Source organism: Arthrobacter sp. D3-16 (assembly GCF_054408515.1).
In genome coordinates this window covers 2,553,508-2,668,850 of sequence record NZ_CP096437.1, presented here as the reverse complement: position 1 = coordinate 2,668,850, position 115,343 = coordinate 2,553,508, and the positions used below count along the sequence as shown (strand labels likewise).

Here is a 115,343-nt window from a genome sequence, read left to right as displayed (position 1 = left end):
GAGCGCGCTCCTCATCTACGCAGACATTGTTAAACCGGTGAACCTCTTCGGCTGACCCGCACTCCTGCGGGAACCCGGCCTAGGTGATTCAGGGTTATCAGCCCCAAGTGGCTGATATGTAATAGTCAGCTATTTGTGATTGATTATCTCCGATCAGCTGCCTAGGGTTAGGGCATGTACGTTCTCACCATCGACCAGCGGGGCAGCTCGTCCGACGTTGACCGCGTCCCTGAGCTGATCTCCGCGTTGCGTGACCTCACCCCTGCGCCCTTTGAACGCTCTGTCGGCGACGAGCTCCAGGGCGTGGTAGGGCATGCCGCAGAGGTGGTGGATATCGCTCTGCACGCGCTTCGGAGCGGCAATTGGTACGTCGGGATCGGCATCGGTACGGTGCAGCTCGCTCCGGGGGACAGCCCCAGGGAAGGGTCCGGGAGCGGCTTTGTTGCGGCGCGCAAAGCTGTGGAACTCGCGAAGGGCGCGGCCGGCCAGGTTCCGCTGTCAGTGGTATCTGGCACTATTGGCCGTGGCAGGGACATCCCGCCCCAAGCCCGGGAAGGTGCCGTATCCAGTGCAAACGCCCAAGCGGTGCTTCGCCTCATCGGAAGGGTGGTGCAGCAACGCACCCAGGCACAGTGGCGCGTGGTGGACCGGTTGCGCGCATCCCAGGGCGGGGCCCGGCATGGCAGCCAGAAGCATGTTGCCCACGAGCTGGGAATTACGGAGCAATCGGTGAGCCGGGCCGTCCTTAGGTCCGGCTGGCAGGAAGAATGGGCAGCCAGGCCGGCAGCAGCAATGCTCCTGGACCACGCACACTCCCAGATTGTCCGTCCCCACGATGAAGGAGCCCGGTGACCGCGCTTTGGATCACTGCCGCCCTGCTCGTTGCAGGATTCGCCGGTTGGCCGGTGACCGCCCTCGTGTTCCGTCTCGCCCGGACCATCGACGAGAAAGCAGATGCTGCCAAGGCTGCGGAAGAAGCCAGGCGGGCAGCCGAGGACCCCTCAGCGGACGTCACAGTTGACGGGCCGCACGCCGAAACCCAGAACGTCGATGGCGAGCTGACGGCGGCGGCCGACGTGCCGCCGCCGGGCGCTTCCGCTTCAACCCTGCCGGCTCCCAGCCAGCGCATCCTGCGTGGCGGAGCCATCATTGGCGTCCTGGAACGGCTCGGGGTGTGCCTGGCGATCCTTACCAGCCAGCCGGTAGCCATCGCCTACATCGTTGCGATCAAGGGCCTGGGCAGGTTCGCGGAGCTGAAGGAAACGCCGGTGGCAGCTGAACGCTTCATCATCGGAACACTGACCTCCATGCTGTGGGCGGCCGGAACGGCAGCGGTGGTCAAAGTATTGTTCCTGTCCTAGGAGCAGGCGGGTGGCACGCTGTCCCCCCGGCAGGACCGCGGGCAGTGCAGCGGCGGGGCTGGCCGGATGGGTGCATGGGCAGGCAGGGCGATAGGGTAGCGGTATGACAGTTTTTGCCGTTGAGTACGTTTACGCCGCCGATTCCACCGAAGCCCGCAACGAGGCCCGGCCAGCGCACCGCGAATGGCTCGCGGGCCTTGCGCAGGACGGTGCCGTCCTTGCCAGCGGTCCGTACCGTGACGGCGCCGGAGCGCTCCTGATCTTCAAGACAGCAGACGAGGCCGCCCTCAACTCGATCCTCAAGCAGGATCCGTTCGCCGCCGCGGGCGTCATCGCCGGGACGCGGATCACGGAGTGGTCACCCATCATCGGCGTGCTCGCCGGCCTCACCGCGTAGCCTCTTTAACACCCTTTCAACTCTAGGAGTCCACGTGACCTCGGTCAGCCTGGGAATGCCGTCAGCACCGCCGCCCGTCCTCGCCCCCCGCCGCAAGACCCGCCAGATCAAGGTTGGTTCCGTGGGGGTGGGCTCAGACTTCCCCATCAGCGTGCAGTCCATGACCACCACGCCCACTACGGACATCAACGCCACCCTGCAGCAGATCGCTGAACTCACGGCGTCCGGCTGCGACATTGTCCGCGTCGCCTGCCCCTCCGCGGATGACGCCGAAGCGTTGCCGATTATCGCCAAAAAGTCCCAGATCCCGGTGATCGCGGACATCCACTTCCAGCCCAAATACGTCTTTGCGGCCATCGAAGCCGGCTGCGCCGCAGTGCGCGTGAACCCTGGCAATATCCGGAAGTTCGACGACCAGGTCAAGGAAATCGCGGCTGCCGCCCGGGACCATGGCACCTCCATCCGCATCGGCGTGAACGCAGGTTCGCTGGAGCCCGGCATCCTGAAGAAGTACGGCAAGGCAACCCCGGAGGCGCTGGTGGAGTCCGCCGTCTGGGAGGCGTCGCTGTTCGAGGAGCACGGCTTCCACGACTTCAAGATTTCCGTCAAGCACAACGACCCCGTGATCATGGTGGCGGCCTACGAGATGCTGGCGGAAAAAGGTGACTGGCCGCTGCACCTCGGCGTGACCGAGGCAGGCCCGGCCTTCCAGGGAACCATCAAGTCCGCCACCGCCTTCGGTGCCCTCCTTTCCAGGGGCATCGGCGACACCATCCGTGTTTCCCTCTCGGCCCCGCCGGTAGAGGAAATCAAGGTGGGCAACCAGATTCTCCAGTCATTGAACCTGCGCCCCCGCAAGCTGGAAATCGTCTCCTGCCCGTCCTGCGGCCGCGCCCAGGTGGACGTGTACACGCTCGCTGAACAGGTCACCGCAGGCCTGGAAGGAATGGAGATCCCCCTTCGGGTGGCGGTCATGGGGTGCGTCGTGAACGGACCGGGCGAGGCCCGCGAGGCGGATCTTGGTGTGGCTTCGGGCAACGGCAAGGGCCAGATCTTTGTGAAGGGTGAAGTCATCAAGACTGTCCCTGAGAGCCAAATTGTTGAGACACTGATCGAAGAGGCCATGCGTATCGCAGAAGAGATGGGGGAGACCGATGGCGAAGATGCTGTCAAGGGTAGCCCCGTGGTTAGCGTCTCGTAAGGACGTCCCCGACCCCCCGGGGATCTTCGTCCGCACCCTGGACGGGACGGATACCGCTGCGCTGAGGGTGCTTGCGCAGCGGGATCCGGTGACAAACGTCTTCATCCTCGCGCATCTGCGCGCTGCCGGCACCGCCGCCCCTACCAGTGGCGGGGCCGGTGTCATCGGCGTGTTCGATGACGGCATCCTGGTGGGTGCGTGTTGGGCGGGGGCCAATCTGGTTCCGGTCCAGCTGGATCCTGCTTTGGCCGGTGCGGTTGCGGAAGTGGCCAACGCCTCCGGGCGGCGTTATGCCTCGGCGTTCGGTCCGGCCCCTGCAGTGTTGGCGCTCTACGCGGAGTTGGTGGAATTGGGCCACCGGGCGCACGAAGTACGCGACGAACAGCCGCTCATGACCATCGAGGGCACGCCGCTGGTCCCATCGAATCCCGGGCTCGCACCGGGAAACCTTGCTGACTTTGACCGCATCCTTCCAGCCTGTGCCGCCATGTTTGAAGAGGAAGTGGGCTATTCCCCCTTCCTGGGTGGCCGGGAGTTCTATAGCCGGCGTGTGGAAGGACTGATCCGCCAAGGCCACTCTTTGGCACACTTGAATAACGCCGGCGACGTGGTGTTCAAGGCCGAGCTGGGCGCCGTGACATCCGAGGTCACCCAGATCCAGGGCGTCTGGATGAACCCGCTCTATCGAGGCCAGGGCCTCAGTTCCGGGTACATGGCCGCCGTCGTGGAACAGGCGAGGAAGATTGCACCCATCACCAGCCTCTACGTCAATGGCTTCAACCTGCGGGCGCGCGCAACGTACGAGCGGGTCGGCTTCCGGCAGGTGGGGACGTTCGCTACAGTGCTGTTTTAGGCGGCATATGTCGTTAAGTAAGACTTCTCTATGAATTCACTTGTCAACTGTGGCCGTCATCACTTAGGTTCGAAACTAGCTGCGCTGGAGTGGCGTGGGCGGTCTCACCAGTCCTCACCAGTACTTAGGCGATAACGGCGTTGAGCCAGGCCCGGATGCAATGACCAGCCCTTTTGGGGGGCCAGGGGCTTTGTCTTCCGGGCGTGGCTCTACTGCGCTAGCCGGTAGATTAGTACCCAGACGAAATGCCCGGCCTGCTGTTGCTCCAGCACCTCCCCAGAAACGGATACCCACCCGTGGTTACAAGACTGTCCCAGCTATTCCTGCGCACCCTGCGTGAAGATCCCGTCGACGCCGAGGTGGCCAGCCACCGCCTGCTGGTCCGCGCAGGTTACATCCGCCGCGCCGCTCCCGGTATTTACACCTGGCTGCCGCTTGGGCTCAGTGTCCTGCGCAAGGTCGAAGCCATCATCCGCGAGGAAATGGCGAACATCGGGGCGCAGGAAGTCCATTTCCCGGCCCTCCTGCCGCGCGAGCCCTACGAGGCCACCAATCGCTGGACCGAGTACGGCGAAGGCCTGTTCCGCCTCCAGGACCGCAAGGGCGCGGATTACCTGCTGGCTCCCACGCACGAGGAAATGTTCACGCTGCTGGTTAAGGACCTCTACTCCTCCTACAAGGACCTGCCGCTCAGCCTTTACCAGATCCAGAACAAGTACCGCGACGAAGCCCGCCCCCGCGCCGGCCTCCTGCGCGGACGCGAGTTCATCATGAAGGACTCATACTCGTTCGACGTTGACGACGCCGGCCTGGACGCCAGTTACGCCGCCCACCGCGGCGCCTACCTGCGCATCTTTGAGCGCCTGGGCCTTGAAGTCATTCCGGTGACCGCCACTGCCGGTGCCATGGGCGGCTCCAAGAGCGAAGAATTCCTGCACCCCACGGACATCGGGGAGGACACGTTCGTCCGTTCAGCCGGAGGTTACGCCGCCAACGTCGAGGCCGTCACGACGGTGGCGCCGGCAGAAATCGACTTCTCCGCTGCTCCCGCGGCCGAGGTCCTCGACACACCGGACACCCCCACCATCGAAACGCTGGTGGCAGCCGCCAACCAGCTCGCTCCCCGCTCTGAGGCCGACGGCGGCGACTGGACTGCCGCGGATACGCTCAAGAACGTGGTCCTCGCCGTTACCCTGCCCACCGGGGAACGCCAGCTTGTGGTCATCGGCGTTCCCGGCGACCGCGGCGTGGACCTCAAGCGCGTCGAAGCCAACATCGGATCCTTCCTGCCGATCGCAGGCGAGATCGGCCTCGAACCAGCCAACGAAGACGACCTCAAAAAGCAGCCGCTGATCGTCAAGGGGTACCTCGGACCCGGCCTGACGCTGGACGAGCCACTGCTGGGCAGCGAAAGTGCCTCGAAGCTCCTCTACCTGGTTGATCCGCGCGTTGTCAGCGGCACCACCTGGGTCACCGGCGCCAACGAAGCCGGCAAGCACGTCTTCGGGTTGGTGGCAGGCCGGGACTTCACGTGGGACGGTGTCATCGAGTGCACCGAAGTCCGCGAAGGCGATCCGGCTCCCGATGGCTCCGGCCCGCTGGAAACTGCACGCGGAATTGAGATGGGCCACATCTTCCAGCTTGGCCGGAAGTACGCCGAAGCCCTGGAGCTGAAGGTGCTGGACCAGAACGGCAAGCAGGTTACGGTGACCATGGGTTCCTACGGCGTGGGCGTCACCCGGGCCGTTGCAGCGCTGGCCGAATCCAACAATGACGCCAAGGGCCTGGTGTGGCCGCGGACGGTGGCTCCCGCGGACGTCCATGTGGTGGCCGTCGGCAAGGGTGAGGACATCTTCGCCACCGCTGAGCGGCTTGCGGCAGACCTGGAAGCAGCGGGTCTTGACGTCCTGCTCGACGACCGGCCCAAGGTCTCGCCAGGGGTCAAGTTCGGTGACGCTGAACTGCTGGGCGTACCCACCATCCTGGCCGTTGGCCGCGGCCTGGTGGACGGCGTGGTGGAGATCAAGGACCGCCGCAGCGGCGAAGCCGAGAACGTCGCGGTAGACAAGGCAGTTGACTATGTGGTCAACGCCGTCCGTGCCGGCTGACCCGCCGAGGTGCTCTTAGGCCTTGAATCCATCCAGCTGACGACGCTGGTTTTGATCGTGCTGGCTGGTTTTGCCGCGGGCTGGGTGGACGCCGTGGTGGGCGGGGGCGGGCTGATCCAGCTCCCAGCCCTGTTGCTGGTCCCGGGCATCACGCCCGTCCAGGCGCTGGCGACCAACAAGATGGGGTCCATCTTCGGAACCGCAACCAGCGCCGTCACCTACTACCGGCGGGTGGGACCGGACCTGCGGACAGCACTGCCGATGGCCGTGATCGCCCTGGCCGGCAGCTTTGGCGGCGCCGTCCTGGCCGCCACACTGCCTTCCAGCGTGTTCAAACCCATCATCGTCGCAGCGCTGGTGGCGGTAGCGCTGTTTACGGCCCTGAAACCGGGTGCAGGCCATATCACCGCCCTGCGGCACGACGGCCACAAGCATTATGTGGTGGCCTGCCTGATCGGTACCGTCATCGGCTTTTATGATGGCCTGATCGGCCCGGGGACGGGTTCCTTCCTGGTGATCGCCCTGGTGTCGGCGATGGGTTACGCGTTCCTGGAGGCCAGTGCCAAAGCGAAGATCGTGAACATGGCAACCAATGCCGGTGCCCTGATGTTTTTCCTTCCCCACGGATCCATTCTGTGGGGCCTGGGCCTGCTGCTCGGTGCGGCCAATATGGCTGGCGGCTACCTCGGGGCAAGGACAGCGGTGGCGCAGGGGAGCCGGTTTGTCCGGGTGGTCTTCCTCGTGGTGGTAGCCGCCCTGATCCTGAAGCTCGGATACGACGTCTGGCAGGAAAACTTCGCCCAGCCGGGGTAGTCCGGGCCGGGACGCGTAGCAGCGCAGGTGTGGGACTGGCGGCGGGGTGGCGTCGGAAATCACCCCTGCTGTCAGCGCGCGCGCACCGCCTCACCCGGCTCAGGCAGGCGGTGCGCCGCAGGCAGTCCGTCGAGGGTGTTGCCGGCCAGCGTGCTGGCCACCCAAAGGGACCTCGCCAGGTCGCCTCGATGGCCGGGCTTCCCCGCATATTCCAAGGCGTTTGCGACCTCCCTGGCAATGGCCCATTGCCGGGCGACATCAGGGTCCAGGCCTGCGGCGGAGCTGAAATCAAAACAGCGCCGGCGCAGTCCGGCTGCAGCCCCGCTCACGGGAAGGTCTGACATGCGGTTCCACAACAGCGGAGCCACGGCGAACTCCGGCTCGCCGATCATCGGCTGGGGGTCGATGGCGGCGTAACCGTCCGCCGTCGGAGGTCCTGCCGGGGGTGGCGGAGCCGGGCGGGCCAGGACATTGAGGAAATGCAGGTCCGTGTGAACCAGGGCGTCGCGTGCCGAACGCCGTCCCACTGCTCCGCGGGTCTGGCACACCTCAAGGGCTGCCTCCAGCAGCCAGCGGGGGAACGGGCGTCCCAGTTGTTCCCAGTCAGCCGGCAGGTCGTCACTCCACTGCTCAGCACGGGCGGCGATGTGTTCGAACTCCTGCCACTGCGGCCGGTCATCGGGCCGGAGGCTCAATTGCCGCATCAGGCCGGCCCACACCACCACGGCGTCCTCCATCGGGACAGCGGTGAGGGAGCGTTCGCCGTCGAGCCGTTCCAGGAGCATGGAGCAGGTTCCGGCGTCGGAAGCCAGCAGCGCCACGGCGCCACGTCCCTGCCAGAGGTGCAGGGCGTGCCGCTCAACCCTGGCTTCGTCGTGCGGGAAGGCGACTTTGAGGGCTGCCTGGTTGCCGTCCGGCTGCCTCACCGGTATGACCACGCCGCCGTGGCCGTTCCAGGGCAGGGTGCCGGGAAGCAGGTCCGGCGTCAGCTGCCAGTCCTCCAGGCGGCCTTGGATGAGGTCCGGCAGGGACGCGAGCCACGCCCGCCCCGCGCTGCTGCGGCCGTACCGCGCAGTGAGGTCAGGTGGGATCGGTACTGCAACTGGCTCGCTCATCAGTCCCAGCCTAGGCGCAGGGGAGCGGCCGGTGTGGCGAAAGTACCCCGTTGGGCCACTCCCGTGGCTCCGAACAGGTTGCCGACGGTCAGGTGAATTCACGCGCAGGGCTGCCCGGTGGCAACGGCGGGAACCTGTGGCTGCCTTACCCAGGCAGTTGCGGAAGCTGCGTTTCGTCCAGGACGAGGCCCGGCAGCGGGTTCGCCTCTGCGCCCCAGTGCTGGGCGCGGCGGGCTGCTCCCTGCAGTGCCGACAAGGCCCAGGCCCGCGTGGTTCCGCCGGTGATGGCCACGATGTCTCCATAGGCCGGCAAAGTGGCTGCCTCCAGGCGGGCGAGTCCGGCGGCAGGAGCGTCGAGGAACCCCTGGTCCAGGACGTACCCGGGCGGTTGCGGTGACGGTGCCCCGCAGTGCGCGACGCTGTAGGTACCGGCCTGGTCCGCGAGCTCCCGGTGCTGGGCCAGGAAGTCCGACGCCGGGCGCACCCCTTCCGGGGGAAGGCGGGTGAGGGCCGCCTGGTAGCCATACACCGTCTCCAGCTCCGCTTCGGCCGCAGCGGCCAGGGCGGCGCCCATGCTGATGCCGGCCGCCGGGGTCCCGGGGCAGGCGGGCGTTTCTGGTGGCTCAATGGAACCGGGGCTGCCTGCCGTTGCCTCGCCGATGGGGGGCAGCTTCCCATCCTTCGCCTGGTCATCCGGCGCCAGGTTTTCCGGGACCGGGCCTGCACCGGCCGGTGCGGGCGGCGCCCCAAGCTGTTCGGCTGCCAGAAGCTGCGCGGTGCCGGTGCCCGCCAGCAGGCGTGCCATGCCGCCGTCGGCCGTTTCTGCGTCCTTCAGCCGTTGCTGCCCGCTGGCGGCGAGGGCGGCCGTGAACTCAGCCACAGTCGCCCGGGCAGGAGGATTCGAGGGCGGGGGCGTAGCGGAGGGCGGGGCGCCGGCAGGAAGCGCCACCGTGGCCGTGGCCTGCGCTGTAGCCCCAGCGGAACCGGGGCCGGCAGGAAGCAACAGCGCCCGGGCTTGGATGGTCAGCAAGGTCACAACCTGATCCAGCGGGGCTGCCGGGGTTCCACCGGGGGCCGCATTCCCTCCGGGGGCGGCAAGGGCCAGCCCGGTGGAACGCAGGCTCAACGTCTGTTCCAGCGCTGCTGCGCGCGCCTGTTCGGAGAACGGTGGTTCCGCGGGTGCAGGCGGCTCAGGCGGGATCAGGGCGAATCCCAGGCTTAGGACAAGGAGGGCCGTGAGGGACAAAACGGCGTACCGGAAATAGCGCATTCGCGGCGGGTTTTCCTGGCTGTCGTCGTTCACAACAGACCATGGTGTCACGCCGCGGGGGGATCGGCGTGCACCAATGAACGCGTAAAATAGCTACGCTAGTACACACAACATCATCTATCGGGAGGCGGCCGGCATCGTGAGCAATGCAGAAGCCACGGCTTCATCAGACCATACCGGAACGGGTAAGGCTGACGCCGCACACAATCCGGAAGCTGCACGGCTCAGGGCGCTCCTTGAACCCGCGGTCCAGGCCAACCGCCTGTACCTGGAGGATGTGGTGATCGTCCCCGGTTCGCACCGGGTGGTCCACGTAGTAGTGGACCTCCCGCAGGAGGAGACGGGCGGGGTGAGCCTTGACGTCATCGCCGACATCTCCAAGGTCCTGTCCGACGTGCTGGACAATGATCCCGCCGACGACGGCCGCCCCTACGACCTCGAAGTCTCGTCACCCGGAGTAGGCCGGCCGTTGACAGAACCCCGCCACTGGCACCGGGCCAAAGGCCGGATGGTCAAGGTCAACGTCGTCCAGGGCGACAACATCATGGGCCGCATCACATCAGTGGACGGCTCCGGCGTGACGCTTGTGCCCGAGATTGCGGTCAAAAAGGGAATGAAGCCTAAGCAAGGCGATCCCGTAAAGCTTCCTTTCGACAGGATCCGCAGCGGAAAAGTCGAGATCGAATTCAGCCACCTCAACGAGGACGGTCTGGAACCTGAACACAATGGACCTTCTGAGGAGGCCTGATGGATATTGACATGAGCGCACTGAGACTTCTGGAGCGTGAGCGTGAAATCCCGCTGGACCTCCTGATCCCCACCATCGAGCAGGCGCTCCTGGTGGCCTACCACAAGTCGCCCGGCGCCTTCGAGAAGGCCCGGGCGGAACTGGACCGCAAGAGTGGACACGTGACCATCTGGGCCGTGGAAATTGACGACGACGGCGCCCCCATTGGCGAGTTCGAGCACACCCCGGAGGGGTTCGGCCGCATTGCCGCCAGCACCGCCCGCCAGATCATCCTGCAGCGGTTGCGCGACGTCGAGGACGACAACGTCCTGGGCGAATTCAAGGGCCGTGAAGGCGAACTGGTGTCCGGAACCATCCAGCAGGGCCACAACCCGCACATGGTCCAGGTCAACCTCGGCACCGTGGAAGCGCTTCTGCCCCCGCCCGAACAGGTTCCGGGGGAGAAGTACATCCACGGCAACCGCCTGCGGGCGCTGGTCATCGATGTCCACCGCGGCAACAAGGGACCGTCCGTGACGCTTTCCCGGTCCCACCCGGGACTGGTCCGGAAACTCTTCGAACTGGAAGTACCGGAAATCGCCGACCGCTCCGTGGAGATCGTGGCACTGGCCCGCGAGGCAGGCCACCGCACCAAGATTGCCGTCAAGGCCAACACCCCTGGCATCAACGCCAAGGGTGCGTGCATTGGTGAAATGGGGTCACGAGTCCGGGCAGTGATGACCGAACTCAATGACGAAAAGATCGACATCGTCGATTTCAGCGAGAATCCGGCTACCTTCATTGCCAGTGCGCTGTCCCCGTCACGGGTGAATTCGGTCACCATCACCGACGAAGCCACGCGTTCCGCCCGCGTGGTGGTTCCCGATTACCAGCTTTCACTGGCCATCGGTAAGGAGGGCCAAAACGCCCGCCTTGCGGCCAAGCTCACCGGCTGGCGCATCGACATCGTTTCCGACGCCGCTACGGCACGCTCAAACTAGCTGTCCGGACAGGGACCGATCGGCTGCCAGCCAAGGGCTGCCACGCCGGAACCGCAGCGGGGTTTCGGGCAGAACGGCCCCGAGGGGCTAGAATAGTAAAGGCCGCGCCCAACGGCCGGCAGTTGTGCGCCCTGAGTGTGCCCCCTTTCGCTGGAAAGCGGAGGCAAGGCATTCCGGGGCCGGCAGATATGAACGTCAGGAAGATGACCGTGACAGTGCTTCACAACGGGAATCAACCGGAGCGTACCTGCATCGGCTGCCGGAAAAAGGGCAAGCGGAATGAATTACTCCGGCTCGTCGCTGAAGGCAGTGGATCATCCGCTGTCCTGGTGGATGAACGACGCCGGATGGCTGGCCGGGGTGCATGGCTGCACCCCAGCGAATCGTGCCTGGCTCTGGCGATCAAACGGCGGGCTTTCGGACGTGCCCTTGCGGGCGCAACCGGAACCGCCGCCGTCGAAGACTGGATCAAGTCGGGCACGAACGTTGCAGCCACGGCAACTGCAACACCAACCGTCCAACCTGAAAGCGGGTCAGAAATCTGATGGAAACCCGATGAGTTCCCAGCGATGAGTGCGCAACGATGACAACTTTGTTGCGCTCTGCAATGGGCCCTTCTGCAGCAATCGCGGCTTGGGCCCGCAGTAAGAAGTAGACGGTTCGTGCCTGGCTCGGTGCGGACCGAGACAGGAGAAATGTGGCCAAGGTCCGCGTACACGAGCTCGCCAAAGAGCTCGGTATTACTTCCAAAGATGCAGTGACAAAACTGCAGGAACTGGGCGAATTCGTTCGCTCCGCCTCTTCCACCATTGAGGCCCCCGTTGTGCGTAAACTGCGCAACGCCTTCCCGGATGCTGCTGCCAAGGCATCAGCACCGGCCGCTGCGCCCAAAGCAACCGCTCCCGCGGCAGAGGCGCGTCCTTCAACCCCCGCGCCCGGTCCGGCAGCTCCGAAGGCTCCGGCCCCCACGGCACAGGCACCTGCCCCCGCAGCTCCGGCTGCACCGGCACCCGCCCCTGCCGCACCGGCACCCAGCGCCCCCGCGGCACCGGCAGCCAGCACGCCCGCAGCTCCGGCTGCTCCCGCTGCTCCCGCTGCTCCGTCCACCGGCGCAAAGCCCGGTGCACGCCCGGCCCCCAAGGCCGAGACTCCGGCTGCACCCACCCGCTCCGGCGGATCACAGGGTGGCTCTGCCCCCCGTCCCGGCGGTCCCCGTCCGGGCAATAACCCCTTCGCCACGTCCCAGGGCATGCCCCGCGGCCGTGGCGGCGACGGCGACCGGGCTCCCCGCCCGGGCAACAACCCGTTTGCCACCTCCCAGGGCATGCCCCGCCCGGGTGGAAGCCGTACCGACGGCGACCGTCCCGGTGGTCCCCGTCCCGCAGCAGGTGCCGGCGGCCCCCGTCCCGGTGGTCCCCGTCCCGCAGCAGGTGCCGGTGGGCCTCGCCCCGCCGCAGGTGCCGGCGGCCCCCGCCCCGGCGCACCGCGTCCCGGTGGCGCCGGTGGAAACCGTCCTACACCTGGCATGATGCCCAACCGCACTGAACGTCCGGCTCCGGCCGGTGCCGGACGTCCGGGTGCCGGCGGCCGCGGCCCGGGACGCCCGGGTGGCGCTCCCGGAACCGGTGGTCCCGGTGCCGGTGGCGGTGCTCCCGCCGGTGGTGGCTTTGGCAAGGGCGGCCGCGGACGCGGCGGCACCCAGGGTGCCTTCGGCAAGGGCGGCGCCGGACGTGGCAAGCAGCGCAAGTCGAAGCGCGCAAAGCGCCAGGAACTTGAGCAGATGAGTGCCCCGTCGCTGGGTGGCGTGAGCGTGCCCCGCGGCGACGGCAACACTGTGATCCGCCTCCGCCGCGGCTCGTCCATTACGGACTTCGCCGACAAGATCGAGGCAAACCCCGCCGCACTGGTAACCGTGCTGTTCCACCTCGGTGAAATGGCAACGGCCACGCAGTCGCTGGACGAGGAAACCTTTGCGCTGCTGGGCGAAGAGCTTGGCTACAAGCTCCAGGTTGTGTCGCCGGAGGACGAGGAGCGCGAGCTGCTCTCCACCTTCGACATCGACTTCGAAGCCGAGCTCGAGGCCGAAGGCGACGAAGACCTCGAGGCACGTCCTCCGGTTGTCACCGTTATGGGCCACGTGGACCACGGTAAGACCCGCCTGCTTGACGCCATCCGCAAGTCCGACGTTATGGCGGGCGAGCACGGCGGTATCACGCAGCACATCGGTGCCTACCAGGTCACGCACAACCACGAAGGCAACGACCGGAAGATCACCTTCATCGATACCCCGGGCCACGAGGCGTTTACCGCCATGCGTGCCCGTGGTGCGAAGGTCACCGACATCGCCATCCTGGTGGTCGCAGCGGACGACGGCGTAATGCCCCAGACCGTTGAAGCCCTCAACCACGCCCAGGCGGCCAACGTGCCGATCGTGGTGGCAGTGAACAAGATCGACAAGGAAGGCGCCAACCCGGACAAGGTCCGCGGCCAGCTGACCGAGTACGGCCTGGTTCCGGAAGAATACGGTGGCGACACCATGTTCGTGGAGGTCTCTGCACGCCAGAACCTCAACATCGACGAGCTGCTCGAGGCAGTCCTGCTCACCGCGGACGCTGCCCTGGACATGCGCGCCAACCCGAACAAGGACGCCCGCGGTATCGCCATCGAAGCCAACCTGGACAAGGGCCGCGGTTCCGTGGCCACCGTCCTGGTGCAGTCCGGCTCGCTGCGTGTCGGCGACACCATCGTTGCAGGCACCGCCCACGGACGCGTCCGTGCGATGTTCGACGACGACGGCAGCGCCCTGACCGAGGCCGGCCCGTCCCGCCCCGTCCAGGTGCTGGGTCTGTCCAACGTGCCGCGTGCAGGTGACACCTTCTTCGTGACCGCTGACGAGCGCACCGCCCGCCAGATCGCCGAGAAGCGTGAAGCAGCCGACCGCAACGCCGCCCTGGCCAAGCGCCGCAAGCGCATCAGCCTGGAAGACTTCGACCAGGCAGTGGCCGATGGCAAGATCGACACCCTCAACCTCATCCTCAAGGGTGACGTGTCCGGTGCCGTGGAAGCCCTCGAAGACGCCCTGCTCAAGATCGACGTCGGCGAAGGCGTGCAGCTGCGCGTCATCCACCGCGGTGTTGGTGCCATCACGCAGAACGACGTCAACCTGGCGACGGTGGACAGTGCCGTCATCATTGGCTTCAACGTCAAGCCGGCCGAGCGGGTTGCCGAGCTGGCCGACCGCGAAGGCGTGGACATGCGCTTCTACTCCGTCATCTACTCCGCAATTGATGACATCGAGATGGCGCTCAAGGGCATGCTCAAGCCGGAATACGAAGAATTCCAGCTGGGCACCGCCGAGGTCCGCGAAGTCTTCCGTTCCTCCAAGTTCGGAAACATCGCCGGTTCCATCGTTCGCTCGGGTGTTATCCGACGCAACACGAAGGCACGCATCAGCCGCGACGGCAAGATCATCGGTGACAACCTCACCGTTGAGACGCTCAAGCGCTTCAAGGACGACGCCACCGAGGTCCGCACGGACTTCGAGTGTGGTATCGGTCTTGGCTCGTACAACGACATCACCGAAGGCGACATCATCGAGACCTTCGAGATGCGTGAGAAGCCGCGCGTCTAGTCTGGGCTAGCGCTACAAAGGTGCGGGGCCGTTGGGTTTTTCCGGCGGCCCCGCCCAAGCACTTCGCGATTGAGGGGGCCCCGCCCCTACGACGGACGGCCAGCGATCTACGATCGTTGGCCGTCCGTCTCCGGCAGGCCCGATGCCACTCCCGGGCCCCCTCAATCGCTGCGCGCGTCAGGTGCTAACGGCACCTTTGCGCCTTCCAATTTTTCTGTCTCTATCTAGGAGTTTTCATGGCTGATCCGGCACGTGCTGCCAAGTTGGCGCAGCGGATTAAGGTTGTTGTTGCTGAGGCCCTGGGCCGGAAGGTTAAGGATCCTCGGCTGGAGGGCATTACTGTTACCGATGCCCGGGTGACGAATGATCTGCAGCATGCCACCCTTTACTACACCGTTTTTGGCGACCAGGCCGTTCAGGCTGATGCTGCCAAGGGCCTGGAGAAGGCAAAGGGTGTGCTTCGGCAGGAGGTGGGGCGCAACCTGAGCATTCGGCTGACTCCCACCCTCGAATTTGTCTCCGATGAGATTCCCGTTATCGCGTCCAACCTCGAGGAGCTGCTCCGGGAGGCCAAGAAGCGCGACGCCGAAGTGGCCGCCCTGGCTGCCCAGGCCCGGCACGCGGGGGACGCCGATCCCTACCGGAGCGATGCGTCCGACGACGTGGACATCGACGACGACGATTTTGATGAAGAGGACTTCGACGTCACTGACGACGAGGAACTCGACGAGGACGGCAACAAGCAGTAGTAAGCACAGCAAAAGCCCCGGACCGCAAATGCGGTCCGGGGCTTCTGCTACCCAGGAAAATTGGCGTGACGCTACCTGATGTCGGCCTTTATCACCCGGCCTTCCGCGGGGGGAGGCGGTGGGGCGGTCAGGTTGACGGCGTCGACCGTCGCGTACAGTGTTCGACCCTGGATTTCTACATCGGCCGGCGCGGGCACTGTAAGGAACACTGTGCGGTGGCCCTTCCAGGCGCTGAACTTCAGGATCTCGTTGCCGAACAGCGAGGCGACATAAACGTCACCCGTGTTCGCCACGGCCAAGCCCGTTGCACTGAGGATTCCATCCACCCAGAGCCTGGTGTGGCCGGTCCATGCGTTGACCTTAAAGACGGCGCCGCGTGCGCCCAAACCAGGGACTTCAGGTCCACCCGGAAGCGATGTCACGTACAGCCGGCCATCCGGGCCGATCTCCACGTCAGTCGGAACGGGTTCGAAAGCGTACGTGAAGTTTGCACAGTCTGGAGCGCCCAGAGCGGCGGCAGCTTGTACCGTGAGGACTGATGGTCGGGGAGGCAGAACCGCCAGCGTGCTGACGGCGCCGGAGTGGAGGTTGACCTTCAAGATAGCGTTTGCTCCCGCGTCGGCCACGTAAGCAGTGTTGCCTTGGACGGCAGTGGCGTAAGCGTTCGAGTCCAGGGCCCCGGTGTACCGTGCCGGCGGCGCATCTTTTATTGCTGCTGCCTGCTCCAGGCACTTACTGCTCGCATCCGGCCCGAACCCGTACCGCTGGCCCGCATCGGGGTTGTACTTCCGCTCATGCCCGGCGAGATCCGCAATCGTCCTGACATCTCCCCGCGGACTGATCGCCTTCAGAAAACCCTGGAGGGCGGCAGGGTCACTGGACCCCGCGCCGGCGGTTTCAAGGAAGAACGTCGTGGCGCCCCGGGTTTCTACGCCCGCTACGCCCCAACCAGCAGCAGCCTGGTAAATGTCAGTGACCATGCCGTCCCTGTCGACACGGCTAAGTTTGCCCGCGAAGTCCTGCGTCACGTACACGGATCTGTTTGTACCGATCGCCAGGTGCAGCGGTGAGACAAGCCCGCCTACAATTTCCTTCGCCTCGGGTTGCCGGTCGGAAGCGGTGGACGGGCTGGCCGGTGCCACAACTGCGGCCGCCGCCACGCAGGCGATGATAGTGAGTTTTTTCTTCATTAGGTACTCCGGTTTGGCGCCCTGAATGGGCCGGATAAGGAGCCTCGAGGGAGGCGAAATTTCGGAAAACCCCCGGCGCCAGATTATGCCTGCCGGCCAAGAATGTCGCCGGGATTTCCCCCTATTCCGCCCCCTATTTGGCTCCCTAACGTGAGCCCCTTGGCTAGGATCGAGCTATGACACAGGCGGACCACAACCACGACGATGCCACGCATTACCTTGAACGCGCCGTGGCCCTCGCCACCCGCAACGTCGCAGACGGGGGCGGACCGTTCGGTGCGCTGGTTGTGACGCGGGACGGGCGGGTACACGAGGGCGTCAACCGCGTCACCCGCGACAACGACCCCACAGCCCACGCCGAGGTGGTGGCAATCCGTACGGCGGCTGCCGCGATCCGGAGCTTCGACCTGCACGGCGCGGTCCTCTACACCAGCTGCGAACCCTGTCCGCTGTGCCTCGCCTCTGCCCTTTGGGCGCGGATAGACCGCGTCTATTTCGCAGCGGACCGGTACGGTGCCGCTTCTGCCGGTTTTGATGACGCCGTCTTCTACGATTACTTTTCGGGGACGCGCCCGGAACTGTTGCCGGTCAGCAGGGGTGACGTTCCGTCGCCGGACGCTCCTTTCCAGGCATGGGGCGCCCATAAGAGCAGGAAAGACTACTAGGCATGGAAGCCACCCTCGTCAAATGCCCGCACTGCGGAAAGACCAACCGCATCCCCGCCACAGCTGCCGGCAGGCCCCGCTGCGGCAGTTGCCGCAGCGGCCTGCTATGGATCGTGAACGCAGGGGACGCGGATTTTGCCGCGGTAGCCGAGCGGTCACCGGTACCTGCCCTGGTGGACTTCTGGGCCGCCTGGTGCGGGCCTTGCCGCAGGGTCAGCCCCGTCCTGGACAAGCTGGCCCATGAACGTGCGGGCGACGTCAAACTGGTGAAGGTGGACGTGGACAAGTCGCCGGGCTTGTCCCGGAGGTTTGATGTGCAGGCCATTCCCACCCTGATGGTTATCGTAGACGGCAAGGTGGCTGCACGGCAGGCAGGTGCTGCCCCGGCGGACGTTCTGCGCAGGTGGCTGGACGGGGCCCTATCCGGAACCCGCAGCTAAGGCAGCGGTCCTTCCGCAATTACCTGCCTGCAACCCGTTCCGGCAGCCTGGCCAGGCCATCCAGCAGTTCCTGCCGCTTGCCGCACAGCGCGATCCGCACCCAGCCCTCGCCGATGGAACCAAAGGCCGTCCCCGGGGCAAGCGCAACGCCCGAATCCGCAAGGAAGCGCCGCACCCACCCGCGGACGTCCCCGCCGCTGACGTGGGATAAATCGGCCCAAAGATAGAACGCGCCGTCAGCCTTCAAGTATGGAATACCTTTGGCATCGAGCACGGCGGATGCCGCGTCCCGGTTGGTCCGGTAGTGCTCGTGGGCATGCCGGACGTAATCCTGCGGGCCGGTAAGGGCAGCAAGCGCAGCGTACTGCGACGGCGACGCCACGCACGAGACGATGGACTCCATCACGTTGTTCATCTTCTGCTCCAGGCCAGGCGGGCACACCAGCGCTCCGATCCGAAGCCCCGTGAGGCCGTACGTCTTGGAGAGGGTCAGCGAGGTGAAGACGCGGGCCTCGCCCGGCAGGTCGCCGTCGAACCTTGCCGGGCTCACATGCGGAACGTCGTACGTGAACGCTTCGTAGCATTCGTCCGAGATCACCCACAGGTCGTGCCGGCGGGCCAGGGCCACGAGTTCCCTGGTCAGGTCTTCGCTGAGGACCGCGCCCAACGGGTTGGAGGGGGAGTTCAGGACCAGCACCCGGGTCCGGTCCGTGATGAGTGCCTCGATGTCCCCGGTCCTGGGCTGGAAGCCGTGGTCAGGGTAGAGCGGGTAACCCACGGGAACAGCGTTCAGGAGGCGGCTGGTCATGGCGAACGTCGGATAGCCCGGGTTGGGAATCAGGATTTCATCCCCGGGGGAGAGCAGCAGGCTCATGGCAAAATGCAGGCCCTGCTGGGCGCCGTCTACTACATACACCCTGTCGGCGCCCACATCGCAGCCCTGCTGCTCCCGGAACCTCGCGGCAAATGCCTCCCGCAAGGCCGGGATGCCGGCATTGGGGGTGTAGTTGGTTTCGTCCCGGTCCAGGCAGGCGATTCCGGCGTCGAGGACATGGCGGGGGAGCGGGAAGCCGGGTTCGCCGATGCTGAGGACCAAGGCGCCGGGGGTACGCCAGGCCGCTTCGGTGATCTCCCGGATCTGGTTGACGGGGACGTTGCGGACGTGGGCGGCAAGCTCAGGCATGCCTGCCATCCTAACCGGCGGGTCTTCAGCCGCTGATGATGCTCCCCGCGCCCCGGGAGGTGGGCGGGGTGCCACGACCAGCGCCGATATACTGGGAAGCGTGCTTTCTGGACTGGTGATAGTGGACAAGCCGCAGGGATGGACCAGCCATGATGTGGTTGGCCGGATGCGGCGCCTTGCCGGTACCCGGAAAGTGGGGCACGCCGGCACCCTCGATCCGATGGCAACCGGCGTCCTGGTCGTGGGCATCAACAAAGCCACCCGGCTGCTCACTTACATTGTGGGCACCTCCAAGACCTATACCGCCACCATCCGTCTGGGGCAGTCGACCGTCACGGATGACGCCGAAGGTGACGTCACTGCCACAGCCGGCACTTCCGCCGTGGGCGAGCAGGCAATTCACGACGCCGTTGCAGCCCTTACCGGGCAGATCCAGCAGGTTCCCAGCAGCGTCAGTGCCATCAAGGTCAACGGCGAACGAGCCTATGCCCGGGTCCGCTCCGGCGAAGAGGTCACGCTCGCTTCCCGTCCGGTGACCATCCACCGGTTTGAGGTGCACAGCATCAGCAGGGACGCCACGGCCGACGTCGTGGACCTGGACGTTACGGTGGAGTGCTCCTCCGGGACCTACATCCGCGCCCTGGCCCGGGACCTCGGCAACACCCTGGGCGTCGGCGGACACCTCACTGCCCTCCGGCGGACCCATGTAGGGCCTTACTCCCTGGAGCAGGCGCGCACGCTCGAACAGCTCGCGGAAGAGCTCAATGTCCTGGAAATGTCCGAGGCAGCCCGCGCGCTGATGCCCAACCGCGAGCTCAGCCCCGAGGAAACCACGGAAATATCCTTTGGCCGTCGCATCGCTGCCGGTGCTGCCCCCGGCAGCCCTGCCGCAGCCACCGCAGAACATCCCGCAGCAGCCTTTGCCCCGGACGGAAGCCTGGTGGCACTGCTTGCGGACTCCGGCAGCTTCGCCAAACCGGTCCTGGTCTTTGCACCGGGCAGCGGCCCCGGTGCCGGCGCCTCCGGGGTGGCCTAAGGGTGGACGCCTATTTCTACATCATCCTGGTGGTCGGGCTCCTGTCCAGTGGGATCTGCCTGCTGGCCGGGATCCTGAAGAAAGCGCCGAACGACGTCACCATCCTTTCGGTCGCCGCCGTCGAGGTGGCGCTCCTGGTGTACCTGGTGGGATCCGTCGTCCGGGTCATCGCCGGTGAGCCTATCGCCGGGGAGGCTTGGGAATTCTGGGGCTACCTGGCAACGGCCATGCTCCTGCCGCCCGCCGCCGTCTACTGGTCCATCCTGGAACGCACGCGGTGGAGCAACTTTGTCCTGGCCGCCGTAGGTGTCACCGCGCTGGTGATGGCCGCCCGAATGAACCAGATCTGGTACTGAAGTGGAAGAAGTACGCAACGTGAAAGACCAGCACTCCGCCGTCCCCCACACCACGAAGGGCTCAAGCGCGAACGGAACCGGTGGTGGCAACACCCGCAATACGGGACCCGGACGCCTGCTGATCGCCGTTTATGCGGTCTTCGCCATTTCCGCCTCCGCCCGCGCCGGCTACCAGATCCTCACCAAGTTTTCCGAGGCACCGCTGGCGTACCTGCTGTCCGCGTTCGCCGCGCTGGTCTACGTCATCGCCACGGTCTCCCTTGCCAGGGCCGGCAGCGCGTGGTTCAAGGTTTCGGTGGCAGCCGTCCTGGTGGAACTGGTCGGCGTACTCGTTGTGGGGGCACTGAGTGTCTTTGACCCGGTTGCTTTCCCGCACGAGACGGTATGGTCCCTTTTCGGCCGCGGCTATGCGTTCATTCCCTTGCTGCTGCCCATCCTGGGCCTGGTCTGGCTGTACCGGCGGCGGCCGGCACGCAACGCCTGATGTCGGCCCCGCCGGGCAGGTTCCCCCCGGACAGCCTGGCAAAGTTGCCCGGGTAAATACGGGTAATCTTTAGAGAGTTCCGCGGCCGGCAGGGTCTGGAACGTCGAAATGTGCAGGCAGTAAAAGGCGAGGGTGATGGTCTACATCTGGAACGATCCGTCCGAGGTCCCGGCGGACTTCGGCCCATCTGTTGTCACCTTTGGGAACTTCGACGGAGTTCACCGCGGCCACCAACAGGTGCTGTCCCAGCTGATCCGCACAGCCCGCCTTAACCGGTCCAGGTCGGTAGCAATCACCTTCGACCCCCACCCGGCTCTGGTCCACCGCCCGGAATCTGCGCCCGAGCTGATCATGGGGCTGCATGACAAGCTGGAAGCGCTGGGGGAGTTGGGCCTGGACGCCATCCTGGTCATGAAGTACTCCCTGGACCTCGCCAGCCTCACCGCTGAAGAATTCGTGGAGCAGTTCCTGGTCAACTGCCTTCACGCCAGCCACGTTGTGATCGGGCACGACGCCCGGTTCGGCCGCGGAAACTCCGGCGACCTGGACACCATGAAGGCGCTCGGCGGGAAGTTCGGGTTCGAGGTCCAGGTCATCAGCGAGTTCGGCTCCGAGGGCTACCCGCTCCATGACGACGACGGCACGGACCGCCGCTGCTCCTCCACCTGGGTCCGGGAGGCCCTCCAGGAAGGCGATGTCGCCACAGCGGCGGCAGTCCTGGGCCGGGCCCACCGGATGCGGGGCGAAGTTGTCCACGGTGCCGCCCGCGGCCGTGCCCTCGGATTTCCAACAGCTAACCTCGCCAGCAACGCCAGCGGACTCATCCCGGCGGACGGCATTTACGCCGGCTGGCTCGTGGACCAGGCCGGAACGCGCTGGCCTGCGGCCATTTCCGTAGGCTCGAATCCCACGTTCGACGGCGTGAGCAGGCAGGTCGAAGCCCACGTGATTGATCGGCCCCACGAAGCGGTGGAGGACTTCGATCTGTACGGCCAGACAGTAGTTGTTGAATTTGTGGCCCGGCTCAGGGGGATGGTGGCATACCGTGGGCCTGAGGCGCTGGTAGACCAGATGCGGCTCGATGTGGTCCAGGCCCACGACCTCCTGGCCAGGCGCTGAACCATCCGCAGGGAAAGGCAATACCGTGTCCGTTGAGAAGAACACCAGGAAACTGGACGAAGGTATTGTCCGTGATTTCAGCTCGCGGATGAGCTACGCCTCCTACCTCCAGCTGCCAACCCTGCTGAGCGCACAGCTGCCCGTCAGCCAACCGGAGCACCATGATGAGATGCTCTTCATCATCCAGCACCAGACCACCGAGCTGTGGCTCAAGCTGGTGCTGCATGAACTGCGGAGCACCGCCGGCTGGCTGCGTGCCGACGACCTCGGCTCCGCGCTCAAGGGCATCGCCCGCGTGAAGCACATCCAGAAAACCCTCACCGAGCAGTGGTCCGTGCTGGCCACGCTTACCCCCACAGAGTACTCGCAGTTCCGCGCCTTCCTGGGAAATTCCTCCGGCTTCCAGTCGAGCCAGTACCGGGCCGTCGAGTTCATTCTCGGGAACAAGAACCGCAAAATGCTTCCGGTGTTCGAGTCGGACCCGGAGGCCCACGCCATGCTGGAGCAGCTGCTCAACGCGCCCAGCATCTACGACGAATTCCTCGCCTACCTGGCACGGCAGGGATTCGAGGTGCCCCCGGCCGTGCTCGGACGGGACGTCACCCAGGCGCACGAATTCACTCCTGAACTGGTACCGCTCTTTAAGCACATATACGAGAATGCAGCGGACAACTGGGGCGCTTATGAGGCCTGCGAGGAACTTGTGGACCTGGAGGACAACTTCCAGCTGTGGCGCTTCCGGCATTTGCGCACCGTGCAGCGGACCATCGGCATGAAAGCCGGGACGGGCGGCTCCAGCGGAGCCGCGTTCCTGCAGAAGGCCCTCGAACTGACCTTTTTCCCGGAGCTATTCGCCGTCAGGACGGAGATCGGCCAATGAGCACGCAGCAGCATCCCATGGTGGGAAACCCAGAGGACACAGAAGCGGCACTGCAGCACCGCGCGGCAGAGCTGGACCGGCAGGATCCGCTGGCCGGTTACCGCAGCCAGTTCATCGGCACAGACACGCCGTTGTCCTACCTGGACGGCAACTCCCTGGGCCGGCCTCTCAAGCGGACGGCAGAGGACATCAGCGCTTTCATCCGGGACAGCTGGGGCGGCCGCCTGATCCGGGGCTGGGACGAGGATTGGCTTGACCTGCCCCACGACATCGGCGACCAGCTCGGCCGGGCAGTGCTTGGCGCGGCCCCCGGGCAGACGATCATCGCAGACTCCACCACCGTGGTGCTGTACAAACTGATCCGCGCCGCGTTGGCGGCCGTGACAGACCCGGACCGCAACGAACTCGTTCTGGACACCGGGAACTTCCCCACCGACCGTTACCTCGTGGAGGGCATCGCCCTCGAGGAAGGACTGACGCTCCGCTGGATCGAAACGGATCCCGCGGGCGGCGTGACCGTGGACCAGGTGAGGGAAGCGGCAGGGCCGCGCACCGCCGTCGTACTCCTTAGCCACATCGCCTACCGTTCCGGCCATCTGGCCGACCTGCCGGGGATCACCGCAGCAGTGCACGACGCCGGGGCGTTAGTGGTGTGGGACCTTTGCCATTCTGCCGGGTCGGTTGAGATCGCCCTGGACGATGCCGGCGTGGACTTCGCGGCCGGCTGCACCTACAAATACCTCAACGGCGGGCCGGGATCACCCGCTTTCGCTTACGTCAACCACCGCCACCTCGCCTCGCTCAACCAGCCGATCTGGGGGTGGATGGGCCGCAAGGATGCCTTCGAGATGGCCTCCGGCTACGAGCCGGCTGCCGGCATCCGTGGCTTCCTCAGCGGCACTCCGGCGATTTTCGGCATGCTGGCCATGCAGGGCACGCTGGACCTCATCGAGAAAGCAACGATGGCTGCCATCCGGGAGAAATCGGTGAAGCTGACAGCCTTCGCCATCGAGATTTTCGAAGCCTGGCTGGCGCCCTTGGGCGTGGAACTCGCCTCGCCGCGGGAGCCAGGGGACCGTGGCAGCCACATCACGCTGGACCACCCCGGTTTCGCCAAGGATTCCGTGGCCTCTTTGTGGGACGGGGACGTCATCCCGGACTTCCGTGCCCCGCACGGCATTCGGGTGGGACTCTCGCCGCTGAGCACCAGCTTTGCGGAGGTCCTGCACGGGATGGCGGCGATCCGCGGGCAGCTGCCACAGTAGGGGCGGGCCGCTTTGCCCAGCAGCTGTGGCAAGGCTTGCCTGTTTCGACAAGATTGGGCGGGGGCCGGTAAACTGGGGGATGGATCCGGCTGCAGTCCGTGGCGGCTGGTTCCTGTTGTCTGTGGCACTGTCCGGGTTTCCCGGACCAGCCGCGGCGGCAGACCCGGCAGTGAGTTACTGACCTGGGCCCTCACGGCACATCCCTAGGAGTTATTGTGGCACTTGAAGCCGCTGTAAAGCAGTCCATCATCAAGGAATACGCAACCACAGAAGGCGACACCGGTTCACCGGAGGTCCAGGTTGCTGTCCTGACCCAGCGGATCAAGGATCTGACTGAGCACATGAAGGAGCACAAGCACGATTACCACACCCAGCGCGGTCTGCTGGCCATGGTTGGTCGTCGTAAGCGCATGCTGAGCTACCTCAAGAAGACCGACATCGCCCGCTACCGTTCGCTCATCGAGCGCCTCGGCCTGCGCCGCTAGTCGGAATTAGGGGCGGCCCTTTCCACCACGGAACGGGCCGCCTCCTTCAAATGAAAAACTAAACAGGAGGATCAACCGCATCACGCATTCGCGGTCCTCGGTAGTGATCCCCGGGAACGGCTTCGTTGACTGAAGCCCCGGCCCGTGGGTCTCGATCGATGACCGGGTGCAGGGCCAGTAGACAGATGCTGGGCTGGGTTGATGCGGCTGGACTTCCGTAAAACAGAAACGGAGGTGACTCTCTTGGAGGGTCCCGAAATCCAGTTCTCAGAAGCAATTATTGACAATGGCCGTTTTGGCAAGCGCGTAATCCGCTTCGAAACCGGCCGCCTTGCCAAGCAGGCAGCCGGCGCAGCAATGGTGTACATCGACGATGACACCGCCCTGCTGTCCGCCACCACCGCCGGCAAGCACCCGCGTGAAGGCTTTGACTTCTTCCCGCTGACGGTCGACGTCGAAGAGCGTATGTACGCTGCCGGCCGCATCCCGGGCTCGTTCTTCCGCCGTGAGGGACGCCCGTCCACCGAAGCCATCTTGGCCTGCCGCCTGATGGACCGCCCGCTGCGCCCGGCCTTCATCAAGGGACTGCGCAACGAGGTCCAGATCGTGGTCACCGTCCTGGCGATCAACCCGGACGAGCTGTACGACGTGGTGGCCATCAACGCCTCCTCGATGTCCACCCAGCTTTCCGGCCTGCCGTTCTCCGGCCCCATCGGCGGCGTGCGCGTTGCCCTGGTTGCCGACGAAAACGGATCACAGTGGGTTGCTTTCCCCAAGCACTCCCAGCTGGAAAACTCCGTCTTCAACATGGTGGTAGCCGGCCGGATCGCCGGGGACGACGTCGCCATTATGATGGTCGAAGCCGAAGCCACCGACAACTCCTGGAACCTCATCAAGGAACAGGGCGCCACCGCCCCCACCGAAGAGGTTGTTTCCGAGGGCCTCGAGGCTGCAAAGCCGTTCATCAAGGCGCTGTGCGAGGCGCAGGCTGACCTGGCCGCCCGTGCAGCCAAGCCCACCGTTGAGTTCCCCGTCTTCCTCGACTACGAAGACGACGTCTACGCCGCTGTTGAGTCAGCTGCCGCTGAAAAGCTGGCTGCTGTCTTCCAGATTGCGGACAAGCAGGAGCGCAATGACGCTTCGGACGCCCTGAAGGACGAGGTTTCCGCCACCCTGGCCGAGCAGTTCGAAGGCCGTGACAAGGAAGTGTCCGCAGCATTCCGCTCGGTCACCAAGCACGTCGTGCGCCAGCGCATCCTCAAGGACCAGGTCCGCATCGACGGCCGCGGCCTGACGGACATCCGCCAGCTCACCGCCGAGGTAGAGGTCCTGCCCCGCGTCCACGGTTCAGCCATCTTCGAGCGCGGCGAAACCCAGATCATGGGTGTCACCACGCTGAACATGCTGAAGATGGAACAGCAGATCGACTCGCTGTCGCCGGTCAAGACCAAGCGCTACATGCACAACTACAACTTCCCGCCGTACTCAACCGGTGAGACCGGCCGCGTGGGCTCGCCCAAGCGCCGCGAAATCGGCCACGGTGCCCTGGCAGAGCGGGCCCTCGTGCCGGTCCTGCCGTCCCGCGAGGAGTTCCCGTACGCCATCCGCCAGGTATCCGAGGCGCTCAGCTCCAACGGTTCGACGTCGATGGGTTCTGTCTGCGCCTCCACCCTCTCCATGCTGAACGCCGGTGTGCCCCTGAAGGCCGCCGTCGCCGGTATTGCCATGGGCCTGGTCTCCGACCAGGTGGACGGCCAGACCCGCTACGCGGCACTGACTGACATCCTTGGCGCCGAAGACGCCTTCGGCGACATGGACTTCAAGGTTGCCGGTACCTCCGAGTTCGTCACGGCCATCCAGCTGGACACCAAGCTCGACGGCATCCCCGCTTCGGTGCTGGCAGCAGCCCTGAAGCAGGCCCGCGAAGCACGCCTGCACATCCTCGAGGTCATGGACTCGGCCATCGACACCCCGGACGAGCTCTCCGAGTTCGCACCGCGCGTCATCGCCGTGAAGATCCCCGTGGACAAGATCGGCGAGGTCATTGGCCCCAAGGGCAAGATGATCAACCAGATCCAGGAAGACACCGGCGCCGACATCTCCATTGAGGACGACGGCACGGTCTACATTGGCGCCACCGACGGCCCGTCTGCAGATGCAGCACGCTCCGCCATCAACGCCATCGCGAACCCGCAGGTCCCGGAAATCGGCGAGCGTTACCTGGGTACGGTCGTCAAGACCACCACCTTCGGTGCCTTCGTATCGCTGACCCCGGGCAAGGACGGCCTCCTGCACATCTCCGAGCTGCGGAAGCTGGCCAACGGCAAGCGCGTGGACAACGTCGACGACGTTGTCTCGGTGGGCCAGAAGGTCCAGGTGGAAATCACCAAGATCGATGACCGTGGAAAGCTCTCGCTCGCCCCGGTCGTTGCCGAGGAAGAAGGCGCCGAGGTCGAGACCGAACGCGCCCACACCACGGAACCTGCTGAAGGCGCTGACGTCTAACAGTTCCGGTTTCCGGCACACAAGCATGATCGGCGGGGCCGGTGGATGATCCACCGGCCCCGCCGCTGTTACGATGGCAGCCAGATCCCGGCTGCCCTTTTGAAAGGCCTCAATGACTGTTGTACCCCTGCCTCTAGAGCAGAACCACCGCGGCGACACCCTGGTCCACGGTTCCGACGGCGGCTCCGAAGTCCGGCGTTCGGTGCTGCCCGGGGGAGTGCGGGTGCTGACGGAGGCAATGCCCGGCCAGAGGTCGGCCACCATCGGTTTCTGGGTGGGCGTCGGGTCCCGCGACGAAGCCCCGGGCCAGCACGGTTCCACACACTTCCTGGAGCATCTTCTGTTCAAGGGAACCAGGCGCCGTACAGCCCTGGAGATCGCTTCGGCCTTTGATGAGGTGGGCGGCGAGTCAAACGCGGCCACGGCCAAGGAAAGCACGTGCTATTTCGCGCGGGTCCTGGATTCCGACCTGCCCATGGCCATCGACGTCATCGCGGACATGATCACCGGAGCCGTCCTGGACCCGGCAGAAATGGAGCAGGAACGGGACGTCATCCTCGAGGAAATCGCCATGGACAGCGATGACCCCACAGACGTAGCGCACGAACACTTTGTGTCAGCAGTCCTGGGCAACCATCCCCTGGGCCGCCCCATCGGCGGTACCCCGGACGCCATCAAGGCTGTGGCGCGGGACTCCGTATGGGAGCACTACCAGCGGTATTACCGGCCCGACGAGCTCGTGATCACTGCTGCGGGCGGCCTCGAGCACGACGTCGTCTGCAACCTCGTCGTGGACGCCCTTGAGTCTGCAGGGTGGTCGCTGAAGGCCGACGCTGCTCCTGTGGAGAGGCGTTCCACCGACCGGGCCCTGATCACGGGGACGGCAGGCCTCCACGTGGTTAAGCGCGCCGTAGAGCAGGCAAACATCATCATGGGCTGCCCCACGATCGTTGCAACGGACGAACGGCGCTACGTCATGAGTGTCCTGAACGCCGTGCTTGGCGGAGGCATGTCGTCGCGCCTGTTCCAGGAAATCCGCGAGAAGCGCGGCCTGGTGTACTCCACCTACTCTTTCGCTTCCTCCTACGCCGACGCCGGCTACTTCGGCATGTACGCGGGCTGCACGCCGTCAAAGGTGCGCCAGGTCCTGGACCTGCTCGGCGAGGAACTGGACAAGCTGGCAGAGCACGGGATTACCGAGGACGAACTTCGGAAGGCTGTTGGCCAGCTGGGCGGCGGAATCGTCCTGGCCTTGGAGGATACGGGATCGCGCATGTCGCGGCTGGGCCGGGCAGAACTCGTTTCCGGCGAATACCAGGACATTGACGAAACGCTCAGGCTGATCAAGGCCGTCACGGCAGAACAGGTCCAGGACCTTGCCGCGGAACTGGCAGCGGCACCCCGGACGGTGACCGTCGTCGGGCCCTTTGAGGAGACGGAAACGTTCGGACTCTGACCCGCCGAGGGCAGGTCTTAGCGCGGGAGGTGCGGGACTGTGGAACAAACCCCACCCGACCGCGGTCCTGGAGCCTTGGCGCGTTTCCTCGGCCACTGGCAAGGAAGTACCCGGTTCGCCGCTGGCCCATGGGGACCGGAACGCTCCGTTGACGCGGAAGTGACATACATGCCGGTCGCCGGCGGTTTCGCGGTGGTGCAGAGTTATCGGCATCTGGAACCGGACGGGACGCATTTCGAAGGCCACGGAGTTTTCACTCTGGATACGGATCACCGAAACGTTTTCTGGTACTACGTGGACAACGCGAGCCCGGTTCCGGGCGCCCCGGCGCGCTGCACCTGGCACGACGGCGCCCTCCGGGTGGAACGCCGGGGCAGCGCCGGATGGACCCGTCATACACTGAGCGTCGACGGGGGCGTGCTCACCCATGTGACAGAGCTTCGCACCCGTGGAAACACGGCCGCGGGGCAGGAATCCGGCGGTGGGGCCGACGGGAATGGCTCGGCCTATGTTCCGTTCATGACCTCAAGGTTTCAGAGAAGCTGAGGTTTGCAACGCCTGCCTCGCCCGGTCACGCCATGTCAGAAGTGCAGCAGGCCCTTGGCTGTTAAGGGGTCGGCCGGCAGCACAAGGGGCATGGCATAGAAGTCATCCCACAAACTGTCGTCAGCTGGCAGGTCGGCCGGATCCACAAGATTTTCGCTGGGTGGCTCTTCATGCGGTGGCTCTTCAGGCGGAGGTTCCGGCGGCACGAACCCGGACAGTTCCGCTGGCCGGAATCCGGGCGGCCACATTGGTGGTTCCCAGTCGGGGTGTTCGCTGTTGTAGTGCCGGCCGGTGGGTGAATTCCAGCCGGGTGGCTCGTTCTTGGTTGCCGTTGTGGGTGTCCAGGTGCCGTGGTGTTTGAGGCGGTGGTGCTCGGGGCAGAGTTGGGCCAGGTTGCTGATTCCGGTGGTTCCGCCGTGGTGCCAGGCTTGGAGGTGGTCGGTGTCGTTGTCCAGGGAGTTGTTGTTGCAGCCGGGGAAGGTGCATTTTCCGTCCCTCAGCCGCAGTGCGTGCTTCATGGCTTTGGTGAGCCGGTAGCTGGTCCGTCCGATTTCCAGTGGTGCCCCGTCCCTCGGATCCACCAGGACCCGGTGGAAGGAGTTGGCGCCGTCGGCGAGGAGTTTCCTCGCCATCGAGGCGGGGATCGGGCCGTAGCCGTCCAGTATCGCGGGTTCGTCGATGAGGCCCAGCAGTGCGAACACCGGGACGGTGACCAGGACCTGGGCGTGCGGGACCGGGACTGTGGCGATGTCCGCGAATTCCTTGTCGCCGGCAGGGCCTGCGGCGTCGTGCTGGCCGGTGCTTGTTGCTTCGGTCTCTGTTGCTTCACTGTTTGTTGCCGCCAGGGATGCCAGCCCGATCGCGTCGTCGGGACCGTCGTCAGAGGTGTTTTTGGTGGTGTGTTCGCTGGTTTCCGGGGCGGGGTTTAGGGACGGTGCTGCGCTGAGGAGCAGGTGGGCGAGGATGTCGGCCCGGAGTTGGGTGAGGGTGCGGTTTCCGTTCGGTCCCTGGGCGCCGCGGGCCAGTGCGGTGATCCTGTTCCACATGGCTAAGCCCTCGTGGGCGGGGAGGCAGGCCGAGATCCAGGCCATGCCGTCGCGGTCGGGGCTGTATTCCACCCTCCGGTCGGCGACGATGCTCCTATAGCCGTCAAATTGAGTGTGATCTAGGAGCGGATGTATGGGAAGCGTCGTAAATCGTCGGTCATTATCAGCGGCATTCCTTGGCCTAGCCAATTTGACGGATGATGCTGGCCACGCCTCCTGCAATCGCTACGATCACAAAAGTTGCCCCCATCAGCATGTAGCAGAACCCCATACCTTTAAGCGTTGGAACATCGGCCAGAGTGAACCCGTCCGGTGCAATGCCCTTGCTTTCTCTGTAAAACCTTGACCAAGCGCTTGCTGCACCGTTGGAATCCCGGAAAACGCACCAGCCGAACAGAGCAAGGAAAACCCCTGCTGCGCCCGTGCCCACGAGCATCACCCAGCCCAGACGGGTTATCGCACCGATGAGAAAAGTAGCGGCAAACAAGGAAAACCCCCACCGCTCAAAGGTCCTCGCAGGCTCAGGCATTTCTGAGAATAGACGCCTAAGGAGCCGGATAGTTCTAATGACGTCCCCCATTCAGGTCTCACCCTTGCTGTGAGAGTACAGCAACCTGGCACAGCGGACTCTTAAATCAGTTTCCAGCTAACGGGGTCCTGATCGTCCCCTCAGGCGTCCTTAATGCTGGGACCGCACGACCGCTTCCGAGCTGTTGATCCAAAGGGCCGATGAAGATTATGGGCAGGCCAGCAGCGACGTGAGTGGGCTTGAAGCAGTCAAGCTCTGGGTAATCAAATCGAGATTCTGACTGCTTGCTGGGTCAGCCATTGGCGATAGGCTGCGGCAAGAATGTCGTTGCGGAGAAGACCTCGTTCCAGACGCGAAATGATGGAAACCCATTGGCCAAGTTCGCCGGCTACGGTCGTGATGGTGAGCCCGAGTTCGGTCCGCATGCGGCGGAGGTCGGAGATGTCAGGCGCCGGCTGGGGGTTAGTGATTTGGCGGTAGATCTCCCGGGCTGCGTAGCGTTTGAGGCAGCGCATGATTTCGCGTTTGCTCTTGCCCTCGGTCGTGCGTTTGGCCACGTAATCCTTGGTCCGCTGGCACGAGCCCATGCGAACCAGGACCACCTGATGCAAGGCATTGTTGGCGCTGCGATCGCCGCCCCTGCTGAGCCGGTGGCGGGTTGTCTTGCCGGATGAGGCTGGTACCGGGGCGACGCCGACGAGTGAAGCGAACTGGGCCTCGTTCCCCAGACGGTCAGGATTGTCCCCGAAGGTGATTAAAAGCTGGCTGGCTACTTCAGTCCCGACTCCCGGGAGATCACAAAGCATCGGCGCATAGCTATCTAGGATTTCCTTCAATGCCGCATCAGCAGCCTCGATTTCTGATCCCAGCGACTGGCACCGGGCTGCCAACGCCTTGAGCGTCAGAAGAGTCACGTACTCGGGATCGGCCATATGGCCTGAAGGTCTCGTGCGCTGCAGCGCAGGAATCAGCTCGGAGGTGGCCAGCGCCCGGTATTTCGCCCGGATCTTGTCCGGGGCAGAAACAAGGAGCGCCTTGATCTGGTTTATGGCCGCAGTCCGGGCTTTGATTGCTGATGCACGCCCGGAACGTAGGATCCGCAGGCATTCAACCGGGCCGTCCTTGGCCTTTGGGATCGCCTTCGTCCGTCCCTCAAGTACCGACTTAGCAGCCTGGTATGCGTCCAGCGGGTCGGACTTCCCCTTGAGTCGGCGGGCTGCCCGGTTCGGGCGGTTTACCTCCAGCACGGTCAGTCCTTCACCCCGGAGGGTTCGGGCGAGTTCGGCGCCGTAGGAGCCGGTTCCTTCGACCCCTACGGCGGTGACTGTGCCGTAGGAGGTGATGAAGTCGACGATTTTCCGGTACCCGGATCCTACGGCCAGAAATTCCTTGTCCGCGAGGGGTTTGCCGTGTTCGTTGATGACGGCTACGTGGTGTGTGTCAGCGTGCGTGTCGATGCCCGCGATGACTTTTGTTGGTTCGCTTGCCAAGATGGATTTGCCCCTCAGTCGCGTCGAATGCTGATTGATCGGGCGCGGGCCAGGTGGGCAGACAAAACGGTAATGGGACTGGTCGTATCAGGCTCCTATGAGGTCATGTCCGCCTGGCTCGACACCCCTTTTAGCGGACCTTGAGCCGGCGGACAGATCGTCGGGAAGACAGTGCCGCCTGGTACGTCAATTTTTGGCTGGGTCACGCCGGCTCAAGGACTGTTCCAGTATTACCGTTTTTGGTATGGCGTTTTTCGAGGGATTCGGGGTGGTGGCGTTCGCGCCAGTTGCGGACTTTGGCCCGGAACCGGGTGGGGACCAGGTGACCGGCGGCGGCGCCGCGGGCGGGGTTGGGGGCGTCCGGGTCCAGAAAATGGGCGACCAGGTTGGCGGCGCCGGCGGGGTCCAGGTTGTCGGTTTCGTCGGCGATGATCTTCGCGTGCTGCCACGAGATGGTTCCCGAGGACAGGGCGTCCATGGCAAGCGGCAGGGAGCACAGTTGCCGGGACTGGGTGACGAGTGCCCCTGCTGCGGCGGAGCTTATTGTCAAGACGCCCGCGATTTCTTCAACCGCGGACATCCCGGCATAGGTCCGCTCGTGCACGGGTGCCTCTGGCGGGGTCATGGCGTGTTGCAGTTCGATGGATTCGGATGCGTCCCGGGCCTTGAGGGCAGCGAGCTTTGCTTCCAAGCGTGACACCACAGCCATCCGGTCCAAGCGGAGCTCGTACCCGCGCTGCAGGACATCAACCCCGGCAGCGGCTGCCGCTGCAGCTTCCAGAGATGCGTCCTCGAGGAACAGCGCCTGGAGGGCAACAACAGAGGCCTGAATGCCCTCCATTGCTGCTGTTCCATCCACGCCATGTCCCATATGAACATCATCTACGGAGGCACTGACATTCTGAGGGGATGCTGCCTCGTAAACGAATTGCGGGCGGGCTGCCACGCAAGAGGGAAGGCGCTCCTAGCCCCCGGCGAAGGGAGGCAACACATCCACCACGTCATTTGTGTTCAGGACAACGGAATGGTCCCGCACGGCAACTTCATTTAGCAGGAAGCTGCTTCGGGACAGGATGCGGGGCAGCGGGGGAGTGCCGGCAGGAGGCTCGGGGCGCTGCACCGCCAGAACCGTCTCCAGCAGGTGAGCAACAGTGGAGCCCGGCGCCAGGTCGAAGCGCTCTTCCTCCACCCCTGCCGCAGCGCGCGCGGCAGCGAAGTATCGTACGTTCAAGAGATTCAGCCCCCGATGGCGCTCATGCTGCGGTCCGGCTGGACGAAGTCCGGAGCATCAAGTCCCACGTGGTCCATTCCGTGAGCCTTAGGTTTGATCCACATCGCATCCTGCCACCGCTGGGCAAGGGCGTCGTCGTTTGCCCCCGAACGCAGGAGGCCCAGCAGGTCGAATTCTTCCCGGGAGAAGAGGCAGCTCATGATTTTGCCCTCTGCCGTAATCCGCGTCCTGCGGCAGTCTGAGCAGAACGGTTCGGTGACTGACGCGATAATGCCCACGGTTCCCAGCACAGGGCCGGCAGCGCCATCAGCGGACCCGGCCACCCGCCGTCGTACTTCAAAGCGCTCCGCCGGTGCCCCGTCACGCGCGCGGGGATCAGCGCTTAGGACAAAATCAGTGGAGAGTAAGTCGCGGATTTCGGCGGCCGTGATCATGTTCCGCCGCGTCCAGCCATGGTCCGCGTCCAGCGGCATCTGCTCGATGAAACGCAGTTCGTAGCCGCGTCCCAGCGCCCAGGCGAGCAGCGAGGGCGCCTCGGCGTCGTTGATCCCGCGCATCAGTACCGCGTTGAGCTTGACCGGGCCGAGTCCCGCTGCCCAGGCTGCGTCCACCCCGGCCAGCACCTGGTTCAGGAACGGCCTGCGCGTCAGTTGGGTGAAGGTTTCCTCATGCAGGGAGTCAAGTGACACGTTGATGCGGGTCAGCCCTGCCGCCTTCAGCGGCGCTGCTTTTTTGGCCAGGCCAACGGCGTTGGTGGTCATGGAGATGGGCAGGTTGGGGTGGTTGCCGCGAAGCGCTGCGATGATGTCCACCAGGTCGTGCCGCACCAGCGGTTCGCCGCCCGTAAGGCGCAGTTCCCGGACTCCCAACTGCTCCACGCCAATGCGGACAATCCGGACGATTTCCTCCGCCGACATGACAGCCTGTTTCGCCAGCCACTCCAGGCCCTCAGCGGGCATGCAGTAGGTGCAGCGCAGGTTGCATTTGTCCGTCAGCGACAGCCTCATGTCCGTGGCGCGGCGCCCATAACGGTCCGCCAGCCCCGCCGGAGCATCAGCAGGGCGGGCAGCGGGAACCGGCGGCAGGGAAGCTGCTTCTTCCTCCCGCGGCTGGGGCATGCCTAGCTGGACGCTCATGAATTCAGGCTACGCCACGTTGGGCTGTGCATCACACCCGTGACGGCGTGAAGGGCGGCAAGAAAATACCCGGGCCGAATCCATGGCACGGCCGGCGCCACGTGTACTCCGCGAACCTATGCTGGAGGTGTGGACAGCTCGCAGCCAAGGCAGGCACCGGACGACGGCGGGACCAGGCTGCGGGAGCCTGCGCAGAGTTCGCTGCCGCATCAGTCACAACCACGCCTGAACGGGCGGTGGGCGGCGGCCGCAGGGGCCGTTGCGGTGGGCAGTGCCGTGATGCTCGGGGAGCTGTTGGCGGGTTTGTTCAGTCCGTCATTGTCGCCGCTGACTGCTGTTGGCGGCGCCGTCATCGATGCCGTTCCTCCCGGCGTCAAGGACTGGGCCGTGACGGTGTTCGGTACTGCCGACAAAGCGGCTCTCCTGGCCGGGATGGCTCTGGTCATGGCGTCCCTGGCCGCGCTGGCCGGGGTGGTGGAATACCGCCGCCGTTTCATGGGCGCCGCCGTGATCGCCGTCTTTGGACTCGTTGGCCTGGTGGCCGTCCTGACCCGCGCCCAGGCCACCCTTAACGCGACCATGCTGCCAGTACTCACCGCAGCCGCTGCCGGAGTGCTGCTCAGGTTCCTGATTCGCCGGCTGCAGACATGGGGAAAGACGGGAGCGGAGTCCGCGGCCCCGGAAGCGCCGGCCCGCCGTCGCTTCCTGCAGGTCCTGGCAGGCGGGGCCGCATTCACCGTCCTCGGCGGTGCGCTGGCGGCGGCATGGCGCCGTGCCACCGCTGTCGCGAGCGAAGCCCGCAGCCTCGTGACGCTGCCTGTCCCTGCATCGCCGGCGCCGGCCATTCCGCCGACGGCGGAGGCGGAGGTGGACGGCATGCAACCGCTCGTCACCCCCAACGCCGACTTCTACCGCATCGACACAGCGCTGACAGTTCCCGCCGTCGACCCGGACACGTGGGTCCTGAAAGTCACCGGCATGGTGGAAAGGGAGGTGGAGTTGACCTTCGCCGAACTCCTGGCCAAGCCCCTGGTTGAGCGCCACGTGACCATCGCCTGCGTGTCCAACAATGTGGGGGGAGACCTTATTGGCAATGCCCGCTGGCTGGGCTGGCCGGTTCGCGAACTGCTCAGCCTCGCCGGGCCACGGCCAGGCGCGGACATGGTGCTTTCACGAAGTGTGGACGGCTGGACCGCAGGCACGCCCCTTGAGGTGCTCAGGGACGGCCGGGATGCGCTGCTCGCCGTCGGAATGAATGGCGAGCCGCTACCCCTTGAGCACGGATTCCCCGTGCGGCTGGTAGTGCCCGGACTGTACGGCTATGTGTCGGCGACCAAATGGGTCACCGGGCTCAAGGTCACCAGGTTCGTCGACGACGTCGCCTACTGGACTCCCAGGGGCTGGTCGGAGCGGGGCCCGATCAAAACGTCCTCCCGGATCGATGTGCCACGAAATGGCCGGCCGGTGAACGCGGGAACGGTGATGGTCGGCGGCATCGCGTGGGCACAGCACACTGGCGTCGACAAGGTGGAGCTCCGGGTGAACCGTGGCCCGTGGCAACGTGCGGAGCTGGCCGAAGGCATCTCGCTGGACACCTGGTACCAATGGAAACTGGGCTTGGAACTTGCGGAAGGCCAGTACGAACTCCAGGTGCGCGCCACGGACCTGGCTGGCAACACCCAGGTTGAGGAGAGCCGGCCTGTCGCCCCGGACGGAGCCACCGGGTTCCACACGATTAGAGTGGATGTGAAACCCTGACGGCTACCGAAGGCGGAACCATGACCAGCCCGCATCACCATGGAACGCCTGTAGAGCAAGTGCTGCCCCAGCCGGAACACCAGCATGGCGTACTGGGGCTGCACCGGTCGCATCAGGGCGGGCACCAGGCACGGTCCGTGGCCGACCATGCCGCCGCTGTCGCGAAACTGTTGCAGCATCTGCGTGCGCCGGAACGGGCGGAACTGCTGCCCCTGCACCAGGCGCTGGGCCGCGGCCTGGTGAGCGCGGTCCCCGCTCCCATCAGCCTGCCGCCCTTCGCCAACTCCCAGATGGACGGCTACGCCATCCGTTCTTTCGACGTGCCCGACGGCGGAGCGGAGTTGCGCCTTATGCCTCCCGTTCCAGCCGGAGCAAGCCCTGCACCCCTCCACCCGGGGATGGCCGTGGCGGTTATGACCGGCGCGATGCTCCCGCAGGGGGCTGACGCCGTCGTCCCCATTGAACGGGCCATTCCGGACCGTTTCCTGCCGCACACTGAGCAGGCCACGGTGCGGTTGCCTCCGGCTGCACCCGGCACCTATGTGCGGGCAGCAGGCAGCGACGTGGAGGCGGGTAGGACGGCCTTGGCCGCCGGAACCTTCCTGGGCCCCGCCCAGTTGGGACTGCTCGCCGCGCTGGGGATTCCGGAGGTTACGGTCTTCAAAGCAGTGACTGTCCTGCTGGTCACCACCGGGGACGAAGTGGTGGAACCCGGCCAGGAGCTGCCCGCCGGCAAGATCTACGACTCCAATGCCACCCTCCTGGAAGCAGCCATGAAGCAGGCGGGACTGAACGTCCGCCGCACGGGCATCGTCACCGACAACCCGGACCGGCTCCGCACTCTGCTGCGGGCCGAGCGCGACGCGGTGGACCTGATCGTCACCACCGGGGGAGTCAGCAAGGGCGCGTACGAGGTGGTCCGGCAGGCGATGCAGGACCAGCCTGTGGACTTCCTGCATGTGGCAATGCAGCCGGGTGGACCGCAGGGCATCGGCACCTTCGAGGGACGCCCATTCCTGGGTTTTCCAGGAAACCCGGTCAGCTGCCTGGTGTCCTTTGAGATGTTCCTCCGCCCCGCTCTGGCCGGTCTGCTCGGCGCGCCTGCGCCGCGCCTGCCCATCCCTGCCCGCCTCAGCCAGTCCCTCACGTCTCCTGAACACAAGCACCAGGTCCGCCGCGGCACGCTGCAGCCCGATGGCACCGTGGAGCTGCAGGGTGGGGAAAGCTCGCACCTGATGCACGCGCTCGCCGGTTCGAACGTGCTGGTTCATGTCCCGGTTGGGGTGAACGCGCTCGCGGCAGGTGCAGAGGTGGAAGTATGGATGCTGTGAATGCAGAACAATCCCCGGCCGCGCTTACGCACCTGCGCCAGGACGGCAGCGCCCAGATGGTGGACGTCTCCGCCAAAGCCGAAACAACCCGCGAGGCCACCGCCACCGCAACGGTCCACACCACGGCAGAGGTCATGGCCCTGCTCGGCTCGGGCGGCCTGCCCAAGGGAGACGCCCTGGCCGTGGCACGCGTTGCCGGAATCATGGCCGCGAAGAAGACCCCGGAACTGATTCCGCTGTGCCATCCGCTTCCGCTGTCCAAGGTCACCGTGGACTTTGAGCTTGGAGCAGAGTCCGTCACCATCCTCGCAACGGTCAAAACCCGCGGCGTCACCGGTGTGGAAATGGAAGCCCTCACGGCAGCCTCCGTCGCGGCCCTGAGCGTTTACGACATGATCAAGGCCGTGGACAAACACGCCGTCCTGAATGACATCAAAGTGCTTGCCAAGAGCGGCGGCAAGAGCGGGGACTGGACACTGTGAGCAGCCCCGGCACCCTGAATGCCCCGGAACCCCACCGCCACGGCGACGTCCAAGGCCGGAAGGCCGGCGTCGTCATTGCCTCTACCCGGGCCGCCGCCGGAATTTACGACGACGAAACCGGCCCCGTGATCACCGACTGGCTGACAGAACACGGCTTTGACGTCTTCCCCGCCATGGTGGTTCCCGACGGCGAGCCCGTGGGCGCAGCCATCCGCGCCCTGCTGACCCAGCGCCCCGCCGTCGTCATTACCAGCGGAGGCACGGGCCTCAGCCCGGACGACCGGACACCGGACGTCACGCTGCCGCTGCTGGACCGCGAGATCCCCGGCATCATGGAGGCCATCCGGCTCGCCGGCGCCGCGAAAACGCCGCTTGCGGCACTCAGCCGCGGTTACGCAGGTGCCGCCGGAAACACCTTCATCATCAACCTGCCCGGGTCACCCAAAGGGGTGATGGACGGACTCACCGTCCTGGACCCGGTGATTGGGCACCTTTGCGACCAGCTGGAAGGCGGACATGGGCACTGAAACAGCATTCGAGGTGGTCAGCGCGGTCCTGAGCGCTGAACCCATCTCCGTTGACCAGGCCATTGCGGCCGTGGAAAGTGACACCGCCGGGGCGGTGGTCAGCTTCAGCGGCGTGGTGCGCAACCACGACGGCGGCAAGGCGGTCAACCGCCTCAGCTACAGTGCGCATCCCACCGCCCACAAAGTGATGGCCGACGTCGTTGCCCGCCTGGCAGCGGAACAAACGGCAGCGGAACAAACGGCAGGGGCGCAAGGGGCGGACGGCTCTGCCTCCCAGCCCGTGCGCATTTGGGCAGCCCACCGGATCGGCATGCTCGACATCGGCGATCCTGCGCTCGTCTGTGCCGTCTCCGCAGCCCACCGGGGCCAGGCCTTTGCCGTGTGCTCCGAGCTGGTGGACAGGATCAAGGATCAGGTGCCCATCTGGAAGGAACAGTTCTTCGCCGACGGCACCGTGGAGTGGGTAGGCGCGGGCAGCTGATCCTGCTGTTGTGCCTGCCTGCCCCACCATTCTTCATGCCGGCTCCCGCGAGGTAACGCACACTCCCAGTTCCCGTGGGCCGCAGGCCCACCGGTAGGGTTAACGCCATGACCGAACAACACTCCGCTCCCATGCCCGTTGCCGTGCTGGGCGCGAATGGGCGCATGGGCGCCGAAGCCGTAAAAGCCATTGAAGCCGCCCCTGACATGAAGCTTGTCGCCGCACTGGGCCGGAGAGATTCGTTGGATCAGCTCACCGCTGCAGGGGCACGCTTCGTGGTGGACCTGACCGTTCCCGAAAGCACTGAAGCGAACGTGCGCTTCGCCGTCGAACATGGCATCCACGCTGTTGTCGGCACCACCGGGTGGGACGCCGGCAAGCTGTCCGGGTTGGCGGACCTGTTGGCAAGCCGGCCTGAGACGGGGGTGCTGATTGCACCCAACTTCGCCCTTGGCTCGGTGCTGGCCTCTGCCTTCGCCGCGAAGGCATCCAAATACTTCGAGTCGGTCGAAATCATTGAACTGCACCACCCGGACAAGGTGGACGCGCCGTCGGGCACGGCAGTCCGGACCGCCGAGCTCATCGCCGCCGAACGCAGCGCTGCGCAGGTGCCGCCCAGCCCCGATGCCACCACCAGCGAACTTTCCGGCGCGCGCGGCTGCGAGGTGGACGGCGTTCGCGTCCACAGCGTACGGCTCCGCGGCCTCGTCGCCCACCAGGAAGTCCTGCTCGGCAGCGCCGGTGAGCAGCTGACCCTGCGCCATGATTCCTTCGACCGCGCCTCGTTTATGCCCGGCGTACTGCTTGGCCTGCGCGGCGTCGCCGCACATCCCGGGCTCACGGTGGGCCTCGACGGCTACCTGGACCTGGGGCTGTAGCCGTGGGCGGGCTGGTTGCCGGCTTCCGGAAGAACCGCACCAAAATCTGGGTGGGCGCGGTCACACTCCTCCTGGTCTTCTACCTGGTGGTGTCCTTCCAGCGCTCGGTCCTGCTGCTGACGGACAGCAACCCTGCCGCCGTCGCCATCGGAGCGGCCTACCTCGTGCTGCCGGTGATTGGTGCCTGGGCGCTGGTCCGGGAACTCATGTTCGGGGCCCGCACCGAGCAGATGGCGAAGGTCCTCGAGGCCGAGGGCGGCCTTCCCGTGGACGAACTTCCCAGGACCCCGGCGGGGCGGATTGTCCGTTCCGCAGCGGATGCCGAGTTCGAGAAGTACCGGGCGGAGGCTGAAGCAGCCCCGGAGGACTGGCGTTCCTGGTTCCGGCTGAGCTGTGCCTACGACGCCGCCGGCGACCGCAAGCGCGCCCGCGCCTCCATGCGTGACGCCGTCAAGCTCTTCCGCGGCCAGGTCCCGGCCTAGCGCTTCGGCGACCGGTCCTGCCCTCCCGCTCACTGAACCGGTGCATCTATCGGCGGTGCATCTAACGGAGGGCCTTGGCGTTGCCGCGGCCCACCTGGTTAGCCGCGTGCCCGAGCCATTCCAAGGGGCCGCGCCACTTCAGGAGCACGAACACCATGCCGACAATCACCGCCGCGGCGGCCTGGGCGAAGTACATCGCGTCCTCAGTCCAGCCGGCCGGGAGGGGCTTGAGGTAGAAGCCCGAAACTACCCACACGTGGATGGAGTAGAGGGTCAGGGTCATGCCGCCCGCACCGCGAAGCGGCAGCAGCAGGTCAAGGGCCACCCACTCGGCCAGCCGGCCCAGGAGGAGGAAAGCCCCAATCACCGCCGCCGCCACGGCGGACGTGTGCAGCAGGTCAAGCGGGGTGGCGGAATGGGGCGCTGCCGAGGCCAGCCACCACCACGACCCCTCCTGCGGGATGCCTGTCAGGTTGACCTGCAGGACGCTGTGTAACGGATAGCCGGGGGAATCGAGCAATTTTTCCAAGGCGGCCCGGCCGCCCCAGCTTTCCATCGCCGCCGTTCCCAGGGCTTTGGCCAGGACAGCAACGATGGTGCCGCCGATGAGCAGCACCCACGGGACGAGCGCCTTGTTAAGCATCAGGCGGCCGATGACCAGGCCCACCAGCAGGTAGGACATCCACTGGAAAACGGGGTAGTAGCCGGTGAAAAAGAGGTCAGCCAGGAGCCGGGTGGGTGTGGACAGATCTTCCCAGGAGGGGTTGTGGCCCAGCCTCAACGGCGGGTTCGCCGCCAGCAGCCAGGGGCGCAGCAGGTACGCCAGAACCGGCGAGGCCAGGATCCAACCGGCTGCCCATCCAACAAGCGGCTTCAGCTTCATGCCCAGGAACGGCAGGACGCACAGGAACAGCACTGCGTAGTGGACCAGGATGATGGCCAGGTTCACTTCGAGGCCGCCCAAACTGAGTCCGACGGCGGCAATCACCAGGGCGCGCAAGGCAACCCCACGCCGGGCTGCTGACAGGTCCGGGCCGTCCAGCGGCCTGTGCTTCCCTGTGGACAAGGCCAGGCCAACGCCTGCCAGCACTGCGAACAGTGCGGCGGCCCGGCCCGAAAAGGTCAGGCCGATCCAGGTGGGGGTCAGGTCGGTGTTCGACTCGAACGTGGGAAGCAGGTGGGTGGCCATCATCCCCAGCAGGGCCAGCCCGCGCGCCGCGTCCATTCCATGCAGCCGGCCCGGCACCGACCGGCCGGCAGCCGTCCTGGGAGAGGTGGCGGCGTTACGGGAGGTCATGACCAGATCGTCTCACACCTGCCTGTATTGGAGCTGTCAACACCCCCCCTTGTCTTCGAATATGTGTTCGAATAACATGGAGCGCATGCAAACCCCATCACCCGAAATCCCCGCTTCGGAGTCACAAGATGCCGGGCCACTGAAGGCCATGAGCCCGGGTGTTGTTGACTACCTCTTCCGCCAGCTGGTGACAGGAAAATCCTCTGAGGACGTCCAGTGGGAGCAGGAGGGCATCAGCCTGTCCGCGCAGCCCGAGGGAGCAGAGCTCGCGCGCCGCCTCGGCGAGACGGACATCGACGCCCTGACTCCGGTCGAACTGTTCCACTACGTCCGGGCGGCCCAGCGGCTGGCAACCTGGGCTGAAGGACTGAGGCAAGCGGCAGTCGGCAGGTACTGCCGGCCGGGACCTGGCCAACCGCCGCACGCTTAAGTGACCGCTGCTGAGGCGGGCGTCGGCGCAGTTGCCTAGGATGGAGGAGTGACAGACACCCTCCCCGTCGCCGCCATCCAGTACCAGCCACTGGACGGAGGAATCACCGCAAACGCTGCCGAGCACGTGCGCCTCATCGAGGATGCCGATGATCACGGCGCCCGCCTGGTGGTCTTCCCGGAACTGTCCCTCACTGGCTACCGGCTGGATCTCCTCAAGGACTCCGACTCCTGGCTGATGCCGGAGGACGAACGCCTCGGCGACGTCCTGGAGATCTGCCGCAGGACAGGGATTACAGCAGTTGTCGGCGCTGCCCTTCGGGAAAGCGATGGCTCAGCACGGTTGGCATCACTGGCCATTCATCCGGACGGCAGCACCGAAACGGCGTTCAAGACGCACCTCCACGGCCAGGAGCTGGAACTGTTCACGCCGGGGGAGGGCGCCACCCTGATCGAGGTGGATGGATGGAGCATCGCACTGGCGCTGTGCTTCGATACCTCCGTTCCCGCCCACGCAACTGATGCCGCTGCAGCTGGAGCCGACGTGTATTGCGTGTCCGCCCTCTACACCAGGGACGAGGAACACCGGCTGGCGCTCCACCTCGGCGCCCGGGCCATGGATAACAGGATGTTCACGCTGCTGGCCAACCTGGGCGGCAGGAGCGCGCTGGGTGAGTCCTGCGGCTTAAGCGGTTTTTGGGGCCCTGACGGCTTTCCGCTGACGCAGGCAGCAGGAACCGGCACCGAAGTTGTTCCCTGCATCCTGCAGCGAAGCCGCCTCAAAAAGTACCGAAAGCCAACCGCTGGGGCCGACGGCGCAACGGCTGTTTGACGTTCATCACGCCGCCCCTATTGTCCTAACCAGCCGGGGACAGGGTAACGTTTTTTCCATGGCTGACACTTCCGCGCGCATCCCTGCCCTTGGCACCCTCCTGACCGCCATGGTCACGCCGTTCACGAAGGACGGCACAGTGGATTACCAGCAGGCCGCGGAACTGGCCACCAAGCTTGTGGACGACGGCTGCGACGGCCTGGTGGTTACCGGAACCACAGGTGAAACGTCCACCCTCACTGACGACGAAAACCTGGGCATGTTCCGTGCTGTCAAGGAAGCGGTCGGAGGCCGGGCGGCCATCATTGCCGGCACAGGCACCAACGACACCGCGCACTCAGTGCACCTCTCCCAGCAGGCTGCGGCCCTGGGCGTGGACGGCATCCTGCTGGTGACCCCGTATTACAACAAGCCCAGCCAGCCCGGCCTGCGCGCGCACTTCGAAACCATCGCTTCCGCCGCGGATGTGCCCGTCATGCTGTACGACATCCCGGGCCGGTCCTCGATCGCCATCGAACCCGAAACCATGATCCGCCTGGCGCAGCACCCGAACATCGTGGCCGTCAAGGATGCCAAGGCCGATTTTATTGCTGCCACCCGCGTTATGGCAGAAACGGACCTGTTTTTCTACTCCGGTGATGACGGACTGACCCTGCCGTGGATGGCGCTCGGTGCCGTAGGCCTTGTCGGCGTCACCACGCATGTGGCCACCCGCCAGTTCCGTGACCTCATCGATGCGGTCAACGCCAACGATCTCGAAACTGCGCGGAAGATCAACTTTGAGCTTCAGCCCGTGGTCCGCGCCACTATGACCCGGGTCCAGGGGGCCGTTGCGGCCAAACAGATTCTTAAATGGCAGGGAGTCCTGCCCAACTCGATTGTCCGTTTGCCCCTCGTGGAGCCGGACGAAGCCGAGATCGAAACCATCCGCGGGGATTTGGCGGAAGCGGGGCTGGTCTTTTCCTGAGGAGTAAGACCAGCACCCTTCCGCCTGGAAAGTAGTGCAATATGACCCAAACTGCCCTCACCGGCCTTGTCACCCCTCCCCGCCTGCCGCAGGGAACGCTCCGGATTGTCCCGCTTGGCGGACTGGGGGAGATCGGCCGGAACATGGCCGTGTTCGAGATCGACGGCAAGCTGCTGATCGTGGACTGTGGCGTCCTCTTCCCGGAGGAAACCCAGCCCGGCGTTGACCTGATCCTGCCCGATTTCTCCTACATTGAGGACCGGCTTGACGATGTCGTGGCCGTAATCCTTACCCACGGCCACGAAGACCACATCGGAGCTGTCCCGTACCTGCTGCGGCGCCGCAGCGACATTCCGCTGGTGGGCTCCCAGCTCACCCTCGCCTTGATCGAGGCGAAGCTGCAGGAGCACCGCATCCGGCCCTACACCCTCACGGTGGAGGAAGGCCAAGTGGAGAAGTTCGGCCCGTTCGAATGCGAGTTCGTGGCCGTCAACCACTCCATACCCGACGCCCTCGCAGTGTTCATCCGCACCGCAGGCGGCACCGTCCTGCATACCGGCGACTTCAAGATGGACCAGCTTCCCCTTGATGGCCGCATCACCGACCTCCGGCACTTCGCGAAGCTCGGCGAAGAGGGCGTTGACCTCTTTATGTCGGATTCGACCAATGCTGACATCCCCGGTTTTACAACCGCGGAAAAGGAAATCGGCCCCACGCTGGAGCGCCTCTTCGGCCAGGCCACGAAGCGGATCATCGTTGCATCGTTCTCTTCCCACGTACACCGGGTGCAGCAGGTCCTGGACGCGGCCGCCAAGCACAACCGCAAGGTGGCTTTCGTGGGCCGTTCCATGGTCCGCAACATGGCCATCGCCGAAAAGCTCGGCTACCTTGATGTTCCGCCCGGGCTGATCGTGGACATCAAGAACATCGACAACCTGCCGGACAACCGCGTGGTGCTGATGTCCACCGGCTCGCAGGGTGAACCGATGGCCGCGCTGTCCCGGATGGCAAACGGGGATCACCGCGTGGTGGTGGGTGACGGCGACACCGTCATCCTCGCGTCAAGCCTCATCCCCGGAAATGAAAACGCCGTCTTCCGGATCATCAACGGACTGCTCAAGCTCGGCGCCGACGTCATCCACAAGGGCAACGCCAAGGTCCATGTCTCCGGGCACGCCGCCGCCGGCGAACTCCTGTACTGCTACAACATCCTTGAACCACTCAATGCGATGCCGGTTCACGGTGAAACCCGCCACCTGATCGCCAACGGCAAAATCGCCATCGAGTCAGGCGTGCCCGAAGCCAGCGTGATCCTCGCGGACAACGGCACCGTGATCGACCTCAAGGACCACCGCGCGGACGTGGTCGGCCAGGTTGAAGTGGGCTTCGTCTACGTGGACGGCTCCAGCGTCGGTGAAATCACCGACGCCGACCTCAAGGACCGCCGGATCCTGGGGGATGAGGGCTTCATCTCCATCATTACCGTCATCAACCGCACCACCGGCAAGGTGGTGTCCGGGCCCGAGATCCACGCCCGGGGTGTGGCAGAAGACGATTCCGTCTTCGACGACATCATCCCCAAGATCAACGCCGCACTGGAGGAAGCCGTCCTGAACCACGCGGACCACACCAGCCACCAGCTCCAGCAGGTGGTCCGCCGCGTGGTGGGCACCTGGGTCAACCGCAAGCTTCGCCGCAAGCCCATGATCATCCCCGTGGTGCTCGAGGCATAGCCTTCCTTGCCGACGGCTCCGGCCCGTGTTCCTGGTCCCGCCAGGAACACGGGCCGGATGCGTTTAAGCGGTCCGAACCGGGATCCGCCCGCCCCCAAATCCGCAGAATACCGCCGCAGTTCCGGTACCGTGGCTGGTATGGCCACTCGTACTACCTCCGCGCCCAATGGTTCAAGCAGGGCCAGCTCCGGCAGCAAATCCGGCGGCCGCGGTTCCGGCTCCACGGCAGCAAAATCTCCAGCAGCCAAATCAGGGCGGTCCGGGAGCTCGGGCACGGCGCGGACCCGCCAGCTTCCCGCCGTCGAACAGCACCAGCCGTGGCTGCTGCGGGTGGTGGGCGGGGCGTGGCTGGGACTTGCCCACCTCGTGGGCGGGGGAGTGCGGCGCATTGGCCATGACGTCAGCGACCTTCCGGCTGACGAACGCCGCGACGGGGCTGCCCTCTTCAACCTGGCGCTGGGGATCTTCATTGCCACGTTCGCGTGGTGGGGCCTGACCGGCTGGTTCCCGGACGCCGTCTACAGCGTGGTGAACGGTACGTTCGGTTGGATGTCGCTGTTGCTCCCGCTGATGCTATTTGTCTGCGCCTTCCGGCTTTTCCGGCAGCCTTCTGACGGCCGCGGCAACAACAGGGTTGGCATCGGTTTCCTGATCATGACCTTCGCAGGGTGCGGCCTTGCGCACGTCCTGGGTGGCCAGCCCACTGTCGCCCAGGGTTTCGACGGGCTGCGCCAGGCAGGCGGCATGCTGGGCTTCCTGGGCGCCTCGCCACTGGCGGCCATCCATCCGGCCGTACCGCTGGTGCTCTACGGGCTGCTCGCCTTCGTGTCCCTGCTCATCATCACTGCTACGCCGTTCGGTGCCATTCCCCGGCGGCTGCGCGGCGCCTATGAACACCTCATGGGCATTGACCTGCTGGACCAAGAGGACAGCGACCGCCACGACCGAAGCTACCTTGAGCGGACCCCGCCCGCCGCACCGAAAAAGAAGAAGCGCCGCCTGTTCGGCAAGGACGAGGACGCCGACGCCGGCCTGGAAGGCTATGTGGGCGACGAAGCGTTCGAGCACGCCGTGATCGACGACGACGAACCCCAGCCGCCCCGCCCCGCCCCGGGGGTGCGGCGCCCCACCCAGGCCGAGATCGCCGTCGAAAAGATCAAGGCAGCGCAGGGACTTGGCGCCGCTGCTTCCGCTGCGCCGGAGGAGAACGCCACCGAAGCCATCCCAATGATCACCCCCGGCATGTCCGCCTCCGGCGGCCAGCCGGCGCCCGCGGCGCCCACCGTGCCGTCTAATCCTGTGGCTCCCGCACCGCCGCCGGTTCCCATCCCGCAGCGGACGGAGCAGTTGTCGCTCGCCGGCGACGTGACCTACACGCTCCCTGCCTCGGACTACCTGACCCCGGGCTCAATCCCCAAGGAGCGCACGGAGGCCAATGACGCCGTCGTCGCTGCCCTCACCGACACCCTCCAGCAGTTCAATGTGGACGCCACCGTGACAGGCTTCAGCCGTGGTCCCACCGTCACCCGGTATGAGATCGAACTGGCCCCGGGAACCAAGGTGGAACGGGTCACCGCCCTGTCCAAGAACATCTCGTACGCGGTTGCCTCCAGCGACGTGCGGATCCTCAGCCCCATCCCGGGCAAGTCCGCCATCGGCATCGAGATCCCCAACACCGACCGCGAGACCGTCTCGCTGGGCGACGTGCTGCGCAGCCAGAACGCCCGCCGCACCGACCACCCCATGGTCATGGGCGTGGGCAAGGATGTTGAGGGCGGCTACGTGGTGGCCAACCTCGCCAAGATGCCCCACCTGCTGGTGGCCGGCGCCACCGGTGCCGGTAAGTCGTCCTTCGTGAACTCCATGATCACGTCCATCCTGATGCGCGCCACCCCGGACGAAGTCAGGATGGTCATGGTGGACCCCAAACGGGTGGAACTCACGGCCTACGAGGGCGTCCCGCACCTCATCACGCCCATCATCACCAACCCCAAGAAGGCGGCGGAGGCCCTCCAGTGGGTGGTCCGCGAGATGGACGCCAGGTACGACGACCTGGCGAATTACGGCTTCAAGCACATTGACGACTTCAACAAGGCAGTCCGCGCCGGAAAGGTCCAGCCCCCGGTTGACTCCAAGCGCGTGATCCGCCCGTACCCCTACCTCCTGGTGATCGTGGACGAGCTCGCCGACCTGATGATGGTGGCGCCGCGCGACGTGGAAGACTCCATCGTCCGCATCACCCAGCTGGCCCGAGCCGCCGGCATCCACCTCGTCCTGGCGACGCAGCGGCCGTCCGTCGACGTGGTCACCGGCCTCATCAAGGCCAATGTTCCTTCCAGGATGGCTTTTGCCACCTCGTCCGTCACCGATTCCCGCGTGGTCCTTGACCAGCCGGGCGCGGAGAAGCTCATTGGCCAGGGCGACGCCCTCTTCCTGCCCATGGGCGCGTCAAAGGCCATGCGTGTGCAGGGCGCCTGGGTCACGGAGTCCGAAATCCACAAGGTGGTTGAGCACGTCAAGGGACAGCTGCAGGCGGCTTACCGCGACGACGTGGCCGTGGACGCGCCAAAGAAACAGATCGACGATGACATCGGGGACGACCTCGAGGTTCTGCTGCAGGCCACCGAACTGGTGGTCACCACGCAGTTCGGCTCCACGTCCATGCTCCAGCGCAAGCTGCGGGTCGGCTTCGCCAAGGCCGGCCGCCTGATGGACCTGCTCGAATCGCGGGGAGTGGTGGGCCCCTCTGAGGGTTCCAAGGCCCGCGACGTCCTGGTGAAGCCGGACGACCTGGCGCCGGTCCTTGCGGCCATGAAGGGCCAGGAGGCGCCGAAGGCACCGGATGCGCAGACCGCAGCCCTCAGCGACAACGCCAACGCCAACATCGCCCAGGGTGGCTACGCCGAGGACCTGGTGGCGGCGGACCTGGACCAGCGGAAGCAGAACGTCGAATATTACGACGGGTCTGATTCCGCTCCCGGCGGGTATGACGACGAAGACGGCTCGGAAGACGCCTGGTCCCTGACGGGGCGCTAGCCCAAAGAATGTAGCCTAGAAAGGTGACTAGCACCGATGCAACCGCCGCCGGCCCAGGCCGTGCCGGGGTCTGGAACCTTCCCAATGTCCTGACCATGCTCCGCATCGCGCTGGTGCCGTTCTTCGTGTGGTTCCTGATCGCGGACGCGCCGGGCCTGCAGAGCGAGGCCGGGCCTTGGCGCTGGGCAGCGGCGGCGGCGTTCGCCGTCGCAATCTATACGGACAAGCTCGACGGCGACATCGCCAGGAGCCGGAACCTCGTGACCGACTTCGGCAAGATCGCCGATCCGATTGCGGACAAGCTGCTGATCGGGTCCGCACTGGTCATGCTGTCCGTGCTCGGCGAACTGCCCTGGTGGGTCACAGTGGTGATCCTGGTCCGCGAATGGGGCATCACCGCCCTGCGCTTCTTTGTGATCCGCTATGGTGTCATCCCTGCCTCGCGCGGTGGCAAGCTGAAAACAGTCGTCCAGACGGCGGCCATCTTCCTGTACCTCCTGCCGCTGGCAGCCATCATGCCGTGGCTGTCGTGGGCAGCCTTCGCGGTGATGATGGTGGCCGTGCTGATCACGGTCTGGACCGGCGTTGAGTACGTTGTCGAGGCGCTGCGCCTGCGGTCCAAGGGAAAGCTGCAGGGAACGGCCAATGAGCAGGAGCCGGCATGACAAACCTTCATTATCTGTCAGAACAGGCCGTCAGGAAGGCGCTGGAGCTGAGCCGCACGGTGGCCACGGCCGAATCGCTGACGGCCGGTATGGTCTCAGCTGTCCTGGCTGACACCGCGGGTGCCTCCGGGATGCTGCAGGGCGGCGTGGTGGCGTACCAGAATTCGGTGAAGGAGAACGTGCTGAGGGTTTCCCCGGAGTTGCTCGCCGACGTCGGATCCGTTGACAGCGGTGTTGCCGCCGCCATGGCTGCCGGTGCCCGGACCGCCCTTGGTGCCGATATCGGAATCTCAACCACCGGAGTAGCCGGACCCGAACCACACGATGGAAAGCCCGTGGGGACGGTGTACATCGGCATAGCTACGGCTGCGGGAACAACCGGGTTTGAGTATTTGTTTACCGGAAACCGGGCCGAAATCCGGGGGCAGGCATGCGGTGCTGCCTTGGAAAGGCTCCTGGAAGCACTGGCTTCCTGAAGTTACCCGCCTGTAAAGTTGGTGGGAACAAAAGCCGGTACCGATTAGTTATTACATTGTGTCGCTTCCGCAGAGCGGGGGCGCCTAGGATAAAACCACCACTATGGTTCGCCCCGGCGGACCGACTATGAGGAGCAAGGCGATACAGATGGTAAAGCAGCCCGTATCCGTAAACGGCGTTGTCCGCTGGAAGGATGTGGGCCTCGCCGATCAGGCTAAGAGCGAACAGAAGGAGCGCAAGATGGTTGTACTTCGTCACGAAATCGGTGATGTCCTGCGCGATGTTCGCCAGCGTCAGGGGCGCACGCTCCGTGAAGTTTCGCACAGCGCCCGTGTCTCCCTGGGCTACCTGAGTGAAGTGGAGCGCGGCCAGAAGGAAGCATCCTCCGAGTTGCTTTCCTCGATCTGCTCGGCCCTGGACGTCCCGTTGTCCAGCATGCTTCGTGAGGTCAGTGACCGTGTGGCAGTTGCCGAAGGCGTTGCCGTTCCGGACACCGTACCCCAGGAATTCTCCCAGCGTTACGGACGTGATATCGATCGCGACCTTAACAATGAACTCAACGACGAACTTTCAACAGGCCTGTTCTCCGGCGCCCGGTAAGGGCTGATCCACCACCCGGTGGCCCTGCAATACATGAAGCCCTCGGCGGTAAGCCGGGGGCTTCAGTTGTGTCCGGGCGCTTTCGTGCTTGCCGGTCATGCCGGCATGCCCTGCCTGTTTGGTCTGCCTGCTTGGTCTGCCCTGCGGGTAGCCCCGGTTAGCGCGCCTTACTTCTCCCCGGCCGCCGGGGGACCGTCGTGCGGGAAGCCGTCGCGCTCATAGGTGGAGTTCAGCTTGGCCATAAAACGGGCCAGCTCCTGCAGGTCCTCCACCGGCCACTCGCCCAGGCGTTCCCGGAAGACCTGCCGCCGCGCATCCTGGACCTGGTGCATCTTCTCCTCCCCCCTGGGGGTCAGCCGGATAGCCTGCGCCCGTCCGTCCAGCGGGTCAGCCTCCTTGGATACCAGCCCAATGCTTTCCAGGAAGGCGATCTGCCGGCTCACGGAAGGTTTGCCGACGCCGATGTTCATGGCCAGGTCAGTGAGCCGGATGGGGCCCTCGCGCCGGATGACCGTCAGCAGTCCATAGGCCGCAGGTTCCATGTCCGGGTGGACCTGGCGGGAGAGCTGGTTGGAGACGGCCCGTGCACGCCGCCAAAAGAGGCTGATCTGGTGTTCCACGTTTTGCAAGGCGGCGTCCACGGTGGCATCGTCTTCGCGGCCGTGCGGCGGCGGAACGGCAGGGGAGTTGCTCATGGCAACAATTCTAGGGTGCGGATCGTGAGAGACTTTTCTGGTGCGAATCAGCGACTATTGGCGACTCATGGACGACGAATTTGGCGCCGGGTACTCGCGGGTCCTCAGCAGCACCCTTGTTCTTGCCGGGGTGGGCGGGCGCACTGCGGACCAGGCACTGGCCGCGGGCGTGGAGCCGCGAAAAGTGTGGCTGGCGGTCTGTGATGTCCAGGACGTTCCTCCCGAGCGACGGCTGGGCAGGGACATCAAACCCCGCATCGAATAGGCAGTTTCTCCTGACACGCCGCACCGCTGTTCGAATACCTGTTCGGGTAAAGCTATGCTTTTCCTAGCGGGTTTTCCACATAGCCGCCCTCATCCGGCCGGAATGTCAGTGGGTCCCATTAGCGTCAGAGATGACCAATAAACGGCCGCTGAGGCCACTCCAAAGCGAGAAAGCATTAGAGGTGTGAACCATGGCGGCAGCCCCGGATCGTGCAAAAGCGCTCGAAGCAGCGCTGGCCCAGATCGACAAGCAGTTCGGTAAAGGCTCAGTCATGCGGCTCGGGGACGAAGTCCGGGCCCCGATCGAAGTTATTCCTACCGGTTCCATTGCGTTGGACGTAGCCCTGGGAATTGGCGGCCTGCCCCGTGGCCGCGTGGTAGAGATCTACGGACCGGAATCTTCCGGTAAAACCACGGTGGCCCTCCATGCCGTGGCCAACGCCCAGCGCCTGGGCGGCATTGCCGCGTTCATCGACGCAGAGCACGCCCTCGATCCGGAGTACGCCGCCAAGCTCGGGGTGGACACGGATGCTCTCCTTGTCTCCCAGCCGGACACGGGCGAGCAGGCCTTGGAGATCATGGACATGCTGGTGGGGTCAGGCTCGCTGGACGTCATCGTCATCGACTCCGTTGCCGCCCTGGTGCCCCGCGCTGAAATCGAAGGCGACATGGGCGACAGCCACGTAGGCCTCCAGGCACGCCTCATGAGCCAGGCCCTGCGTAAGATCACCGGACGCCTGAGCCAGACCAAAACCACGGCGATCTTCATCAACCAGCTGCGTGAAAAGATTGGTGTCTTCTTCGGTTCCCCCGAGACCACCACCGGTGGCAAGGCGTTGAAGTTCTACGCCTCCATCCGTATCGACGTCCGCCGCATCCAGACCCTCAAGGAGGGCGCGGACTCAGTCGGCAACCGGACCAAGGCCAAGATCGTCAAGAACAAGATGGCCCCGCCCTTCAAGGTCGCCGAGTTCGACATCATCTATGGCCAGGGTATTTCCCGCGAGGGCGGCATCATTGATATGGGCGTGGAGCACGGCATCATCAAGAAGTCCGGCTCCTGGTTCACGTACGATGGTGACCAGCTGGGCCAGGGTATGGAAAACTCGCGCCGGTTCCTTCGGGACAACCCGGAACTGGCTGCCGAGCTGGAGCGCCTCATCAAGGAAAAGCTCGGCGTCGGCGTGAAGCCGGCGGAGCCTGAGTCCAAGGACTCCCCGAAGCTGAAAGCCGTTGACGGGTTCTAGCCGTTGACCAGTGCTGAAAGCGCGCGTCCCCGCCGGGCCAGAACCGGCGGGCGGCGCGCTGCTTCGTATGCTGACGATTTCCAGGACGGCCCGGATCCAGAGTCGCCGGTCGCAGGAGACGCCGAACCGGATCCCATGTCGGTCGCCCAGGCTATCGTGTACCGGCAGCTGTCGGCTTCTGCGAAAAGCCGGCTCCAGCTTGCCCGCAAGCTTGCCGAGCGGAACATACCGGAGCACGTTGCAGAGGCCGTGCTGGACAAATTCCAGGCAGCCCGGCTCATCGATGACGCCGAATTCGCGGACATGTGGGTGCGGAGCCGGTCGCAGTCCCGGAAGCTGGCCAAGGGCGCACTTCGGCGGGAACTCGCCGACAAGGGGGTTGACCAGGAAACCGCCGCCGCGGCCCTGGAGCAGCTCTCCGACGCTGACGAGGAAGCCGCCGCACGAGTCCTGGTGGAGCGGAAGCTGCGTCCCGGAACTGACCTTGGGGACAGGGCGGACCGTGACAAAGCCACGCGCCGGCTGGCGTCCATGCTGGCGCGCAAGGGCTACCAGCCGTCCCAGGCTTTCCGCATCGTCAGCGAAGTCCTTGATGCCCACGCTGCTCCCGACACTGACGAGCCACCGAACCGGTACCCTTAACAGGTGAGTTTGACCATTCCTTCCCCTCTTTCCGGCACCAACCCGTCTTCGGGGTCCAGCGCTGCTGCCTCGGCTGCCCCCGCTCCGGAACCCGGCACGGGAAAGCCCCGCACTTACGAGGTGCGCACCTTTGGCTGCCAGATGAACGTGCACGATTCAGAGCGCATGGCGGGCATGCTGGAGGACGCCGGCTACGTACCGGCTGACGGCAGCCAGGCGGACGTGGTGGTATTCAACACCTGCGCGGTTCGCGAAAACGCTGACAACAAGCTTTACGGGAACCTCGGCATCCTTGCCCCGGTGAAGGCAGCTAACCCCGGCATGCAGATCGCCGTCGGGGGCTGCCTCGCGCAGAAGGATCGGGAAACCATCCTGAAGAAGGCGCCCTGGGTGGATGCCGTGTTTGGCACCCACAATGTCGGCGCCTTGCCCGCGCTGCTGGACCGTGCCCGGCACAACGACGAGGCGCAGCTGGAAATCCTTGAGTCGCTGGACGTTTTCCCGTCCACCCTTCCCACTAAACGTGACTCGGTGTACTCGGGCTGGGTCTCCATCTCAGTCGGCTGCAACAACACCTGCACCTTCTGCATCGTTCCCGCCCTGCGAGGCAAGGAGAAGGACCGCAGGCCCGGGGACATCCTGGCGGAGATCCAGGCTCTGGTGGACGACGGTGCCATCGAAGTGACCCTCCTGGGGCAGAACGTCAATTCCTACGGCGTGGAGTTCGGCGACCGGCTGGCCTTCTCCAAGCTCCTGCGTGCGTGCGGGGAGATCGAGGGCCTCGAACGGGTCCGCTTCACCAGCCCGCACCCGGCCGCCTTCACCGACGACGTCATCGATGCCATGGCCGAGACGCCCAACGTCATGCCGCAGCTGCACATGCCGCTGCAGTCAGGGTCGGACAAGGTCCTGCGCGAGATGAGGCGGTCCTACCGTTCCACCAAGTTCCTTGGCATCCTGGATAAGGTCCGCGAGAGGATTCCCCACGCCGCCATCTCCACTGACATTATTGTGGGCTTCCCCGGCGAAACGGAAGAAGACTTCCAGGCAACCCTTGATGTGGTGGAACAGTCCCGCTTTGCCACCGCCTTCACCTTCCAGTACTCCAAGCGTCCCGGCACGCCGGCAGCCGACCTGCCGGACCAGTTGCCGAAGGCCGTAGTGCAGGAGCGCTTCGAACGGCTCACCGCGCTGCAGGACCGGATCGCCGCGGAGGAGAACCGGAAACAGCTCGGCCGCCGCGTAGAGGTCATGGTCACCGCCCAGTCAGGCCGCAAAGCCGAAGAAACCCACCGGCTGTCCGGACGTTCCCAGGACCAGCGGCTGGTGCATTTCTCCGTACCGGAAGGAGCGCCGGCGCCGCGGCCGGGTGATCTTGTGACTGTCACCATCACGGAGGCCGCATCCTTCCACCTCGTGGCGGACCCCACCCTTGAGGACTACAGCCTGCGCCGTTCCCGCGCCGGTGACGCCTGGGACAGATCGCAGGCAGATTCCTGCGGAGCACCCGCACCAGGTGCCGCGAAGGGCCGGAGCGGCGTTTCCCTCGGGATGCCTGCCCTGCCTGTCCGCAGCCGCTGACGCGTGGGCTCCCCGCCGGTTATCGCCGTCGTCGGTCCCACCGGCTCCGGCAAGTCCGATTTGGCTGTAAACCTCGCCCTTGAGCTGGACGGCGAAGTCATCAACGCCGACGCCATGCAGTTCTACCGGGGCATGGACATCGGTACCGCGAAAATCACGATGGTTGAACGCAGGGGCGTGCCACACCACCTCCTGGACATCCTGGACGTCACCGAGGAAGCCAGTGTCTCCCGGTTCCAGCAGCAGGCGCGGGCCATGATCACGGACATCCATGCACGCGGGAAGCGGGCCATCCTCGCCGGCGGCTCAGGACTGTATGTGCGGGCCGCCCTTGATGTCCTTGAATTCCCCGGGACGGACTCGGGACTGCGCCGGCAGCTTGAGGAAGAGCTGGCGGCCCGGGGCACTGGTCCACTGCTGGCCCGGCTCCAGGCCGTTGACCCGGTGTCCGCCGGCAGGCTTTCCGACGATCGGCGGATTATCCGGGCCCTGGAGGTCCATGAGCTCACCGGACGGCCGTTCAGCGCCTTTATGCCGCGGCGCGAGTACCACCAGCCCGCGGTACAGATCGGCCTCACTGTTGACCGGGACCAGCTTCGCGACCGCCTGGCCCGCAGGGTGCACCGGATGGTGGACGGCGGCCTGCTCGCCGAGGTGGAGCGGCTTGAAACGCAGGGTCTGCGGCAGGGCAAAACAGCGCCCCGGGCCCTGGGCTACTCGCAGTTCCTGCGGGTCCTTGACGGCAAATCAACAGTTCCCGAGGCTGCCGAGGAGACCATCGTGGCAACCCGGCAGTTCGCCCGGCGGCAGCTCACCTGGTTCCGTGCCGATCCCCGGATAAAGTGGCTGGACTGGCAGGATCCTCAGCTGATGGCCCATGCGGCCGCCCTCTGCAGCTGAACCGGACGCTCCTGTAGCGGACGCCAGACTTATTGGTCATACAGGAATTCCGCTAGCCAGAGGTCGGTGTATCCGGGGGGTAAGTTCCCGGTTTCAGGCCCGCTCCGCCCGACCGGTAACCTTGACACCATGAACGCAACCCTTGCCGAGACATCAGAGCACGCCTTCCGCACGTTGGGCGGGCTCCGCTTCTCCAAGGGGCACGGAACCGGCAACGACTTTGTCCTGGTTGCCGACCCGGAGGGGATACACACCATAGGGTCCGAACAGGTGGCAGCCCTGTGTGACCGCCACCGCGGAATTGGCGGAGACGGGCTCATCCGGGCCGTTCCGTCCCGACTCCTGCCCGAAGGCCGCGAACTGCTGGCCGCGGCCCCCGACGCCGAATGGTTCATGGATTACCGCAACGGCGACGGGTCACTGTCCGAGATGTGCGGCAACGGCGTCCGGGTCTTCGTCCACTTCCTCCGCACCGAGGGCCTGGTGAACCTGCCCGACGGCGGTGCGCTCACAGTCGGCACCCGCGCCGGGGCCAAGACGGTGGTGCGGACCGGTGAGGAGTACGCCGTCGACATGGGCCCCTGGGAGTTTATTTTCCCGGGTGAGGCTACCGCCAAAGCTATGGATTCCTTGGTGACAGCCGACGGACTGGAAGTTCCCCGTCCTGCGTTGTCCATCAGTATGGGCAACCCGCACACCGTGGTAGCCCTCGCCGAGCTCTCCGAACTCGCAGCGACCCGCCTCTTTACCGCACCCGTGGTGGACCCGGTACCCGCCAACGGCACCAACGTGGAGTTCGTGGTTCCGTCAGAACCGCTGGTGCAGGAAGGCGTTGGTTCGGTCACCATGCGCGTGCACGAGCGTGGGGTGGGGGAGACTCAGTCCTGCGGAACGGGAGCCTGCGCCGCGGCGGTGGCCATCAGGCACTGGGCCGGAGCGGAAGCGCCGGACACGTGGCAGGTGCATGTCCCGGGAGGCGTGGTGGGCGTGAAATTTTTCGCCGGCCCCGGCGGCCACGAACACGTGGAGCTCAGCGGTCCGGCCGTTATTGTGGCAACTGGGACGCTTTCCTGACCTTCAGGATGCGGAAGGACTTCGAGGTTGATTCCCGGCTCACGCTGAAGGACTCATCCAGTTCCGCCGACAGCCAGCGCTGAAGCGAGTCCGAACCCAGGTTCTTCTGCACCACCAGCCAGGCAGTTCCGCCCGGCGCAAGGCGCGGCAGCCACAGCCGCAGGAGCGAATGCAGTTCGTCTTTGCCGATCCGGATGGGCGGATTCGACCAGATGGTGTCGAAGCGCACCTCAGGATCCACAGCGTCAGGCGTGCTGGCCACCACATTGGACAGCCCCAGCGCAGCCGCGTTCTCGTTGGTGAGAATGATGCAGCGTTCATTAACGTCCACCGCATAGACCTGCGCGTGAGGCGCGCGCAGCGCCATGGTGAGCGCAATCGGACCCCAACCGCACCCGATGTCCAGCAGGTTGCCGGTAGGCGAGGGCGCGGGAACCTCGGCGAGGAGCACGGCGGTTCCCTTGTCGATTCCGTCCGGGCTGAAGATGCCGGTGGAGGTCTGCAGCCTGCGCGTTTCCCCTGCGAGTTCAACCGTGAGCGGCTTCCGGGTGAACGGGCCGGCGGGGGATGCGCTGAAATAGTGTGCGGACTCCATAACTCGCCAGAGTAGTTCCCCTTGCAGCGTAAAGTGAAACCCTGCCCTTTGCCCCTCTGCTAATGTTGGAGCCATGTTCCTGATCTTCGAGTAGCCGGCACGGGCCCTGCCCGTCCCGTAGCCATGTCCCACAGCGACGCAGGTATCTAAGCCTTCCGCTCAGTGCACCGGACCCGCGCAGATGCGCTTGGTTCGGACGCCGGACAATACTCGAAAGTCAGCCTCCCGCTGTCTCTTTCGCCGATTCTCCGGCTCCTTCCCCCTTCCGCCACCATCACATGATGGGGCCGCCACCGCCAGCCGCTTTCCCGGCCCGGCGAACAAAACAGGAGAACTGCATGACCGCAGGCCGTCAGCCCAGCGCGAATACTTCCCCAACCAGCAGCAATCGGCACTATTCTGGAACTGCCGAATCTTCAAAGGAGACCATGACCAGCCAGCCCAACACCGGATCCGATCCAGCCGCCCAGGACATGAGCCCTGAGGAAATCCAGGCCGTGATCGACCGGATTCTCTCCAAGGATGTACCGGCCAAGAGCGTCAGCACGGCAGGCGATGCCAGCCGCGGCGACGGGAAGGGTGTGCTGGGCACGGCCCAGGCCATATCCCGCCTGGATGAAGAACATTCCACATACGACGGCGACCAGCAGGACCTCGAGGAACGCCGCGCCCTGCGCCGCACGGCAGGGCTATCCACGGAACTGGAAGACGTCACCGAAGTCGAGTACCGCCAGCTTCGGCTGGAACGCGTGGTCCTCGCAGGCATCTGGTCGGAGGGAACCCTCGCAGACGCGGAAAACTCGCTGCGTGAACTTGCCGCCCTTGCCGAAACAGCCGGTTCGGAGGTCCTGGACGGCCTCGTGCAGCGCCGCGACAAGCCGGATCCGGGCACCTTCCTCGGGTCAGGCAAGGCGCTGGAACTGAAGGACATCGTGATGTCCACCGGTGCCGACACCGTTGTGGTCGACGCCGAGCTGGCGCCGTCCCAGCGCCGTGGCCTTGAAGACATCGTCAAGGTCAAGGTCATCGACCGGACAGGCCTGATCCTGGACATCTTCGCCCAGCATGCCAAGAGCCGGGAAGGCAAGGCGCAGGTGGAGCTCGCGCAGCTCGAGTACCTCCTGCCGCGCCTCCGCGGCTGGGGTGAATCAATGTCCCGCCAGGCCGGTGGCCAGGTGGGCAGCGCAGCGGCCGGCATGGGTTCGCGTGGTCCCGGTGAGACGAAGATCGAACTGGACCGCCGAAGGATCCGTACCCGCATGGCCAAGCTGCGGCGCGAGATCGCCGCGATGAAGCCTGCCCGGGAGACGAAACGCGCCAATCGCCGTCGTAATGAGGTGCCCTCGGTGGCAATTGCCGGGTACACCAACGCTGGTAAGTCCTCGCTGCTGAACCGCCTGACCGACGCCGGGGTGCTCGTGGAGAACGCGTTGTTCGCCACCCTGGACCCCACGGTCCGCAAGGCCGAAACCGCCGACGGACTCGGTTACACGCTGGCAGATACTGTCGGTTTTGTCCGGTCCCTCCCCACCCAGCTGGTGGAGGCCTTCCGCTCCACCCTCGAGGAGGTTGCGGACTCGGACCTGATCCTTCACGTCGTGGACGTCTCCCACCCGGACCCCGAGGGCCAGATCGCTGCAGTCCGCAAGGTTTTCAGCGAAGTGGACGCCCGCAAGGTTCCGGAAATCATTGTCCTCAACAAGGCCGACGCCGCTGACCCCTATGTGGTGGAACGGTTGAAGCAGCGCGAACCGCGCCACGTGGTGGTGTCGGCCCGCACGGGGGAAGGCATCCCCGAACTGCTGCAGGCGATCAGCGAGGCCATTCCGCGTCCGTCGGTCAAGCTCGAGCTGCTGATTCCGTATGACCGCGGGGACCTGGTCAGCAAGCTGCATGAGTCCGACGCCGAGATCATCAGCGTCGACCACGATGAAGCCGGTACCCGGGCAGTTGTCAAAGTCCGGGAAGGCCTCGCGGCTGAACTGGAATCATTTATCAGCAATGACTGACCTCGTGGCTGACGAAGCCACAGGCACGGCCGGCGAGCAGTTCGTTATCGAGCTGCTCGACCGGGCCGTTGCCGGCATGGGCGGGCAAAGCCGCAGCGGGCAACATGAAATGGCCCGGCAGGTGGCCCGGGCGATCGAAACCGGCGACCACCTGCTGGTCCAGGCCGGAACGGGTACCGGCAAGTCATTGGCGTACCTCATACCCCTGATAGCCCACGCCCTGGAGAGCGACAAGCCCGCGCTGGTGTCCACTGCAACGCTCGCCCTGCAGACACAGATTGTGGGCAGGGACATTCCGCGCCTCCTGAAGACCATCACTCCAGCCCTGGAGCGGCCGGTAAAAGTGGCCTTGGTAAAAGGACGGTCCAATTACGTCTGCCTGCACAAGCTTGAGGGTGGGTTTCCCTCCGAGGAGCCGGCGGAGGGCCAGCTGTTTTCCCTGGGGGAGGACACCAGCGTCCCGCACTTTGCTGCGGCTGTGGGGGGTCCTGCTTCCCAGCTGGGCAAGGAAGTGGTGCGCCTGCGGGAGTGGGCGGAGAAAACCACCACCGGTGACCGCGATGAGCTCCTGCCCGGCGTCACCGACCGGGCCTGGCGCCAGGTATCCGTCACGTCGATGGAATGCCTGGGCGCGCAGAAGTGCCCCATGGCCGCGGAGTGCTTTAGCGAGCTCGCACGGCAGGATGCCGCCGAAGCCGACGTTGTGGTCACCAACCATGCAATGCTTGCCGTCAGCGCTTTTGAAGGACTGGCGGTGCTGCCCGAATACGACGTCGTAGTGGTTGATGAGGCCCACGAGCTCCAGGACAGGGTCACGGGCGCCGTCTCGGGGCAGCTGTCGGTGGCCATGGTCCACGCAGCTGCCGCCGGTGCCCGCAAGCACACGGCCATCACGGTGGATGCACTCAACGCGGCCGCCGCAAATCTTGAGGTGGCCCTGGCCGGGGTTCCCAACGGGCTGCTCCCCAATGGACTGAACGATGAACAGCTGGACTGTGTGGACCAGCTGCGCGAGGCCTGCCGGGCTGCTTTGTCCGACTCCAAGGGGGACAGCAGCACAACGGCCGACGGCGGGCGGCAGCTTGCGCGCTCCCGGCTGATGCTCATCCTGGAACTGTGCGAACGGCTCCTTGCCGCCCGGGAGAACCGGGAAGTGGTGTGGTTTTCCCGCGCCAGCTCCTTTGACCCCCAGCAGGGATATTCCCAGCCGGACGAGACCGCGCCCGCGCTGATCAATATTGCCCCGCTCTCCGTCGCTGGACGACTGCGGGAGGGATTGTTCGCGGGGCACACAGTTGTCCTGACCTCCGCTACCCTGGCCATCGGATCCGCCTTCGAGCCCGCAGCGGGCGGCCTGGGGCTGGTGGGCGAGGGCGCACCGGGCTGGACCGGTATTGACGTCGGCTCGCCCTTTGACTACCCGAAGCAGGGAATCCTGTACGTGGCGGGGCACCTGCCCAAGCCCGGCCGGGGGGCGTCTCCTGAAGCACTGGCCGAGCTGGAGGCCCTGATCCGGGCTTCCAACGGTGGTGCGCTCTGCCTGTTTTCGTCCCGGCGGGCGGCAGAAGAAGCGGCCGACGCGCTGCGGCCGAAGCTGGACATGACCATCCTGTGCCAGGGCGACTCCACCATGACGGCACTGGTAAAGCAGTTTGCCGACGAACCCGATACCTGCCTGTTCGGCACCATGTCGCTGTGGCAGGGCGTGGATGTTCCCGGCGGGTCATGCCGCCTCGTGGTCATCGACCGGATTCCCTTCCCCCGGCCCGATGATCCGCTGATGACCGCGCGGTCCCGGGCGGTGGCGCAGGCCGGAGGCAACGGCTTTATGTCCGTTTCGGCCACCCACGCCGCCATCCGGCTCGCGCAGGGAGCAGGACGGCTCATCCGGTCAACGGGGGACAAAGGTGTGGTGGCAGTCCTCGACTCCAGGCTGGCCACCGAGCGGTACGCAGGATTCCTCCGGGGCGCGCTGCCGCCGTTCTGGTCCACCACGGACAGGAAGACAGCCATCGCAGCGCTGGAACGGCTGGTCAGGGAGAACGCCTGAAAAGCTAGAGCGAGCGCAGCACCGAAACGACCTTGCCCATGATGGTGGCATGGTCGCCCAGGATGGGCTCGTACTGCGTGTTCTGCGGCAGCAGCCAGGTGTGGCCATCGCGCTGGCGGAAGGTTTTCACTGTGGCTTCGTCGTCCAGCAGTGCTGCGACGATGTCTCCGTTGGCCGCGTCCGCCTGGCGCCGGACCACCACCCAGTCACCATCGCAGATGGCGGCGTCCACCATGGAATCGCCGGCAACCTTGAGCATAAAGAGTTCCCCCTGTCCCACCAGCTGGCGGGGGAGCGCGAGGACGTCCTCCACTACCTGGTCCGCCAGGATCGGTCCGCCGGCAGCGATCCGGCCCACGAGGGGAACCATGGCAGTGTCCATAGCCGTGGGAAGCGCGGTGACACTGCCGGTGCCGGCAGGCAGGAGCGCAGCAGGTTCAGCTGCCTGCTTGGACGAACCACCGTCCAGGGTCAAGGGCATCAACACCTCCATGGCGCGCGGCCGCTTCGGGTCACGCCGGAGGTAGCCCAGCTTCTCCAGCTGCGAAAGCTGGTGCGTGACGCTGGAAAGGCTCGCAAGGCCGACCGTGTCCCCGATTTCCCGCATTGACGGCGGATAACCGTTGTCATTCACCGAGCGCTGGATGGTTTCCAGAATTTTCTTCTGCCGCGGCGTCAGGCCTTTGGCGGTCTTCTTCGGTTGGGAGGTTGCCCTTCCCCCGGCGGCTGGTGCTGCCATATTCGCCAATGCCTTTCGGTTGCCCCGGACACTTTTTGGCCCGGACCTGAAGTTCACGCCGCCATTGTCAGACCCTGCTGATCAACTGTCGAGGTGGTAGTTCCTGTCTTCAAAGTTAGGCCAGCCACATTGCTTTTTCAAACATTTGTTCTAGCGAGTCTCGACATTATTCGTTAATAGGTGCTAAAACAGGAGAAGCAAAGTTCGAACATGTGTTCTATTCGGAGCGTAGCCATTCGAAGATCCGGACCAAGGGTCGAGGGTAAGGCGGGTGCCGAGCGGAACATCGGGCAGCACAGTAAAGGTCCAGGAGGGCTAATTCATGTCAGCTACATCTGCTTCGCAGGATTCAATCCCGGTGCATCACCTCATGCCGGCGCGGGACAAGCCGCACACTGTTCGTCCTGCACCGCTTCCGCCCCTGCGCCTCACACGGCGCGGAAAGATCGTCCTGATCGGAATGCCCCTGGTGCTGCTGGCCGCCCTGCTGCTCTCCCTGGCAGGCTTCTTCAACTCGCCCGCTAAGGCCTCGGACTCTGCGGCGGACCTGGCTGTGACACCGACCATCACCGTCACTGTGCAGCCGGGTGAGTCCCTCTGGGCCATTGCTGGAAGCGTTGCACCGGAGCGGGACGCGCGGGACGTAGTCGCTGACATCGTGCAGCTCAACAATCTGGCCCCCGGGGCGGTCCTCCCGGGGCAGCAGCTGTTCGTCCCCACCCGGTAGCTTGATGATGCCCGCCGGAAACGTCGCCCTGCGGCTGGAAGCGTCGCCCGGAAAGCTGGCACCAATGGCAGCGGGAGAGCCCTTGGACGGGCTTCGCTGCAGGGGCACGCTGAGCGCGAACAGGAAGCCGTCACATTTTCTGGTGCCCGGCACGGGCACTAAACTGTTCAGGTGAATGACCAGCTAGAGCGCCTGAACCGGCTACCCCTCCGCAGCAACCTCCGTGGGCTAACCCCTTACGGGGCGCCCCAGCTGGATGTTCCCATCCTCCTCAATGTCAACGAGAACACCCATGGGGTCCCGGAGGACGTGCGGGCCGCCATCAGCGCAGCAGTAACAGAGGCTGCCGCCGGACTCAACCGCTACCCGGACAGGGAGTTCAGTGAGCTGCGGAAGGCCTTGGCGGAATACCTGGGGCACGGGCTGGATGAGTCGAATGTCTGGGCGGCCAACGGCTCCAACGAAGTCCTCCAGCAGATTCTCCAGGCATTCGGCGGCCCTGGCCGTACGGCGCTCGGCTTCCCGCCCACGTACTCCATGTACCCGTTGCTGGCCAGCGGCACGGACACCGAGTACATCGTGGGCGAACGGGCCGACGGCTACGGCCTCAGTGCAGAGTCCGCGGCGCTCCAGGTGAAGGAGCTGCAGCCCAACATCGTTTTTCTCTGCTCGCCGAACAACCCCACCGGAACCGGCCTGGGGCTCGACGTGGTGGAAGCTGTGTATGAGGCCGGCGAAGCAAGCCAGACAATCGTTATCGTTGATGAGGCTTACCACGAGTTCGCACACGACGGAACGCCCAGCGCCCTGACCCTCCTGCCGGGCAGGGAGCGGCTGATCGTCTCTCGGACCATGAGCAAGGCCTTTGCGCTGGCCGGAGCGCGGCTCGGTTACATGGCGGCCGCTCCGGAGGTCACGGATGCACTGCGCCTGGTGCGCCTGCCGTACCACTTGTCGGCCATTACCCAGGCGACTGCCCTCGCAGCACTCCAGCACCGTGAGGCGCTGATGGCCGATGTTGAAGACATCAAGAAGCAGCGCGACCGCATCGTGACTGAACTGACCCGGATGGGGCTTAAACCCGCCGCCTCCGACTCCAACTATGTTTTCTTCGGCGGGTTGGAGAATCCCCACCAGGTCTGGCAGGAGCTGCTCGACGCCGGTGTCCTGATCCGCGACGTCGGTATTCCCGGCCATCTTCGGGTGACCGCAGGCACTGAGACGGAAACCACAGCGTTCCTCACCTCCCTGGAAAGCATCCTTGCCGGCCAGCGCACGCTTCCGGCCTAGACTTGAAGTACCGGCGCTGGACGCCCTGAACCACTCCTTCTTCCCAAAGGACACTTGACCATGAGTTCCACCGGATCCAATGCGGCCGTGGCCCGGACCGCGCGCATGGAGCGTGCTACGAGTGAATCCTCCGTGCTCGTCGAGATCAACCTGGACGGTACCGGCATCTCGGACATTGACACCTCGGTGCCTTTTTACGACCACATGCTGACAGCGCTCTGCAAGCACTCGCTGATCGACCTGACAGTAAAAGCCACCGGAGACATCCACATTGATGTCCACCACACCGTGGAAGACGTTGCCATTACCTTCGGTGAGGTGCTGCGCACCGCCTTGGGAAACAAGGCCGGGATCCGCCGCTTCGGCGAGGCCACCGTTCCGCTGGATGAAGCACTGGCACATGCCGTCGTTGACGTGTCCGGCCGTCCCTACCTCGTCCACGGAGGTGAGCCAGCGGGCCAGGAATACCACCTGATCGGCGGTCACTTCACCGGCTCGCTCACCCGCCACGTCTTTGAAGCCATCACCCTGCACGCAGGGATCTGCCTCCACATGAACGTCATCGCCGGACGGGACCCGCACCACATCGTTGAGGCCCAGTTCAAAGCCTTCGCCCGTGCCCTTCGTGCCGCTGTTGAATCCGATCCGCGCGTTGAGGGCATCCCCTCCACCAAGGGCGCGCTGTGAGCGGCCAGGTGCTGCGGGACGGCGCCATCATCGATCCCTCAGCTGCACAGAAGCTCCCCTCGCCCGAGGGTAAACCCACGGTAACCGTGCTGGACTACGGTTCCGGGAACGTCCGTTCAGCGGTCCGCGCCCTCGAACGCGCCGGGGCAGAGGTGATCCTCAGCTCGAAGCCCGAGGACGTCCTGAACGCCGACGGCCTGGTGGTTCCCGGCGTCGGAGCCTTTGAAACCGTTATGCGCGAGCTCAAGGCCGTGGACGGTATCCGTCTCATCGGCCGGCGCGTCGCCGGCGGCCGCCCGGTCATGGGAATTTGCGTGGGCCTTCAGGTGCTCTTCGAGGCCGGCGTGGAACACGGTACGGAAGCTGAAGGCATCGGCGAATGGCCCGGCAAGGTGGAACTCCTGCCGGCGGAAGTCGTTCCGCACATGGGCTGGAATACGGTGAAGGTGCCCGAAGGGTCAAAGCTCTTCGCCGGCGTCGAAAACGAGCGGTTCTACTTTGTGCACTCCTATGGCGTGCAGGAGTGGAACTTCGACGTCGTCCAGCCGCGGATGGCCGCACCCCTTGTCACCTGGTCCGAGCACGGTGCCCCCTTCATCGCCGCGGTCGAAAACGGCCCACTCTGCGCCACGCAGTTCCACCCGGAAAAGTCCGGCGACGCCGGCGCCCGGCTGCTGCGCAACTGGGTGGAAGCCCTCCGCAAACCTTCCGTTGCAGGTAACCCGGCTGAAACCGGCGAAACGCCAAGCGGCGACGCCTGAATGTGGTCCGTTATTCTGATGGCCCTCGCCGGCCTGCTGATTGGTGGCGCGCTGTCCTTCCGGCAGCAGCATAAGCCCCTCTGGACACAGGTCTCGTTCTGCGTTTTGGCGGGCATGGCGCTGCTCGCCGCTTACCTGCTGACGCTGCCCGCCACCTAGCTGTTGCTCAACCAACGGCCGGCCAGCTGCCCGCCGCACCTCCCTGCCCCCTAACACCGAGGATCACGATGAACTCCGCTACCGACCTGCCGGTACTTGAACTGCTTCCCGCCGTCGACGTCGTCAACGGCCAGGCCGTCCGGCTGGTCCAGGGCGAGGCAGGCAGCGAAACCAGCTACGGGACCCCGCTGGAGGCGGCCCTGAACTGGCAGCAGCAGGGTGCCGAGTGGGTTCACCTCGTGGACCTTGACGCGGCCTTCGGCCGTGGCTCCAACGCTGAGCTCCTCCAGGAAGTTGTTGGCCGGCTGGACATCAAGGTTGAGCTCTCCGGCGGCCTTCGGGACGACGCCACGCTGGAGGCGGCGCTCGGCCTGGGCGTGGCCCGCGTGAACCTTGGCACGGCAGCGCTGGAGAACCCGGAATGGACCCGCCGGGCCATCGAACGCTTCGGTGACAAGATCGCCGTCGGCCTGGACGTCCGCGGAACCACGCTGGCAGGCCGCGGCTGGACTAAGGAAGGCGGGGACCTCTGGGACGTCCTGGGCCGGCTGGAGGAAGCGGGTTGCTCGCGGTACGTGGTCACCGACGTGACCAAGGACGGTACCCTGCAGGGGCCCAACGTGGAGCTGCTCCGCCAAATGGTCGAAAAGACCGGCAAGCCGGTGGTGGCATCGGGGGGTATTTCGAGCCTGGATGACCTCAAGGTTCTGCGTTCCCTGGTACCGCTGGGTGTTGAAGGTGCCATCGTGGGCAAGGCGTTGTACGCCGGGGCCTTCACGCTGCCCGAGGCCCTGGACGTCGCCGGCCGCCGCTAGGCAGCCGGCACCAGTAGACGCCATGGCCAGCAACGAACCAGGCACGCCGCCGCAGCGCCACCTTCCCGGCCACATTGCCGCCGCCTTGGCCGGGGCAGGTGGCCCCGCCGACTCTGCCGGTCAGCCCTGGGCGGGGCGCAGCCTCGCCGGTGACCACGCCAGGATCCACAACTTCGAGGACGACGACGGAACGGCCGACGCCGGCTACCTCACCGCCGTCGCGGCCCTGCAGGCCGGGCGGGGGGACGAGGCTGCCGTGGTCGCCTCGTTGGCCACTGCCCGCGTTTTTATTCCGATCGTTGCCCAGCTCGCCGAAGAAGCCGAAGGCCAGGACGGCCTTCAGGCCGACAAGCAGGCGGACATGGCCCTGGTCACCCTCAAAGCGGCGGACGGCAGGACTGCCATGCCTGCTTTCACGTCTGCTGAAGCGTTGGCAGCCTGGCACCCCGAAGCCCGGCCCGTCGCGGTCTACGCAGCCAGGGCTGCCCTTTCCGCGGTGTCCGAGGGCGCCGAACTGCTGGTCCTGGACCCGGGGGCGGCAATAACGTTCGTGGTCCGAAGGCCGGCCATGTGGGCCCTGGCCCAGCAGCACGACTGGATCCCGTCCTACACCGATGACATCCTGGCCGGTGAGATGCGCCGGGCGGCAGCGGGCTTCCCGGCGGTGCGCGGTTTGGAACTTCTCCCGGGCAGGGGAGTGGCGGCCCGAACCGCCGACGGATCCGTCCTTGCCGGCGGCGGCGCCGGTCCCGAACTGCAGGTGGTCCTGTACCTGGCGGACGGCCTGGACGCGGCCGGGGTGCAGCAGCTGGTTGCCGGACTGCAGGCTGAGTGGTCGCGGAATGTATTGTTTGGTGAGCGGGTCGACTCCATGGAAATCAAACTCCGGCGCGCTGTCCACTAGCTGCTGCCAGGAGGGGGATCCCCGGCCGGCTGCGGCAGACCGAAGGATTCTTTCGTGAATTTCGCTCTCTACCGGGAGTTGCTGGCCGTCCAGCCCATCAGGCGGCTGCTCCTGGTCGGCATGATCGCCCGTATCCCGCACTCGGCGGCCGGTGTGCTGCTGACCCTGCATATCGTCCTCACCCTGGGCCAGGGGTATGCGGCTGCGGGTGCTGCCGCTGCCGTGATGACCATCGGTATTGCCCTTGGCGCTCCCTGGCGGGGGCGGCGGGTGGACACCGTAGGCCTGCGTAAGGCATTGATTCCCTCTGTGGTGTCCGAAACTGTCATCTGGTCGATAGTGCCGCACGTCTCCTATCAGTGGCTCCTGCCACTGGTCTTTGTGGGCGGGCTGCTCACGCTGCCCATCTTCAGCGTGGTGCGCCAGTCCCTCGGCGTCCTGGCAGACGGCGAACAGCGCCGGACCGCCTTCGCCCTGGACGCGATCACCACCGAAGTGGTCTTTATGATGGGTCCTGCCGCAGGCGCCATCGTGGCCACGAGCGGCTTCAGCGTGGCGGGCCTGACCATCGTGGGCGTCTGCACATCGTTGGCCGGCCTGTTCCTGATGTGGTTCAATCCGCCAACACGAAGTGCTGCCTCCGGTGACGACTGCGAGGCGGACCAGCAGCGGGCGGCCGAGGCCGCCGTGGTCTCCACCGCCCCGGCCCACCTGCAGGAAGCCGCCGCGGACCTGGCACCGGCTGCGGCCCACACTGCCCGCAGGGCCGGGCTGAAGGAGAAGGTTGCGGCCAGCTTTACCTGGTTCACGGCCACGGTGGCCGCACTCTTCGCCGTGGCCGCCGGTGCGGGAATGGTCCTCAGCGGCACGGATGTGGGGATTGTGGCGGCGCTGGAAACAGGCGGCCACCAGGCCGAGATCGGCATTGTTTTCCTGTTCTGGTGCGCCGCTTCCGTCGTTGGCGGGCTCATTTACGGTGCCATGCACCGGCCCGTCCCGCCCATTGTCCTGCTCCTCGGCATGGCAGCCCTGACCATCCCCATGGGATTCGCCCATGACACGTGGACCCTTGCCTTGGTTGCCATCCTTCCGGGGCTCCTGTGCGCCCCGGTACTCTCGTCAGCCTCCGAGAAGGTGGCGGACCTGGTGGATGAGGCAAGACGCGGCGAGGCGATGGGCTGGTATGGCTCCGCCCTCACCGCGGGAGTTGCGCTTGGGGCACCCCTGGCGGGCATCTTCATCGACCAGATCGGGCCGTCCGGGGGCTTTGTTTCGGTGGGACTGGCCGGCGTGGTGCTGTGCCTCATCGGACTGGTGCTCCAGCGGCGCCGCAGAAGCAGAATCACCGTCTAGGAAGACTCCCAGGTGAACGCACGACGGCGGGCCGTCCCTTGTGAGGGATGGCCCGCCGTCGTGAACTGCTCGGTAGTGCGCTACGGCGTCAGTTCACCGCGCCGGTGTACTTCTCGCCCGGGCCCTTGCCCGGAGCGTCGGGGATCAGCGACTCCTCGCGGAAGGCCAGCTGAAGTGAACGCAGGCCATCGCGCAACGGGCCTGCATGCTGGGAGCCGATCTCCGGGGCAGCCGCGGTAACCAAACCGGCCAGGGCCGTGATCAGTTTCCGGGCCTCGTCCAGGTCCTTCAGCTCCTCGGCATTGTCTTCGGCAGCAAGGCCAAGCTTGACTGCAGCGGCACTCATCAGGTGAACGGCTGCAGTGGTGATGACCTCAATGGCCGGCACTTCCGAAATGTCGCGAATCTGCTGGGAGACGTCGGAACCGGCGTCCGCAGGCTCGAAAACGTATGAATTACTGTCTGGGGTGCTCATACTGGTAAGCTTGACACAGACCGACTGGATGTCGTTATTTCAGAGATTGTTCCAAACGATCAAGGTTCCCACCGGCGCTTCACTGCGTTGACGGGAATTTTTTCTGTAAGGTGGCATGCAGTTTGCAAGCGGAGTTCTCTCCCACCCGCGTCAGCCGCTGTTCCGCAGGATCCATGGAACGCAAGGTTGCCGGGTACTGGTTGGCATTGGAACCGGCACATGCCGGAACCTCCGTGCAGTCCCTTGAGCGGGACACGCACAGCCAATCCTCGAGGCCTTCGATTGCTCCGGCAATTGGGGGCCTTCTCTATTTGCCGGGATCCCACAACAACACAGGAGCTTTAACATTAGCGAGCCAAGAATCAATGAGCGTATCCGCGTCCCCGAGGTGCGGCTGGTCGGCCCTGCAGGTGAACAGGTAGGAATCGTCCGTATTGAGGATGCCCTGCGTCTGGCCGCCGAGTCCGACCTTGATCTCGTTGAAGTTGCACCTCAGGCCAAGCCTCCGGTGTGCAAGCTGATGGACTTCGGCAAGTACAAGTACGAGGCCGCGGTCAAGGCACGTGAAGCACGGAAGAACCAGACGAACACCGTTCTGAAGGAAATCCGTTTCCGCCTGAAGATTGACACCCACGACTACGAGACCAAGCGCGGGCATGCACTGCGCTTCCTCGGCGCCGGGGACAAGGTCAAGGCCATGATCCAGTTCCGCGGCCGCGAACAGCAGCGTCCGGAAATGGGCATCCGGCTTCTGCAGCGTTTTGCCGAGGACGTCGCTGAAGTCGGCGTGGTTGAATCCAGCCCGCGCATCGACGGCCGCAACATGGTCATGGTGGTTGGCCCGCTGAAGAACAAGGCTGAGGCTAAAGCTGAAGCACGCCGCGCAACGCAGCGGGCTGAAGCCAAAGCGCAGAACGAAGCCAAGGCCTCCGGCCGTGTCGACGTTTCCGGCAGCGACCAGGCACCCTTGACGCAGTCCCTCGCGGACCTGCTTCCTGAGGGATTCACGGTCTCGACGGAACCGGAAGCAGTAGCTGAAGCTCCCGTGCAGGACGCGGCTCCCGCCGTCGAACCTGCCGCAGCTGCCGCCCCTGCGAAGGAAGCTCCCAAGCAGGAGGCTGTCAAGGAAGCTCCCAGGCAGGAGGCTCCGCGGACGGAAGCCCCCAAGGCTCCCGCACCGAAGGCCGCTGCCCCCGCGCCAAAGGCTGCTGTACCGGCCCCCAAGCCGGCTGCTGAGAAGCCCGAAGCTGCCAAGCCGGCAGCTGCGGCGCCGAAGCCCGCAGCAGTTCCTGCTCCGCCCAAGCCGGTGGCCAGGCCCGCTGCACCCAAGCCCGCCGCCCGCCCTGCCCCCAAAGCAGTGCCAAAGCCGGCTGGCAAGAAGACCACTTAGTCCACAGCTGCCGGAGGTCGCCCTCCGGCAGTCAGCAACCAGCACGCCGCCCCCAAGGGCAGCTGCGCGATAGAACTGCAGGCCCAGCCTGCGGACATGTAAGGAGATCGGTTCCCATGCCGAAGATGAAGACCCACAGTGGTGCTAAGAAGCGCTTCAAGTTGACCGGTAGCGGCAAGCTGCGCCGCCAGCAGGCCAACCGCCGCCACTACCTCGAGCACAAGTCCTCCAGGCTGACCCGCCGCCTTGCCGGCGACAAGATCGTCTTCAAGGGCGACGCCAAGGTCATCCGGAAGATGCTCGGCATCTAGTTTCCAAGTTCTTTGACTGACCACCACCTGGTGTAGGTCACCTACCAAAAAGCCTTCTCAGGCCGCCGGGAATTCCGGCAGTAGATGCTTGGGAGCAGAATTTTCGAAGGAGTACGCACGTGGCACGTGTGAAGAGGGCGGTCAACGCCCACAAGAAGCGCCGGGTTATCCTTGAACGCGCAAAGGGCTACCGTGGACAGCGCTCACGCCTGTACCGCAAGGCTAAAGAGCAGCTGCTGCACTCGTTTGTGTACAGCTACGGCGACCGCAAGAAGAAGAAGGGCGACTTCCGCCGCCTGTGGATCCAGCGCATCAACGCTGCTTCCCGCGCCAATGGCCTCACCTACAACCGTCTCATCCAGGGCCTGAAGGCCGCTGAGGTTGAGGTTGACCGCCGTATGCTGGCTGAGCTGGCCGTCTCCGACGCCAACGCTTTCGCTGCACTGGTCCAGGTTGCCAAGGACTCGCTGCCGGCCGACACCTCCGCCAAGAAGGTCGTCGCTGCACAGTAGCTCCTGCCTTCCCTCATGCGAGGGCCAGTTCAGGAACTGGTGGCCCTAGCCACTAAAGTTTCCTATATGAACGAAACCGGGCGCCCGCAGGATTTTCCACTTTCCAACCCCCGAGCAGATCGGGTCAAGGATGTGGCAAAGCTTGCCGGGCGCCCGGCGCGTTTAAAGCGCGGACAGTTCCTGGCAGAAGGGCCCCAGGCTGTCCGCGAAGCGCTGAAGCTCCACCAGCAGCGCCTGGCTTGGGGTGCCCCGGGCGTGGTCACCGAGGTGTTTGCCAGCGAAGCCTGCCTGGACCGGTTCCCCGAATTCGAGGAGCTCTCTGAGGGCACGAACGCAAGGCTGGCCACAGACGAGGTCTTGGCAGCCATGGCAGACACCGTCAACCCGCAGGGCATCATCGCCGTCTGCCGTTTCCTGGACGTGCCGCTTGATGAAGTGCTCGACGCCGGTCCGCGCCTGATTGCCGTACTGTGCCAGGTCCGCGACCCGGGTAATGCCGGAACCGTCCTGCGTGCGGCGGACTCCGCAGGAGCAGACGCGGTGATCCTCACCGGCTCCAGCGTTGATATCTACAATCCCAAGGCGGTCCGCTCCACGGCCGGATCCCTGTTCCACCTTCCGGTGGTGCTGGGGGCCGACGTCAATGAAGTGGTTGCGGCTTGCCGGGCGCGGGGGATCGGGATCCTGGCTGCTGACGGTTACGGCTCCCTCAACCTCGATGCGCTGCAGGACGAAAATGCGCGGCGCCGGCTGACCGGGGACGGAGCGCCGTCGGAGTACGACCTGGAAAATCCCACAGCCTGGCTGTTCGGAAATGAGGCCCAGGGGTTGTCCCGGGAGGAGCTCGACCTGGCTGACCACAGGGTGGCTGTGCCGGTCTACGGTGCTGCAGAAAGCCTCAACCTTGGCACTGCCGCTACTGTTTGCCTCTACGCCAGTGCCCGTTCGCAGCACCTGCCGGCCGCCCTGACGGCATAGTTTCCCGTTCGTACGCTGACACACAGCGAGGGCCCCGTTATCTCCGGAGCCCTCGCTTGCGTGAAATTTTGGTGTGTCCGGAACTTAGGGCGCGCGTGAGGCCTTGCCGCGTCCGGTGATGGCACCGTAGATACCGGCGACCACCAGGCCGCCCACGATGGCGAGAATCCACGTGCCGAGATCGAAGAAGGCGAGATCGCCCCTGTTGAAGAGCAGGCTGCCGATCCAGCCGCCCACAATGGCGCCCACCACGCCAAGAACCAGGCTGGTGACCCAACCGCCACCCACACTGCCGGGCATCACGGCTTTGACGATGGCCCCAACAATGAGGCCGAGAATGATCCAAGCAAGAAAACCCATGTCTCCTCCTTATAGTGACCGGGATTTACCCTCCCGATGAGCATCAAGCTAACATAGGGCCTGCTCAATGTCAGCAGGCTTAGGGCCTGCTGCCGGCCGCCCTGCGCTCAGGCGGCCAGCGGCCTTTTGCGTTCCAGCAGGCCGCTCACGACGGCCACGCCCAGGCCCAGGACAGCAAGGCATGCGCCCACCAGCGCGGGGGCAACATAGCCCCATCCCCAGGCGATCACCAGGCCGCCAAGGAAAGCCCCCAGGGCATTGGCAACGTTCAGGGCGGCGTGGTTCAACGACGACGCCAGCGACGGCGCGTCCGGGGACGCGTCCAGCAGGCGGGTCTGCAGCGCCGGCACCAGCATGGAGCCCGCGGCGCCCACCACGAAGACCATCACCAGGGCCGACCAGGGCCACTGGGCAGCTACCGCGTACACCAGCAAGGCCACCGCTATGGCAGGCAGCACGCTGTAGAGCGTACCCATCACGGACTTGTCGGCAATCCTGCCGCCAACGACGTTGCCGGCCACCATGCCAAGTCCGTAGAGAGCCACCACCAGCGGAATCAGCGCCGACGGGAGTCCGGCCACGTGGGTCATCGTGTGGGAGATGTACGTGTACGTGGCAAAGAAGCCGCCGAAACCTACGATGCCGATCATGATGGCGAGCCACACCTGGAGCCGTTTCAGCGCCCCCAGTTCACGGCGGATGCTGGCGTCAGGATGGGCTTCACTGAACGGAACAAAGCGCCAGATCAGCACCAGGGTCAGCACTCCGATAAGGCCAACCAGGATAAACAGCAGCCGCCAGCCGTAGGCCTGCCCCACCCAGGTTGCTGCCGGAACCCCAATGACGTTGGAGATGCTCAGGCCCGCCATCACCATGGAGATCGCCCAACCGCGGCGGGTGGGTGGCACGAGCGAGGCAGCGATGACGGCAGCAACGCCAAAGAATGCGCCATGGGGCAGCCCCGCCGCGAATCGTGAAACCAGCATGGTTCCGTAGTCCGGGGCCAGAAAAGACGTGAGGTTGGCGACGGTAAAGAACAACATGAGGCCGAGTGCCAGGTTCTTGCGCGGAAGTTTTGCACCGACTGCGGCCAGCAGCGGTGCGCCAACCACTACTCCCAGCGCGTAGGCGGAGATGAGGTGCCCCGCTTCGGGCGTGCTGATACCCAGGCCCTGTTCCACCTCCTTGAGCAGGCCCATCATGGTGAACTCGGTGACACCGATTCCCACCCCGCCCATCGCCAAGGCGAGGATCGGCATCGCGACCTTGGGGGAGGCCGTGCTTTTTGCCGTGGGTAATTGGAGGACGCTGCTCATGTGCCTGCTTTTCGAAGTGCTGCTGATACAAGGTTGGGCTGCAGCCACGGCAGTGGGGCTGGGAGGAGGAGACCTGACCCCCGGAGAAAACCTCCGGTGGCGTACCGGTATTCCCCGGACATGGAATGAGTGCCCGGGCCTTTCCATTGTCCCCCATAGAATGGGGCGGTGACTGGACTGATACAGGTGGTGGGCGGAGCCGTAGTTGACCGCCTCCAGGAACCTTCCATGCTGCTCGTGGCGCGCCGCAGTGCGCCGGAGAAGCTGGCCGGGCTCTGGGAGTTCCCGGGCGGCAAGGTGGAGCCGGGCGAAGAGCCGGAGGCAGCGCTCTGCCGCGAGCTGTCCGAGGAACTGGGCATCGGGGCGCGTCTGGGCGGGGAGCTTCGGGCCGAAGCCCGCCACGGCTGGCCCCTGAACGAACGTGCCAGTATGCGGGTCTGGTTCGCGGAAATCGTCCACGGTGAGCCGCAACCACTGGAAGACCACGATGAGCTGCGGTGGGTGTCCCTGGACAACCACAACGAGGTGCTTGGCCTGCCATGGATTCCTGCTGACTTTCCCATCGTGCGTGCCCTGCTGGCGGAGCTGGCCCTGCCGGCAGGAAAAGGACGCTCCTAGAAGAGGGTTTCCTGTCCGGCTGGACCTGGGGTCACGTGCGAGGCACCGGACGCCGCAGAACGCGATGCTGCCTTCGGTGTAGTTGGCGACGGCGAAGCGGGCTTTCCCGACGGCGTTGTTCCGGTACCCGCCCCGGATGCCATGGCCGGGATGATTCCTGCCGGGTACTCCGCTTCCTCGCCGCGCGGATCGTCCAGGTCCCGGTGGCTGAAGCCGGACGAATGGGAAAAGCCATGCCGTGCCTTGAAGTAGCGGACTTTCCCGGCGAGCCAGGTGCGGTATTCCTTTGAAGCGTAGGAACCGGTACCGTACAGGCGCCGGTAGCGGCCGGCGAGCCCGGGATGGTTCGCGGCGATCCACTTCATGAACCATTCCCTGGTGCCCGGCTTCAGATACAGTGCACCGGCCGTTACGCCGGTGGCTCCGGCGGAAGCAAGGGACGCGAAGAGCGAATCCAGGGCTTCGTCACTGTCCGAGAGCCACGGAAGGATGGGCATCGCCATCACCCCGCACGGCAGCCCGGCCTCACGAAGCCGGGACACTAGCTTTAGCCGTGCCCGTGGTCCGGGCGTGCCGGGCTCGACAGCTTCCGACAGTGCCTCGTCTGTCATGGCGAGCGAAATTCCGACGCCCACCGGTACCTGCGTGGCCGCGCTCTTCAACAGCGGAATATCCCTGGCCAGGAGTGTTCCTTTTGTGAGGATGGACAGGGGAGTGCCGGAGTCAGCCAAGGCGCTGATGATCCCGGGCATCAGCCGGTAGCGGCCCTCGGCTCGCTGGTAAGGGTCTGTATTGGTGCCCAGGGCCACCTGCTGGCGGGTCCAGGACGGTTTGGCCAGCTCTTTCCGCAGGACCTCGGCCGCATTGACTTTCACCACCACCTGGCTGTCAAAGTCCAGCCCGGCGTCGAAATCAAGGTAGGTGTGGGTCTTCCTGGCGAAGCAGTAGACACAGGCATGGCTGCAGCCGCGGTAGGGGTTGATGGTCCATTCAAAAGGCATCCGTGAACCAGCGGGGATTTTGTTGAGCACCGACTTGGCAGTGACCTCATGAAACGTGATGCCGGCGAAATCAGGTGTGGTCACAGACCTGACAAGGCCGGCGAGGGGAAGCAGCGCAGGTGGCGCGCCAGCGGCAAGAGTTTCTGCCGGCGGCGGCAGCAGTGCTTGGGCATCCCATCTCATACGAACCATTCGAATATATGTTCGAACTTAAGTCAAGCGTTGTGCGGCTCCGCCACTCCGTAAGAACCGGTTAAGGGCCGGCCTGGAGCTCCCACACCACGGTGATGGCAGCGCCCACTTGGGAGTCTCCTGCCTCGACGGTAAGGGATTCCACAGCAGCAGCCCGCTGCATCCGCGGCAGCGGCACCGGACCCTGGACCGGGGTGTTGTCCGCTACCGAAACCACCCGTCCCAGCCGGGCGGAGGCGAGCTGCGCATACTGCCGGGCGGTCCCCAACGCGTCCAACCATGCAGCCTCCCGCGCACGTGCCCGCACTGCGGCATCGTCGCTGAAGGTGAGTTCAAGGCCGTTCAGCCGAGCCTCATTGCCACCCGCCCCGACGGCGTCTGAAATTGCAGCGGAGGCGGCATCGAGGGCACGCAGCCTTACAGTCAGGGTGCTGGCTGCAATGTATCCCGTGACGCGCTGTCCTTCGCCTTCCCTCCACACGAGGTCCGCACGGACGTTCAGTCCAGTGGTGCGAATGTCGGACCCCTCAACGCCATGCCGGCGGAATGCGGAAGAGACTGCTTCGGAACTGGAGCCCGCCCGGGAGTAGGCCGCCTCCACCGAGTCGGCACGGCACTCCACGCCAATCGAAACCACCATCAGGTCAGGGGCAGCTTCCGCCGAGCCGGTCCCGGTGACGCTGACGGTACCCGCGATCTGAGCGCGCCGGGCTGGGACCCGTGGCGTCCGACGTCGTCACTTGCTGCATCGCGGCCCGGTTCCGTCTGCATGCGTCACGCCTCCAGTTCAGGTGTATGGGGGTGCCAGGGCCGGCGCCGGGTCCCGGAAACAGGGTATCCGCCTGCCTGCAGTCCAGCATGGCGTTCAAAGACGTTGCCCGTGCCCGGATTGCCGGTACGGATCAGGGACCAGGCGGCGGCGAGGAAGTACAACGGGAGGAACGGGATACCCAGGCACCACGCGTACTGGGAGCAGTGCTTTTCCTCGTGCCCCAGCAGCGCCGGCCGGGACAACAGATCAGCCGCGCTACAGCGGCACAGGACCACGTTCCCCAGGCTGAACGCGCTGGCGAACGGCACCCGCCACCGGTATCCGGCAGCTATAAGCAGGCCCCGCGGCCCATGGCTGAGGTCCGTCCCTGCAGCGGCGGCCACGGCGAGTCCGAGGACAGTGCTGCCGTTGATCACATTGGCAGCCAGCCGCAGCCGCTGCGGCACAGTCAGGGGCGGGCGAAGCCCTGCAGGCTGCCGTGGTGTCATGAGGACATGGTAGCCGGGCCGTTCAATTAGACTGGAGGGCAGTGGCCGCCGGCTTTGCCGGTATGCCCTGACCTGGTCATTGAATGAACCGAAATTTGCACGTGAATTGAGGGCATTCATCCATGACCTGCCAGTGACGGACGAGCCGCGGGAAACCGGGCAGGCTGCCCGTTCACCGGCAGCCACGACTCGTAGCTAAGAACAGTAGATGACTGAAACTTTGCCGGGCGCCGCCATCCCGAACCCCACGGATGAAGCCGCCATCACTGCCGCTGTAGACCAGGCCACCGCCGCCATCGCCGGCGCGGCCACCCTTGACGAGCTGAAGGCGGTGAGGCTCGCGCACACCGGCGAGAAGTCGCCGCTCAGCCTCGCCAACCGCGAAATCGGCAAGCTGCCCAAGGACCAGAAGGCCGTCGCCGGAAAGCTGATGGGCGCGTCCCGCGGACGGGTCAACAAGGCGCTCGCGGACCGCACGGCAGAGCTGGAAGCGGAAAACGACGCACGCATCCTCCTCGAGGAGACGGTTGACGTCACCGCCGCTCCGCGCCGTCGTCGTGCCGGTGCCCGCCACCCCCTGTCCACCCTCCAGGACCGCGTCGCGGACATCTTCGTGGGCATGGGCTGGGAAATCGCGGAGGGACCGGAAGTTGAATCGGAGTGGTTCAACTTCGATGCACTGAACTTCAAACCGGACCACCCCGCCCGCGAGATGCAGGACACCTTCTTTGTGGAGCCGCCCGAGGCCCACCTCCTGATGCGCACCCACACCTCCCCGGTGCAGGTCCGCTCCATGCTGGAACGCGAGCTGCCCATCTACGTGCTGTGCCCGGGCAAGGTGTTCCGCACCGATGAGCTTGATGCTACCCACACTCCGGTGTTCCACCAGTTTGAGGGCCTGGCCATCGACAGGAAGCTCAGCATGGCTGACTTGCGGGGCACCCTGGAGCACTTCGCCCGGCAGATGTTCGGCGACGAGGCCCAGATCCGTCTGCGCCCCAACTACTTCCCGTTCACCGAACCGTCAGCAGAGCTTGACATCTGGCATCCCGGCGCCAAAGGCGGCCCGCGCTGGATCGAATGGGGAGGCTGCGGCATGGTCAACCCCAACGTGCTCCGCGCCGCCGGCATCGACCCGGACGTCTATTCAGGTTTTGCCTTCGGCATGGGCATCGAACGCACCCTTATGTTCCGCAACGAAGTGGGGGACATGCGCGACATGATCGAAGGCGATGTACGTTTCAGCGAGCACTTCGGGATGGAGATCTAACAGTGCGTATCCCACTTTCCTGGTTGCGTGAATTCGCAGAGGTACCGGCCGGAGCCACGGCCGAAGAGGTCATGACCGAGCTGGTCAAGGTCGGTTTCGAAGAAGAGGACGTCCACCGTCCCACCGATACCCTGCAGGGTCCCATCGTGGTGGGTCAGGTCCTGAGCCTGGTCAAGGAACCGCAGACCAACGGCAAGACCATCAACTGGTGCCAGGTCCGCGTTGTCCCCGAGGGGCAGGAACAGACCCTCACCGGCAAGGGCATCGATCCCTCCGGTGTGCAGGGCATCATTTGCGGTGCCCACAACTTCGTGGAGGGCGACAAGGTAGTGGTGACGCTGCCGGGCGCGGTACTGCCGGGCAACTTCCACATCTCCGCCCGGAAGACCTACGGCCACCTTTCGGCCGGTATGATCGCCTCGGTCCGCGAACTGGGCATCGGCGAGGACCATGACGGCATCCTGGTGCTGTCCCGCATCGGGCTGGATCCGGAAATCGGCACGGATGCCATGGAACTCCTGGGCCTCTACGATGAAGCCGCGGAAATCAACGTCACCCCGGACCGCGGCTACGCCTTCTCCATCCGTGGTGTTGCGCGCGAGTACGCCCACGCCACCGGTACTTCCTTCACCGATCCCGCTTCCCGCGTCAACGCTCCGGCGGAGCTTTCGGGCGGCTACGGCGTCAAGATCAACGACGACGCCCCCATCTACGGAAAGCCGGGCTGCGACCGGTTTGTGGCCCTTACCGTCCGCGGCGTGGATGCCACCCGGCCCACGCCGCCGTGGATGAGCGCCCGGTTGCGGCTGGCCGGAATCCGTTCCATCTCCCTGCCGGTGGACATCTCCAACTATGTGATGCTGGAACTCGGCCAGCCCACGCACTGCTACGACCTCGACAAGCTGTCCGGGGACATCGTGGTGCGCCGGGCCCTGGCGGGTGAGAAACTCACCACCCTGGATGACAAGGAACGCGCGCTCGACGCCGAGGACCTCCTGATCACCGACGCTTCCGGTCCCATCGGGATCGCCGGTGTTATGGGCGGCGCGGCAACCGAGGTGGGTGATTCGACGTCGAACATCCTCGTTGAAGCAGCGCACTTCGATGAGGTTTCCATCGCCCGCTCCCGCCGCCGCCACAAGCTGCCGTCCGAGGCTTCCAAGCGTTTCGAACGCGGCGTGGACTGGCACATCGCCGGCATCGCCGCGCAGCGGGTGGTCGACCTCCTGGTGGACCTGGCCGGTGGCACGGCGGACGAGGCTGGGACCGACGTTGGGACCGCCCCTGATTCCGTCTCTATCGAGCTTCCGGCAGCCTTTGCTGCTGCCCGGATCGGCATCGATTTCACGGAAGAGCAGATCGTTACGTCCTTGGAGGACCTGGGCGCAGCCGTGGTGAAGAACGACGGCGGCTGGACCGTTACCGCCCCGAGCTGGCGGCATGACCTGGAGACCAAGGAGGACCTCTCCGAGGAGATCGCCCGCCTGGTGGGCTACGACAAGATCCCCGCCACTCTGCCGGTGGCGCCACCAGGGCGCGGCCTCACGCGCGTGCAGCAGCAGCGCCGACGCCTGATCCAGGCACTGGCCGATGCGGGACTTACGGAAGTGTTGTCCTACCCCTTCGTCTCCAAAGCGGCCAACGACACCTTCGGCGTTGCCGAACAGGGTGCCGGCCGGACTGCGGTCAAGCTGGCAAACCCCATCAGCGAGGAGCAGGGCTTCCTGCGAACCTCAATCCTGCCGGGACTCATCGAGGTGGCGAAGCGCAACCACTCGCGCGGTTTCCGCGACCTGGCACTCTTCGAGTCAGGCCTGGTGTTCCTGCCGGCCGAGGGGATGGGCACCAACTCCATCCCGCCGCTCGGGGTGAAGCCCGCCGATGAGGTACTGGACGGACTGTACGACGGCGTCCCCGCCCAGCCGTTCCACCTTGCCGTGGTCCTGACGGGACATGATTCCCCGGCGGCCGCAGCACATGCACCGCGCGTCTGGGACTGGGCAGACGCCCTGGATATCGCCCGCCTTGCCGGGGATGTCCTGGGTGTGGAGGTTGTGGTCAGCCAAGGCAGCCACCAGGCATTCCACCCGGGACGGGCGGCGCAACTGTCCCTGCGGACCGGGGAGGTGGTGGGTTATGCGGGAGAACTGCATCCCAAGCTCCTCGCCGCTTCGGACATGCCGGCCCGCTCGGTCGCCTTGGAGATCAACGCGGACGCGTTGTTTGAGGCCGCGCCGGACGTGATCGTGGCGCGCCACATCTCCACGTTCCCGGTTGCCACCCAGGATGTGGCGCTGGTGGTCCCTGCCGAGGTACCGGCTGATGACGTGCTGGCCGCACTCCGCGAAGGCGCCGGTGAACTGCTGGAGGACGTGGCGCTGTTCGATGTCTACGCCGGCAAGGGCATTGAAGAGGGCAAGAAGTCCCTGGCCTTCGGACTCCGGTTCCGTGCAGATGACCGTACCCTCACTGCGGACGAGGCATCGGCAGCGCGGGAAGGCGCCGTGGCACTGGCGGCCGAGCGCTTCGGCGCGGTCCAGCGCTAGGCCCGCAGCACCAACTCCCATGGATGCCAGGCTGGTCCTGCGGGCGGTGGATATCTCTGCGGAGATTCCCCGCCCGCAGGCGGACCAGCGGCCCGCCGGAGGGTTGGTTCCGGGGCAGGCAGAAACGCTCCGGGCAGCCGCGATGGAGCCTGGGGCAGCCGGGCGTTTCCTTGCCGGCAGGGCAGCACTGCGCCGTTTTGCCGGCGGCATCCTGGACGTTCCTGCAGGCGAGATGACAGCGGCGTACTCCTGTCCGCGCTGCGGATCCGGACCCGGCCTCTCCCACGGTCGCCCCGGCTTCACCCATCATGGCCAGCCGCTGCCCCTTCTGCTGAGCATGGCCCGGGCCGGCGAGTGGGTTCTGCTGGCCGGCCTTACGTCGCCGGCAGCGGGGGAGCGGCTGGGGATCGACGCCGAAGATCCTGCCCGGCTGGCTTTTGACGGCTTTGACGCCGTGGCCCTGGCGAACGACGAAGAGCATGCACTTGCGGGGCTTGCGGGACCCGCCCTGTTCCGCGAACGCGCGCGGCTGTGGACCCGGAAAGAGGCCTGGCTCAAGATGACCGGCGAGGGGCTCCGGACGGATCCCCGGGAGGTAGCCGTTCTGGACAGGCCGGAGCTGACGGACCTGCCGGCCGCCGCAACCGGCCTGCCGGCGTCGCTCGTTGCTGCAGTGGCACTCGGTTGACCGGCAGCGTGGGCAGTACGGCTACGCGGGCAGCGGTGGAAGGGCCAGTTCAAAGAGCCAGGGATGGAGCACGGCTTCGGCATCGATGCCCGCCACCCGGTTTGCCATCAGCACGAAGTCTGCCGTGGAGACCGATCCATGGCGGTGGGTCCTGGTCCATTCCTGAAGGAGCGTGAAGAAGGCCAGATCCCCGCAATGCCTTCGAAGTGCGTGCAGTGCCAGTGCGCCGCGCTTGTAAACGCGGTCGTCAAACATCAGGGCCGGTCCCGGATCTCCGACCAGCAGGTCCTGTTCCCCGGCGGACAACCCCCGCCAGGCTGACGCCGCCCGGCCATGGGCGTCCATAACGCCTGCCTCCTCGGACCAAATCCACTCTGCGTAGCAGGCGAAACCCTCATGCAGCCAGATGTCGTGCCACGCCGCCAGGGTCAGGGAATTTCCGAACCACTGGTGCGACAGCTCATGGGCAATAAGCCGCTGGGATTCCCACTCCGCGCTGAGGTGGTTCCGCCCCAGGATGGACAGTGACTGGGCTTCCAGCGGGATCTCCAGGACGTCATCAGCCACCACCACGGTGTATCCCGGGAAGGGGTACGGGCCGAAGCGCCGGACGAAAGCCGCCATCATGTCACGCTGCCGGCCCAGTCCGTGCGCTGCCGCGTCAGCCAGGGCCGGAGGCACGGCAACGGTTTGGCCCACGCCGCCGGCAGAACCGTCGTCAAGGACCAGGACGTCATACCTGCCGATCTGCACCGTGGCGAGGTAGGTGGCCATCGGCTCTTCCTGCTCGTAGGTCCACGTCTCCCTGCTGGACCCGCGCGTATGGCCTACCAGCACCCCATTGCAGACGGCCCGGTAGTCCGCGTCTGTGGTAACCGAGATGCGGTAGCTGGCCTTGTCCCGGGGGTGGTCATTGCAAGGGAACCAGGAAGGGGCGCCGTCGGGTTGTCCTGCCACCAGGACGCCGTCGGTCAGTTCTTCCCAACCCACCTCGCCCCACAGGCCGCGGCGGGGAGCAGGATTGCCCTCGTACCGGACTTCCACAGTGAAGCTTTCGCCGGGAACGAGGGCAGCGTCCAAATGCACCACCAGCTGTTCGGCCCGCTGCGAAAAGCGGCGCATCCTGCGGCCGTTGAACTGCACTTTGACTGCCCTCAGCCCCACCAGGTCAAGCACAACGGCGGACGCGGCCCGGTTGGCCACCGCGTGCAGCAGCGCCCTGCCGTTCAGCCGGTTGCTGGCCAGCCTGTAATCCAGCTCCAGTTCGTAGCGCGACACGCTGTAGGCGTCAGTGCCATGGTGCGCCACATAGGGGTCGGAGCGCAGGGCGGGTCCCGGCAGGGTGGAGCTTCCGCGGACTGATTCTGGCGAGCTCATGACGGGGGGCCTCAATTAAATGCTGTTGTTCGACGACGGTGGTGTTGCTGGTGTTGCCGGGCGCTTCATTTCCCCCGCGGCAGGAGCGGCCCGGCCCAGGGGCTGACGGGGTTGCCCATCCAATACGTTCCCGCCGGTACTGTTTCCCCGCGCATCACCAGCGACGCCGGGCCAACTGTTCCACCGTGGCCGATCCTTGCCTGCGGGAGGATGACACCGTGTGGTCCCATCGTTGCGCCGTCTTCGAGCGTAACAGGGCCAATGCTCATGATGCGGTCGTGGAACAGGTGCGTCTGCACCACACAGCCCCGGTTAACGGTGGAGTTCGCGCCCAGGGAGACGAGATCCGCTTCCGGCAGCCAGTAGCTCTCGCACCAGGTCCCGGAGCCGATCCTGGCACCAAGGGCACGCAACCACCAGACAAGGGCCGGAGTACCGGTGGCCGCGCGCGCGAACCAGGGCGCGCTGACCATCTCGATAAAAGTGTCCACCACTTCGTTGCGCCAAATGAAGGAACTCCACAGGGGGTGTTCGCCGGCCTTGATCCGGCCAATAAGCAGCCATTTTGCCGCCACCGCGCTGCCGGCTGCCACCGCTCCAGCCAGGAGCATCACCAAACCGCCCAGCAAGGCAGCCACGGCATAACCGTAGCCGGACGCCAGCCAATCGAAGGCCAGCAGTACACCGGCGGCCAGTCCTACTGTCAGCACCACCGGGACAAACCGGCAGGCCTCCCAGAGGGCCCGGGCAATCTTCAGCCTGCGCGGCGGCTGATAAGTAAGCGCGTTGTCTGACGCGACGGCGGTGCGGCGCAACCGGACCGGCGGACTTCCCAGCCACGACGTTCCCGACTTCGCCTTCGACGGCGTGGCCGAAAGTACGGCTACCAGGGAGTTCTTGGGAACATTGCGTCCCGCTCCGGTCATTCCCGAGTTGCCCAGGAAGGACCGCTTGCCGATCTTGGCCGGCGCAATCCGCAGCCAGCCGCCACCGAGCTCATAGGAGGCCACCATCGTGTCATCAGCCAGGAAGGCGCCCTCTCCCACTGTGGTCATTTTCGGGAGCAGCAGCACGGTGGAAGCTTCCACGTTTTTCCCGATTTTTGCTCCCAGCAGGCGAAGCCAGACAGGTGTGAAGAGGCTGGCATAGATGGGAAACAGCAGCTCCCGGGCCAGATCCAGGACGCGTTCCGTAGCCCAGACCTGCCAGCCGATCCGGCTTCGCACCCGGTAGTAGCCTTCGCGCAGGCCCAGTCCCAGCAGGCGCGTGGTCCCCAGGATCAGCAGCAGGTTCGCTGCGAACCACGCCAGGGCGGCAAGGGGCAGGGAAGCCAGTAGGGGAACCCACGCTTCCGCCAACGAACTGTTGCCCCTGATGAAAAGGAATACCACCAGGCAGGCCGCCGCTGCGGAAAGGTAGGGGATCATGGCCAGCAGGGTGCTGGCAGCGGCAAAGGCAGTAAACCAGAGCCTCGCCTGGAGCCCTCCGGTGGCGGGCTGCTCCGGCCAGTTCTGCTTTGCCTTGCCCCGGCGTTTCGCGGGGGAGCCGGCTACCAGCTGACCGGCCTTGACCTTGCCCAGGACTGCTGAACCCGGCTCCACCTGCCCGCCGGCTCCAACGCTGGCACCGGGCATCAGGGTGCTTCGGGCGCCCACCGTGGCGCCGGCGCCGATGTGGATGGCTCCGATGTGCACGCTGTCCCCGTCGATCCACCATCCCGAAAGGTCCACCTCCGGTTCCACGTTGGCTTCTGTACCCAGCGAGAGAAACCCGGTCACGGGCGGCAGCGAGTGCAGGTGCACGTTGCTGCCGATCTTCGCGCCGAGGGCGCGTGCATAGTGGGGCACCCACGCCGCGCTGGCCAGGCTTACCGCTCCCGAGAGGTCCTGGATCTGCTCAGCCAGCCACAGCCGCAGGTGGGCTTTTCCGGACCTGGGGTAGGTTCCCGGTTGAACGTTCCGCAGCAGGATCCGGGCCGCTGCCACAGACAGGCCCATGCGTCCGGCAGGGCTGACGAACACCAGCCAGGACACAGCTACCCACCACCAGGACACCGTGGCCGCGCCGGTGAAACCGGCCAGCCCGGCCAGCAGGTTATTGCCGGCCATCAGGTACGTCAGCCATCGCATGCCAACGAGAATGTGCAGCGGCACACCCATCAGCGTCTGGAAAACCTGGGACTTGCGGGCGGTGGGGCGGACCTTTCGGACCTTGGCAGGACCGGCTGGTGTTCCCTCGGGCAGCGACTGGCGTGCCACGTCGATCAGGGCACCCACGCGGGGCGTGGCATAGATGTCCGCCACCGTGATGGTTGGGTAGCGGACCCGGAGCGCAGAAACGAGTTGCGCCGCCGCAAGGGATCCGCCGCCGGCGGCGAAAAAGTCTGCATTGAGGCTGGTTGGCTTGATGCCGAGCACAGCGGCCCATTGCTCAACAATCCACCGGGCGTCATCGGGAAGGTTCAGCGGGGCATGCTCTGCGTCATCAGCGCCGGAACCGGCAAGCGGCCATGGCAGGGCGTGCCGGTCCACCTTGCCGCTGGTCTTGGTGGGCAAGGAGTCGACCACGGCCAGCAGCGGAACGAGGGCCGCGGGAAGGCTGGCGGCAAGGAGCTGGCGGGCAGCCGCCAGGTCAGGCTCCGCGGTACCGGCCGGCGCGAGGTACCCCACCAGGATCTGGTTCCCGGCCGCCGTCGTCCGGACAGCAGCGGCAGCGCCGGCGATGCCGGGCAACGCCTGGAGCGCTGCATCCACTTCGCCCAGTTCGATGCGGCGTCCGCCCAGCTTGACCTGTTCATCGGCGCGGCCCATAAAAACGAGTCCTTCGGCTTCATACCGGACAAGGTCGCCGGAACGGTAAGCGCGGTCCCAGCCAAGCGTCGGAAACGGGGCATACTTTTCGGCATCCTTGGCCGCGTCCAGGTAGCGGGCCAGGCCGACACCGCCGATGATGAGTTCGCCAACGTCTCCTTCAGCAACAGGAAATCCGTCGACGTCCACCACCGCCAGATCCCAGCCGTCCAGGGGCAGGCCGATCCGGACAGGACCCGCCCCGCCCAGGGGAGCAGCACAGGCAACCACGGTGGCCTCGGTAGGGCCGTAGGTGTTCCACACTTCCCGGCCGTCAACGGCCAGCCGCTCAGCAAGTTCCGGTGGGCAGGCTTCCCCGCCGAAAATCAGCAACCGGACGTTTTCAAGCGCTTCGGCGGGCCACAGGGCAGCCAGGGTGGGAACGGTGGACACAACGGTGATGCCGTGGCTGATGAGCCAGGGGCCCAGGTCCATGCCGGTGCGCACCAGGGCGCGCGGAGCGGGGACCAGGCAGGCCCCGTGCCGCCATGCCAGCCACATCTCTTCACAGGAGGCATCAAAGGCAACGGACAGCCCTGCCAGCACCCGGTCCGATGTTCCAATGGGATCCGCCGCCGCAAGGAAAATCCGCGCTTCGGCGTCCACGAAGGCCGCCGCAGAACGGTGCTGCACGGCAACACCCTTCGGGGTTCCCGTGGAGCCAGAGGTAAAGATCACCCAGGCGTCGTCCTCGGCGTCCGCGGTACGGGCAGCGGGAAAGGGCGAGGGCCTGCTGCCGGTGAGCGCCACCCCGCTTTCCGTGACGACGGCGCCAACCTTGGCTTCGGCGAAGACCAGCCTGGCGCGTTCGTCGGGATCGTCTGCGTCCACAGGGACATAGGCGGCGCCGATGAGCAGGATGGCAAGGATGGAGATGTACAGCCTGTTGCTGCCGGACGGGATCCGCACCCCGATCCGGTCACCTGCACCGAGCCCGGCAAGGTGCATCTCCCGGCCGGCAGCGCGGACGGCCGCCAGCAGTTGGGCATAGCTCAGCGACTCCCGGCCGTCGTCGAGGGCCGACGCGTCCGGGTGCCGGTCCGCCGTGTCCTGAATGATGTCAACGAGTGTCCTCGCCGGGGGAGTTGCTGCAGACCCAACCAGTTGCGGCTGGTAGCGGGGCGCGCGGCCGCCGACCGTTGCGAGGCTGCTGCTGGGTTGCTCGGTCACCCGTGCAGTGTGCCGGGACAAGATGAACAGAAAGTGTCTACGTTTCCCGCTGTCCACAGGTTGTTCGGAAAGTGTTCAACAGGCATTCGGTAAAAGTGCTCCGCCAGACCTGGATGACCCTATGGAATCAGCACGACCTTGCCTGTGGTGAAGCGCCCTTCGAGGTCGCGGTGCGCCTGGGCTGCGTCCGCCAACGGGTACTGGCCGCCCACCCGGACTTTGAGGCTGCCATCGGCAGCGGCAGCGAAAATTTGGTCCGAGCGCCAGCGCCGTTCCGCGGCGTCCTGCAAATAGTGCGCCATCGTGGGCCTGGTCAGGAACAGTGAACCTCCTGCGTTCAGGCGTTGCGGATCCACGGGCGGGACGGGGCCGGAGGCTGCGCCGAACAAGGCCAGCATGCCCCGTACGTGAAGGGCACGAAGCGAACCGTCAAACGTGTCCTTGCCAACGCCGTCATAAACCACGTCAACACCCTTGCCGTCAGTGAGGTCCCGCACCGCCTCGTCGAAGCCGTCGTACCGCAGAACGTGGTCCGCGCCTGCTCCCAGCGCCAGGTCTTCCTTCTCGTCCGTGGAAACAGTAGTGATGACCCGTGCGCCCTTGGCCTTGAGGAGCTGGATCAGCAGCAGGCCCACTCCGCCTGCGCCGGCGTGCAGCAGGACGTTGTGCCCGGATTCAACCTTGAACGTGGAATTGACCAGGTAATGGGCGGTCAGGCCCTGCAGCGGAAGGGCGGCTGCGGTGGCATCGTCAAGTCCCTCCGGCACGGGCAAGGCTTTATCGGCATCCACCAGGGCATAGCCCGCGTAGCAGTCGTGCCCCTCCGCGGTGGCAACGCGGTCTCCCTCGGCGAATCCCGTAACCCCTTCGCCAAGTCCCACTACCGTACCTGCAGCTTCAGAACCGGGAATGAAGGGATACTGGACCTTGTACACGCCGCTGCGCTTGTATGTATCGATGAAGTTAACCCCCGCTGCCGCTACCTGAACCAGCAGTTGGCCGGGACCGGGAACGGGGCGCTCAACCGGTACATACGAGAGGACTTCGGGACCACCGGCTTGCCCGGCGACAATGGCGTGCGTCATGGATTCCTTCCGCGGGCCGGAGTTTCCTTGCCCGGTCCACCCATCCTAGGCTTCAGGGATGGAGCGGGGGCGTCCTGCCGCAGCAGCGTGTCCGCTCCCGCTGCCGCGAACACCTATGCATAAATATCGGGCATGGTGAATAACTTTGCTGTAGGGTGGAGGCCATGACTATTTCTGTTGCAGTCTCAGGCGCCAGTGGCTACGCCGGCGGAGAGGTGCTCCGCCTGCTCGCCGGCCACCCGGACGTGACCATCGGAGCGATCACCGCGCACAGCAACGCGGGTTCGCGCCTGGGCGAGCTGCAGCCACACCTGCACGGACTTGCCAGCCGGATCCTTGAGGACACCACCGTGGAGAACCTTTCCGGCCACGACGTCGTTTTCCTCGCACTGCCCCACGGTGCCTCCGCCGACATTGCTGCCCAGCTTCCGGAAGGGACAGTGGTGATCGACGCCGGCGCTGACCACCGCCTGCAGGACCCCGCGGCATGGGAGAAATTCTACGGTTCGACGCATGCCGGCACCTGGCCCTACGGCCTGCCCGAACTGCCCGGCCAGCGGGAAGCCCTCAAGGGCGCCAACCGGATCGCCGTGCCGGGCTGCTACCCGACGTCGGCCCTGCTGGCCCTGGCGCCCGGGTTCGCCGCCAACCTCCTCCAGCCCGACGACGTCGTCATCGTTTCCGCCTCCGGCACCTCAGGCGCGGGCAAGGCAGCGAAGGTCAACCTCATCGGTGCCGAGGTGATGGGCTCCATGAGCCCCTACGGCGTAGGCGGCGGGCACCGGCATACCCCCGAGATCGAACAGGGCCTGTCCAATGCGGCAGGGGAGCAGGTGACCGTTTCCTTCACACCTACCTTGGCACCCATGAGCCGCGGGATCCTCACCACGGCAACGGCCAAGGTAAAAGCGGGCACCAGTGCCGAACAGCTGCGTCAGGCGTGGACCGATGCGTATGATGACGAGCCCTTTGTCCACGTCCTTCCGGAGGGGCAGTGGCCCGCCACCAAGTCCGTACAGGGGTCCAACCACGCCGCCATGCAGCTTGCCTTCGACCCCCACACCGGCCGGGTGATTGTCACCTGCGCCATCGACAACCTCACCAAGGGGACCGCCGGCGGCGCCGTCCAGTCCATGAACATCGCACTCGGCCTGGCTGAAACCGCCGGCCTTGACCTGCAGGGAGTAGCCCCGTGACCATTACCGCACCCCGTGGATTCCGGGCCGCCGGCGTTACCGCCGGGCTCAAGGCCTCCGGCAACCCGGACCTTGCCCTGGTGGTCAACGACGGGCCCGCCAAAACAGCCGCCGCCGTGTTCACCAGCAACCGGGTGGCTGCTGCCCCCGTCCACTGGTCCCGCCAGGTGGTTTCGGACGGCCGGGTGGATGCCGTGGTCCTCAACTCCGGCGGGGCAAACGCCTGCACCGGCCCCACCGGCTTCCAGAACACCCACAGCACGGCAGAAAAAGTAGCTGAAGTGCTCGGCATCTCGGCCACCGACGTCTTTGTCTGCTCCACCGGCCTGATCGGTGAGCAGCTGCCCATGGATAAGATCCTGCCCGGCGTAGAGGCGGCCGCCACAGCCCTCAGCACCGACGGCGGACCTGCTGCGGCCACGGCCATCATGACCACCGATTCGGTGCCCAAGGCCGCCCTGTTCATCGGCACCGACGCAGACGGTCAGGAATTCAGCATCGGCGGCATCGCGAAGGGTGCCGGCATGCTGGCACCTGGCCTTGCCACCATGCTGGTGGTCCTCACCACGGACGCCGCGGTGGAACCGGAATTGCTCGACGTCGTCCTCCGCGACTCCACCCGCGTCACCTTTGACCGGGCCGACTCCGACGGCTGCATGTCCACCAATGACACGGTGGTCCTGCTGGCGTCCGGCGCCTCCGGTGCCGTTCCGTCCGCCGAAATCTTCGGCGCCGGCCTCACCCAGGTGTGCGCCGAACTTGCCCGGAAGCTGATCGCGGACGCCGAAGGAGCCAGCCACGACATCGCCATCCGCACCTTCAACGCCGCCAGCGAAGCCGATGCCGTAACCGTCAGCCGGTCAGTAGCACGCTCCAACCTCTTCAAGGCGGCCATCTTCGGCAAGGACCCCAACTGGGGCCGTGTGCTTTCCGCCGTCGGCACCACCGACGCGGCATTCGAGCCGGACCAGTTGAACGTGGCCATCAACGGAATCCAGATTTGCCGCAACGGCAGCATCGGTGACGACCGCAGCCTGGTGGACCTGGAACCGCGCGAGGTGCTGGTGGAAATCGACCTGCAGGCCGGCGACGCCGAGGCCACCGTCTGGACGAACGACCTCACCCATGACTACGTGCACGAAAACAGCGCGTACTCCAGCTAGGAGCCCCCCGCGGCCCCGGCCAAAACCGTTGCGGAAAGTGACAGCATGAACACCAAGACGCGTGAAACCACCAGCATGTCCGACGCCCAGGACAAGGCAGCAACCCTGATTGAGGCCCTGCCCTGGATCCAGCGGTTCGCCGGCACCATCATGGTGATCAAGTACGGCGGCAACGCCATGGTCAACGACGAACTCCGCCGCGCCTTTGCGGAGGACATCGTCTTCCTCCACCACGTGGGCATCCACCCGGTGGTTGTCCACGGCGGCGGCCCCCAGATCAACTCAATGCTCGGCAGGCTCGGCATCGAGTCCGAATTCAAGGGTGGCCTGCGCGTGACCACCCCTGAAGCAATGGACGTGGTCCGGATGGTCCTCACCGGTCAGGTGGGACGCGAACTGGTGGGCCTGATCAACTCCCACGGCCCCTACGCGGTGGGCATGTCCGGCGAAGACGGCGGCCTGCTGCGAGCCGTCCGGACCGGGACCGTGGTTGACGGCGAAGAAGTGGACCTCGGGCTGGTTGGCGAAGTGGTGGGCGTCGACCCCACAGGCATCGTGGACATCCTTGAGGCCGGCCGGATCCCCGTGATCTCCACGGTTGCCCCCGAGATTGTGGACGGCGGAGACGGCGTGGCCGGCACGGCGCGATTCCAGCCCACGGGCCAGGTCCTCAACGTCAACGCAGACACCGCGGCGGCGGCCGTCGCCTCGGCACTGGGCGCCTCCAAGCTGGTGATCCTGACCGACGTCGAAGGCCTGTACGCCAACTGGCCGGACAAGTCCTCCCTGATCTCCTCCCTCACGGCCTCGGAGCTTCGGGACATGCTGCCCAGGCTCGAATCGGGGATGATCCCCAAGATGGCAGCCTGCCTCAAGGCCATTGATGAGGGAGTGGAACGCGCGCACATCGTGGACGGGCGCCTGCCCCATTCCATGCTTCTGGAAACATTCACGACGGCGGGCATTGGCACGCAGGTAGTCCCGGACGAGGAGATCAACGGATGAATACCGTGGAGAAGTCATCGGTGACGGAACTGGTGGAGACCAAGGGCCACGCAGGATCCGAGTGGCTGGCCCGCTACTCCACCTCCCTCATGGGGGTATTCGGCACGCCGCAGCGCGTCCTGGTCCGCGGTGCCGGCTGCCTGGTCTGGGACGCCGACGGCAAGGAATACCTGGACCTGCTCGGCGGTATCGCCGTCAACGCGTTGGGCCACGCCAACCCGTTCGTCACGTCAGTCATCTCCAGCCAGCTGGCCACCCTGGGCCACGTCTCCAACTTCTTCACCAGCCCCACCCAGATTGCGCTGGCCGAAAAGCTCCTTGAGCTCACCAGCGCGCCGGCCGGTTCCAAGGTGTTCTTCACCAACTCCGGGACTGAGGCCAACGAGGCTGCCTTCAAGCTGGCCCGCCGCAATTCCGGCGGCAGCGGGACGAAGCGGACCAAAATCATCGCCCTCGAAGGCGCCTTCCACGGCCGCACCATGGGCGCCCTCGCCCTGACCGCCAAGGAAGCCTACCGGGCGCCGTTCGAGCCGCTGCCCGGCGGTGTGGTGCACATTCCGTTCGGTGATGTCGAGGCGCTCAAGGACGCTGTTGACGAAACTGTGTCCGCAGTCTTCCTGGAGCCGATCCAGGGCGAAGCGGGCGTACGTCCCCTGCCGCCCGGCTATCTGCGGGCAGCGCGGGAGCTGACCGCGAGGGTGGGCGCCCTGCTGATCCTGGACGAGGTGCAGACCGGCATCGGCCGCACCGGTAAGTGGCTTGCCAGCGAGGACTCCGGAATCATGCCCGACGCGGTCACGCTCGCCAAGGGCCTGGGTGGCGGTTTCCCGATCGGAGCGCTGGTCACCTTCGGCGAGCAGACGTCGTCGTTGTTGGCTGCCGGCCAGCACGGCACCACGTTCGGGGGCAACCCGGTGGCGACGGCGGCTGCCCTGGCCACCCTGCACGCGATCGAAAGCCAGGACGTTCTGGCGAACGTGGCAAAGGTCGGGGAGCACCTGCGCTCCGCGCTGGCAGCAGTCCCCGGCGTCACCGAGGTCCGGGGCGAAGGCCTGCTGATCGGCTTCGACCTTGACGCGGAGGTTGCCCCGGCCGTGGTGCAGGCCGGCCTTGACGCCGGCTTCATCGTCAACAGCCCGGGTCCCCGCACCATCCGCCTGGCGCCGCCGCTGGTCCTCAGCATCGCCCAGGCGGACTCCTTCCTGGCCGCCTTCCCGGCCATCCTCCACACAGCTAAGGACGCCCAGTGACTTTCGTACCCAGCGCCACCCGGCATTTCCTCAAGGACACGGACCTGAGCCCTGCCGAGCAGGCCGAGGTCCTGGACCTTGCCGTCCGCATGAAAGCGGACCCGTACAGCGTCCAGCCCTTCGCTGCCGGCGGCAGCGGCCGGAAAACCGTTGCCGTGATTTTCGACAAGACCTCCACCCGGACCCGGGTCTCGTTCGCCACCGGCATCGCGGACATGGGCGGCAACGCCCTCATCATCAACCCCGGTGAGGCCCAGATCGGCCACAAGGAGTCCGTTGAGGACACCGCCAAGGTCCTGGAACGGATGGTGTCCACCATCGTCTGGCGGACCGGTCCGCACGCCGGCCTCGTGGCGATGGCCGAGAACTCCAGCGTCCCCGTGATCAATGCGCTGTGCGACGACTACCACCCGTGCCAGTTGCTCGCGGACCTGCTGGCCGTGAAGGAGCACAAGGGCGACCTCAAGGGCCTCACCATGAGCTACCTCGGCGATGCCGCCAACAACATGGCCAATTCCTATCTGCTCGCAGGCGTGACGGCCGGCATGCACGTCCGCATTGCCGGCCCCGAGGGCTACCTCCCGGCTGCAGACGTCGTGGCCGAAGCCGAAGAGCGCGCCGCGCAGACCGGCGGCTCGGTGCTGATCACCACGGACGCCGCGGCAGCCTTGAAGGGCGCCGACGTCGTCGCTACGGACACATGGGTGTCCATGGGCCAGGAAGCGGAAAAGGAAGCCCGGCTGCAGCTGTTCCGGGAGTACTCCGTGGACGAAGCGGCCATGGCACAGGCGGCGGAAGACGCCGTCGTGCTTCACTGCCTGCCCGCCTACCGCGGCTACGAGATTTCCGCAGGCGTCATCGACGGGCCGCAGTCCATCGTCTGGGACGAAGCAGAAAACCGGCTGCATGCCCAGAAGGCCCTGATGGCCTGGCTGATGCACCAGTCCGGCCTTGCCGTCGTCGACGGTCTGGCACCCGCCGGCGCGGCAGCCGGCAGCATGGCAGCTGAGGAAGACGTCCAGTAGTGTCCGCCCAACCGGCGTCGCCGGGCTCCAGCCCGGCGACCAAGACAGCCCGGCAGGCGCGGATCACCGCCATCCTGACGGGGGAGTCCGTGCGTTCCCAGGCGGAGCTGGCGGCCCTGCTGGCGGACGACGGCGTGCAGGTCACCCAGGCGACGCTGTCCCGGGACCTCGTGGAACTCGGCGCGGTCCGGGTCCGCGGCAAGGAGGGCGTGCTGGTGTACGCCGTCCCGGGCGAGGGCGGGGAGCGGGCCGCCAAGAGCGGGGTGAGCCAGGAAATCCTGGACGCCCGGCTGGCCCGGCTGTGCAGCGAGCTCCTGGTCACCGCGGAGGCTTCGGCCAACATCGCCGTGCTCCGCACCCCGCCGGGCGCCGCCAACTTCCTCGCCCTGGCGATCGACCACTCGGTGATGCCGTCCATCCTCGGGACCATCGCCGGCGACGACACGGTACTGCTCGTCTCCCGTGACCCGCAGGGCGGCCAGGACCTCGCCGCCCGGTTCCTGCAGCTGGCTGAAGAAGCCGGGCAATAAGCTTGAAGACAACATCTACAAATCCCCAATTACAAGGAGCATCTCCGTGACTGAACGCATCGTGCTGGCCTACTCCGGCGGCCTGGACACCTCAGTAGCCATCGGCTGGATCGGTGAAGCCACCGGCGCCGAGGTCATCGCCGTGGCGGTCGACGTTGGACAGGGCGGCGAGTCCCTGGAAACCATCCGCCAGCGTGCCCTGGGCTGCGGCGCCGTCGAAGCGTACGTGGCCGACGCCTCCGACGAGTTCGCCAACGAGTACTGCATGCCCACGCTGAAGGCCAACGGCCTGTACCAGGGCCACTACCCGCTGGTTTCCGCCATCTCCCGCCCCGTCATCGTCAAGCACCTCGTCAAGGCTGCCCGCGAATTCGGCGCCACCACCGTTGCACACGGCTGCACCGGCAAGGGCAACGACCAGGTCCGCTTCGAAGTGGGTATCCAGACCCTCGGGCCGGACCTGAAGTGCATCGCCCCCGTCCGCGACCTCGCCCTCACCCGCGACAAGGCCATCGCCTTCGCCGAGGAAAAGGGCCTGCCGATCGAGACCACCAAGAAGAACCCGTACTCCATCGACCAGAACGTCTGGGGCCGCGCGGTGGAAACCGGCTACCTCGAGGACATCTGGAATGCCCCCACCAAGGACATCTACGACTACACCGCCACCCCGGAGTTCCCGCCGGCACCGGATGAGGTCACCATCTCCTTCGAGGCCGGCGTGCCGGTAGCGATCGACGGCGTGAAGGTCTCCCCGCTGCAGGCCATCAAGGAACTCAACCGCCGTGCCGGCGCCCAGGGCGTTGGCCGCATCGACGTCGTCGAGGACCGCCTCGTGGGCATCAAATCCCGCGAAATCTACGAAGCCCCGGGTGCGATGGCGCTGATCACGGCCCACAAGCACCTGGAGGACATCACCGTTGAGCGCGAGCAGGCCCGCTTCAAGGCCACCGTTGGCCAGCGCTGGTCCGAACTGGTCTACGACGGCCAGTGGTTCTCTCCGCTGAAGCGCTCCCTGGACGCCTTCATCGAGGACACCCAGAAGTACGTCTCCGGCGACATCCGCATGACCCTTCACGGCGGCCAGGCCATCGTTAACGGGCGCCGCTCCGACACCTCCCTTTACGACTTCAACCTTGCCACCTACGACACGGGCGACACCTTCGACCAGTCCATGGCCAGGGGCTTCATCGAGCTGTGGGGCATGTCCGCCAAGGTTGCCTCCGGCCGCGACATCCGCGTCGCAGGAAAGTAGCCCCTGTGGCTGACCCTGTCGAAACCCAAAAAGCTGAGGCTACGAACACAGGCGCCTTGTGGGGCGGCCGGTTCGCCGGCGGCCCCGCCGATGCCCTGGCTGCGCTGAGCAAGTCCACGCACTTCGACTGGCGGCTCGCACGCTATGACATCGCCGGTTCCATGGCGCACGCGCGTGTGCTGCACAAGGCCGGCCTGCTGGACGACGCCGAGCTGGAAGGCATGCTGGCAGCCCTCACCCGGCTGGACGATGACGTTGCTTCCGGCGCCTATGTGCCGGCCGAATCCGACGAGGACGTGCACGGCTCACTCGAGCGCGGCCTGATCGAGCGTGCCGGGACACAGCTGGGCGGCAAGCTCCGCGCGGGCCGTTCCCGCAACGACCAGGTGGCTACGCTGGGGCGCATGTTCCTGCGGGACCACGCCCGGATCATCGCCCGCGGCGTCCTGGCCACCGTGGATGCGCTGGTGGACCAGGCCAAGGCACACCACGGCGTTGCCATGCCGGGACGGACGCACCTGCAGCACGCCCAGCCCGTGCTGCTGAGCCACCACCTCCTCGCCCACGCCTGGGCGCTGCTGCGCGACGTGCAGCGGCTCCAGGACTGGGACAAGCGGGCCGGTGTTTCCCCATACGGTTCCGGTGCGTTGGCAGGGTCATCGCTGGGGCTGGACCCGGAAGCAGTGGCTGCCGACCTTGGGTTCTTCTCCGCATCGCACAACTCGATCGACGGCACTGCCTCCCGCGATGTCTTCGCCGAGTTCGCCTGGGTGTGCTCCATGATCGGCGTGGACCTCTCGCGGGTGTCCGAGGAGGTCATTCTCTGGGCCACCAAGGAGTTCTCCTTCGTTACGCTGCACGATTCCTACTCCACCGGATCGTCCATCATGCCGCAGAAGAAGAACCCGGACGTGGCGGAACTGGCCCGCGGCAAGGCGGGGCGCCTGATCGGCAACCTGACCGGGCTCCTGGCGACGCTCAAGGGCCTGCCCCTGGCGTACAACCGCGACCTGCAGGAAGACAAGGAGCCGGTGTTTGATGCCGCCGACACCCTGGAACTGCTGCTCCCGGCTGTCTCCGGCATGATCGCCACCCTGAAGTTCAATACCGAACGGATGGAATCGCTGGCGCCGCAGGGCTTCGCGCTGGCCACGGACATTGCCGAGTGGCTGGTCCGGCAGGGTGTTCCGTTCCGTGAGGCACACGAACTCTCCGGCGCGGCCGTCAAGCAGGCGGAATCCCGCGGCGTAGAGCTCTGGGACCTGACGGATGATGAATACGCAGCCATCTCCGGCCACCTCACGCCGGAGGTCCGTACGGTCCTGTCCACGGAGGGGTCGCTCAACAGCCGCAACTCCCAGGGCGGTACGGCACCCGGCGCCGTCGAACGCCAGCTGGTTGCGCTGGAAGCCGAGCTTGCCGGCGTGCGGGAGTACGCCGGCTAACCCATCCTCACGCGCAGGATGGGCCCACGCCGGCAGGGTACCCTGGCCGAGCTTGCGAGGCTAGGGTGCCGGTGGGGACTTGACGGGGCTTTTTGGCCAACGCTCTCTCACCTGATGCGGCTTTTTGGCCATCGCTCTCTCACTTTCTTCAGGAAAGTGAGAGAGCGTTGCCGGTCTTTACGCATCAAGTGAGCGAGCGTCGGGCGATTACCCAAGGACTCCCCGCTACCATGGCGCCATGAGCGACTCCTTCCGCAAGCAACTCCGCGCGCTGCCCGACTTCCCGGACGTCCTGCCTGAGTTCGACCCTGGCAACGCCCCGGCAGACCCCGCGGAACTCTTCCGGCAGTGGCTGGACGAGGCCCTGGCCGCGGGAGAACGCCAGCCGCACGCCTGCAGCCTTGCCACCGCGGACGGCAGCGGCCAGCCGTCGTCGAGGATGCTGATCCTGAAGAACATCGACGACGACGGCTGGCACTTCGCCACGTCCCGCACCTCGCGCAAGGGAAGGGAGCTCAGCGCCAATCCCCATGCCGCCCTCAACTTCTATTGGCCGTCGCTGGGCCGGCAGGTCAGGGTTGCGGGATCCGTGATAGAGCTGTCCGCCGAGGCTTCGGCGCGGGATTGGGCTGAGCGTCCGCGCGCGGACGGGAGCAGCAACCCGAACTGGCAGCTCTACGCAATCCAGCCGGCTGAGTATGAATTCTGGCAGGCCAGCAACGACGGCGAGCACGTCCGGCATCGCCTCGGCGCCGACGGCCTTCCCAGCGCTAGGATGGGCGCCATGACAGCTCCCTCATCCGAAGTCCTGCTCGCCGGGCTCCACAAAGCCGCTGATGACGTTGCCTCCGATGTCGCCAAGCTCAGTGACGAGGACGTGAAGGCTCCCTCCGCCCTGCCCGGCTGGACGCGGGGCCACGTTCTGGCCCACCTCACCGGCATCTGCAACGCCATGGCCAGGCAGCTCGAGTATGCGGCGCGCGACGAAACCATCGAGCTGTACGACGGCGGCATGCACGGCCGGAACAAGGCCATCGACATGGCTGCCGGCCACGATGCCGCCACCCACCTTGCAGACCTGACCGCAGCCCTCCAACGGGCCATTACCAGGTTTGATGCGCTGCCCGGCATCAAGGATTCGTCCGCCCACCGCACGGGCTGGTACGCACCCATCAGCTACCGCGGGGGAGTTGTCCTGGACGGCGGCCTGGCGCTATGGCGGGAACTCGTCATCCACACATCCGACCTGCTGACGGGCCGGGGACCGGAAACCTGGAGCCGTCCATTCTGCGAGCACCTGTTCGACTTCCTCGCAGCCCGCGTCCAGCCCGACGACAAACTGGTGCTGCAGCCACTGGGCTTTCCGCCGTTGAGCATCGGCAGCGGCAACAGGTCCACCGTGATCAGCGGGATGATCACGGATATTGCGGCCTGGCTGGCAGGGCGCGAACCCACCCTGGGCAGCCTGCGGGCATCCGCGGCGGCCGACGGCGTTGACCTGCCGGCCCTGCTGCCGTGGCCCGCCGGAACTCCAACACCGAAGCAGGACTAGAAGCGGGACGGACGATCCCGAATCAGGATCAGGTGGCTTCGCGCGCCAGCAGGCTCTGCTTGATGACAAGCCCCCAGCGGAATCCGCCGAGGGTACCGTCGGTCCGGATGACGCGGTGGCAGGGAACAAACAGGGCCGCTGCGTTGAAGGCGCAGGCGCTGGCTGCCGCCCTGACAGCCTTGGGGTTACCGGCCAGCCCGGCATACTCGGTGTACGTCACGGGGGACCCAGGCGTGACCAGGCGCAGCACGTCCCAGGCGTGGACGCGGAACGGTCCGGACTTCTGCCGCACTGGGACATGCATTGCAGGGGCAGGATCGCCGTTGTAGAAGGCTTCGACGGCGGCCGAGATCTCCCCAAGATCGCTGACCAATTCCAGGGCGGTGGGCCGCAGGGTCGGGTGGATCTGCCCGGTCAGGTCGCCGGGCTTTTCGGTCCAGCCGCTGGAAAGGACCACCCCGTCCTGGGCGAGGACGGTAAACGGGCCGTCCGGAGTGGACATCTGAAGCAACTGGGCCTTCATCGGTTCGCTTTCTCTGGTGTTCTGCTGCCTGCTGTGGGGGTGTCCAGCCTTGTGCCTTTACGGGCGCCGGTGCCGGGGTGGGCTGCTGCGCGCCACAGGTGCATGGTGGCGTAGGAGCGCCAGGGGCTGACCTCGCGGAAGTCCGGGCTGGGAGTCACGGCCCCCCCGGCGCCACCCCCGAGGCCATCCTGAGGCGGGTCCAAGGCTTTTATCCCGTTCCGAACCGCAGCGTCACTGCCAAGGAAGACGTCCGGCGCGCCCAGGACGCGCATGGCCAGGTAGCCCACCGTCCAGGGTCCCACGCCGGCCAGGGGGAGCAGTTTCGCGCCCAAGCGTGCCACGTCGTCGCCGTAACCAAAGTCGAGGCTGCCGTCCGCCAGGGCAGAAGCTGCGGCGCGGAGGGCCTCAATGCGTTTCCGGGGGCCCCGCAGGAGTGCGCAGCCGTCGACGGCGATTTCGGCGGGGGTGGGAAACATCCGGTCCAGGCCCTCGCCCGGGCTTCGGCTTGAGCTTCCGACGGCGGCGAGCTGGGTCAGGGCGGTCCGCGCGGCAGCCACGGTGATCTGCTGGCCGATCATGGCCCTGATCAGCATTTCGGCTGGGTCCAGCGCGCCGGGCATCCTGATGCCTGGAGCGTTGGCGACTGCGGGGGCCAGTCTCGGGTCTTCGGCCAGGGCGCCGTCGATTGCCACCGGATCCGCATCCAGGTCGAACAGCCGCCGGACGCGGCTCAACAGGGCCGGAAGGTCCCGAAGGTCCACCGCGCCGATGGTGAGGGTCAGTGGGCGTCCTGGGGCGCCGGCGTCGTACTCAACCCTGAAGCGCGCGTCGCCCTGGGGGAGCCGCAGCGTGCGGGCGTACGAGGTTTGGGTTCCGTCTTCGATCCCCGGGATGGCACGGATAGCCAGGAAAGTGAAGACGCCGGGGTCGAAGGGCTCGCGGTAGGGGAGGCTGAGGGTGAGGGCGGTAGAGCCGGCGGGGGCTTTCGCATGCCTTGCGGCGCGCAACGCGGTGGGGGTCATGTCGAAGACTTCCACCATGGTCTCGTTGAACTGACGGACGCTGCTGAAGCCTGCTGCGAAGGCCACGTCGGCGAGCTTCATGGAGGTGGATACCAGCAGCGTGCGTGCCGTCTGGGCGCGGCCGGCGCGGGCGAGCGACAGGGGACCGGCGCCCAGTTCCTGGCTGAGGATCCTGTTCAGCTGGCGCGGGGAATAGCCAAGGCGGGCGGCCAGGCCGTCCACGCCGTCCCTGTTGACGACGCCGTCATTAATCAGGCGCATGGCACGCCCCGCCACGTCTTGCCGCACATTCCAGGCAGGCGTTCCCGGCACAGCCTCCGGGAGGCAGCGTTTGCAGGCCCGGTAGCCGGCGTCATGGGCCGCTGCTGAGGTCTCGTAAAAGGTGACGTTTGTAGCCTTGGGAGTCCTGGCCGGGCACGACGGGCGGCAATAGATGCCCGTGGTCCGGACGGCAGTGTAGAACTGCCCGTCGAACCTGGTGTCCCTGGCGTCTATTGCCCGGTAGCGCTGCCAGAAGTCCATTCCTCCATCCTGCCAGCAGCGGCGGAGGTGGGCTAGCGGAAATCGGACATGGCCGTGGGGTTCATTTGTGGCGTTGCGCGAGGCATTGCTGCCGGGTTTGGATAGAGTCTGGCCATGAGCAGAAGTCCCTCGCAGGCCCGGGAACCGCTGCGGGAATTCCTCTCGGGCGATGCCCGGACCCTGGCACCGATGCTGCTGGGGGCTGTCCTGACCCATGATTCGAGGGAGGGCCGGGTGTCCGTCCGGCTCACCGAAGTGGAGGCCTACCTGGGGCCCGAGGATTCCCTGCACCCCGATCCCGGCTCGCACACGTACCGTGGTCCCACTCCACGGAACGCGCCGATGTTCGGCCCCGCCGGGCACCTGTACGTTTACTTCACCTATGGGATGCACCACTGCACAAACATCGTGTGCGGCCCGGCCGGTGTGGCTTCCGCTTTACTGCTGCGTGCCGGGGAGATCGTGGATGGCCTGGAGCTCGCACAGCACCGCCGGCCCACCTCGAAAAACCCTGCCGACCTGGCAAGCGGCCCGGCCCGGCTGGCCAAAGCCCTGGGCCTGACAACCGCGTACAGCGGCCGCGACGCATTGGCGCCCCCTTTCGCGCTGTCGCTCCCCGATAAGCCGGTTGCGGAAGTCAGTTCCGGTCCGCGGGTGGGGGTTTCCGGCGTCGGGGGATCCGAGCAGTACGCCTGGCGTTTCTGGATCACGGGGGACCCTACGGTCTCGAAGTACAAGGCGGCCAAGCCGAGGCCGGCGCCGTTTCGCCAGCGTTAACGGAAATGGTTGTAGAATGGACGGTCTGTCTTTTGCGATAGGGGAACGTTAAATGCTCGACGCCGATTTGGCCCACGAACGGGACTATGTTGCCGGCCTGTATGCCCGGCTGGAGGAGCTCCGCGAGGAAAAGCGCAAGCAGCTTGCGCAGGTCCGCAGGGCAGGGGCTGTGGGCACCATGCAGAACGTTTCCGAGCGCGACGCTTTCGCGGCTCTGTACGAGGACCGCCTGGCGCAGCTGGATGCCGTGGATGACCGGCTGGTCTTCGGCCGCCTGGACCTGGACTCGGGGGAAGCGCAGTACATCGGACGCATCGGCCTCACCACTGAGGACCTGCAGCGGCTCATGGTTGACTGGCGCGCGCCCGAAGCCGGGCACTTCTACCAGGCCACAGCCTTCGACCGGCAGGGCGTCCGCCGCCGCCGCCACCTGATCCTGCAGGGCCGGGAGGTCAAGGCCATCGAGGACGATGTCCTGGATGCGGACATGCTGGCGGACAACGAATCGCTGCAGGGCGAGGGCGCCCTGCTGGCCGCCCTGAACTCCCGGCGCACGGGCCGGATGTCGGACATCGTCAGCACCATCCAATCCGAACAGGACCGCATCATCCGGTCCTCCATCTCGGGCGCCGTGGTGGTGCAGGGCGGGCCCGGCACCGGCAAGACGGCCGTGGCCCTGCACCGGGCCGCGTACCTGCTGTACACCCACCGGGACCGGCTCAAGTCCGCGGGCGTGCTGCTGGTGGGCCCGTCGTCGTCCTTTATGAAGTACATCGAACGGGTGCTGCCCTCCCTGGGCGAGACCGGCGTCGTGATGGCCAGCGTGGGCCGGCTGATGCCCGGCATCAACGCCGTGCCGGAACCCGACGCCGACGTTGCCGCCATCAAGGGCCGCCTGGACATGGCTGCCGTCGTGGCCAACGCCGTCGCCAACCGGCAACGGATTCCCGCTGAAGACCGGATCCTGGAAGTGGACGGACGCAAGCTCGTGCTGACCCCGCGCCAGGTCCGGCGTGCCCGTGAGCGTGCCCGTTCCACCGGCAAGCCGCACAACGATGCCCGGGTGACATTCGTCAAGATCCTGCTGCGCGAACTCACCGAACAGATGACCGAGCTGGTGGAAGCCGGCAACATCGGCAACAACGCAGACCGCTCCTACCTGGCCGAGGATGTCCGCACCGCCCGTGACGTGCGGATCGCCCTCAACCTCTGCTGGATGCCCATGACGCCCGAAAAGCTGATCTCGGAGCTGTTCAGCAAGCCGGCTGTGCTTGAATTCTGCACCCCCCACCTGTCTGCGGCTCAGCGGGCACTGCTGCAGCGTCCCGCCGACGCTCCCTGGACCGAGTCCGATGTGCCCCTGCTGGATGAAGCTGCCGAACTGCTCGGTGAGCTGGACCCGGCCGCCGGGCGCGGCCTCGCACAGCAGGAGCACGACAGGGCCCGCGACCTTGCCAACGCCAAGCAGACCCTGGTGAACATGCAGGCTGCCGGCGTGGATCCGCTGATGTCCGCCGAGGAGCTGGCCGAGCAGAACCAGGAACAGGAAGCGCGGCTTACCGCTGCCGAGCGTGCCACCAGCGACCGCACGTGGGCCTTTGGCCACATCGTGGTGGACGAGGCGCAGGAGCTCTCGCCCATGCAGTGGCGCCTGCTGGTCCGGCGTTGCCCCCTGAAGTCCTTCACGATTGTGGGTGACATCGCGCAGACGAGTTCGGTGGCCGGTGCCAATTCATGGCAGGGCGCGCTTGCTCCGATGTTCGGCGACCGCTGGCAGTTGGAGGAGTTGACAGTCAATTACCGCACGCCGTCACAGATCGCAGAAGCGGCTGTGCGGATGGCCAATGCGGCCGGACTCGTTGTCTCCGCACCCAAGGCCGTGCGGGAGGGGCGCTGGTCGCCCGTTATCGACGAGGTGGACCCGGGCCAGGTTGTCAGCCGCCTGGTGGAGGTTCTGCCGGAGGAGCTGGAAGCGCTCGACGGCGGCCTGCTGGCTGTTATCGCGGACGGCCACCTGTTGCCGGAGGCCGCCGCCGCCCTGCGCGCCGAGTACGGCCGGCGCATTGGCAACGGTGCCGGCAGCTACGAGCAGGACATCGTGGTCATTAGCCCGCGCGAGGCCAAGGGCCTGGAGTTCGACGGCGTGGTGGTGCTGGAGCCCGCCACCATGCTGAACCATGAGCACGGCAAAGTGGGGGATCTGTACGTTGCCATGACGCGCGCCACCCAGCGCCTGCGGCTGATCGCTTCCGATCCAGTGCCGGAGGGCATCAAGCGCTGAGCTTCTTCGGTTGGCGCCGGCCGTTCAGGGGCCGGCGCCAGTGCCGTCCACCCGGCGCCAGCGGGTGGTAATACTGCTAACTTAGAAGGCGTGTCAGAACTCAACAGCCTCGAATCACAGCAGAACGACCCCACTTTTGCCAATATCTGGCAGGAACTGAAGTGGCGTGGACTGGTCCACGTCTCCACGGACGAAGCGGAGCTGGAAAAGCTCCTCGCCGGCGGGCCGGTCACGTACTATTGCGGCTTCGATCCCACCGCGCCGAGCCTGCACCTGGGCAACCTGGTCCAGCTGCTCGTGATGCGGCGGTTGCAGTTGGCGGGCCACAAGCCGCTTGGTCTGGTGGGTGGTTCCACCGGCATGATTGGTGATCCCCGCCCCACGGCGGAGCGCACCTTGAATACCAAGGACACGGTTGCGGAGTGGGTGGGCTACCTGCAGGCCCAGGTCCGCCGGTTCCTCAGTTTTGAGGGGGACAATGCCGCGCGGATGGTTAACAACCTTGATTGGACGGCGCCGTTGAGTGCCATTGATTTCCTGCGTGAGGTGGGCAAGCACTTCCGCGTGGGCACCATGCTGCGGAAGGATGCTGTGGCTTCGCGGTTGAACTCGGATGAGGGCATCAGCTACACGGAGTTCAGCTACCAGATCCTGCAGGGCATGGATTACCTGCAGCTGTACCGTGATTACGATTGCATGCTGCAGACCGGCGGGTCGGACCAGTGGGGCAACCTTACGAGTGGAACCGAGCTGATCCGCAAGGTGGAGGGCAAGAGTGTCCACGCCCTGGGAACGCCGTTGATCACCAATTCTGACGGCACCAAGTTCGGGAAGAGCGAGGGGAACGCCATTTGGCTGGACGCCGGCATGTGCAGCCCGTATGCGTTCTACCAGTTCTGGCTCAACACAGCCGATGCTGATGTGGTGGACCGGTTGAAGGTGTTTACCTTCCTGAGCCGGGCCGAGATCGAGGAGATCGGAGCGGCTGTTGCCGAGCGTCCGTTTGCCCGGGAGGGGCAGCGGAAGCTTGCCTTCGAAGTGACGTCCCTTGTTCATGGGGTGGAGGCCACTGAGAAGGTGATCGCGGCTTCGGCGGCGCTGTTCGGCAACGGTGACCTGGCGGCGCTGGACAAGCCGACGCTGCAGGCGGCCACGTCTGAACTTCCGTCCGCCACCGTGCAGGTGGATGCCATGGGAATTGTTGACCTGCTGGTTGCCTCCGGACTTTCGGAAAGCAAGTCCGCCGCACGCCGCACGGTGGGCGAAGGCGGGGCGTACGTCAACAACGAAAAGGTATCCGATCCCGAAGCGGTGATCCCGGAATCGGAGTTGCTGCACGGGCAGTACCTGCTCCTGCGCCGGGGAAAGAAGAACCTCGCCACGGTGGAAGTACTGGTTCCCTAGCCCATAGCGAGACACTTTGCACGCTCTTCCGCAGCCGATTTGCACGGCCGCGGGGGAGCGTGTAATGTCTTCTGAGTCGCCGCCGCTGAAGCGGAAAAATAGCGACAGACCCCCACCAAAAAGTGAAGCAACTTCACCGTGTGCGAAAGCACCGGACTGAAGAATTGCTTTATTTTATGATGGGCGGATTCGTTTCACAGCGTGAATTCCGGGAAAACAACCGGATTTGCAAAGTGAAAATGAATAAAATAAGATTGAAACATCGCAGCGAAGAAATACGGAATAGAAATTCACTGAGTGGATTGTTTCGGAGATATTCGAATGCGTCTGTTGTTTGAGAACTCAATAGTGTGCCAAGTTTGTTGATACCGATTTGTTTTATGAATTGGTTGAATTTGCCGGGCTGCCCGCCCCTGTGGGTGGTCTGGTTTTTACAGCTGGTTTCAAATTTTGTGCGGCCTTTTGGTCCCGTTTTCCCGGGGCTGGGGGTTGTGTCTGTTTTTGTTTTACTTCAACGGAGAGTTTGATCCTGGCTCAGGATGAACGCTGGCGGCGTGCTTAACACATGCAAGTCGAACGATGATCCCCAGCTTGCTGGGGGGATTAGTGGCGAACGGGTGAGTAACACGTGAGTAACCTGCCCTTAACTCTGGGATAAGCCTGGGAAACTGGGTCTAATACCGGATATGACTCCTCATCGCATGGTGGGGGGTGGAAAGCTTTTTGTGGTTTTGGATGGACTCGCGGCCTATCAGCTTGTTGGTGAGGTAATGGCTTACCAAGGCGACGACGGGTAGCCGGCCTGAGAGGGTGACCGGCCACACTGGGACTGAGACACGGCCCAGACTCCTACGGGAGGCAGCAGTGGGGAATATTGCACAATGGGCGCAAGCCTGATGCAGCGACGCCGCGTGAGGGATGACGGCCTTCGGGTTGTAAACCTCTTTCAGTAGGGAAGAAGCGAAAGTGACGGTACCTGCAGAAGAAGCGCCGGCTAACTACGTGCCAGCAGCCGCGGTAATACGTAGGGCGCAAGCGTTATCCGGAATTATTGGGCGTAAAGAGCTCGTAGGCGGTTTGTCGCGTCTGCCGTGAAAGTCCGGGGCTCAACTCCGGATCTGCGGTGGGTACGGGCAGACTAGAGTGATGTAGGGGAGACTGGAATTCCTGGTGTAGCGGTGAAATGCGCAGATATCAGGAGGAACACCGATGGCGAAGGCAGGTCTCTGGGCATTAACTGACGCTGAGGAGCGAAAGCATGGGGAGCGAACAGGATTAGATACCCTGGTAGTCCATGCCGTAAACGTTGGGCACTAGGTGTGGGGGACATTCCACGTTTTCCGCGCCGTAGCTAACGCATTAAGTGCCCCGCCTGGGGAGTACGGCCGCAAGGCTAAAACTCAAAGGAATTGACGGGGGCCCGCACAAGCGGCGGAGCATGCGGATTAATTCGATGCAACGCGAAGAACCTTACCAAGGCTTGACATGAACCGGTAAGACCTGGAAACAGGTCCCCCGCTTGCGGTCGGTTTACAGGTGGTGCATGGTTGTCGTCAGCTCGTGTCGTGAGATGTTGGGTTAAGTCCCGCAACGAGCGCAACCCTCGTTCTATGTTGCCAGCACGTGATGGTGGGGACTCATAGGAGACTGCCGGGGTCAACTCGGAGGAAGGTGGGGACGACGTCAAATCATCATGCCCCTTATGTCTTGGGCTTCACGCATGCTACAATGGCCGGTACAAAGGGTTGCGATACTGTGAGGTGGAGCTAATCCCAAAAAGCCGGTCTCAGTTCGGATTGGGGTCTGCAACTCGACCCCATGAAGTCGGAGTCGCTAGTAATCGCAGATCAGCAACGCTGCGGTGAATACGTTCCCGGGCCTTGTACACACCGCCCGTCAAGTCACGAAAGTTGGTAACACCCGAAGCCGGTGGCCTAACCCCTTGTGGGAGGGAGCTGTCGAAGGTGGGACTGGCGATTGGGACTAAGTCGTAACAAGGTAGCCGTACCGGAAGGTGCGGCTGGATCACCTCCTTTCTAAGGAGCACCTACAGACCTGTTCATGCCGCGTATGTGGTGGTGGGGGTTTGTCAGGAGTATATGCCCGTTGCGCAGACGCAAGTTCTGCGGCGGGTGCTCATGGGTGGAATATCAACGAATAGGTGCCTGGTGGCATGGACCGGCTTGTTAGTACGGACGCTCGTGAGTGTCCAGGAAAGCTTGCCGGATCGTTTCTGCCGGGTAGTGTTTGGCACACTGTTGGGTCCTGAGGCAACAGGGCTGTGGACTGGTCCCCGTGTGGGGTTGGTTTGCGGGTTTGTTTGTTTCTGGTTTCCTGGCTGCACCGATTACACGGTTGTTCTTCGCTTTTGGCGGGGGTTGTGTGGGGTGTGTGGTTTGGGGTTGTTGTTTGAGAACTACATAGTGGACGCGAGCATCTTTTATAAGAAGCAATTTCCAAGAATATGAACCTGGATCTGGCTGCGCGTGATGATGGCCCTCTTTTTGGGGGTGGTTGTTGGGTGTGGTTGGTTTTCGTGGTTCTCTCGAAAATTACTGATTGATCTTTTGTGGTCAAGTTTTTAAGAGCACACGGTGGATGCCTTGGCATTAGGAGCCGACGAAGGACGTAGGAATCTGCGATAAGCCTGGGGGAGTCGATAACCGGACTGTGATCCCAGGGTGTCCGAATGGGGAAACCCCGCCAGACGCGCGAGTGATCTGGTGACCCGCATCTGAACACATAGGGTGCGTGGAGGGAACGCGGGGAAGTGAAACATCTCAGTACCCGCAGGAAGAGAAAACAATAGTGATTCCGTTAGTAGTGGCGAGCGAACGCGGATCAGGCTAAACCGTTCCATGTGTGATAGCCGGCGGGCGTTGCATGGTCGGGGTTGTGGGACTTTCCATACCAATTCTGCCGGGTTGGTGGGGTGTGATGTGCAGGCATAGGTGAACGGTCTTGAAAGGCCGGCCAGAGAGGGTGTGAGCCCCGTAACCGAAATGTTGTGTACCGCCCGGATGAGTATCCCAAGTAGCACGGGGCCCGAGAAATCCCGTGTGAATCTGTCAGGACCACCTGATAAGCCTAAATACTCCCTAATGACCGATAGCGGACCAGTACCGTGAGGGAAAGGTGAAAAGTACCCCGGGAGGGGAGTGAAACAGTACCTGAAACCGTGTGCTTACAATCCGTCGGAGCAGCCTTGTAGTTGTGACGGCGTGCCTTTTGAAGAATGAGCCTGCGAGTTAGTGTTACGTCGCGAGGTTAACCCGTGTGGGGAAGCCGTAGCGAAAGCGAGTCTGAATAGGGCGTTGCAGTGGCGTGATCTAGACCCGAAGCGAAGTGATCTACCCATGGCCAGGTTGAAGCGACGGTAAGACGTCGTGGAGGACCGAACCCACTTCAGTTGAAAATGGAGGGGATGAGCTGTGGGTAGGGGTGAAAGGCCAATCAAACTTCGTGATAGCTGGTTCTCCCCGAAATGCATTTAGGTGCAGCGTTGCGTGTTTCTTACCGGAGGTAGAGCTACTGGATGGCTAATGGGCCCTACAAGGTTACTGACGTCAGCCAAACTCCGAATGCCGGTAAGTGAGAGCGCAGCAGTGAGACTGTGGGGGATAAGCTTCATAGTCGAGAGGGAAACAGCCCAGACCACCAACTAAGGCCCCTAAGCGTGTGCTAAGTGGGAAAGGATGTGGAGTTGCGAAGACAACCAGGAGGTTGGCTTAGAAGCAGCCATCCTTAAAAGAGTGCGTAATAGCTCACTGGTCAAGTGATTCCGCGCCGACAATGTAGCGGGGCTCAAGTACACCGCCGAAGTTGTGGCATTCAGATATTAGCTAAGCCCTTGTGGTTCAGGCGTCTGGATGGGTAGGGGAGCGTCGTGTGGGCAGTGAAGTCGCGGTGTAAACCAGCGGTGGAGCCTACACGAGTGAGAATGCAGGCATGAGTAGCGAAAGACGGGTGAGAAACCCGTCCGCCGAATGATCAAGGGTTCCAGGGTCAAGCTAATCTGCCCTGGGTAAGTCGGGACCTAAGGCGAGGCCGACAGGCGTAGTCGATGGACAACGGGTTGATATTCCCGTACCGGCGAAAAACCGCCCATGCTGAACAGGGGATACTAACTGCCCGAGACCTGCCTGACACCCCTTGTGGGTGAAGGGTTTTGGTGGAGCGCAGGACCTGATCCTGGGAGGCAAGCGTATTAACAGGTGTGACGCAGGAAGGTAGCCAAGCCGGGCGATGGTTGTCCCGGTCTAAGGATGTAGGGCGAACGGTAGGCAAATCCGCTGTTCATGATGCCTGAGATCTGATGGGACCCCCGTTTGGGGGGATTTGGTGATCCTATGCTGCCGAGAAAAGCATCGACGCGAGGTTTTAGCCGCCCGTACCCCAAACCGACACAGGTGATCAGGTAGAGAATACTAAGGCGATCGAGAGAATTATGGTTAAGGAACTCGGCAAAATGCCCCCGTAACTTCGGGAGAAGGGGGGCCCCAACCTTGATGGAACCATGCGTTCCGGAGGGGATCGGGGCCGCAGAGACCAGGGGGAAGCGACTGTTTACTAAAAACACAGGTCCGTGCGAAGTCGCAAGACGATGTATACGGACTGACTCCTGCCCGGTGCTGGAAGGTTAAGAGGACCGGTTAGCCGCAAGGCGAAGCTGAGAATTTAAGCCCCAGTAAACGGCGGTGGTAACTATAACCATCCTAAGGTAGCGAAATTCCTTGTCGGGTAAGTTCCGACCTGCACGAATGGAGTAACGACTTCCCCGCTGTCTCAACCATAAACTCGGCGAAATTGCAGTACGAGTAAAGATGCTCGTTACGCGCAGCAGGACGGAAAGACCCCGAGACCTTTACTATAGTTTGGTATTGGTGTTCGGAGTGGCTTGTGTAGGATAGGTGGGAGACGTTGAAGCCCGGACGCCAGTTCGGGTGGAGTCATCGTTGAAATACCACTCTGGTCACTTTGGACATCTAACTTCGGCCCGTAATCCGGGTCAGGGACAGTGCCTGATGGGTAGTTTAACTGGGGCGGTTGCCTCCTAAAAAGTAACGGAGGCGCCCAAAGGTTCCCTCAGCCTGGTTGGCAATCAGGTGTCGAGTGTAAGTGCACAAGGGAGCTTGACTGTGAGAGAGACATCTCGAGCAGGGACGAAAGTCGGGACTAGTGATCCGGCGGTACATTGTGGAATGGCCGTCGCTCAACGGATAAAAGGTACCTCGGGGATAACAGGCTGATCTTGCCCAAGAGTCCATATCGACGGCATGGTTTGGCACCTCGATGTCGGCTCGTCGCATCCTGGGGCTGGAGTAGGTCCCAAGGGTTGGGCTGTTCGCCCATTAAAGCGGTACGCGAGCTGGGTTTAGAACGTCGTGAGACAGTTCGGTCCCTATCCGCTGCGCGCGCAGGAAATTTGAGAAGGGCTGTCCTTAGTACGAGAGGACCGGGACGGACGAACCTCTGGTGTGTCAGTTGTACTGCCAAGTGCACCGCTGATTAGCTACGTTCGGATGGGATAACCGCTGAAAGCATCTAAGCGGGAAGCTCGCTTCAAGATGAGATTTCCATACACCTTGTGTGTGAGAGGCCCCCAGCCAGACCACTGGGTTGATAGGCCGGATGTGGAAGCGAGGACTAACGACTCGTGAAGCTGACCGGTACTAATAGGCCGATAACTTACACCACACACCCTCTTCGTGAACGGATTCAAAAGACGTTCACACCATGAAGCAGGGTAAAAAGATAACAAGACTGCTTGCGTCCACTATGTGGTTCCCGAACAACAAACCAAACCGGTACGTTGTCCAGGGAACAAACCACAATTGAATAACAACACCACACTGCCCTGATACGGCAGAAGCAATGTTGTAACCACACGAGATTTCCCACACCACCCCCAAGGGGCTGGTGCCGGGTAAAAGGGTTACGGCGGTCATAGCGTGGGGGAAACGCCCGGTCCCATTCCGAACCCGGAAGCTAAGACCCACAGCGCCGATGGTACTGCACCCGGGAGGGTGTGGGAGAGTAGGTCACCGCCGGACAACCATTAGGTCGAGGCCCCAACCACCAGGTTGGGGCCTCCCACATTTAACACGCACAACGCCCTCTCTCACTTAACGCGGTTTTTTCTCGATCGCTCTTTCACTTGATGTGTTCTCAAACCCCACGTTCTCTCACCCGTCCATGAGCTAAGGCCCAGTTGGCAGCATCCCAAACCAGCCGTCGTCGTCGGCCGTCATATGGAAAAGCAACACCTGGAACACCGCGCCAGCTGAGAGAGCGTCACCCAAAAGGCCGCATCGAGTGAGAGAGCGTCCTGGGGCGTTGTGAACATTGCCACGATGCTGCTCCCTGGCCCCGCCCGGTCCTGCCATGTTGGGCAACTCCACTAGAATTGATGAAGATGTACGGACTTCGAAGCGCTTGATTTCGGGTTGCGTAGGAAAACGAAACACGGATACGAGCGGCTGCAGTTGCGCCAGTGGTCGGCTCACAACAGGAGGAATCCATATGGCTGAGCACAACGGCGGCAATCGCGGCGGAAATGACCGCGGCGGGTTCCGCGGCAATAACAATTCCGGCGGCGATCCCCGCGGATTCCGCTCCCGGACCAACCGTGACAACCCAGGTTCCGACCGGTCAGCCGGCGGGGGAGAGCGCAAGCCCTTCGGAGACCGTGACAAAAAGCCGTTTGGTGATCGCCCGCGCCGTGACGGGGAAGGTGACCGCCGCGGTTCCGGTACCGGCGAGCGTAAGCCCTTCAGCGGTGGTGAGCGTAAGCCGTTCGGTGACCGTGACCGTAAACCGTTCGGCGACCGCGACCGTAAGCCGTTTGGTGACCGTGACAAGAAGCCGTTTGATGATCGTCCGCGCCGTGATGGCGAGGCTGACCGTCGTAGCTTTGGCGGCGGTGAGCGTAAGCCGTTCGGTGACCGTGACCGATCATTTGATGATCGTCCGCGCCGTGATGGCGAGGGTGACCGTCGCGGTTCCGGTACCGGCGAGCGTAAGCCGTTCGGCGACCGTGACCGCAAGCCCTACGGCGATCGCGACAACCGTTCCTTCAGCGACCGTCCGCGCCGTGACGGCGAAGGGGACCGCCGCGGGTTTGCCGGAGGAGAGAACCGGAAGCCCTTTGGCGACCGGAGCGAGCGCCCCAGCCGTGGTGACCGCCAGGACCGGGGACCGCGCGGCTTTGACCGTGATGCCAGCCGTGACCGCCAGGACCGGGGACCGCGCGGCTTTGACCGTGATGCCAGCCGTGGTGACCGCCAGGACCGGGGACCGCGCGGCTTTGACCGCGACGCCAACCGCGACGCCGGGCCCCGCACCTTTGGCCGCGACCGCCAGGAAGAGCGTCCGGCCCGGGTCCCGAATATGCGTGACCTCCGCAGCGCCAACCGCCCGGACCGGGAACGGTCCCCTCAGATCGACGAGGATGTCACGGGCAAGGAACTGGACCGCGCTACACAGCACCAGATCAAGACGCTTGAGGCGAACAGCGCTGAGTGGGTGTCCCGACACCTGGTGATGGCCGGCCGTTTGATCGACGACGAACCGGAGCTGGCCTTCCAGCACGCCCTGGCCGCCAGCCGGCGCGGCGGCAGGCTCGCTGCTGTCCGGGAAGCGGTGGGGCTCACTGCCTATGCCGCGGGCCACTACGGCGAAGCGCTCCGGGAATTCCGGACGTACCGCCGGATCAGCGGCTCCAACGTGCACCTGCCGGTGATGGCAGACTGCGAACGCGGCCTTGGCCGTCCCGACCGCGCCCTCGATGTGGTCCGGTCCGAGGAAGCCCAGGACCTGGACGCTCCGGGCAAAGCCGAACTGGCCATCGTGGCAGCCGGTGCGCGTACTGACCTTGGCCAGCTCGATGCTGCCGTGGCAGAACTTGAGATCCCGCAGCTGGACATCAACCGCGCGTTCTCCTACAGCCCGCGCCTCTTCCGTGCCTACGCCGACGCACTCGCCGCTGTGGGCCGCACAGCTGAATCGGAAAAATGGCAAAAGCAGGCCGTTGTGGCGGAAAACGCGCTGGGCCTGGGCGTTGACGAAGAACCCGACATCATTGACTTGGGCTGGGACGAGGAAGAGGAAGCCCGGGAAGAGAAGGAACGCCGGCGCCTCCTGGAACGGGCCGCGACTGCTTCGGGTTCGGCTGCTGCCGCTGAAGGTTCTTCCGCAACAGCAACGGACGCGGCCAGCACATCCACCGCGGCCAGCACATCCACCGCGGCCAGCACCTCCATCGCTGCCAGCGAGGAGACGTCCGCTGGCTCCGGTGAAGCTGTCGAGGCCAGCATCGATGACCAGGAGCCGGATTACTTCGTATCCGACGACGCCGAGTCCGATGAGGACTCGGTGGAGGCCGACGAACTGGACCACAACGGAGAGGACCTGCCGGACAGCACAAGTCCGGTGGACCACCAGGATGGCCGGGAAGACTGGAACGGATGACTGAAGCCACCCTGATTTCCCTGTTTGACGCACTGCTCGCGGACCTGGACGGCGTGGTCTATGCCGGCCCGCACGCCATCCCCGGCGCGGTGGAGTCCCTGCAGAAGCTCGAAAGCCTCGGAGTGGGCCTGGGCTACGTGACGAACAATGCGTCGCGCACCCCGGCCGACGTCGCAGCCCACCTGCGTGAGCTCGGCGCGCCGGCGGCTGACAACCAGGTGGTCAGCTCTTCGCAGGCCGCTGCGGAGCTGCTCGCGTCAGAGCTGCCCCCGGGCTCGAAGGTGCTGATCACCGGAAGCCCGGCGCTTGCCCAGGAAATCGAACTGGTGGGCCTGGTGCCGGTGTACGGCCAGGAGGAGGAACCCGTTGCCGTGGTGCAGGGCTTCAATCCCGCCATCGGGTGGAAGGAACTCGCCGAGGCAGCCTATGTGGTGTCGGCCGGGGCCGCCTGGGTGGCAACCAACACCGACATGTCCATCCCGCAGGCCCGTGGCATCGCGCCAGGCAACGGCACCCTCGTTGCCGCGGTCACCGCAGCCACCGGCCAGACCCCCCGCGTCGCCGGAAAGCCGGAAGCGCCGCTGTTCCACTCGGCCGCCAAGCGCCTCGCCGCAGAGCGCCCCCTCGTGGTGGGTGACCGGCTGGACACGGACATCCTGGGCGGCAACAACGCAGGCTTCGCCACAGTGGCGGTACTGACCGGCGTCGACACCCGGGAATCCATCCTGGCCGCCCGGGCCGCCGAACGGCCGGACTACATCATCAGCTCCCTTCCAGACCTGTACCTCCCTTACCCGGCCGTCACGCAAGCCGACGGGACCTACACGTGTGGCGAGGCGACCGCGCGGGTTGCCAATGGGGCCGTGGGCATCATTGGCAGCCAGGACAACCTGGACTCCTGGCGGGCAGCCTGTGCCGCCTGGTGGGCAGCGAACCCTGATGCATCCACTGCCCAGGTGCCGAAGCTGGTCTGGCTGGATCACTAGACTGGTCCAATGACTGAGCTGAGCCACCCTGACGAATCCGCAGCAGCCCAGCCCTCCGCGGACTGGCCGCGGATAGGCCACGACGAGGTGTCGGATCACCTGGTCCAACAGTCCCTGGCACGTCTCGAGGCTGTGCCGGGGACGCCGGTGGCCGGGCACGAAGCAGCCTACAGTGAACTCCACGACGAACTGCGCGCAGCCCTGGACGCTGATCCGGCGGAACCAACCCGCGCCGCCGGTAACCGGCCGGAGAGTGGCGCCTGATGCCGGTGCGCCTTGACCAGGCATTGGTTGCCCGCGGTCTCGCGAGATCCCGCACCCATGCCGCCGCGCTCATAGCTGAAGGAAAAGTAAGTTCCGCCGGGCAGGTCCTCAGCAAAGCATCCGTCCAGGTCCCGGAGGACAGGGACCTGGTGGTCCAGCATGATGAACAGGACACCTACGTGAGCCGGGCGGGGCACAAACTGGCCGGCGCACTGGATGCCTTTCCCGAGGTTTTGCCGGCCGGAAAAAGGTGCCTGGACGCCGGCGCCTCCACCGGCGGCTTCACTGATGTCCTGCTCCGGCGCGGTGCCGCGTACGTGGTGGCGGTCGACGTCGGGCATGGCCAGCTGGTGCCCCAGCTGCGTGAAGATCCCCGCGTTGAAGTCCATGAGGGGCTCAACGTCCGATACATGTCGCCCGAGGACATCGGCGGCCCCGCAGCGCTCACCGTGGCCGACCTGTCCTTCATCTCCCTGACCCTGGTGGTCCAGCCGCTGGCCCTGTGCACTGAGCCGGGCGGTGACCTGGTGCTGATGGTGAAGCC

General features: G+C 65.1%; 104 protein-coding genes, 3 rRNA genes and 2 pseudogenes (2 of these 109 only partly in view). 84 read left to right on the top strand and 25 right to left on the bottom strand.

All coding sequences use genetic code 11. The features are described 5' to 3' along the window. The 8 genes from M1D32_RS12730 to M1D32_RS12695 form a co-directional block, all read left to right on the top strand. A protein-coding gene (locus M1D32_RS12730; protein ID WP_458779015.1) for a M50 family metallopeptidase crosses the window boundary here: on the top strand, window positions 1-55 show its 3' portion. It extends 1,277 nt beyond the left edge of the window; the window shows 55 of its 1,332 coding nt (coding positions 1,278-1,332); its start codon lies off the left edge, out of view; the stop codon is at window positions 53-55. Between the two features lie 119 nt (window positions 56-174). After that, entirely contained in the window at window positions 175-852 is a 678-nt protein-coding gene (locus M1D32_RS12725) for a MarR family transcriptional regulator (RefSeq protein ID WP_458779014.1), read from the top strand. Beyond that, the gene (locus M1D32_RS12720; RefSeq protein WP_458779013.1) at window positions 849-1,361 is read left to right on the top strand and encodes a hypothetical protein; all 513 of its coding nucleotides are present in this window, start codon (window positions 849-851) and stop codon (window positions 1,359-1,361) included. Before M1D32_RS12725 ends, M1D32_RS12720 begins: the two co-directional genes overlap by 4 nt. 103 nt (window positions 1,362-1,464) lie before the next feature. Then, window positions 1,465-1,758 carry a YciI family protein gene (locus M1D32_RS12715; RefSeq protein WP_458779012.1) on the top strand — a complete coding sequence of 98 codons (294 nt, stop codon included), beginning with the start codon at window positions 1,465-1,467 and terminating at the stop codon, window positions 1,756-1,758. A gap of 34 nt (window positions 1,759-1,792) precedes the next feature. Further along, entirely contained in the window at window positions 1,793-2,959 is a 1,167-nt protein-coding gene (gene ispG / locus M1D32_RS12710; RefSeq protein WP_163164462.1) for a flavodoxin-dependent (E)-4-hydroxy-3-methylbut-2-enyl-diphosphate synthase, read from the top strand. Next, window positions 2,922-3,812: a GNAT family N-acetyltransferase gene (locus tag M1D32_RS12705; RefSeq protein WP_458782186.1), complete on the top strand. Its 891-nt coding sequence runs from the start codon at window positions 2,922-2,924 to the stop codon at window positions 3,810-3,812. The genes ispG and M1D32_RS12705 overlap by 38 nt, the downstream gene beginning before the upstream one ends. 296 nt (window positions 3,813-4,108) lie before the next feature. Then, window positions 4,109-5,920, top strand: a complete 1,812-nt coding sequence (locus M1D32_RS12700) for a proline--tRNA ligase (protein WP_458779011.1) — start codon at window positions 4,109-4,111, stop codon at window positions 5,918-5,920. A 9-nt stretch (window positions 5,921-5,929) separates the two neighbouring features. Next, window positions 5,930-6,733, top strand: a complete 804-nt coding sequence (locus M1D32_RS12695) for a sulfite exporter TauE/SafE family protein (RefSeq protein ID WP_458779010.1) — start codon at window positions 5,930-5,932, stop codon at window positions 6,731-6,733. A gap of 71 nt (window positions 6,734-6,804) precedes the next feature. Here the strand turns inward: M1D32_RS12695 and M1D32_RS12690 are convergent, their stop codons facing one another. After that, a complete protein-coding gene (locus M1D32_RS12690) occupies window positions 6,805-7,848 on the bottom strand; it encodes an aminoglycoside phosphotransferase family protein (RefSeq protein WP_458779009.1) in 1,044 nt (347 codons plus the stop codon). Between the two features lie 145 nt (window positions 7,849-7,993). After that, window positions 7,994-9,151 (bottom strand): DUF4439 domain-containing protein, encoded by a 1,158-nt coding sequence (locus M1D32_RS12685; protein ID WP_458779008.1) that lies wholly within the window; start codon window positions 9,149-9,151, stop codon window positions 7,994-7,996. Window positions 9,152-9,257: 106 nt separating this feature from the next. On the opposite strand from M1D32_RS12685, the gene M1D32_RS12680 reads away from it, so the two are divergent. The 5 genes from M1D32_RS12680 (at window position 9,258) to rbfA (ending at window position 15,226) form a co-directional block, all read left to right on the top strand. After that, window positions 9,258-9,866, top strand: a complete 609-nt coding sequence (locus tag M1D32_RS12680) for a ribosome maturation factor RimP (RefSeq protein ID WP_458779007.1) — start codon at window positions 9,258-9,260, stop codon at window positions 9,864-9,866. Beyond that, window positions 9,866-10,846, top strand: coding sequence for a transcription termination factor NusA (gene nusA, locus M1D32_RS12675; protein ID WP_458779006.1), 981 nt, complete (start codon window positions 9,866-9,868; stop codon window positions 10,844-10,846). The genes M1D32_RS12680 and nusA overlap by 1 nt, the downstream gene beginning before the upstream one ends. Before the next feature lie 203 nt (window positions 10,847-11,049). After that, window positions 11,050-11,391, top strand: coding sequence for a YlxR family protein (locus M1D32_RS12670; RefSeq protein ID WP_458779005.1), 342 nt, complete (start codon window positions 11,050-11,052; stop codon window positions 11,389-11,391). Window positions 11,392-11,543: 152 nt separating this feature from the next. Then, window positions 11,544-14,477 (top strand): translation initiation factor IF-2, encoded by a 2,934-nt coding sequence (infB, locus tag M1D32_RS12665; protein ID WP_458779004.1) that lies wholly within the window; start codon window positions 11,544-11,546, stop codon window positions 14,475-14,477. Between the two features lie 236 nt (window positions 14,478-14,713). Continuing rightward, window positions 14,714-15,226, top strand: a complete 513-nt coding sequence (gene rbfA, locus M1D32_RS12660) for a 30S ribosome-binding factor RbfA (protein WP_458779003.1) — start codon at window positions 14,714-14,716, stop codon at window positions 15,224-15,226. A gap of 71 nt (window positions 15,227-15,297) precedes the next feature. Here the strand turns inward: rbfA and M1D32_RS12655 are convergent, their stop codons facing one another. Beyond that, entirely contained in the window at window positions 15,298-16,416 is a 1,119-nt protein-coding gene (locus M1D32_RS12655) for a ScyD/ScyE family protein (RefSeq protein WP_458779002.1), read from the bottom strand. Between the two features lie 176 nt (window positions 16,417-16,592). On the opposite strand from M1D32_RS12655, the gene M1D32_RS12650 reads away from it, so the two are divergent. Together M1D32_RS12650 and trxA are read left to right on the top strand one after the other, a co-directional pair. After that, window positions 16,593-17,081 (top strand): nucleoside deaminase, encoded by a 489-nt coding sequence (locus M1D32_RS12650; RefSeq protein WP_458779001.1) that lies wholly within the window; start codon window positions 16,593-16,595, stop codon window positions 17,079-17,081. A gap of 2 nt (window positions 17,082-17,083) precedes the next feature. Continuing rightward, complete coding sequence (gene trxA / locus M1D32_RS12645) at window positions 17,084-17,521, top strand: thioredoxin (RefSeq protein WP_458779000.1); 438 nt, start codon at window positions 17,084-17,086, stop codon at window positions 17,519-17,521. Window positions 17,522-17,540: 19 nt separating this feature from the next. Here trxA and M1D32_RS12640 read toward each other — a convergent pair whose 3' ends face one another. Continuing rightward, window positions 17,541-18,704: a pyridoxal phosphate-dependent aminotransferase gene (locus M1D32_RS12640; protein ID WP_458778999.1), complete on the bottom strand. Its 1,164-nt coding sequence runs from the start codon at window positions 18,702-18,704 to the stop codon at window positions 17,541-17,543. Between the two features lie 100 nt (window positions 18,705-18,804). On the opposite strand from M1D32_RS12640, the gene truB reads away from it, so the two are divergent. From truB to M1D32_RS12590, 10 genes are all read left to right on the top strand, one after another. Continuing rightward, window positions 18,805-19,740, top strand: coding sequence for a tRNA pseudouridine(55) synthase TruB (gene truB, locus M1D32_RS12635; RefSeq protein ID WP_458778998.1), 936 nt, complete (start codon window positions 18,805-18,807; stop codon window positions 19,738-19,740). A 2-nt stretch (window positions 19,741-19,742) separates the two neighbouring features. Then, window positions 19,743-20,096 (top strand): hypothetical protein, encoded by a 354-nt coding sequence (locus tag M1D32_RS12630; protein WP_458778997.1) that lies wholly within the window; start codon window positions 19,743-19,745, stop codon window positions 20,094-20,096. Window positions 20,097-20,115: 19 nt separating this feature from the next. Next, a complete protein-coding gene (locus M1D32_RS12625; RefSeq protein WP_458778996.1) occupies window positions 20,116-20,580 on the top strand; it encodes a hypothetical protein in 465 nt (154 codons plus the stop codon). 135 nt (window positions 20,581-20,715) lie between these two features. Further along, complete coding sequence (locus tag M1D32_RS12620; protein WP_458778995.1) at window positions 20,716-21,699, top strand: bifunctional riboflavin kinase/FAD synthetase; 984 nt, start codon at window positions 20,716-20,718, stop codon at window positions 21,697-21,699. Window positions 21,700-21,724: 25 nt separating this feature from the next. Further along, window positions 21,725-22,579: a tryptophan 2,3-dioxygenase gene (gene kynA / locus M1D32_RS12615; protein WP_458778994.1), complete on the top strand. Its 855-nt coding sequence runs from the start codon at window positions 21,725-21,727 to the stop codon at window positions 22,577-22,579. After that, window positions 22,576-23,844, top strand: coding sequence for a kynureninase (locus tag M1D32_RS12610; protein WP_458778993.1), 1,269 nt, complete (start codon window positions 22,576-22,578; stop codon window positions 23,842-23,844). The genes kynA and M1D32_RS12610 overlap by 4 nt, the downstream gene beginning before the upstream one ends. Before the next feature lie 215 nt (window positions 23,845-24,059). Next, the gene (rpsO, locus tag M1D32_RS12605) at window positions 24,060-24,329 is read left to right on the top strand and encodes a 30S ribosomal protein S15 (protein ID WP_458778992.1); all 270 of its coding nucleotides are present in this window, start codon (window positions 24,060-24,062) and stop codon (window positions 24,327-24,329) included. A 243-nt stretch (window positions 24,330-24,572) separates the two neighbouring features. Further along, window positions 24,573-26,834: a polyribonucleotide nucleotidyltransferase gene (locus M1D32_RS12600; protein ID WP_458782185.1), complete on the top strand. Its 2,262-nt coding sequence runs from the start codon at window positions 24,573-24,575 to the stop codon at window positions 26,832-26,834. Between the two features lie 112 nt (window positions 26,835-26,946). Next, a complete protein-coding gene (locus M1D32_RS12595) occupies window positions 26,947-28,290 on the top strand; it encodes a M16 family metallopeptidase (RefSeq protein WP_458778991.1) in 1,344 nt (447 codons plus the stop codon). 39 nt (window positions 28,291-28,329) lie between these two features. After that, a complete protein-coding gene (locus M1D32_RS12590; RefSeq protein WP_458778990.1) occupies window positions 28,330-28,836 on the top strand; it encodes a DUF1579 domain-containing protein in 507 nt (168 codons plus the stop codon). Between the two features lie 35 nt (window positions 28,837-28,871). Here the strand turns inward: M1D32_RS12590 and M1D32_RS12585 are convergent. The 6 genes and pseudogenes from M1D32_RS12585 to moaA form a co-directional block, all read right to left on the bottom strand. Beyond that, window positions 28,872-29,969: pseudogene (locus M1D32_RS12585) on the bottom strand (HNH endonuclease signature motif containing protein); the annotation flags it as partial. 94 nt (window positions 29,970-30,063) lie between these two features. Beyond that, window positions 30,064-30,369 carry a hypothetical protein gene (locus M1D32_RS12580; protein WP_458778989.1) on the bottom strand — a complete coding sequence of 102 codons (306 nt, stop codon included), beginning with the start codon at window positions 30,367-30,369 and terminating at the stop codon, window positions 30,064-30,066. A 305-nt stretch (window positions 30,370-30,674) separates the two neighbouring features. Further along, window positions 30,675-31,901, bottom strand: coding sequence for an IS110 family RNA-guided transposase (locus tag M1D32_RS12575; RefSeq protein WP_458778988.1), 1,227 nt, complete (start codon window positions 31,899-31,901; stop codon window positions 30,675-30,677). 202 nt (window positions 31,902-32,103) lie between these two features. After that, window positions 32,104-32,742, bottom strand: a complete 639-nt coding sequence (locus M1D32_RS12570) for a hypothetical protein (protein ID WP_458778987.1) — start codon at window positions 32,740-32,742, stop codon at window positions 32,104-32,106. Between the two features lie 123 nt (window positions 32,743-32,865). Further along, complete coding sequence (locus M1D32_RS12565) at window positions 32,866-33,132, bottom strand: MoaD/ThiS family protein (RefSeq protein ID WP_458778986.1); 267 nt, start codon at window positions 33,130-33,132, stop codon at window positions 32,866-32,868. A 5-nt stretch (window positions 33,133-33,137) separates the two neighbouring features. Continuing rightward, a complete protein-coding gene (gene moaA / locus M1D32_RS12560) occupies window positions 33,138-34,268 on the bottom strand; it encodes a GTP 3',8-cyclase MoaA (RefSeq protein WP_458778985.1) in 1,131 nt (376 codons plus the stop codon). Between the two features lie 279 nt (window positions 34,269-34,547). Between moaA and M1D32_RS12555 the strand changes: the two genes are divergently transcribed. The 7 genes from M1D32_RS12555 (at window position 34,548) to M1D32_RS12525 (ending at window position 40,207) form a co-directional block, all read left to right on the top strand. After that, the gene (locus M1D32_RS12555; protein ID WP_458782184.1) at window positions 34,548-36,026 is read left to right on the top strand and encodes a molybdopterin-dependent oxidoreductase; all 1,479 of its coding nucleotides are present in this window, start codon (window positions 34,548-34,550) and stop codon (window positions 36,024-36,026) included. Window positions 36,027-36,046: 20 nt separating this feature from the next. Then, window positions 36,047-37,357: a molybdopterin molybdotransferase MoeA gene (locus M1D32_RS12550; RefSeq protein ID WP_458778984.1), complete on the top strand. Its 1,311-nt coding sequence runs from the start codon at window positions 36,047-36,049 to the stop codon at window positions 37,355-37,357. Beyond that, a complete protein-coding gene (gene moaC / locus M1D32_RS12545; protein WP_458778983.1) occupies window positions 37,345-37,839 on the top strand; it encodes a cyclic pyranopterin monophosphate synthase MoaC in 495 nt (164 codons plus the stop codon). Before M1D32_RS12550 ends, moaC begins: the two co-directional genes overlap by 13 nt. Then, window positions 37,836-38,366 carry a MogA/MoaB family molybdenum cofactor biosynthesis protein gene (locus M1D32_RS12540; RefSeq protein ID WP_458778982.1) on the top strand — a complete coding sequence of 177 codons (531 nt, stop codon included), beginning with the start codon at window positions 37,836-37,838 and terminating at the stop codon, window positions 38,364-38,366. The genes moaC and M1D32_RS12540 overlap by 4 nt, the downstream gene beginning before the upstream one ends. Further along, window positions 38,356-38,847 (top strand): molybdenum cofactor biosynthesis protein MoaE, encoded by a 492-nt coding sequence (locus M1D32_RS12535; RefSeq protein ID WP_458778981.1) that lies wholly within the window; start codon window positions 38,356-38,358, stop codon window positions 38,845-38,847. The genes M1D32_RS12540 and M1D32_RS12535 overlap by 11 nt, the downstream gene beginning before the upstream one ends. Window positions 38,848-38,954: 107 nt before the next feature. Beyond that, window positions 38,955-39,725, top strand: a complete 771-nt coding sequence (dapB, locus tag M1D32_RS12530) for a 4-hydroxy-tetrahydrodipicolinate reductase (RefSeq protein WP_458778980.1) — start codon at window positions 38,955-38,957, stop codon at window positions 39,723-39,725. A 2-nt stretch (window positions 39,726-39,727) separates the two neighbouring features. Continuing rightward, window positions 39,728-40,207: a hypothetical protein gene (locus tag M1D32_RS12525; protein WP_163164520.1), complete on the top strand. Its 480-nt coding sequence runs from the start codon at window positions 39,728-39,730 to the stop codon at window positions 40,205-40,207. Window positions 40,208-40,268: 61 nt separating this feature from the next. On the opposite strand, the gene M1D32_RS12520 is transcribed toward M1D32_RS12525, so the two are convergent. After that, window positions 40,269-41,504 carry a heparan-alpha-glucosaminide N-acetyltransferase domain-containing protein gene (locus tag M1D32_RS12520; RefSeq protein WP_458778979.1) on the bottom strand — a complete coding sequence of 412 codons (1,236 nt, stop codon included), beginning with the start codon at window positions 41,502-41,504 and terminating at the stop codon, window positions 40,269-40,271. An 85-nt stretch (window positions 41,505-41,589) separates the two neighbouring features. Between M1D32_RS12520 and M1D32_RS12515 the strand changes: the two genes are divergently transcribed. The 8 genes from M1D32_RS12515 to M1D32_RS12480 all read left to right on the top strand — a co-directional run bounded on the left by M1D32_RS12515 (window position 41,590) and on the right by M1D32_RS12480 (window position 50,243). Continuing rightward, window positions 41,590-41,934, top strand: a complete 345-nt coding sequence (locus M1D32_RS12515) for a hypothetical protein (RefSeq protein WP_458778978.1) — start codon at window positions 41,590-41,592, stop codon at window positions 41,932-41,934. A 48-nt stretch (window positions 41,935-41,982) separates the two neighbouring features. Further along, a complete protein-coding gene (locus tag M1D32_RS12510; RefSeq protein WP_458778977.1) occupies window positions 41,983-42,765 on the top strand; it encodes a carbon-nitrogen hydrolase family protein in 783 nt (260 codons plus the stop codon). Between the two features lie 58 nt (window positions 42,766-42,823). Then, window positions 42,824-43,732, top strand: a complete 909-nt coding sequence (dapA, locus tag M1D32_RS12505) for a 4-hydroxy-tetrahydrodipicolinate synthase (RefSeq protein WP_458778976.1) — start codon at window positions 42,824-42,826, stop codon at window positions 43,730-43,732. 41 nt (window positions 43,733-43,773) lie between these two features. Beyond that, entirely contained in the window at window positions 43,774-45,465 is a 1,692-nt protein-coding gene (locus M1D32_RS12500) for a ribonuclease J (RefSeq protein ID WP_458778975.1), read from the top strand. Between the two features lie 138 nt (window positions 45,466-45,603). Continuing rightward, window positions 45,604-48,501, top strand: coding sequence for an FtsK/SpoIIIE family DNA translocase (locus M1D32_RS12495; RefSeq protein ID WP_458778974.1), 2,898 nt, complete (start codon window positions 45,604-45,606; stop codon window positions 48,499-48,501). Window positions 48,502-48,524: 23 nt separating this feature from the next. Beyond that, window positions 48,525-49,166, top strand: coding sequence for a CDP-diacylglycerol--glycerol-3-phosphate 3-phosphatidyltransferase (gene pgsA, locus M1D32_RS12490; RefSeq protein WP_458778973.1), 642 nt, complete (start codon window positions 48,525-48,527; stop codon window positions 49,164-49,166). Continuing rightward, window positions 49,163-49,642, top strand: a complete 480-nt coding sequence (locus M1D32_RS12485; RefSeq protein ID WP_458778972.1) for a CinA family protein — start codon at window positions 49,163-49,165, stop codon at window positions 49,640-49,642. The genes pgsA and M1D32_RS12485 overlap by 4 nt, the downstream gene beginning before the upstream one ends. Before the next feature lie 148 nt (window positions 49,643-49,790). Continuing rightward, a complete protein-coding gene (locus M1D32_RS12480; RefSeq protein WP_458778971.1) occupies window positions 49,791-50,243 on the top strand; it encodes a helix-turn-helix domain-containing protein in 453 nt (150 codons plus the stop codon). Window positions 50,244-50,410: 167 nt separating this feature from the next. Here the strand turns inward: M1D32_RS12480 and M1D32_RS12475 are convergent, their stop codons facing one another. Then, window positions 50,411-50,938 carry a MarR family winged helix-turn-helix transcriptional regulator gene (locus M1D32_RS12475; protein ID WP_458778970.1) on the bottom strand — a complete coding sequence of 176 codons (528 nt, stop codon included), beginning with the start codon at window positions 50,936-50,938 and terminating at the stop codon, window positions 50,411-50,413. Between the two features lie 40 nt (window positions 50,939-50,978). On the opposite strand from M1D32_RS12475, the gene M1D32_RS12470 reads away from it, so the two are divergent. The 6 genes from M1D32_RS12470 to dapF all read left to right on the top strand — a co-directional run bounded on the left by M1D32_RS12470 (window position 50,979) and on the right by dapF (window position 56,646). Then, entirely contained in the window at window positions 50,979-51,203 is a 225-nt protein-coding gene (locus M1D32_RS12470; RefSeq protein WP_458778969.1) for a DUF3046 domain-containing protein, read from the top strand. 190 nt (window positions 51,204-51,393) lie between these two features. After that, complete coding sequence (gene recA, locus M1D32_RS12465; RefSeq protein ID WP_066274884.1) at window positions 51,394-52,449, top strand: recombinase RecA; 1,056 nt, start codon at window positions 51,394-51,396, stop codon at window positions 52,447-52,449. Between the two features lie 135 nt (window positions 52,450-52,584). Then, complete coding sequence (locus tag M1D32_RS12460; RefSeq protein ID WP_458778968.1) at window positions 52,585-53,091, top strand: regulatory protein RecX; 507 nt, start codon at window positions 52,585-52,587, stop codon at window positions 53,089-53,091. Between the two features lie 3 nt (window positions 53,092-53,094). Beyond that, the gene (gene miaB, locus M1D32_RS12455; protein ID WP_458778967.1) at window positions 53,095-54,672 is read left to right on the top strand and encodes a tRNA (N6-isopentenyl adenosine(37)-C2)-methylthiotransferase MiaB; all 1,578 of its coding nucleotides are present in this window, start codon (window positions 53,095-53,097) and stop codon (window positions 54,670-54,672) included. A 3-nt stretch (window positions 54,673-54,675) separates the two neighbouring features. Next, the gene (gene miaA, locus M1D32_RS12450) at window positions 54,676-55,572 is read left to right on the top strand and encodes a tRNA (adenosine(37)-N6)-dimethylallyltransferase MiaA (RefSeq protein WP_458778966.1); all 897 of its coding nucleotides are present in this window, start codon (window positions 54,676-54,678) and stop codon (window positions 55,570-55,572) included. A 129-nt stretch (window positions 55,573-55,701) separates the two neighbouring features. Then, the gene (dapF, locus tag M1D32_RS12445; protein WP_458778965.1) at window positions 55,702-56,646 is read left to right on the top strand and encodes a diaminopimelate epimerase; all 945 of its coding nucleotides are present in this window, start codon (window positions 55,702-55,704) and stop codon (window positions 56,644-56,646) included. Here the strand turns inward: dapF and M1D32_RS12440 are convergent. Then, entirely contained in the window at window positions 56,618-57,241 is a 624-nt protein-coding gene (locus M1D32_RS12440; RefSeq protein WP_458778964.1) for a class I SAM-dependent methyltransferase, read from the bottom strand. The genes dapF and M1D32_RS12440 overlap by 29 nt on opposite strands. Window positions 57,242-57,669: 428 nt before the next feature. Here M1D32_RS12440 and hflX point away from each other — a divergent pair, with 428 nt between their 5' ends. Together hflX and M1D32_RS12430 are read left to right on the top strand one after the other, a co-directional pair. Continuing rightward, entirely contained in the window at window positions 57,670-59,250 is a 1,581-nt protein-coding gene (gene hflX, locus M1D32_RS12435) for a GTPase HflX (RefSeq protein WP_458778963.1), read from the top strand. After that, window positions 59,243-61,300, top strand: coding sequence for an ATP-dependent DNA helicase (locus M1D32_RS12430; protein WP_458778962.1), 2,058 nt, complete (start codon window positions 59,243-59,245; stop codon window positions 61,298-61,300). Before hflX ends, M1D32_RS12430 begins: the two co-directional genes overlap by 8 nt. A gap of 4 nt (window positions 61,301-61,304) precedes the next feature. Here M1D32_RS12430 and lexA read toward each other — a convergent pair whose 3' ends face one another. Beyond that, on the bottom strand, window positions 61,305-62,039 hold the full coding sequence (gene lexA / locus M1D32_RS12425; protein WP_458778961.1) for a transcriptional repressor LexA: 735 nt from the start codon (window positions 62,037-62,039) through the stop codon (window positions 61,305-61,307). Window positions 62,040-62,409: 370 nt separating this feature from the next. Here lexA and M1D32_RS12420 point away from each other — a divergent pair, with 370 nt between their 5' ends. From M1D32_RS12420 to M1D32_RS12385, 8 genes are all read left to right on the top strand, one after another. Further along, a complete protein-coding gene (locus tag M1D32_RS12420; protein ID WP_458782183.1) occupies window positions 62,410-62,766 on the top strand; it encodes a LysM peptidoglycan-binding domain-containing protein in 357 nt (118 codons plus the stop codon). 171 nt (window positions 62,767-62,937) lie between these two features. Beyond that, window positions 62,938-64,056: a histidinol-phosphate transaminase gene (locus M1D32_RS12415; RefSeq protein ID WP_458778960.1), complete on the top strand. Its 1,119-nt coding sequence runs from the start codon at window positions 62,938-62,940 to the stop codon at window positions 64,054-64,056. Window positions 64,057-64,116: 60 nt separating this feature from the next. Then, complete coding sequence (hisB, locus tag M1D32_RS12410; RefSeq protein WP_458778959.1) at window positions 64,117-64,743, top strand: imidazoleglycerol-phosphate dehydratase HisB; 627 nt, start codon at window positions 64,117-64,119, stop codon at window positions 64,741-64,743. Continuing rightward, window positions 64,740-65,504, top strand: coding sequence for an imidazole glycerol phosphate synthase subunit HisH (gene hisH / locus M1D32_RS12405; protein WP_458778958.1), 765 nt, complete (start codon window positions 64,740-64,742; stop codon window positions 65,502-65,504). Before hisB ends, hisH begins: the two co-directional genes overlap by 4 nt. Further along, complete coding sequence (locus M1D32_RS12400; RefSeq protein WP_458778957.1) at window positions 65,505-65,663, top strand: hypothetical protein; 159 nt, start codon at window positions 65,505-65,507, stop codon at window positions 65,661-65,663. A 68-nt stretch (window positions 65,664-65,731) separates the two neighbouring features. Continuing rightward, window positions 65,732-66,478 carry a bifunctional 1-(5-phosphoribosyl)-5-((5-phosphoribosylamino)methylideneamino)imidazole-4-carboxamide isomerase/phosphoribosylanthranilate isomerase PriA gene (priA, locus tag M1D32_RS12395; RefSeq protein WP_458778956.1) on the top strand — a complete coding sequence of 249 codons (747 nt, stop codon included), beginning with the start codon at window positions 65,732-65,734 and terminating at the stop codon, window positions 66,476-66,478. A 22-nt stretch (window positions 66,479-66,500) separates the two neighbouring features. Further along, window positions 66,501-67,382, top strand: coding sequence for an SseB family protein (locus M1D32_RS12390; protein ID WP_458778955.1), 882 nt, complete (start codon window positions 66,501-66,503; stop codon window positions 67,380-67,382). 54 nt (window positions 67,383-67,436) lie between these two features. Continuing rightward, a complete protein-coding gene (locus M1D32_RS12385) occupies window positions 67,437-68,735 on the top strand; it encodes an MFS transporter (protein WP_458778954.1) in 1,299 nt (432 codons plus the stop codon). An 88-nt stretch (window positions 68,736-68,823) separates the two neighbouring features. Here the strand turns inward: M1D32_RS12385 and M1D32_RS12380 are convergent, their stop codons facing one another. Beyond that, on the bottom strand, window positions 68,824-69,210 hold the full coding sequence (locus M1D32_RS12380) for a DUF1844 domain-containing protein (protein ID WP_104042762.1): 387 nt from the start codon (window positions 69,208-69,210) through the stop codon (window positions 68,824-68,826). Between the two features lie 388 nt (window positions 69,211-69,598). Between M1D32_RS12380 and infC the strand changes: the two genes are divergently transcribed. The 4 genes from infC to M1D32_RS12360 all read left to right on the top strand — a co-directional run bounded on the left by infC (window position 69,599) and on the right by M1D32_RS12360 (window position 72,401). Next, complete coding sequence (gene infC / locus M1D32_RS12375) at window positions 69,599-70,600, top strand: translation initiation factor IF-3 (RefSeq protein ID WP_458778953.1); 1,002 nt, start codon at window positions 69,599-69,601, stop codon at window positions 70,598-70,600. Window positions 70,601-70,716: 116 nt separating this feature from the next. Next, a complete protein-coding gene (rpmI, locus tag M1D32_RS12370) occupies window positions 70,717-70,911 on the top strand; it encodes a 50S ribosomal protein L35 (protein ID WP_009358635.1) in 195 nt (64 codons plus the stop codon). 119 nt (window positions 70,912-71,030) lie between these two features. Beyond that, the gene (gene rplT / locus M1D32_RS12365; protein ID WP_163164571.1) at window positions 71,031-71,423 is read left to right on the top strand and encodes a 50S ribosomal protein L20; all 393 of its coding nucleotides are present in this window, start codon (window positions 71,031-71,033) and stop codon (window positions 71,421-71,423) included. Window positions 71,424-71,489: 66 nt separating this feature from the next. After that, window positions 71,490-72,401: a TrmH family RNA methyltransferase gene (locus M1D32_RS12360; protein ID WP_458778952.1), complete on the top strand. Its 912-nt coding sequence runs from the start codon at window positions 71,490-71,492 to the stop codon at window positions 72,399-72,401. Window positions 72,402-72,485: 84 nt separating this feature from the next. Here M1D32_RS12360 and M1D32_RS12355 read toward each other — a convergent pair whose 3' ends face one another. Then, window positions 72,486-72,761: a GlsB/YeaQ/YmgE family stress response membrane protein gene (locus M1D32_RS12355; RefSeq protein WP_458778951.1), complete on the bottom strand. Its 276-nt coding sequence runs from the start codon at window positions 72,759-72,761 to the stop codon at window positions 72,486-72,488. Window positions 72,762-72,868: 107 nt separating this feature from the next. Continuing rightward, window positions 72,869-74,077 (bottom strand): MFS transporter, encoded by a 1,209-nt coding sequence (locus tag M1D32_RS12350; protein ID WP_458778950.1) that lies wholly within the window; start codon window positions 74,075-74,077, stop codon window positions 72,869-72,871. Window positions 74,078-74,245: 168 nt separating this feature from the next. On the opposite strand from M1D32_RS12350, the gene M1D32_RS12345 reads away from it, so the two are divergent. Beyond that, a complete protein-coding gene (locus tag M1D32_RS12345; RefSeq protein WP_458778949.1) occupies window positions 74,246-74,695 on the top strand; it encodes a (deoxy)nucleoside triphosphate pyrophosphohydrolase in 450 nt (149 codons plus the stop codon). On the opposite strand, the gene M1D32_RS12340 is transcribed toward M1D32_RS12345, so the two are convergent. The 3 genes from M1D32_RS12340 to M1D32_RS12330 all read right to left on the bottom strand — a co-directional run bounded on the left by M1D32_RS12340 (window position 74,692) and on the right by M1D32_RS12330 (window position 77,148). Further along, window positions 74,692-75,879, bottom strand: coding sequence for an Rv2578c family radical SAM protein (locus tag M1D32_RS12340; protein ID WP_458778948.1), 1,188 nt, complete (start codon window positions 75,877-75,879; stop codon window positions 74,692-74,694). The two genes, M1D32_RS12345 and M1D32_RS12340, sit on opposite strands and share 4 nt — an antisense overlap. Window positions 75,880-75,949: 70 nt before the next feature. Beyond that, entirely contained in the window at window positions 75,950-76,528 is a 579-nt protein-coding gene (locus tag M1D32_RS12335) for an SIMPL domain-containing protein (protein ID WP_458778947.1), read from the bottom strand. A gap of 134 nt (window positions 76,529-76,662) precedes the next feature. After that, the gene (locus M1D32_RS12330; RefSeq protein ID WP_458778946.1) at window positions 76,663-77,148 is read right to left on the bottom strand and encodes a hypothetical protein; all 486 of its coding nucleotides are present in this window, start codon (window positions 77,146-77,148) and stop codon (window positions 76,663-76,665) included. Window positions 77,149-77,356: 208 nt separating this feature from the next. On the opposite strand from M1D32_RS12330, the gene pheS reads away from it, so the two are divergent. Genes pheS through M1D32_RS12315 form a run of 3 tightly spaced genes read left to right on the top strand, consistent with a single transcriptional unit; the run spans window position 77,357 to window position 81,652 of the window. Beyond that, the gene (gene pheS / locus M1D32_RS12325) at window positions 77,357-78,418 is read left to right on the top strand and encodes a phenylalanine--tRNA ligase subunit alpha (protein WP_163164583.1); all 1,062 of its coding nucleotides are present in this window, start codon (window positions 77,357-77,359) and stop codon (window positions 78,416-78,418) included. A 2-nt stretch (window positions 78,419-78,420) separates the two neighbouring features. After that, on the top strand, window positions 78,421-80,964 hold the full coding sequence (gene pheT / locus M1D32_RS12320; RefSeq protein ID WP_458778945.1) for a phenylalanine--tRNA ligase subunit beta: 2,544 nt from the start codon (window positions 78,421-78,423) through the stop codon (window positions 80,962-80,964). Between the two features lie 19 nt (window positions 80,965-80,983). Next, window positions 80,984-81,652, top strand: a complete 669-nt coding sequence (locus tag M1D32_RS12315) for a 4'-phosphopantetheinyl transferase family protein (protein ID WP_458778944.1) — start codon at window positions 80,984-80,986, stop codon at window positions 81,650-81,652. A 21-nt stretch (window positions 81,653-81,673) separates the two neighbouring features. Here the strand turns inward: M1D32_RS12315 and M1D32_RS12310 are convergent, their stop codons facing one another. The 3 genes from M1D32_RS12310 to M1D32_RS12300 all read right to left on the bottom strand — a co-directional run bounded on the left by M1D32_RS12310 (window position 81,674) and on the right by M1D32_RS12300 (window position 88,133). Continuing rightward, the gene (locus M1D32_RS12310; protein WP_458778943.1) at window positions 81,674-83,029 is read right to left on the bottom strand and encodes a M1 family metallopeptidase; all 1,356 of its coding nucleotides are present in this window, start codon (window positions 83,027-83,029) and stop codon (window positions 81,674-81,676) included. 65 nt (window positions 83,030-83,094) lie between these two features. Beyond that, complete coding sequence (locus M1D32_RS12305; RefSeq protein WP_458778942.1) at window positions 83,095-87,048, bottom strand: Pls/PosA family non-ribosomal peptide synthetase; 3,954 nt, start codon at window positions 87,046-87,048, stop codon at window positions 83,095-83,097. A 119-nt stretch (window positions 87,049-87,167) separates the two neighbouring features. Next, window positions 87,168-88,133 (bottom strand): quinone oxidoreductase family protein, encoded by a 966-nt coding sequence (locus M1D32_RS12300; RefSeq protein ID WP_458778941.1) that lies wholly within the window; start codon window positions 88,131-88,133, stop codon window positions 87,168-87,170. A gap of 164 nt (window positions 88,134-88,297) precedes the next feature. Here M1D32_RS12300 and argC point away from each other — a divergent pair, with 164 nt between their 5' ends. The 10 genes and pseudogenes from argC to M1D32_RS12250 all read left to right on the top strand — a co-directional run bounded on the left by argC (window position 88,298) and on the right by M1D32_RS12250 (window position 98,551). After that, a complete protein-coding gene (gene argC / locus M1D32_RS12295) occupies window positions 88,298-89,329 on the top strand; it encodes an N-acetyl-gamma-glutamyl-phosphate reductase (RefSeq protein ID WP_458778940.1) in 1,032 nt (343 codons plus the stop codon). Then, window positions 89,326-90,492 (top strand): bifunctional glutamate N-acetyltransferase/amino-acid acetyltransferase ArgJ, encoded by a 1,167-nt coding sequence (gene argJ / locus M1D32_RS12290; protein WP_458778939.1) that lies wholly within the window; start codon window positions 89,326-89,328, stop codon window positions 90,490-90,492. Before argC ends, argJ begins: the two co-directional genes overlap by 4 nt. Before the next feature lie 45 nt (window positions 90,493-90,537). Further along, entirely contained in the window at window positions 90,538-91,497 is a 960-nt protein-coding gene (argB, locus tag M1D32_RS12285; protein WP_458778938.1) for an acetylglutamate kinase, read from the top strand. After that, on the top strand, window positions 91,494-92,747 hold the full coding sequence (locus tag M1D32_RS12280; protein ID WP_458778937.1) for an acetylornithine transaminase: 1,254 nt from the start codon (window positions 91,494-91,496) through the stop codon (window positions 92,745-92,747). The genes argB and M1D32_RS12280 overlap by 4 nt, the downstream gene beginning before the upstream one ends. Further along, window positions 92,744-93,772 carry an ornithine carbamoyltransferase gene (gene argF, locus M1D32_RS12275; RefSeq protein ID WP_458778936.1) on the top strand — a complete coding sequence of 343 codons (1,029 nt, stop codon included), beginning with the start codon at window positions 92,744-92,746 and terminating at the stop codon, window positions 93,770-93,772. Before M1D32_RS12280 ends, argF begins: the two co-directional genes overlap by 4 nt. Beyond that, the gene (locus M1D32_RS12270) at window positions 93,772-94,302 is read left to right on the top strand and encodes an arginine repressor (RefSeq protein ID WP_102976225.1); all 531 of its coding nucleotides are present in this window, start codon (window positions 93,772-93,774) and stop codon (window positions 94,300-94,302) included. Before argF ends, M1D32_RS12270 begins: the two co-directional genes overlap by 1 nt. A gap of 46 nt (window positions 94,303-94,348) precedes the next feature. Then, complete coding sequence (locus M1D32_RS12265; protein ID WP_458778935.1) at window positions 94,349-95,554, top strand: argininosuccinate synthase; 1,206 nt, start codon at window positions 94,349-94,351, stop codon at window positions 95,552-95,554. Between the two features lie 5 nt (window positions 95,555-95,559). Next, window positions 95,560-96,999, top strand: coding sequence for an argininosuccinate lyase (gene argH / locus M1D32_RS12260; RefSeq protein ID WP_458778934.1), 1,440 nt, complete (start codon window positions 95,560-95,562; stop codon window positions 96,997-96,999). 238 nt (window positions 97,000-97,237) lie between these two features. Then, window positions 97,238-97,765: pseudogene (locus tag M1D32_RS12255) on the top strand (pyridoxine/pyridoxamine 5'-phosphate oxidase); the annotation flags it as partial. A gap of 18 nt (window positions 97,766-97,783) precedes the next feature. Next, entirely contained in the window at window positions 97,784-98,551 is a 768-nt protein-coding gene (locus M1D32_RS12250) for a maleylpyruvate isomerase family mycothiol-dependent enzyme (protein WP_458782182.1), read from the top strand. 28 nt (window positions 98,552-98,579) lie between these two features. Here the strand turns inward: M1D32_RS12250 and M1D32_RS12245 are convergent, their stop codons facing one another. Both M1D32_RS12245 and M1D32_RS12240 read right to left on the bottom strand, forming a co-directional pair. Continuing rightward, window positions 98,580-99,074 carry a methylated-DNA--[protein]-cysteine S-methyltransferase gene (locus M1D32_RS12245; RefSeq protein WP_458778933.1) on the bottom strand — a complete coding sequence of 165 codons (495 nt, stop codon included), beginning with the start codon at window positions 99,072-99,074 and terminating at the stop codon, window positions 98,580-98,582. After that, window positions 99,071-100,618: a DNA-3-methyladenine glycosylase 2 family protein gene (locus M1D32_RS12240; RefSeq protein ID WP_458778932.1), complete on the bottom strand. Its 1,548-nt coding sequence runs from the start codon at window positions 100,616-100,618 to the stop codon at window positions 99,071-99,073. The genes M1D32_RS12245 and M1D32_RS12240 overlap by 4 nt, the downstream gene beginning before the upstream one ends. A 114-nt stretch (window positions 100,619-100,732) precedes the next feature. On the opposite strand from M1D32_RS12240, the gene M1D32_RS12235 reads away from it, so the two are divergent. The 10 genes from M1D32_RS12235 to M1D32_RS12190 form a co-directional block, all read left to right on the top strand. Then, window positions 100,733-101,395, top strand: a complete 663-nt coding sequence (locus tag M1D32_RS12235; protein ID WP_458778931.1) for a DNA-3-methyladenine glycosylase — start codon at window positions 100,733-100,735, stop codon at window positions 101,393-101,395. 52 nt (window positions 101,396-101,447) lie between these two features. Further along, the gene (locus M1D32_RS12230) at window positions 101,448-103,676 is read left to right on the top strand and encodes a HelD family protein (protein WP_458778930.1); all 2,229 of its coding nucleotides are present in this window, start codon (window positions 101,448-101,450) and stop codon (window positions 103,674-103,676) included. 90 nt (window positions 103,677-103,766) lie between these two features. Next, a complete protein-coding gene (tyrS, locus tag M1D32_RS12225; protein WP_458778929.1) occupies window positions 103,767-105,080 on the top strand; it encodes a tyrosine--tRNA ligase in 1,314 nt (437 codons plus the stop codon). Between the two features lie 511 nt (window positions 105,081-105,591). Beyond that, window positions 105,592-107,116, top strand: a 16S ribosomal RNA gene (locus M1D32_RS12220). Window positions 107,117-107,651: 535 nt separating this feature from the next. Further along, a 23S ribosomal RNA gene (locus tag M1D32_RS12215) occupies window positions 107,652-110,777 on the top strand. A gap of 239 nt (window positions 110,778-111,016) precedes the next feature. Further along, window positions 111,017-111,133 (top strand): 5S ribosomal RNA (gene rrf / locus M1D32_RS12210). The 16S, 23S and 5S rRNA genes sit together here, the layout of an rRNA operon. Before the next feature lie 469 nt (window positions 111,134-111,602). After that, a complete protein-coding gene (locus M1D32_RS12205; RefSeq protein ID WP_458778928.1) occupies window positions 111,603-113,549 on the top strand; it encodes a tetratricopeptide repeat protein in 1,947 nt (648 codons plus the stop codon). Then, window positions 113,546-114,535, top strand: a complete 990-nt coding sequence (locus M1D32_RS12200) for an HAD-IIA family hydrolase (RefSeq protein ID WP_458778927.1) — start codon at window positions 113,546-113,548, stop codon at window positions 114,533-114,535. Before M1D32_RS12205 ends, M1D32_RS12200 begins: the two co-directional genes overlap by 4 nt. A 9-nt stretch (window positions 114,536-114,544) precedes the next feature. Next, window positions 114,545-114,799: a hypothetical protein gene (locus tag M1D32_RS12195; protein WP_458778926.1), complete on the top strand. Its 255-nt coding sequence runs from the start codon at window positions 114,545-114,547 to the stop codon at window positions 114,797-114,799. Beyond that, window positions 114,799-115,343 carry the 5' portion of a TlyA family RNA methyltransferase gene (locus M1D32_RS12190; RefSeq protein WP_458778925.1) on the top strand. 271 nt of this gene lie beyond the right edge of the window, so 545 of the gene's 816 nt are visible here — the first part of the coding sequence; the start codon lies at window positions 114,799-114,801; the stop codon falls past the right edge of the window. The genes M1D32_RS12195 and M1D32_RS12190 overlap by 1 nt, the downstream gene beginning before the upstream one ends.

Coding starts and splice junctions, on each gene's coding strand:
- M1D32_RS12725 (WP_458779014.1), top strand. CDS start 175: ATGTACGTTCTCACCATCGACCAGCGGGGCAGCTCGTCCGACGTTGAC.
- M1D32_RS12715 (WP_458779012.1), top strand. CDS start 1,465: ATGACAGTTTTTGCCGTTGAGTACGTTTACGCCGCCGATTCCACCGAA.
- M1D32_RS12705 (WP_458782186.1), top strand. CDS start 2,922: ATGCTGTCAAGGGTAGCCCCGTGGTTAGCGTCTCGTAAGGACGTCCCC.
- M1D32_RS12690 (WP_458779009.1), bottom strand. CDS start 7,848: ATGAGCGAGCCAGTTGCAGTACCGATCCCACCTGACCTCACTGCGCGG.
- nusA (WP_458779006.1), top strand. CDS start 9,866: ATGGATATTGACATGAGCGCACTGAGACTTCTGGAGCGTGAGCGTGAA.
- M1D32_RS12670 (WP_458779005.1), top strand. CDS start 11,050: ATGACCGTGACAGTGCTTCACAACGGGAATCAACCGGAGCGTACCTGC.
- rbfA (WP_458779003.1), top strand. CDS start 14,714: ATGGCTGATCCGGCACGTGCTGCCAAGTTGGCGCAGCGGATTAAGGTT.
- M1D32_RS12655 (WP_458779002.1), bottom strand. CDS start 16,416: ATGAAGAAAAAACTCACTATCATCGCCTGCGTGGCGGCGGCCGCAGTT.
- M1D32_RS12650 (WP_458779001.1), top strand. CDS start 16,593: ATGACACAGGCGGACCACAACCACGACGATGCCACGCATTACCTTGAA.
- trxA (WP_458779000.1), top strand. CDS start 17,084: ATGGAAGCCACCCTCGTCAAATGCCCGCACTGCGGAAAGACCAACCGC.
- M1D32_RS12640 (WP_458778999.1), bottom strand. CDS start 18,704: ATGCCTGAGCTTGCCGCCCACGTCCGCAACGTCCCCGTCAACCAGATC.
- M1D32_RS12620 (WP_458778995.1), top strand. CDS start 20,716: ATGGTCTACATCTGGAACGATCCGTCCGAGGTCCCGGCGGACTTCGGC.
- M1D32_RS12610 (WP_458778993.1), top strand. CDS start 22,576: ATGAGCACGCAGCAGCATCCCATGGTGGGAAACCCAGAGGACACAGAA.
- M1D32_RS12595 (WP_458778991.1), top strand. CDS start 26,947: ATGACTGTTGTACCCCTGCCTCTAGAGCAGAACCACCGCGGCGACACC.
- M1D32_RS12570 (WP_458778987.1), bottom strand. CDS start 32,742: ATGGAGGGCATTCAGGCCTCTGTTGTTGCCCTCCAGGCGCTGTTCCTC.
- moaA (WP_458778985.1), bottom strand. CDS start 34,268: ATGAGCGTCCAGCTAGGCATGCCCCAGCCGCGGGAGGAAGAAGCAGCT.
- M1D32_RS12555 (WP_458782184.1), top strand. CDS start 34,548: ATGCTCGGGGAGCTGTTGGCGGGTTTGTTCAGTCCGTCATTGTCGCCG.
- M1D32_RS12550 (WP_458778984.1), top strand. CDS start 36,047: ATGACCAGCCCGCATCACCATGGAACGCCTGTAGAGCAAGTGCTGCCC.
- moaC (WP_458778983.1), top strand. CDS start 37,345: ATGGATGCTGTGAATGCAGAACAATCCCCGGCCGCGCTTACGCACCTG.
- M1D32_RS12535 (WP_458778981.1), top strand. CDS start 38,356: ATGGGCACTGAAACAGCATTCGAGGTGGTCAGCGCGGTCCTGAGCGCT.
- dapB (WP_458778980.1), top strand. CDS start 38,955: ATGACCGAACAACACTCCGCTCCCATGCCCGTTGCCGTGCTGGGCGCG.
- M1D32_RS12520 (WP_458778979.1), bottom strand. CDS start 41,504: ATGACCTCCCGTAACGCCGCCACCTCTCCCAGGACGGCTGCCGGCCGG.
- M1D32_RS12515 (WP_458778978.1), top strand. CDS start 41,590: ATGCAAACCCCATCACCCGAAATCCCCGCTTCGGAGTCACAAGATGCC.
- dapA (WP_458778976.1), top strand. CDS start 42,824: ATGGCTGACACTTCCGCGCGCATCCCTGCCCTTGGCACCCTCCTGACC.
- M1D32_RS12500 (WP_458778975.1), top strand. CDS start 43,774: ATGACCCAAACTGCCCTCACCGGCCTTGTCACCCCTCCCCGCCTGCCG.
- M1D32_RS12495 (WP_458778974.1), top strand. CDS start 45,604: ATGGCCACTCGTACTACCTCCGCGCCCAATGGTTCAAGCAGGGCCAGC.
- M1D32_RS12485 (WP_458778972.1), top strand. CDS start 49,163: ATGACAAACCTTCATTATCTGTCAGAACAGGCCGTCAGGAAGGCGCTG.
- M1D32_RS12480 (WP_458778971.1), top strand. CDS start 49,791: ATGGTAAAGCAGCCCGTATCCGTAAACGGCGTTGTCCGCTGGAAGGAT.
- M1D32_RS12475 (WP_458778970.1), bottom strand. CDS start 50,938: ATGAGCAACTCCCCTGCCGTTCCGCCGCCGCACGGCCGCGAAGACGAT.
- recA (WP_066274884.1), top strand. CDS start 51,394: ATGGCGGCAGCCCCGGATCGTGCAAAAGCGCTCGAAGCAGCGCTGGCC.
- M1D32_RS12460 (WP_458778968.1), top strand. CDS start 52,585: ATGTCGGTCGCCCAGGCTATCGTGTACCGGCAGCTGTCGGCTTCTGCG.
- dapF (WP_458778965.1), top strand. CDS start 55,702: ATGAACGCAACCCTTGCCGAGACATCAGAGCACGCCTTCCGCACGTTG.
- M1D32_RS12440 (WP_458778964.1), bottom strand. CDS start 57,241: ATGGAGTCCGCACACTATTTCAGCGCATCCCCCGCCGGCCCGTTCACC.
- hflX (WP_458778963.1), top strand. CDS start 57,670: ATGACCAGCCAGCCCAACACCGGATCCGATCCAGCCGCCCAGGACATG.
- M1D32_RS12430 (WP_458778962.1), top strand. CDS start 59,243: ATGACTGACCTCGTGGCTGACGAAGCCACAGGCACGGCCGGCGAGCAG.
- lexA (WP_458778961.1), bottom strand. CDS start 62,039: ATGGCAGCACCAGCCGCCGGGGGAAGGGCAACCTCCCAACCGAAGAAG.
- M1D32_RS12420 (WP_458782183.1), top strand. CDS start 62,410: ATGCCGGCGCGGGACAAGCCGCACACTGTTCGTCCTGCACCGCTTCCG.
- hisB (WP_458778959.1), top strand. CDS start 64,117: ATGAGTTCCACCGGATCCAATGCGGCCGTGGCCCGGACCGCGCGCATG.
- M1D32_RS12400 (WP_458778957.1), top strand. CDS start 65,505: ATGTGGTCCGTTATTCTGATGGCCCTCGCCGGCCTGCTGATTGGTGGC.
- priA (WP_458778956.1), top strand. CDS start 65,732: ATGAACTCCGCTACCGACCTGCCGGTACTTGAACTGCTTCCCGCCGTC.
- M1D32_RS12390 (WP_458778955.1), top strand. CDS start 66,501: ATGGCCAGCAACGAACCAGGCACGCCGCCGCAGCGCCACCTTCCCGGC.
- M1D32_RS12380 (WP_104042762.1), bottom strand. CDS start 69,210: ATGAGCACCCCAGACAGTAATTCATACGTTTTCGAGCCTGCGGACGCC.
- rpmI (WP_009358635.1), top strand. CDS start 70,717: ATGCCGAAGATGAAGACCCACAGTGGTGCTAAGAAGCGCTTCAAGTTG.
- M1D32_RS12360 (WP_458778952.1), top strand. CDS start 71,490: ATGAACGAAACCGGGCGCCCGCAGGATTTTCCACTTTCCAACCCCCGA.
- M1D32_RS12355 (WP_458778951.1), bottom strand. CDS start 72,761: ATGGGTTTTCTTGCTTGGATCATTCTCGGCCTCATTGTTGGGGCCATC.
- M1D32_RS12350 (WP_458778950.1), bottom strand. CDS start 74,077: ATGAGCAGCGTCCTCCAATTACCCACGGCAAAAAGCACGGCCTCCCCC.
- M1D32_RS12340 (WP_458778948.1), bottom strand. CDS start 75,879: ATGAGATGGGATGCCCAAGCACTGCTGCCGCCGCCGGCAGAAACTCTT.
- M1D32_RS12335 (WP_458778947.1), bottom strand. CDS start 76,528: ATGGTGGTTTCGATTGGCGTGGAGTGCCGTGCCGACTCGGTGGAGGCG.
- M1D32_RS12330 (WP_458778946.1), bottom strand. CDS start 77,148: ATGACACCACGGCAGCCTGCAGGGCTTCGCCCGCCCCTGACTGTGCCG.
- pheS (WP_163164583.1), top strand. CDS start 77,357: ATGACTGAAACTTTGCCGGGCGCCGCCATCCCGAACCCCACGGATGAA.
- M1D32_RS12315 (WP_458778944.1), top strand. CDS start 80,984: ATGGATGCCAGGCTGGTCCTGCGGGCGGTGGATATCTCTGCGGAGATT.
- M1D32_RS12310 (WP_458778943.1), bottom strand. CDS start 83,029: ATGAGCTCGCCAGAATCAGTCCGCGGAAGCTCCACCCTGCCGGGACCC.
- M1D32_RS12300 (WP_458778941.1), bottom strand. CDS start 88,133: ATGACGCACGCCATTGTCGCCGGGCAAGCCGGTGGTCCCGAAGTCCTC.
- argC (WP_458778940.1), top strand. CDS start 88,298: ATGACTATTTCTGTTGCAGTCTCAGGCGCCAGTGGCTACGCCGGCGGA.
- argB (WP_458778938.1), top strand. CDS start 90,538: ATGAACACCAAGACGCGTGAAACCACCAGCATGTCCGACGCCCAGGAC.
- M1D32_RS12280 (WP_458778937.1), top strand. CDS start 91,494: ATGAATACCGTGGAGAAGTCATCGGTGACGGAACTGGTGGAGACCAAG.
- M1D32_RS12250 (WP_458782182.1), top strand. CDS start 97,784: ATGACAGCTCCCTCATCCGAAGTCCTGCTCGCCGGGCTCCACAAAGCC.
- M1D32_RS12245 (WP_458778933.1), bottom strand. CDS start 99,074: ATGAAGGCCCAGTTGCTTCAGATGTCCACTCCGGACGGCCCGTTTACC.
- M1D32_RS12240 (WP_458778932.1), bottom strand. CDS start 100,618: ATGGACTTCTGGCAGCGCTACCGGGCAATAGACGCCAGGGACACCAGG.
- M1D32_RS12235 (WP_458778931.1), top strand. CDS start 100,733: ATGAGCAGAAGTCCCTCGCAGGCCCGGGAACCGCTGCGGGAATTCCTC.
- M1D32_RS12230 (WP_458778930.1), top strand. CDS start 101,448: ATGCTCGACGCCGATTTGGCCCACGAACGGGACTATGTTGCCGGCCTG.
- M1D32_RS12205 (WP_458778928.1), top strand. CDS start 111,603: ATGGCTGAGCACAACGGCGGCAATCGCGGCGGAAATGACCGCGGCGGG.
- M1D32_RS12200 (WP_458778927.1), top strand. CDS start 113,546: ATGACTGAAGCCACCCTGATTTCCCTGTTTGACGCACTGCTCGCGGAC.
- M1D32_RS12195 (WP_458778926.1), top strand. CDS start 114,545: ATGACTGAGCTGAGCCACCCTGACGAATCCGCAGCAGCCCAGCCCTCC.